The sequence below is a fragment of the Ruegeria arenilitoris genome, from assembly GCF_013031355.1.
GTDB lineage: Bacteria > Pseudomonadota > Alphaproteobacteria > Rhodobacterales > Rhodobacteraceae > Ruegeria > Ruegeria arenilitoris_C.
Map to the genome: position 1 here is coordinate 57,426 of NZ_WPZO01000010.1, position 95,563 is coordinate 152,988.

Annotated in this window: 93 protein-coding genes and 2 pseudogenes (1 of these 95 running past the window's edge); 52 read left to right on the forward strand and 43 right to left on the reverse strand. The window is 54.4% G+C overall.

The window, feature by feature from the left end; genetic code table 11:
- Positions 1 to 701, reverse strand: partial view of an alpha/beta fold hydrolase gene (locus GOX63_RS18895; protein WP_170328245.1) — the 5' portion only. 202 nt of this gene lie to the left of the window's left edge; the window shows 701 of its 903 coding nt (coding positions 1-701); its start codon is at positions 699 to 701; its stop codon lies beyond the left edge, outside the window.
- Positions 701 to 1,636 (reverse strand): choline ABC transporter substrate-binding protein, encoded by a 936-nt coding sequence (gene choX / locus GOX63_RS18900; RefSeq protein ID WP_170328244.1) that lies wholly within the window; start codon positions 1,634 to 1,636, stop codon positions 701 to 703. The genes GOX63_RS18895 and choX overlap by 1 nt, the downstream gene beginning before the upstream one ends.
- 110 nt (positions 1,637 to 1,746) lie before the next feature.
- Between choX and betI the strand changes: the two genes are divergently transcribed.
- A complete protein-coding gene (gene betI, locus GOX63_RS18905; protein WP_170328243.1) occupies positions 1,747 to 2,388 on the forward strand; it encodes a transcriptional regulator BetI in 642 nt (213 codons plus the stop codon).
- Between the two features lie 46 nt (positions 2,389 to 2,434).
- On the opposite strand, the gene GOX63_RS18910 is transcribed toward betI, so the two are convergent.
- Positions 2,435 to 3,577, reverse strand: a complete 1,143-nt coding sequence (locus GOX63_RS18910) for an acyl-CoA dehydrogenase family protein (protein WP_170328242.1) — start codon at positions 3,575 to 3,577, stop codon at positions 2,435 to 2,437.
- A 2-nt stretch (positions 3,578 to 3,579) separates the two neighbouring features.
- Positions 3,580 to 4,743, reverse strand: a complete 1,164-nt coding sequence (locus GOX63_RS18915; protein WP_170328241.1) for a CaiB/BaiF CoA transferase family protein — start codon at positions 4,741 to 4,743, stop codon at positions 3,580 to 3,582.
- Between the two features lie 82 nt (positions 4,744 to 4,825).
- Between GOX63_RS18915 and GOX63_RS18920 the strand changes: the two genes are divergently transcribed.
- On the forward strand, positions 4,826 to 5,728 hold the full coding sequence (locus GOX63_RS18920; RefSeq protein WP_170546809.1) for a LysR family transcriptional regulator: 903 nt from the start codon (positions 4,826 to 4,828) through the stop codon (positions 5,726 to 5,728).
- Positions 5,729 to 5,926: 198 nt separating this feature from the next.
- Here GOX63_RS18920 and GOX63_RS18925 read toward each other — a convergent pair whose 3' ends face one another.
- From GOX63_RS18925 to GOX63_RS18945, 5 genes are read right to left on the reverse strand one after another with little or no spacing between them, the layout of a single operon-like run.
- Entirely contained in the window at positions 5,927 to 6,361 is a 435-nt protein-coding gene (locus GOX63_RS18925; protein ID WP_170328239.1) for an SgcJ/EcaC family oxidoreductase, read from the reverse strand.
- Positions 6,354 to 6,929, reverse strand: coding sequence for a hemerythrin domain-containing protein (locus GOX63_RS18930; protein WP_170328238.1), 576 nt, complete (start codon positions 6,927 to 6,929; stop codon positions 6,354 to 6,356). Before GOX63_RS18930 ends, GOX63_RS18925 begins: the two co-directional genes overlap by 8 nt.
- Positions 6,930 to 6,931: 2 nt before the next feature.
- Positions 6,932 to 7,546, reverse strand: a complete 615-nt coding sequence (locus tag GOX63_RS18935; protein ID WP_170328237.1) for a glutathione S-transferase family protein — start codon at positions 7,544 to 7,546, stop codon at positions 6,932 to 6,934.
- Positions 7,547 to 7,581: 35 nt separating this feature from the next.
- Positions 7,582 to 8,412, reverse strand: a complete 831-nt coding sequence (locus tag GOX63_RS18940) for a hypothetical protein (protein WP_170328236.1) — start codon at positions 8,410 to 8,412, stop codon at positions 7,582 to 7,584.
- A gap of 12 nt (positions 8,413 to 8,424) precedes the next feature.
- Entirely contained in the window at positions 8,425 to 9,660 is a 1,236-nt protein-coding gene (locus GOX63_RS18945; protein ID WP_217356236.1) for a hypothetical protein, read from the reverse strand.
- Positions 9,661 to 9,912: 252 nt separating this feature from the next.
- Between GOX63_RS18945 and GOX63_RS18950 the strand changes: the two genes are divergently transcribed.
- Positions 9,913 to 10,263, forward strand: coding sequence for a winged helix-turn-helix transcriptional regulator (locus GOX63_RS18950; RefSeq protein ID WP_170328235.1), 351 nt, complete (start codon positions 9,913 to 9,915; stop codon positions 10,261 to 10,263).
- An 84-nt stretch (positions 10,264 to 10,347) separates the two neighbouring features.
- Here GOX63_RS18950 and GOX63_RS18955 read toward each other — a convergent pair whose 3' ends face one another.
- The 4 genes from GOX63_RS18955 to GOX63_RS18970 are packed head-to-tail and all read right to left on the reverse strand — an operon-like array spanning position 10,348 to position 13,883.
- Positions 10,348 to 11,613: a TRAP transporter large permease gene (locus GOX63_RS18955; protein WP_217356238.1), complete on the reverse strand. Its 1,266-nt coding sequence runs from the start codon at positions 11,611 to 11,613 to the stop codon at positions 10,348 to 10,350.
- Positions 11,610 to 12,080, reverse strand: a complete 471-nt coding sequence (locus GOX63_RS18960) for a TRAP transporter small permease (protein ID WP_254436025.1) — start codon at positions 12,078 to 12,080, stop codon at positions 11,610 to 11,612. The genes GOX63_RS18955 and GOX63_RS18960 overlap by 4 nt, the downstream gene beginning before the upstream one ends.
- A complete protein-coding gene (locus GOX63_RS18965; RefSeq protein WP_170328233.1) occupies positions 12,080 to 13,072 on the reverse strand; it encodes a TRAP transporter substrate-binding protein in 993 nt (330 codons plus the stop codon). Before GOX63_RS18965 ends, GOX63_RS18960 begins: the two co-directional genes overlap by 1 nt.
- Before the next feature lie 49 nt (positions 13,073 to 13,121).
- Positions 13,122 to 13,883, reverse strand: a complete 762-nt coding sequence (locus tag GOX63_RS18970; RefSeq protein WP_170328232.1) for a citryl-CoA lyase — start codon at positions 13,881 to 13,883, stop codon at positions 13,122 to 13,124.
- A gap of 136 nt (positions 13,884 to 14,019) precedes the next feature.
- Here GOX63_RS18970 and GOX63_RS18975 point away from each other — a divergent pair, with 136 nt between their 5' ends.
- The 8 genes from GOX63_RS18975 to GOX63_RS19010 all read left to right on the forward strand — a co-directional run bounded on the left by GOX63_RS18975 (position 14,020) and on the right by GOX63_RS19010 (position 23,166).
- On the forward strand, positions 14,020 to 14,571 hold the full coding sequence (locus tag GOX63_RS18975; protein WP_170328231.1) for a MarR family winged helix-turn-helix transcriptional regulator: 552 nt from the start codon (positions 14,020 to 14,022) through the stop codon (positions 14,569 to 14,571).
- An 85-nt stretch (positions 14,572 to 14,656) separates the two neighbouring features.
- Positions 14,657 to 16,150: an aldehyde dehydrogenase family protein gene (locus GOX63_RS18980; protein ID WP_170546812.1), complete on the forward strand. Its 1,494-nt coding sequence runs from the start codon at positions 14,657 to 14,659 to the stop codon at positions 16,148 to 16,150.
- Between the two features lie 599 nt (positions 16,151 to 16,749).
- On the forward strand, positions 16,750 to 17,892 hold the full coding sequence (locus GOX63_RS18985; RefSeq protein ID WP_170328229.1) for a DUF6081 family protein: 1,143 nt from the start codon (positions 16,750 to 16,752) through the stop codon (positions 17,890 to 17,892).
- A 566-nt stretch (positions 17,893 to 18,458) separates the two neighbouring features.
- A complete protein-coding gene (locus tag GOX63_RS18990; protein WP_170328228.1) occupies positions 18,459 to 19,739 on the forward strand; it encodes an ABC transporter substrate-binding protein in 1,281 nt (426 codons plus the stop codon).
- 99 nt (positions 19,740 to 19,838) lie between these two features.
- Positions 19,839 to 20,570 (forward strand): ABC transporter ATP-binding protein, encoded by a 732-nt coding sequence (locus tag GOX63_RS18995; protein WP_170328227.1) that lies wholly within the window; start codon positions 19,839 to 19,841, stop codon positions 20,568 to 20,570.
- Entirely contained in the window at positions 20,563 to 21,270 is a 708-nt protein-coding gene (locus tag GOX63_RS19000; RefSeq protein ID WP_170328226.1) for an ABC transporter ATP-binding protein, read from the forward strand. The genes GOX63_RS18995 and GOX63_RS19000 overlap by 8 nt, the downstream gene beginning before the upstream one ends.
- A 1-nt stretch (position 21,271) precedes the next feature.
- Positions 21,272 to 22,135: a branched-chain amino acid ABC transporter permease gene (locus GOX63_RS19005; protein ID WP_170328225.1), complete on the forward strand. Its 864-nt coding sequence runs from the start codon at positions 21,272 to 21,274 to the stop codon at positions 22,133 to 22,135.
- Positions 22,132 to 23,166 carry a branched-chain amino acid ABC transporter permease gene (locus GOX63_RS19010; protein ID WP_170328224.1) on the forward strand — a complete coding sequence of 345 codons (1,035 nt, stop codon included), beginning with the start codon at positions 22,132 to 22,134 and terminating at the stop codon, positions 23,164 to 23,166. The genes GOX63_RS19005 and GOX63_RS19010 overlap by 4 nt, the downstream gene beginning before the upstream one ends.
- Before the next feature lie 142 nt (positions 23,167 to 23,308).
- Here the strand turns inward: GOX63_RS19010 and GOX63_RS19015 are convergent, their stop codons facing one another.
- Complete coding sequence (locus tag GOX63_RS19015; protein ID WP_170328223.1) at positions 23,309 to 24,319, reverse strand: helix-turn-helix domain-containing protein; 1,011 nt, start codon at positions 24,317 to 24,319, stop codon at positions 23,309 to 23,311.
- A gap of 140 nt (positions 24,320 to 24,459) precedes the next feature.
- On the opposite strand from GOX63_RS19015, the gene GOX63_RS19020 reads away from it, so the two are divergent.
- Positions 24,460 to 24,921 carry a cupin domain-containing protein gene (locus tag GOX63_RS19020; RefSeq protein ID WP_170328222.1) on the forward strand — a complete coding sequence of 154 codons (462 nt, stop codon included), beginning with the start codon at positions 24,460 to 24,462 and terminating at the stop codon, positions 24,919 to 24,921.
- 978 nt (positions 24,922 to 25,899) lie between these two features.
- Here GOX63_RS19020 and GOX63_RS19025 read toward each other — a convergent pair.
- The 9 genes from GOX63_RS19025 to GOX63_RS19065 all read right to left on the reverse strand — a co-directional run bounded on the left by GOX63_RS19025 (position 25,900) and on the right by GOX63_RS19065 (position 36,583).
- On the reverse strand, positions 25,900 to 26,376 hold the full coding sequence (locus GOX63_RS19025; protein ID WP_170328221.1) for a hypothetical protein: 477 nt from the start codon (positions 26,374 to 26,376) through the stop codon (positions 25,900 to 25,902).
- A gap of 258 nt (positions 26,377 to 26,634) precedes the next feature.
- Positions 26,635 to 27,015 (reverse strand): YciI family protein, encoded by a 381-nt coding sequence (locus tag GOX63_RS19030; RefSeq protein ID WP_170328220.1) that lies wholly within the window; start codon positions 27,013 to 27,015, stop codon positions 26,635 to 26,637.
- A 2-nt stretch (positions 27,016 to 27,017) separates the two neighbouring features.
- The gene (locus GOX63_RS19035) at positions 27,018 to 28,208 is read right to left on the reverse strand and encodes a CaiB/BaiF CoA transferase family protein (protein WP_170328219.1); all 1,191 of its coding nucleotides are present in this window, start codon (positions 28,206 to 28,208) and stop codon (positions 27,018 to 27,020) included.
- A gap of 3 nt (positions 28,209 to 28,211) precedes the next feature.
- On the reverse strand, positions 28,212 to 29,750 hold the full coding sequence (locus GOX63_RS19040; protein ID WP_170328218.1) for a 4-hydroxyphenylacetate 3-hydroxylase family protein: 1,539 nt from the start codon (positions 29,748 to 29,750) through the stop codon (positions 28,212 to 28,214).
- A gap of 11 nt (positions 29,751 to 29,761) precedes the next feature.
- On the reverse strand, positions 29,762 to 31,468 hold the full coding sequence (locus tag GOX63_RS19045; RefSeq protein WP_170328217.1) for a thiamine pyrophosphate-binding protein: 1,707 nt from the start codon (positions 31,466 to 31,468) through the stop codon (positions 29,762 to 29,764).
- Between the two features lie 88 nt (positions 31,469 to 31,556).
- Positions 31,557 to 33,500 carry a TRAP transporter large permease gene (locus tag GOX63_RS19050; protein ID WP_170328216.1) on the reverse strand — a complete coding sequence of 648 codons (1,944 nt, stop codon included), beginning with the start codon at positions 33,498 to 33,500 and terminating at the stop codon, positions 31,557 to 31,559.
- A gap of 102 nt (positions 33,501 to 33,602) precedes the next feature.
- Positions 33,603 to 34,640, reverse strand: a complete 1,038-nt coding sequence (locus GOX63_RS19055) for a C4-dicarboxylate TRAP transporter substrate-binding protein (protein WP_170328215.1) — start codon at positions 34,638 to 34,640, stop codon at positions 33,603 to 33,605.
- Positions 34,641 to 34,706: 66 nt separating this feature from the next.
- Positions 34,707 to 35,900 (reverse strand): amidohydrolase family protein, encoded by a 1,194-nt coding sequence (locus GOX63_RS19060; RefSeq protein WP_170328214.1) that lies wholly within the window; start codon positions 35,898 to 35,900, stop codon positions 34,707 to 34,709.
- A gap of 5 nt (positions 35,901 to 35,905) precedes the next feature.
- A complete protein-coding gene (locus GOX63_RS19065) occupies positions 35,906 to 36,583 on the reverse strand; it encodes a DUF4286 family protein (protein WP_170328213.1) in 678 nt (225 codons plus the stop codon).
- 107 nt (positions 36,584 to 36,690) lie between these two features.
- On the opposite strand from GOX63_RS19065, the gene GOX63_RS19070 reads away from it, so the two are divergent.
- From GOX63_RS19070 to GOX63_RS19085, 4 genes are read left to right on the forward strand one after another with little or no spacing between them, the layout of a single operon-like run.
- The gene (locus GOX63_RS19070; RefSeq protein ID WP_170328212.1) at positions 36,691 to 37,566 is read left to right on the forward strand and encodes an NAD(P)-dependent oxidoreductase; all 876 of its coding nucleotides are present in this window, start codon (positions 36,691 to 36,693) and stop codon (positions 37,564 to 37,566) included.
- A 60-nt stretch (positions 37,567 to 37,626) separates the two neighbouring features.
- Positions 37,627 to 38,220 carry an amino acid synthesis family protein gene (locus tag GOX63_RS19075; protein ID WP_170328211.1) on the forward strand — a complete coding sequence of 198 codons (594 nt, stop codon included), beginning with the start codon at positions 37,627 to 37,629 and terminating at the stop codon, positions 38,218 to 38,220.
- A gap of 25 nt (positions 38,221 to 38,245) precedes the next feature.
- Complete coding sequence (locus GOX63_RS19080) at positions 38,246 to 39,166, forward strand: flavin reductase family protein (RefSeq protein ID WP_170546815.1); 921 nt, start codon at positions 38,246 to 38,248, stop codon at positions 39,164 to 39,166.
- A 41-nt stretch (positions 39,167 to 39,207) separates the two neighbouring features.
- Positions 39,208 to 40,653: an NAD-dependent succinate-semialdehyde dehydrogenase gene (locus GOX63_RS19085; RefSeq protein ID WP_170546818.1), complete on the forward strand. Its 1,446-nt coding sequence runs from the start codon at positions 39,208 to 39,210 to the stop codon at positions 40,651 to 40,653.
- A gap of 622 nt (positions 40,654 to 41,275) precedes the next feature.
- Here GOX63_RS19085 and wrbA read toward each other — a convergent pair.
- On the reverse strand, positions 41,276 to 41,875 hold the full coding sequence (gene wrbA, locus GOX63_RS19090) for an NAD(P)H:quinone oxidoreductase (RefSeq protein ID WP_170546820.1): 600 nt from the start codon (positions 41,873 to 41,875) through the stop codon (positions 41,276 to 41,278).
- Positions 41,876 to 42,138: 263 nt separating this feature from the next.
- Here wrbA and GOX63_RS19095 point away from each other — a divergent pair, with 263 nt between their 5' ends.
- Positions 42,139 to 42,597 (forward strand): hypothetical protein, encoded by a 459-nt coding sequence (locus GOX63_RS19095; RefSeq protein WP_254436020.1) that lies wholly within the window; start codon positions 42,139 to 42,141, stop codon positions 42,595 to 42,597.
- 346 nt (positions 42,598 to 42,943) lie between these two features.
- Here GOX63_RS19095 and GOX63_RS19100 read toward each other — a convergent pair whose 3' ends face one another.
- Together GOX63_RS19100 and GOX63_RS19105 are read right to left on the reverse strand one after the other, a co-directional pair.
- Positions 42,944 to 43,528, reverse strand: a complete 585-nt coding sequence (locus GOX63_RS19100; RefSeq protein WP_170328207.1) for an ester cyclase — start codon at positions 43,526 to 43,528, stop codon at positions 42,944 to 42,946.
- A gap of 113 nt (positions 43,529 to 43,641) precedes the next feature.
- Positions 43,642 to 44,508 (reverse strand): LysR family transcriptional regulator, encoded by an 867-nt coding sequence (locus GOX63_RS19105; protein WP_170328206.1) that lies wholly within the window; start codon positions 44,506 to 44,508, stop codon positions 43,642 to 43,644.
- Positions 44,509 to 44,612: 104 nt separating this feature from the next.
- On the opposite strand from GOX63_RS19105, the gene GOX63_RS19110 reads away from it, so the two are divergent.
- Both GOX63_RS19110 and GOX63_RS19115 read left to right on the forward strand, forming a co-directional pair.
- On the forward strand, positions 44,613 to 45,101 hold the full coding sequence (locus GOX63_RS19110; RefSeq protein ID WP_170328205.1) for a luciferase domain-containing protein: 489 nt from the start codon (positions 44,613 to 44,615) through the stop codon (positions 45,099 to 45,101).
- Positions 45,102 to 45,144: 43 nt separating this feature from the next.
- Positions 45,145 to 45,387 (forward strand): annotated as a pseudogene (locus GOX63_RS19115) (NADPH-dependent FMN reductase); the annotation flags it as partial.
- Between the two features lie 173 nt (positions 45,388 to 45,560).
- Here the strand turns inward: GOX63_RS19115 and GOX63_RS24245 are convergent.
- The 3 genes and pseudogenes from GOX63_RS24245 to GOX63_RS19130 form a co-directional block, all read right to left on the reverse strand.
- Positions 45,561 to 46,594: pseudogene (locus GOX63_RS24245) on the reverse strand (IS30 family transposase).
- Positions 46,595 to 46,772: 178 nt separating this feature from the next.
- Positions 46,773 to 47,201: a type II secretion system major pseudopilin GspG gene (gspG, locus tag GOX63_RS19125; RefSeq protein ID WP_217356240.1), complete on the reverse strand. Its 429-nt coding sequence runs from the start codon at positions 47,199 to 47,201 to the stop codon at positions 46,773 to 46,775.
- Positions 47,198 to 47,728 carry a prepilin peptidase gene (locus GOX63_RS19130; protein WP_170328203.1) on the reverse strand — a complete coding sequence of 177 codons (531 nt, stop codon included), beginning with the start codon at positions 47,726 to 47,728 and terminating at the stop codon, positions 47,198 to 47,200. The genes gspG and GOX63_RS19130 overlap by 4 nt, the downstream gene beginning before the upstream one ends.
- A 27-nt stretch (positions 47,729 to 47,755) precedes the next feature.
- Here GOX63_RS19130 and GOX63_RS19135 point away from each other — a divergent pair, with 27 nt between their 5' ends.
- The 5 genes from GOX63_RS19135 (at position 47,756) to GOX63_RS19155 (ending at position 59,710) form a co-directional block, all read left to right on the forward strand.
- Positions 47,756 to 48,478 (forward strand): hypothetical protein, encoded by a 723-nt coding sequence (locus GOX63_RS19135; protein WP_170328202.1) that lies wholly within the window; start codon positions 47,756 to 47,758, stop codon positions 48,476 to 48,478.
- A 114-nt stretch (positions 48,479 to 48,592) separates the two neighbouring features.
- Complete coding sequence (locus GOX63_RS19140; protein ID WP_170328201.1) at positions 48,593 to 57,904, forward strand: PKD domain-containing protein; 9,312 nt, start codon at positions 48,593 to 48,595, stop codon at positions 57,902 to 57,904.
- Positions 57,891 to 58,217 carry a hypothetical protein gene (locus GOX63_RS19145; protein WP_170328200.1) on the forward strand — a complete coding sequence of 109 codons (327 nt, stop codon included), beginning with the start codon at positions 57,891 to 57,893 and terminating at the stop codon, positions 58,215 to 58,217. The genes GOX63_RS19140 and GOX63_RS19145 overlap by 14 nt, the downstream gene beginning before the upstream one ends.
- 288 nt (positions 58,218 to 58,505) lie before the next feature.
- The gene (locus tag GOX63_RS24160; RefSeq protein WP_367647219.1) at positions 58,506 to 59,231 is read left to right on the forward strand and encodes an RHS repeat-associated core domain-containing protein; all 726 of its coding nucleotides are present in this window, start codon (positions 58,506 to 58,508) and stop codon (positions 59,229 to 59,231) included.
- Between the two features lie 11 nt (positions 59,232 to 59,242).
- Positions 59,243 to 59,710: an SMI1/KNR4 family protein gene (locus GOX63_RS19155; protein WP_170546823.1), complete on the forward strand. Its 468-nt coding sequence runs from the start codon at positions 59,243 to 59,245 to the stop codon at positions 59,708 to 59,710.
- A 339-nt stretch (positions 59,711 to 60,049) separates the two neighbouring features.
- Here the strand turns inward: GOX63_RS19155 and GOX63_RS19160 are convergent, their stop codons facing one another.
- The gene (locus tag GOX63_RS19160; RefSeq protein WP_170328198.1) at positions 60,050 to 61,633 is read right to left on the reverse strand and encodes a GspE/PulE family protein; all 1,584 of its coding nucleotides are present in this window, start codon (positions 61,631 to 61,633) and stop codon (positions 60,050 to 60,052) included.
- An 87-nt stretch (positions 61,634 to 61,720) separates the two neighbouring features.
- On the opposite strand from GOX63_RS19160, the gene GOX63_RS19165 reads away from it, so the two are divergent.
- From GOX63_RS19165 to GOX63_RS19200, 8 genes are read left to right on the forward strand one after another with little or no spacing between them, the layout of a single operon-like run.
- Positions 61,721 to 62,746: a PilN domain-containing protein gene (locus tag GOX63_RS19165; protein ID WP_170546825.1), complete on the forward strand. Its 1,026-nt coding sequence runs from the start codon at positions 61,721 to 61,723 to the stop codon at positions 62,744 to 62,746.
- Positions 62,746 to 63,309, forward strand: a complete 564-nt coding sequence (gene gspM / locus GOX63_RS19170; protein WP_170328196.1) for a type II secretion system protein GspM — start codon at positions 62,746 to 62,748, stop codon at positions 63,307 to 63,309. Before GOX63_RS19165 ends, gspM begins: the two co-directional genes overlap by 1 nt.
- Positions 63,306 to 63,809 (forward strand): hypothetical protein, encoded by a 504-nt coding sequence (locus tag GOX63_RS19175; RefSeq protein WP_170328195.1) that lies wholly within the window; start codon positions 63,306 to 63,308, stop codon positions 63,807 to 63,809. Before gspM ends, GOX63_RS19175 begins: the two co-directional genes overlap by 4 nt.
- Positions 63,809 to 65,815, forward strand: coding sequence for a type II secretion system secretin GspD (gene gspD / locus GOX63_RS19180; RefSeq protein ID WP_170328194.1), 2,007 nt, complete (start codon positions 63,809 to 63,811; stop codon positions 65,813 to 65,815). The genes GOX63_RS19175 and gspD overlap by 1 nt, the downstream gene beginning before the upstream one ends.
- A complete protein-coding gene (locus GOX63_RS19185; RefSeq protein WP_170328193.1) occupies positions 65,812 to 67,071 on the forward strand; it encodes a type II secretion system F family protein in 1,260 nt (419 codons plus the stop codon). Before gspD ends, GOX63_RS19185 begins: the two co-directional genes overlap by 4 nt.
- Positions 67,058 to 67,453, forward strand: coding sequence for a pilus assembly FimT family protein (locus tag GOX63_RS19190; protein ID WP_302478379.1), 396 nt, complete (start codon positions 67,058 to 67,060; stop codon positions 67,451 to 67,453). Before GOX63_RS19185 ends, GOX63_RS19190 begins: the two co-directional genes overlap by 14 nt.
- On the forward strand, positions 67,446 to 67,802 hold the full coding sequence (locus GOX63_RS19195) for a prepilin-type N-terminal cleavage/methylation domain-containing protein (protein WP_170328191.1): 357 nt from the start codon (positions 67,446 to 67,448) through the stop codon (positions 67,800 to 67,802). Before GOX63_RS19190 ends, GOX63_RS19195 begins: the two co-directional genes overlap by 8 nt.
- Positions 67,799 to 68,365, forward strand: coding sequence for a prepilin-type N-terminal cleavage/methylation domain-containing protein (locus GOX63_RS19200; RefSeq protein WP_170328190.1), 567 nt, complete (start codon positions 67,799 to 67,801; stop codon positions 68,363 to 68,365). Before GOX63_RS19195 ends, GOX63_RS19200 begins: the two co-directional genes overlap by 4 nt.
- Before the next feature lie 310 nt (positions 68,366 to 68,675).
- On the opposite strand, the gene GOX63_RS19210 is transcribed toward GOX63_RS19200, so the two are convergent.
- The 6 genes from GOX63_RS19210 to GOX63_RS19235 all read right to left on the reverse strand — a co-directional run bounded on the left by GOX63_RS19210 (position 68,676) and on the right by GOX63_RS19235 (position 74,064).
- Positions 68,676 to 69,299 (reverse strand): class I SAM-dependent methyltransferase, encoded by a 624-nt coding sequence (locus tag GOX63_RS19210; RefSeq protein ID WP_170328188.1) that lies wholly within the window; start codon positions 69,297 to 69,299, stop codon positions 68,676 to 68,678.
- A gap of 9 nt (positions 69,300 to 69,308) precedes the next feature.
- Positions 69,309 to 70,058: a CDP-diacylglycerol--serine O-phosphatidyltransferase gene (pssA, locus tag GOX63_RS19215; RefSeq protein ID WP_170328187.1), complete on the reverse strand. Its 750-nt coding sequence runs from the start codon at positions 70,056 to 70,058 to the stop codon at positions 69,309 to 69,311.
- 12 nt (positions 70,059 to 70,070) lie between these two features.
- Positions 70,071 to 70,745, reverse strand: a complete 675-nt coding sequence (locus GOX63_RS19220; RefSeq protein WP_170546828.1) for a phosphatidylserine decarboxylase — start codon at positions 70,743 to 70,745, stop codon at positions 70,071 to 70,073.
- Positions 70,746 to 70,826: 81 nt separating this feature from the next.
- A complete protein-coding gene (locus GOX63_RS19225) occupies positions 70,827 to 71,786 on the reverse strand; it encodes a helix-turn-helix transcriptional regulator (RefSeq protein ID WP_170328185.1) in 960 nt (319 codons plus the stop codon).
- A 187-nt stretch (positions 71,787 to 71,973) separates the two neighbouring features.
- On the reverse strand, positions 71,974 to 73,239 hold the full coding sequence (locus GOX63_RS19230; protein ID WP_170328184.1) for a helix-turn-helix domain-containing protein: 1,266 nt from the start codon (positions 73,237 to 73,239) through the stop codon (positions 71,974 to 71,976).
- Positions 73,240 to 73,605: 366 nt separating this feature from the next.
- Positions 73,606 to 74,064 (reverse strand): hypothetical protein, encoded by a 459-nt coding sequence (locus tag GOX63_RS19235; protein ID WP_170328183.1) that lies wholly within the window; start codon positions 74,062 to 74,064, stop codon positions 73,606 to 73,608.
- 419 nt (positions 74,065 to 74,483) lie between these two features.
- On the opposite strand from GOX63_RS19235, the gene GOX63_RS19240 reads away from it, so the two are divergent.
- From GOX63_RS19240 to GOX63_RS19315, 16 genes are all read left to right on the forward strand, one after another.
- Complete coding sequence (locus tag GOX63_RS19240) at positions 74,484 to 74,840, forward strand: hypothetical protein (protein ID WP_170328182.1); 357 nt, start codon at positions 74,484 to 74,486, stop codon at positions 74,838 to 74,840.
- A 51-nt stretch (positions 74,841 to 74,891) separates the two neighbouring features.
- Complete coding sequence (locus GOX63_RS19245; protein WP_170328181.1) at positions 74,892 to 75,305, forward strand: thermonuclease family protein; 414 nt, start codon at positions 74,892 to 74,894, stop codon at positions 75,303 to 75,305.
- Between the two features lie 466 nt (positions 75,306 to 75,771).
- On the forward strand, positions 75,772 to 76,455 hold the full coding sequence (locus GOX63_RS19250; RefSeq protein ID WP_367646757.1) for a lytic transglycosylase domain-containing protein: 684 nt from the start codon (positions 75,772 to 75,774) through the stop codon (positions 76,453 to 76,455).
- Complete coding sequence (locus GOX63_RS19255; RefSeq protein ID WP_170328180.1) at positions 76,452 to 76,733, forward strand: hypothetical protein; 282 nt, start codon at positions 76,452 to 76,454, stop codon at positions 76,731 to 76,733. The genes GOX63_RS19250 and GOX63_RS19255 overlap by 4 nt, the downstream gene beginning before the upstream one ends.
- A gap of 3 nt (positions 76,734 to 76,736) precedes the next feature.
- Complete coding sequence (locus tag GOX63_RS19260) at positions 76,737 to 77,015, forward strand: VirB3 family type IV secretion system protein (protein ID WP_170328179.1); 279 nt, start codon at positions 76,737 to 76,739, stop codon at positions 77,013 to 77,015.
- Positions 77,008 to 79,374, forward strand: coding sequence for a hypothetical protein (locus tag GOX63_RS19265; protein ID WP_170328178.1), 2,367 nt, complete (start codon positions 77,008 to 77,010; stop codon positions 79,372 to 79,374). Before GOX63_RS19260 ends, GOX63_RS19265 begins: the two co-directional genes overlap by 8 nt.
- Positions 79,371 to 79,508 (forward strand): hypothetical protein, encoded by a 138-nt coding sequence (locus GOX63_RS19270; RefSeq protein ID WP_170328177.1) that lies wholly within the window; start codon positions 79,371 to 79,373, stop codon positions 79,506 to 79,508. The genes GOX63_RS19265 and GOX63_RS19270 overlap by 4 nt, the downstream gene beginning before the upstream one ends.
- Entirely contained in the window at positions 79,508 to 80,254 is a 747-nt protein-coding gene (locus GOX63_RS19275) for a type IV secretion system protein (RefSeq protein ID WP_170328176.1), read from the forward strand. Before GOX63_RS19270 ends, GOX63_RS19275 begins: the two co-directional genes overlap by 1 nt.
- Entirely contained in the window at positions 80,251 to 80,751 is a 501-nt protein-coding gene (locus GOX63_RS19280) for a hypothetical protein (protein WP_170328175.1), read from the forward strand. The genes GOX63_RS19275 and GOX63_RS19280 overlap by 4 nt, the downstream gene beginning before the upstream one ends.
- Positions 80,748 to 81,803 (forward strand): type IV secretion system protein, encoded by a 1,056-nt coding sequence (locus tag GOX63_RS19285; protein ID WP_170328174.1) that lies wholly within the window; start codon positions 80,748 to 80,750, stop codon positions 81,801 to 81,803. The genes GOX63_RS19280 and GOX63_RS19285 overlap by 4 nt, the downstream gene beginning before the upstream one ends.
- A gap of 17 nt (positions 81,804 to 81,820) precedes the next feature.
- Entirely contained in the window at positions 81,821 to 82,465 is a 645-nt protein-coding gene (locus GOX63_RS19290; RefSeq protein ID WP_170328173.1) for a virB8 family protein, read from the forward strand.
- On the forward strand, positions 82,465 to 83,280 hold the full coding sequence (locus GOX63_RS19295) for a TrbG/VirB9 family P-type conjugative transfer protein (RefSeq protein ID WP_170328172.1): 816 nt from the start codon (positions 82,465 to 82,467) through the stop codon (positions 83,278 to 83,280). Before GOX63_RS19290 ends, GOX63_RS19295 begins: the two co-directional genes overlap by 1 nt.
- Positions 83,281 to 83,417: 137 nt before the next feature.
- A complete protein-coding gene (locus GOX63_RS19300) occupies positions 83,418 to 83,960 on the forward strand; it encodes a hypothetical protein (protein ID WP_170328171.1) in 543 nt (180 codons plus the stop codon).
- A gap of 11 nt (positions 83,961 to 83,971) precedes the next feature.
- The gene (locus GOX63_RS19305; protein ID WP_170328170.1) at positions 83,972 to 84,805 is read left to right on the forward strand and encodes a TrbI/VirB10 family protein; all 834 of its coding nucleotides are present in this window, start codon (positions 83,972 to 83,974) and stop codon (positions 84,803 to 84,805) included.
- A gap of 205 nt (positions 84,806 to 85,010) precedes the next feature.
- Positions 85,011 to 86,024 (forward strand): ATPase, T2SS/T4P/T4SS family, encoded by a 1,014-nt coding sequence (locus GOX63_RS19310; RefSeq protein ID WP_170328169.1) that lies wholly within the window; start codon positions 85,011 to 85,013, stop codon positions 86,022 to 86,024.
- A 64-nt stretch (positions 86,025 to 86,088) separates the two neighbouring features.
- On the forward strand, positions 86,089 to 87,951 hold the full coding sequence (locus GOX63_RS19315; protein ID WP_170546832.1) for a type IV secretory system conjugative DNA transfer family protein: 1,863 nt from the start codon (positions 86,089 to 86,091) through the stop codon (positions 87,949 to 87,951).
- 232 nt (positions 87,952 to 88,183) lie between these two features.
- Here the strand turns inward: GOX63_RS19315 and GOX63_RS19320 are convergent, their stop codons facing one another.
- On the reverse strand, positions 88,184 to 88,594 hold the full coding sequence (locus GOX63_RS19320) for a hypothetical protein (protein WP_170328167.1): 411 nt from the start codon (positions 88,592 to 88,594) through the stop codon (positions 88,184 to 88,186).
- 662 nt (positions 88,595 to 89,256) lie between these two features.
- The gene (locus GOX63_RS19325; RefSeq protein WP_170328166.1) at positions 89,257 to 90,150 is read right to left on the reverse strand and encodes a LysR family transcriptional regulator; all 894 of its coding nucleotides are present in this window, start codon (positions 90,148 to 90,150) and stop codon (positions 89,257 to 89,259) included.
- A gap of 90 nt (positions 90,151 to 90,240) precedes the next feature.
- Between GOX63_RS19325 and GOX63_RS19330 the strand changes: the two genes are divergently transcribed.
- Both GOX63_RS19330 and GOX63_RS19335 read left to right on the forward strand, forming a co-directional pair.
- Positions 90,241 to 90,969 carry a pirin family protein gene (locus GOX63_RS19330; protein WP_170328165.1) on the forward strand — a complete coding sequence of 243 codons (729 nt, stop codon included), beginning with the start codon at positions 90,241 to 90,243 and terminating at the stop codon, positions 90,967 to 90,969.
- An 18-nt stretch (positions 90,970 to 90,987) separates the two neighbouring features.
- Positions 90,988 to 91,578 (forward strand): isochorismatase family protein, encoded by a 591-nt coding sequence (locus GOX63_RS19335; RefSeq protein ID WP_170328164.1) that lies wholly within the window; start codon positions 90,988 to 90,990, stop codon positions 91,576 to 91,578.
- Positions 91,579 to 91,781: 203 nt separating this feature from the next.
- On the opposite strand, the gene GOX63_RS19340 is transcribed toward GOX63_RS19335, so the two are convergent.
- From GOX63_RS19340 to GOX63_RS19360, 5 genes are all read right to left on the reverse strand, one after another.
- Positions 91,782 to 92,027, reverse strand: a complete 246-nt coding sequence (locus GOX63_RS19340; protein WP_170328163.1) for a hypothetical protein — start codon at positions 92,025 to 92,027, stop codon at positions 91,782 to 91,784.
- Positions 92,028 to 92,050: 23 nt separating this feature from the next.
- Positions 92,051 to 92,455, reverse strand: a complete 405-nt coding sequence (locus tag GOX63_RS19345) for a thermonuclease family protein (RefSeq protein ID WP_170328162.1) — start codon at positions 92,453 to 92,455, stop codon at positions 92,051 to 92,053.
- Positions 92,456 to 92,458: 3 nt separating this feature from the next.
- Entirely contained in the window at positions 92,459 to 92,866 is a 408-nt protein-coding gene (locus GOX63_RS19350; RefSeq protein WP_170328161.1) for a hypothetical protein, read from the reverse strand.
- Positions 92,867 to 92,887: 21 nt separating this feature from the next.
- Positions 92,888 to 93,829: a RadC family protein gene (radC, locus tag GOX63_RS19355; RefSeq protein WP_254436023.1), complete on the reverse strand. Its 942-nt coding sequence runs from the start codon at positions 93,827 to 93,829 to the stop codon at positions 92,888 to 92,890.
- 127 nt (positions 93,830 to 93,956) lie between these two features.
- Positions 93,957 to 94,454, reverse strand: coding sequence for a MarR family winged helix-turn-helix transcriptional regulator (locus GOX63_RS19360; RefSeq protein WP_170328160.1), 498 nt, complete (start codon positions 94,452 to 94,454; stop codon positions 93,957 to 93,959).
- Between the two features lie 103 nt (positions 94,455 to 94,557).
- On the opposite strand from GOX63_RS19360, the gene GOX63_RS19365 reads away from it, so the two are divergent.
- Positions 94,558 to 94,926 carry an antibiotic biosynthesis monooxygenase family protein gene (locus GOX63_RS19365; RefSeq protein ID WP_170546833.1) on the forward strand — a complete coding sequence of 123 codons (369 nt, stop codon included), beginning with the start codon at positions 94,558 to 94,560 and terminating at the stop codon, positions 94,924 to 94,926.
- A 37-nt stretch (positions 94,927 to 94,963) separates the two neighbouring features.
- Entirely contained in the window at positions 94,964 to 95,407 is a 444-nt protein-coding gene (locus GOX63_RS19370; protein ID WP_170328158.1) for a hypothetical protein, read from the forward strand.
- The last annotated feature ends 156 nt before the right edge of the window (positions 95,408 to 95,563 follow it).

Sequence of the window (95,563 nt, forward strand, 5' to 3'; positions counted from 1 at the left end):
TTTGTGCGATCCTCTTCCGCCAGAACGGCGATAGCCTGCCGCGCAGAGCCGCCAAAACGATATCCGGCAGCCGTAATTCTGGCGATTTCGTCTTGTAGTTCTTTGCCGTCTTCGAGTTGCCCGGCACCATAATATAGCGTGTCGCTTAGCAGATAATCGTATTCTGCGCCTGGGAGTTCTGGTGCAGTAAACAGCCTGACCATTCTGCGGATCGCGTCGGCTTCGGCGTCAATCTCGGCGGTTCCATCATTGCTGGCCAGTTGCACAAAGCGACCAACTCGCTTGCCAGCCGAAGCCGCAACCATCTGACCGATCATTCCGCCCATCGAGAACCCTACCAGATCGAATTTCTTGACACCAAGCCGATCAACGAGGCGAAGCACATCGTGGTGCATGTCCGATAGGGTGTAGGCGGCTGCGCGCCGGGCCGCCTCCTTGTCCCGTTTGAGCCAGATTTTCCGCAAGTCTGGCTCACTTTCCGGTCCAAAAATCGGAGAGCCACCGGCGTCGCGATTATCGGGACAAACGACGTAGCGGTGTTGCGCAAGGCTTTCGACAAAGGTCGTCGGCCATTCTGATGCGCGCATCCCCAAACCAATCAGCAGCACTACGGCTGGCGCATCAATTGAGCCGTATGTGCGGCAGGCGAGGCGCGCCGCACTATCGTTGCGATCATCGTGTCGGGCGCTTGCGAATACCATCACGAACCGCTCGGCAGGCCCAGGTGGCTTTGTACAGCGGCAAGGCCAGGCTTGCCATCGATGGTTTGTACGCCTTCCAGCCACGCCTCCAGCACTTCGGGGCGTTTCTTGAGAATCATCTGGGCCGCATCTTCGGGATCTTCACCGTCGTTAATGATATAGCCCATGCCTTCGTTTTCCAGATCGACGTCAAACGTCAGTTGGGTGAAAAACTTGCCCATATTCGGACACTCTTCGGCATATCCCAGACGAGACTGGGTATGGACGGACGCTGCGCCAAAATCGGGTCCGAAATACGCGTCACCACCCGTCAGATACTCGATGTCGAATTCTACGTTCATCGGATGCGGCGCCCAAGCCAGAAAGACTACCCAGTCTTCCTTGGCGACGGCGCGACGAACCTGCGCCAGCATCCCCTGTTCCGAGCTTTCCACAACGGTCCAATCGCCCAGCCCAAAGTCGTTTTGTTCGATGATGGACATGGTCTGGCTGTTGGCCCCGGCCTCGATTCCGTAAAACGAGTTTTCGAACTTGTCCGCGTGTTGCGCGAGATCGGCAAAGTCTTTGACTCCTGCCGCGTGTACATAATCGGGAACCGCAAGTGTGTATTTTGCACCGGTAAGGTTTTGGTTCAGCGTTTCGACTTTGCCACCATCAACATAGGGCGCAAAGAACTGTGCCATTGCGGGATCCCAATATCCCAGAAAGACGTCCAGGTCGTCATTCACAAGCGATTCATAAATTACAGACGTACCAAGGACATTCAGCTTGGGTTGGTATCCCAGCGCTTCCACGACAACTGAAGCAATTGCCGAAGTAAGAGCGAGATCGGTCCAGCCCGGCTCGGCCATACGCACTTCTTCGCATGACGCATGCGCGATTCCAGCGCTTAACAGGACAGCAGCAAATCCCATTGACGTTGTAGATTTCAACATGACAAACCTCTCAGTCTATTAATAGACCAACGGGTCTATTTAAATTACTCTTGATAAATTTTTGGCGCTGAGTCAATAAAAATTTGGCCTACAGCGAATGAGGTGATGGAATGGGGCGGAATAATCTGACACGGCTGCGGCGTGTGGAATACTCGAAATCGGCCTTTGAGACGCTCAGCGAACTTGGGCTTTCCGGTACAACAGTTGACAAAGTGGCTGAGCGCGCGGGCACTTCAAAAACCAATATTCTCCATTACTTCGGCAGCAAGGCACAATTGCTTGAGATGGCGATGCGTTATGCCCATGCCGATTTCGCGAAGGACGTTCGCGAACTATTGGTGCGGTCGGCAACACCATGGGAGAGGGTCTATTCCGTCGTTGAAGGGAACTTCTCCCGAGCATATTTCAAGCCTCGCGTTGCCCACGCCTGGCTCGCATTGTGCGCCGAGGTGCCTTACCGTTCGGCTTATCAGCGCATTCAGACCGCGACTCACAAGCGAACAGCGTCAAACCTGATCCATGCACTTGACCGTGTCACCGATCGCGAAACGGCGTGTCAGACGGCGTTTTCACTTTCGGTGATGATTGACGGATTATGGGTGCGCTGTGGAACGACTCCGGCTGGGATTTCCCGCGACACGTCAATAGAGCACATCTCGCATTATTTGGAGTCGGTCTTTCCCGGCGATGCAGAGCGGACTGCCGCCAAAGTACGCATCGCCGAGATCAACAGTATTCTGAATCCTCACTGATTTGCCCTGATTGTTGCCTCAAGGCTCTGGCGGTTGGGTCGACTGATCAGGCCGCGGCAAGCAATCCTCGTGCGATGATTGTGCGTTGGATTTCCGAACTGCCTTCGTAAATCCGGAAGATACGAAGATCCCTCAGGTATCGTTCCAGCGGGAAATCCTTTGTGTATCCATAACCGCCATGGATTTGCAGTGCCTTGTCGGCAATTTCCCAAGCAGCTTCGGATGCGAACAGCTTTGCGTGCGCGGCATCGGTCGAAAAACGCTGGCCAGTGCCCCGTTTGCCAGCAGCGATCAAGGCCAAGGCGCGGGCGGCCGCCAATTGATTGGCCATGTCGGCGATCATGAACTGAAGCCCCTGAAACTCGCCAATCGGATGACCGCCGACATGGCGTTCGTTGGCATAGGAAATCGCTGCGTTCATCGCAGCCTCGGCAATCCCTGTGGCTTGTGCGGCCACTTCAATCCGACCGTTGTCCAACACTTTCATCGCGGTTTTGAAACCGGTTCCTTCTTCACCGATCAGGTTCTCAACGGGCACTTTGCAATCCAGCGCAATGCCGAAAACATGCCCGCCTTTCAGGCCCATTGTCCGCTCGGCCGGGGCGATATCGACACCTTCGATCTTTTTGGGCTCGACCAGAAAGGCACTGATGCCTCGTGCCCCCTTGTCAGGGTCGGTCTTTGCATAGACGACGATAAAATCAGCGTCACCCGCATTCGAGATAAAGCACTTTGATCCCTTGATGTGATAGTGATCCCCGTCGCGCACGGCCTTGGTGCGCATATCCATGGGATTGGATCCTGCCATCGGCTCGGTCAGGCCAAACGCTCCGAGCGCCTCGCCACTGGCCGCCTTGGGCAGAAGCTGATTACGCATGTCGTCGGTTGCGCCGATCAGGATGCTGTCTGTTGCAAGGAAATGCGCAGTCAACATCGACGCTGTCGAGCCGCACGCCCCCGCGACCAGTTCGACCGCCCGATACAGCGCCGGTCCTGAAAGGCCAAGACCGCCAAGCTCTTCGGGCAGGTTCATCCCCATGATGCCCATGTCCGCCATGCTGGGCAGATTGCAGGTTGCGAAGGTCGAGGTTTCGTCAATCTCAGCAGCTTTCGGAGCCAGAGCCTCGGCCGAAAAGCGTTCGATCTGGTCGATGACCGCCTGTTCGTCGGTGTTGAGTTGCGGCGTCATGTTCATACCTCCTTTGCGGGCTGTTCGGGAAAATAGTCGTGCTGATTGGCCCCAAGCGCTGGTGCCGGGTGCCGATTTCCGCGGGGCAGCCCCGCGAAATGCACGGGCTGTTCAAATATGTTGAGACGGCCCAATGTCGGATGGTCAACTGGGGTGGCCAGCTGGCGCGCCTTTGTGCCGGGTGATGTCCAGGCTTCTTTTGCTGAACGAAGTTCACTGGCGGGAACGCCTGCAGCATTCAAAGCATCGATCACTTCGCGAAGAGTCAGTTTGGACGCCCAGGATTCGATGTGCACTGCTAGTTCCACTTCATTTGCTCTGCGGTTTTCATCGGTGGAGAATCGCGGTTCATCGATCAAATCCGGCGCCCCGATCACGTTTAAAAAACGTTGGAAAATCTGGTTGTTCAAAACCGCCAGCGCAAAGCTTCCGTTACGGCAAGAATAGACCCCGAACGGGGCCGAGAGCGCGTGGCGGTTGCCGGTGCGGGTTGGATCTCCGCCAGCTGTAACTGTTCTGCACGCCACGATGGGCATCATGGCCATCAGGCTGTCCAACAGTGACACATCAATATAGCGACCCTTTCCGGTCCGCGTCCTGTCAAATAGTGCGACCATCATCGACCAGGCGGCGAAAATTCCGCCTGCGACATCGCCGATCGCTTCGCCGGACATTGTAGGCGGTGTGTCTGGCTCGCCCGTCATTTCCATTAAGCCGGACAGGGCTTGCACAATCATGTCATACGCGGGTTTGTCGGCGTCAGGCCCCGTCTGACCAAAGCCGGATATGCTGACATAGACCAGCCCCGGATTTATCGCGCTCAGCGCGTCATATCCCAAACCCAGACGTTGCATGACACCGGGGCGAAAATTCTCGACAACCACGTCGCTGGTTGCGACCACATCTTTCAAATGGGTCAGGTCATCTGGGTCTTTGAGGTTCAGGACGACCGATTTCTTGCCTCGGTTGATGGACTGGAACAGTAGGCTTTCATCGCCCCTAAAGGGACCAATATGGCGATAGTCATCGCCGGATGCGCTCTCGATCTTGATGACTTCTGCGCCGATATCGGCCAGCAGCGCAGTACAGTATGGACCTGCCAGAACGCGCGTGAAGTCCAGGATGCGGAGCCCGTTCAATGGTTGTGATTGTGCTGGATCAGTCATTAGCGTTCCCTACCGTTGTTACGGGTAGGTTACGGCATTGTAGGATATATACAGAAATACTGTATCGATATATACTAAATAAATGGAAACTATACCCATCACACTCAGCCAGATCAGGTTCATTCTTGCCGTTGCGGAAGAGGGAAGCACCGCGGCAGCAGCGAGGCAGTTGAACATTTCACAACCATCTGTCTCTCTTGCGATTTCTCGGGTCGAAGACGAATTAGGGTACCCGCTATTTGTGCGTCGGCCAGGACTGGGTATGGAGCTGACCGCGCAAGGTGCGCGTAAACTAGTCGAGTTACGCGCGGCGTATCAAAATATGAGCCAGATCTTCTCGAGGTGCAGGGATCAGAACGAACTTGCCGGATCATTGTCGATCGGGTTTATGACAACGCTTGGGCCGGTCTGCGTGCCTCGACTTGTACGTAAATTCCAAGAACTGCATCCATCCGTTCGGATAAAGCTGCACGAAGGCAACCTGAGCAGCTTGTCAAATTGGCTGGAAATAGGAAGGATCGAATCGGCAATTGTTTATGACTTCGGACTTCCCACTGACCTGGAAATTCTGGCGCTGCAGGACGTCAGGCCCTATGGTGTCGTTTGGCAAGGACACCCGCTTGCTGATAGAGAAAGCATTGCTGTTCAAGATCTATTGCGCGATCCACTGATCCTCATAAACTTGCCCGGAAGCAAAGAGTATTTTCAGTCGTTGTTGCAGAGCCATGAAACCAAGGCCCGGATCGCATTTGAAACCGAGTCAGTGGAATTTCTTCGGTCAGCCGTCGCCAATAGGCTTGGGGTGGGACTACTAGCAACTGATCTGCCCTATGACGTAACTTACGATGGCGGCAAAGTAGTCAGACTACCGCTTAACGGCTACATGTCTCCGCACCGTGTTGCTTTGGCCAGGAATCCTGACTTTCTGGAAACTCAAGCGTTGCGTGCATTCAGAGCAGTCTGCTTGGATGAGTTCACATCCTAACGGCTTGTCGCAATAGATTAAGAATGAGCAAACCTAGCACCTCGCTGAAACTATTACTCCGGTAAAAAAGTGTCACTGCGCCAGGCCGCCGATAACCTCCGGAAGTTGGAAATCACCCCTTTGTATTCGGTCGTATGGCCGAAATCTAAGCACCTATTTTCACTTAATTAAACAACAGTCAAATTCTGTCAGACCGATTCAGATGGAGATCATGGTGCCATCCTTGTTGGCGTTGGTCTCTTTACCCGGCACCACGTCCGTATTGTGCGCGGCCAGAACGTGCCAGCCATCAGTGGTGCGCTCGGCGACGAACACCATGATGGCAAAGCGAACACCAAGTTTTTCACCTTGTTTGTCGATCTGACCCGTCAGTTTCCAACGCGTGTGGATGATGGCAATGTTTTCTCCGACCCGCCTGACTTTGATACGCCGGGGCAGGATCTCGGATTCTTGGAAAAACGTTTTCAGCCCATAGTCATGTGCGCGCTCGATATCCGCGCGGTTGTGCCACCATAGGCCAACGACATTCACAAAGTCCGCATCCTTTGCAAACAGCCTGGCCAGCGCTTTTGCATCGCGGGCCATCCAGGCTTTTGCAAAGAAGTGCGGAATATCCTCTGGTGTCTCAGGCATAGGCCTTCAGAACCGCCGGGATAAGGATGTCTTCTTCATCATAGGTGTGGCGATTGATGATTTTGTTCAGCACCTTCGCCTGTTCCAGCGCCCGCGCCACATCGGTCTTCGATGCGCCTTCGTTGCGGAGTACGACAAACGCACCTTCGGATTGATCCAGCGCCTGATCCAAGAACTCATGGTCGTTTTCAAGCAGATCGATAGCCCGGGCCAGTTGTGGGAAACGCCCTAGAAATCCGGGAAGAACGTTGGCGTCTTCGAAAGAATGATGCCCATGCACATGCGACACCAGATCCAGCCCAAGGCGGTTCATTCCCGTCAAGCCCATCATTTCCTGTACGCTGCCTTCTGGTTCGTCCAATATGGCTTCGAGCCCACCAACCAACCTGGCGCTACCTTCGGAAATCGCCGCATGAAGACGCTGAAGATGCGCCGGCCAGCCCAGAAATTGCGGGTCGTTGTCCCAAGCCTTGCGATCAGCGGGAAACATACCAGCCAGCAATGATGGTGATACGCCGCTGCGCGTGGCCACGTTGTATTCCAGCGCGTTGTAATCGAAATGGCTCATGGCTACTGAAGCCCCTGTGCTTTCATCGCAGTCAGAACACCCGGATCTGCGAGCATGGTTTCCATAAATCGTTTGACCGACGGATAGTCGCGCCATGACCTGGGCGCATTCGCGGTCCATCGGGTCATCGCAAAGGCGTAAGGATCGGCGATGGTTCGCTTGCCTCCGACGACGTGAACACCGCCATCCAAAAGCGTGTCCAGATGGGTCATAACGCGGTCAATCCGGGCAAAGCTGGCCTCGCGGACCGCGTTCACGTCGGCCTCATCGGTGCTTGTAGTGAAACGCTCGGGGACAAAGAACGGCCAAAAGGCGGGGTGAAAGTCGCCAGTCAGGAATGCAAGCACTTCGTCCATTTCGAAATGTTCGAACGCGCCACCATGTATCCCCAGATCAGCCTCAGGGAACTTTACTTCGACATATTTCAGGATTGCGTCTGCTTGCGTCATGACGCGACTATTCCCGTCGATCAGCGCGGGCACCATTCCGAGCGGATTGATTTTGAGAAAGGCCTCCGAGCCCAGCTCGGCCAGTTCGGTTTCGTATGGTTTTCCGGTCCATTCAAGCGCGATATGAGGGGCAAGGGCACAGGTGCCGGGAGCATAGAAGAGCTTCATTTTTAGGGCCTTTCTAAAGAAGGGGTGCCTTGGTTCTAGCGGGGCGTAAAGGTGAGGATCTCGGTATCAGGCGCAGGCGCGCTGTTGCCGTCTTTGGCCAAAGGGCGGTCGAAAAGACCTGTCAGACGGTTGCCCGCGATATCTTCCAGCGTGGTGTCAACTTCGATCGAATGGGCAGCGTCGGACCAGGGATGTTCGGGCGTGAACACCCATGTCTGCTCATCGTTTTCCAATTGAAGCGCACCGCGCAATCTGTTGCCGCCAGCATCTGCCACGCGAATGCGATAGGCCAGCGAAAGGTGGTCGGCGGGGGACTGCAAATCGATACGTAGCGGATCGGTCGTGCCTGCGACGGGGCGGTTTACCTTCCAGGATGACAGATCGGGTGCAGTGAAATCCTCGGCCGTTGCGGTAAACGTCTTGTCAAAGCCTGTGGTTAGGGCACAGCCTTGCCGGGTTTGGGCGCTTTGTTCCACGCGCAACGTATAGGTCTGCCCGTCTTGCAGCGCCCGGCCTAGCGTGTTGTGTGCAACCAGGCCGGTCTTGACCCGACCGGGGTCGAACAGAACGGTCAGTCGGCGGTCATCCGGGGACCACAGGTCAAATTTGTTCTCGATAAACGCACCGGGTATTTCGGTGCCTTCCGCATCCAGAAGAACCACGGCATCCCAGATATCATCCCGCGCCATGGGCTCCGAGAAATAAATGTAGAATCGCAACAGGTTCTCAGGCAGGTAATCCGCTGAGGGGTAAACCTGTTCAACCTGTGCTTCCGATGCCTGCCCCGTCGTGCATGCCGAGGCGGGCGCGACGGCCACCATTGCGGTGGCCAACGCGAAGGGAAGCAAATGTGCAACCTTGGGCATTTTCAGTTTTCCTTAGCGTGCCAGATCCGGATAACCGGCATCTGCTTTCAGCATATTCTGGAAATTACGGTAGAATTCCTGTTCCTCCGAATACTCATAGCTGGCGAAGTTGTATTCACTGACAAAATCGCTGAGACGGAAGAACACGCCCTTGCGGAACGAGACCAGATCGACATCTCCGGAATCGAGGTTACGGCGCAGGGTCAGCAAGAATTGTTCATCCTGATCATCCGCCTGCAACACGGCCCCCAGAGGGCGCGCTGCAGTAGCAACACCTGCGTCACCCCAAAGTTCCTGTTGGCTGAGGCCGTCTCCGGCGGCGGCTTCGGCCAGGTCCGAGACGCGAATGAGATCGGCATCACGTTCCTTGTTGATGACCAGAACATAGTCTTCCGGTTCAAAACGCTCATTCGGGGCTGTGAAATGCAGAACTTCCAGCGGCGTGTTGCCATACCCCAGTTCCGCTACGGTTTTAGCGACAACGTGCTCACCATCGACAAGATCCGCTGAGGGAACCGTGACAAGCGGCGTACAGGTATACGCGGCCACGACGGTCTGGACACCATCAAGGTCCAGAATGCTCATCGCGCGGATCGGCGCACGCGTCTCGGTCTGATTGTGGACGGTGTGGAACATCTCGATGCTGCTGACCGCCGCTGAGCCATCGAACGGGTAGGGGATCTGACGCAGGGTCGAGGAGAACTCGCCCGTGGACAGCCCGGCAACAAACAGCGTCCCATCAACGTAGTCGAGATCAGTTACTGTGTAAGTCGAGGCCGGAATATCGCGCCAGAATGTCACGCTGTCATCCGGTGTGTCACTGAGTGCGACCGAGGTGCTTTCGAGACCAGCCAGATCCAGTTCCGTGATGGTGCCGTCCTGATCTACGCGAACGACATGCGCCGATTTTCCATCGCCGTTCACGACCGCGAAAGAGATAAAAGTCTCTTTCGAAACAGGGTGCACCGCCACATCGTGATAGCTGATGCCAAAGGGGTTTACGCCCATCGTCTCAGCCAGTCGTGCGCCCAGCCCGATCAGGTTATAGCTGCGGGATTCCGTGGCTGGTTCGGCATCAGGCAATATGTAACTATAAACCTTGCCGCCATCTGAATCGGCAACAAACAGGGTGTTGGCATCTGCAAATTCCAGAACGGTCGCAGACTGGGGTGCATCGGCAAATGCACCCGATGCCAGGGACAGGGAAAGCAGGCTGGTGGCCAGGGTGTGTGTCAGTTTGTGTTTCATGGAGCCTCCGGGTCTGAACGCAGTCTTGACATTTAGTAGCCTTTAGAAAACCTGCCCTGCATTTTTGACCTGTCAGTGATGCAGAGAGTGATTTCTGAGCTGTTTGGGCATATAGACTATACACCTCAATTCGGTTAGTAGGCACAAAAAGAATACTAAAGGATTTTTTTGGGGTGGGTTGAGTTTCCCGCCAAAATGGCAAGAAAACACGCGAAAAACAGGAAAGCGAGCAAAGTGACAGGAATTTCTAAAATGAATGAAGCACCGGATCAGGGCGCCGAAATTCATGTTTGCGCCGTGGAAGAAACAATTGAAATCATTGGTGGCAAATGGAAGTGCCAGATACTGCATACATTGCAGGATGGCACGAAACGTTTTGGGGACCTTAGGCGGGAAATCCCGGATGTAACGCAACGCATCCTGACCAGAAAGTTGCGGGAGCTGGAGGATCATGGTGTTGTTCACAGAAAAGTCTATGCCGAGGTCCCTCCTAGAACCGAATACTCATTGACCCCATTGGGCCAGTCGCTTGGCCCTGTACTCGATGCTCTGGAGAATTGGGCGATCAAGAGCAGACTGTCCGCGACAAAAGCACAGCAATAGAGCAAGTTATTTTGTGGCTCGAGTGTTATCTTACATCAGGCAATAATTGCCGATATTCGGTTCAAGATCGAAGGTCTAAAGTCGTCAAAGATGGTGTGTAAGGAATAACGACACTTCGGGAACGAAAGTGATGACCAAGAGGGCCAGTAGGTTCAGCAATAAAAAAGGAATTATTCCTTTGTAGATTGTCGTTGGGGGGACGTTGAGAACGGCCTGTGCAACGAAAATGTTTAATCCAAACGGTGGAGTGAACATGCCAATCGACAGATTCACTGTCATAATGATGCCAAGATGTATCGGGTCGATTCCCATGGTTATGGCAACCGGAACCAAGAGAGGGGCCAGGACCAGAATGGCGGAATTCGGGTCAAGCACGCAACCAACAGCCAAAAACAACAAGTTGACCAAAATCAAAAAAGCAGCGGGATTCTCGTCTAGGGCACCCAGCACATTTGTAACGTGCTGAGGAATGCCGTTTACCGTCAACAGCCAAGAATAAGCACCCGCAGCGGCGATGATTAGCATGACCTGTGCCGTCAGCATGGCCGCCGACCCAGCGACAAGCAAAACATCGCGCCAAGTCGCTTCGCGGTAAACAAGAACTGACACAATGATTGCGTAAACACTAGCCAGCCCACCGGCTTCGGTGGGCGAAAATACACCTAAGTAAATGCCTCCAAGAACCAGTACTGGCGCACAAAGTGCCCAAAACCCTTCTTTGGTGGCCGACAAGAACGACAAGCGCTCGGTCTTGTTTTCCCGCGTGCTTCGGTCAGTTACATAGAGATACGCCGACAAAATAGTTGCCAGTAAAAGTCCTGGCAAAATTCCGGCAATAAACAGTTTTGTGATGGGCTGTTCAGCTGCAATTCCGTACAGAATCATTGCCACCGACGGAGGAATGACTATTGCAATGGCGCCTGAAGACGTGATCAGCCCGGCGGCGAAGGATTTGTCGTATCCTTTGTCCAGCAACGGTTTATACAGCAGCCGTCCAATTGCGGCAACTGTTGCGGGCGAGGACCCCGAAATTGCACCAAAACATGTGCTTGCCCCGACCGTAGTCACGGGCAGTCCGCCCCGCAGGCCTCCAAACATCGACAGAACCCAATTGATGATCCGCCTGGAAATCCCGCCAACTCCCATCATTTCGCCGGCGAAAATAAAAAATGGAATTGCGATCAATGAAAACTTGTCCAGCGACCCGAACATGATCTGCTGCAACGCTACGATCGGCATTGAGGTGAAAAACACCATTGTAACGAGGACTGCGGCCATCAATGCAGCAAACACAGGTACGCCAAGAAAAAGAAGAACGACGGGTAGTCCGACGAGCGAAAGAAACATCATCTTGAATTCGCTCCGCGCCGTACAAGCTGAATTAGTCCGTAGGCGGATATTCCTGCAATCGCAGAAAAGCAGACAAGAAATGCGCTGTGTGGAAGCCACATCGGTATCTTGGCCGACACCGAGCTTTGAGACGAATACAAAAATATCTTAATGGCAGCTAGTGATGCGGTGACCGCGCCCAGACTAACCGCAAGCACAATGCCGTCCGATAGGAATGCAAGGACACGACGCCATCTGGAATCTGTCGCCTGTCCCAGCACATCAATCGTCAGGTGACCGCGATCGACTGTAACTGCAACTGCCGCCACCGCCACCACCCAGATGTTTGAATAAATCAGAACCTCTTCGGCCCAGATAAGAGATTGGCCAAAAACATAGCGCAGCATAACATTTGAGAAGTTCAAAATGACGACCACAAGGAGAATTGCGGCCGCCACATTTCTAAAAACGGACTGGAGAAACGGCATCAATTCCGCGCTGCAATGGCAGATAAGGCATCGTAGAATGCTCGCAATTCCGGATCCTGATCCAAAACACGATTGGTAGCTTTGAGCGCGAGGTCGTTCAGTAGTGCTTGTTCGCCAGCGGGTAACTCTGAAACGGTGCCGCCATTCTCAATCCAGGTCGAAACTGCTGCGGCATTTTCTCGGTCGGCCCACGCCGGCAGCTCTTTTTCAATAGCGCTGGCCTCTTCTCGAAGGATTTGCTGCAGATCAGGTGGTAGGCTGTCGAACCAAGGTTTGCTGACATACACCGGCACGGCGAATTGCGACAGCCTGGTCATGGTTATGTGCGACGCAATGGTATGCATCTTAAATTTAGAGAATACGATCGGAAGTGAACTAACTCCGTCAATAGTACCCCGCTGAAGGGCCGGTGCAACTTCTCCCAAAGGCATTGGGATCGGGCTCGCGCCGAAGGCCGTCATTGGCTCGATTTCAAACGGCGATGCCAAGACTCGGATTTTCAGCCCTTCCAGGTCCGAGACCGAATTCAACTCGGTCTTAGTAAGAAAAGCCTGCGGAGCCGAACAGAGGATTGCCAGCGTTTCTATGCCAACATTCCGCATAATCGGAAAAACTATTTCGCGAAACTCTGGATCGGATGATGTTCGGCGGCAATGATCGAGATTCTGAAAAAGCCCAGCGGCCGCAAGTACCGCGTTCCGCTTTTCGAGGCCGGAAAAGAAGAAGGACGGTGCTACCAGGCCTTCCAGCGTGCCAAATTGCAGCCCCTCGATCATTCGAGGTACAGTGCCAAGCTGTGCAGCAGGAAACAGCTCTACTTCGATACGGCCATTGCTGCGGGCTTCGATCCGGGTTTCCGCCCTTTTCATCCATTCGTGCTGAATGTCATTGAGAGTGGGTGTGCCGATTTTCATCGTAAAATCAGCTGCAATCGCGGCGCTGGTAACGCCTGTACTTGCAACTGCGAGGACTAGGGCTTTCAGAAGTTTCATGATTTCTCCCTCAGTTGCATTGCTGCTTTGGTCCCTCCAGGATCAAGAGCTATCCCTCTGGGTCTTCATAAGGGATTTCCCCTGCAAACCGCATCAATGCGGGAGTAATCGGTTCCTGGTGTTCTTCCATGACATGGGCCACTAGTCCGGCGGCCCGCCCAACGACGGCCACACCACGCATTGCAGCAACTGGGAAATCGATCTCGCTCAGAATTGCACCAAGCGCGGCAGTGGCATTCATCGTGAAAATGCGTCCGCTTGCCTTGTTTAGTTCGTCACCCAAAATCTGGATTAACTCAATGTAGTCGCCCTTAACGCCGGCATTTCCAGCGATTTCAAAAAGGCGTTCGGCGCGCGGATCCGTCGGGCTGTAGTAGGGATGGCCGAACCCGGGAAGCCGATGCTTCTTCGCCCTAAACTGTGCGACAGTATCCTCGGCCCAGGCGCGCTTGTCCGCCGCCTGAATGCCTTCCTGCAAGAGTGCGCCTGCGCCGCCAATTGTGCCTGCGAATTTGTCGCCGACCATCATAATCCCAGCCGCGACGCCAATCTGGGGATTGTCGACCAGTGAATCGCCAACCAGACGCGCCACCAAAGCGGTCGGTGTCAGCCCATGATCCATTAGGATAACCAGGGCTGCGTCGAACACTTTCAGTTGCTGCTGCGTCGGCTTGCGCCCTGTCACAATGAAATAGTATGCCTCAGCGAAAGACATATTTCCGACAACATCTGTCAGAACGTCGACACCTCTCATCTTCAGGTTTTCGGTGTCTGAGGTAGGGGTGCCGATTTTGGTTTTGACGGTTCTCATGAGATGTCCAACGTGCTTAGTTGCCGGTTAGGGTAGCAATAATGATAAAAAACACCTATGTCAAATAGGTATTATGTGGGTGGAAATTTCCCGTGCAAGGCGATATGTTGAACAGCAGCAGATTAAGGTGAACCTGATGGCAAAAAAGAAAAGCCCTGAAGTCAGCGAACTTACGGTTTCGTTGGATGAATTTGTGAATGATGGGAAGGATGAGAAATTTCGAGAATTACTGTCAGTAATGTATGGCTTTGCAAGCCGATTTCAGGGCATACGCAAGGAGTTAGCGCGCAATCTGGAGCTAAGTGTTACTGACTTTTCGGTCTTGATGGCCCTCTATACGGCCGAGGACGCCGAGGGATTGCGTGTAAGGTTGATAGCAGATCGTCTGCACATCGCTGCTGCGAATGTCACAGCTTCAATCAATAATCTGGAACGCGAAGGCTGGATCGAAAAACGGGAAGACTCTACAGATTCTCGCGCGCTAAACATTTCGCTCTCGCGCAAAGGGCGCAAGGCGCTAGACAGTTTTACAATCAAGTTGCGTTCGGTAAATGACACCTGGTTCGCAGGAATAACTGAAGACGAGTTTGTTCATGCGGAAAATTTTATGAGGCGCTTGATCGCACAGTATCAGTCCGCAATTTATGCTTCCAAGCTTGTGAATTGGGACAAGGAAATGAAGCCATAGCCAAGAGGCTTAGGTGGAAAGTGTTGACAAAAAATACCTATATAAAATAGGTTTTGTGAGAACGCCGCGATAAATGGAGTCTCACATGTCGTTTTCACCTCGCCTCTCAGATAAGGCGCAACTCCTGATTGAGAAACCAAAGTGTTTCATTGATGGCTCGTGGCAAGATGGTCTTGAAGCGCCCGCAACCGTTTTTGACCCTGCGACCGGGGATGCGCTACTGGATGTCCCGATGGCTAGCCCGGCACAGGCCCAATTAGCTGTGGATGCAGCGCGGAATGCTTTTGACGACGGGCGTTGGACCGGCCTATCCCCGGAGGATCAGTCAAGAGTCCTGCACCGGCTCGCAGATCTCATGCGGGATAATCGTGATGAACTTGTTTCTATCTTTGTGCAGGAAGGCGGGTGCCCCAAGTCTCTAGCCGAGAGCTTGAATACAGATCTTCCAATCGAGCACCTTCGCTGGTTGGCCGATAAAGCCGCTGCAGGGCCGGAAGGTGGGTGGGTTCAAGAACTCGATCGCCACCCCTGGTCGGGAACTGCCGGGTTGCTCCAGCGGGAGCCCATCGGTGTCGTTTCATCACTTTGCCCTTACAACGTTCCTTACATTGCCTATGTTTGGAAAGCTGGTGCAGCTCTGGCAGCGGGTTGTACAACCATTATCATGCCTTCGCCCCGTGTTCCCTTGACTGCAGTTGCCTTCACGAGACTGGCCGAACAGGCCGGCGTTCCCCCAGGAGTTTTGAACCTAATTCTAGGTGGGCCGGAAGCCGGAAAGGTGCTGACCGAAGCGGATGGTGTCGATATGGTGACCTTCACGGGCTCCAATGCAGTCGGTGCCATGGTGACCACACAAGCCGCAGCGAGCGCCAAACGTGTTGTCCTGGAGCTGGGTGGAAAGTCCCCCAATATCATTCTTCCCGGGGTTAGTGCCAAGGATGTTGTGTCGGCATCATTGCACCGTCTGTTCCGCAATGCAGGTCAGGGCTGTGCTGTAACGTCGCGAACCTTCGTACCGCGGGAAATCTATGATAACTATGCTGAACTTGCGGCTGAAGTCGTTGCCGAAATGAAGGTGGGCGACCCATGGGAAGATGACACTTGGGTCGGACCTTTGATCCGCGCAGAGCATCGTGATCGGGTTGAGGGCTTTGTTCAGCGCGCTATATCTGGCGGAGCCAAGATACTGGCTGGCGGCGGGCGACCCGACATCGAAAAGGGATACTTCATGAATCCTGTGCTGTTGGGCAACGTTCAGATCACGGACGAAATCTGCCAGGAAGAACAGTTCGGTCCGGTAGGTGTTCTGTTGCCATACGATTCACTGGACGAGATGATCGCCCTTGCTAATAACACCCGTTACGGGTTGAACGCTAATATTTGGGGCGAGCATGACGAGGCGGTTAAAATCGCGATGAAGATCAATTCCGGAAATGTGACTATCAATGGTGGCGGTCCACTTCGTCCTGATGTTTCCTTCGGTGGCTACAAGCAAAGCGGTAACGGGACAGAAATGGGTGAGCGCGGTTTTGAGGAATTTCTGGAATATAAACATATCTCTTGGCCAGTCCCGAGTTGACCTTCGATTCCGAACCCGTTGTGAGTTTGCCTGGGAAGCTGGTCTTTGACTGGCTTCCTTTTCGGTCATTATGACCCCTTGGGTTTCTTGCAGAGGCAAGGAGGTCATATGACCAATAGAGTTAGACTTATTGCGTCAATTCATCGGTTTCTATCAATTCCTGTCAAAATGCCAAATCCAATCGGGATGCTATGAGCGTTCGACTGCCAAACGATATACCCAACAAAGGCTAATTGCTCTTTAACCCGGAAACTATGCTAGATGCGTTGACTTTTAAACCTATAAAATATAGGTATATAAAATCATCAATTTAGCTTCCGGAGTAGCACGAGCCCACCCACTTCATTTTCGATTCTCCCAAATAGACTGACCGGGCCACTACGCTGAGCGAGTCCGCCAGACAGGGTTTTGCAATTGAGATGCCGGGGATTTGAACACAGCTGAAGCGCCATTCGAAATGCAGCCTACGGCTGCGACAAACAATCATTTCCGATTGGAGCTTTGCAGGGTCATCTCCTGGGTTCGTTCAACTTGGTACGTGATTGCGGTGATGAAACAAGCCGGTCGTCCGGTTCTTGATCTAGGGAGGAAACATAAACATGTTCACCAAACAGCTGACTAACCATAATTCGTCTCTTGGGCATCCGATTTCCATTGAGGGAACAAAGTCTAGCGCCATTCCGCAAAAAAGCGTCAAACGGGCGTCTATTTTTGGTGCAATGGCATTTGCCGGTGCCCTTGGGTTGGGCTCAGGATCTGCGTTTGCAGAGCAGGTGTGGGATGACTTTTCCAATGGCTTCAACGTTCAAGGTGCTGACGAAAGCGGGGCTGATAACGCTAAATGGACCTACTTCGGTGCCGGTCCGTTTGTCGGAAATGCAGGCGTGGAATCAGTGTCAGATGGAGTCCTGAACGTTATTACTGAGCCGACGATGACTCTGACAATGGCTCAGGAGGGATCGGAAGAAAACACTGCTGGAATGCCCGGAGGATTTGATCACGTCAAATGGCTGACATACACCAACAGCGTTTCTTCAAGCGGCTTGCCCGGTTTCGATGCTAAAGATGGCGAGGTATTGTTCTGTGAAGGTGTGTTGGCCAGCCGCTCATTTGGCACAGAAAACCACCCGTTCGGGGATGCCGTTATCAATCACAATGACGACTTGCGACTTGCAGCAGCTGCCTTAAATACGATCGACCTAGAATCCTGGATGGTGTTTGACTTCTTTATCACCAACGAAACCATCTACGCGTTTTACGAACGACTACCTTATGGGCGTGACAAGCTGGGAAACTACGCTGCATTTACTTTCATGGTGCCGGTCGCCGAAAGAACGCCAGAAGACAAACATCGTCTTCGGATCAGTTATGACCGCGCAGCGGGCACGGTGAATTGGTTCGTTGAAGGAGAAGAGGTCTTCAAGGTAGATCGGGTTGGCTTTCTGCTCGACCGAGAGCACATGGCGATTGACCATGGGGGTGATGAGCCGAGCGAGCCGATTGTCATGAACCAGTTCAACTGTGGCATGGGTATATTTACTCTCCTGGATGCATCCTTGCCGTCGGGTAAGCCGCTAGTTCGAATCTCCAATGCTCCCGATTTCTACTTCGATCCGGCAAAAGGCCAGCCACATGCTGCAACTTTCGTCGATGAAGAAAGTGCCGCGGGAAGCCGGCTGTTTGGGCAGGGCGTGGAATTGAAGGTTTATGAATACTCGGCCGGAGCCACGCCCGCTCAATAAATGACTTACAGCTTTAGCCCATGATGGGTTGCAAACGCCGATCCTCTCTTCACAGGGGGTCGGCGAACTGATTTGAACCGATGATGCGTCGGCTTCATAATGGCGCCCCAATAGATCGCAGAAAATCTCTTCAATCAATTCAACAATTGCTACAAATGCACAAGAAACTGCCGAGATACGAGGCTTATTAAAGCAACGTACGTCTACTGCAGAATGACTTGGGATGCGGGCAAGTTGTTAAATGAATGCATTTTTTGTCGCTTGCAGATTTCGATTAAAATTGTTGACTCAATAACCTATGTTATATAGGTATAAATAATATCATACTAACCGCGAACAACGCTGGGTCATGGGCAGGAAATTCTGCCAAAGCCGCGCGCCAAGAGGAGGGCGACGCAGCGCAGGATCAGGTCGTGAGGGAATTGGCGCACCAGTCAAACTGAAGCCGAGATAACTCAGTTGTTCGCTAAGGGTAAAAGAGGTGTCGGCTGGGTTGGAAGTCACCCCCGACCAAGCTCAATGGAATATATGCACAAGGGTGCTGGGTGGCGACGACGGGAGGAAACATGTCTAAACTCAAAATCAAACCAAATCGCAGGAATTTTCTTACCGGCGCGGCGGCAGTAATTGCCAGCCCGGCGCTTCTATCGGCGACCAGAGCCTATGCGGCAACGCCAACACTACGGGTTGGCTATGTCACACCAACCACTGGGCCGTTGGCAGGTTTTGCCGAGGCTGATGAGTATATCCTATCGGGAATCAAAGAAGCTCTGTCAGGGGGCATAGAGAACAACGGTAAAAACTGGGCCGTTGAGATCATCGTTAGAGATAGCCAATCGAATCCAAACCGTGCCGCTGAAGTGGCTGCAGACCTGATCCTGGGTGATGAGGTAGACATTATCGTGTCAGCAGCAACACCCGACACGATCAACCCAGTTGCCGATCAGGCAGAGGTTAACGAAGTGCCATGTGTCACGTCGGTAGCGCCGTGGCAAGCTTACTTTTTTGGCCGCAATGGCGTGCCAGGCGAGGGTTTTTCCTCAACGTATCATTTCTTCTGGGGTCTTGAGGATGTCCTAGGAGCTTTCATGGACATGTGGGGCAGCGCCGGCGTCACGAAGACTGTCGGCGGACTGTTCCCGAATGACGCGGACGGCAATGCATGGGGCGATCCTGAAAAAGGGTTGGCCAAACCTTTGGCAGCCAATGGCTACGAGTTGATCGACCCAGGTAGGTACCAGCCCCTAACCGATGATTTCTCCAACATTATCGCAGCATTCAAGACTTCTGGATGTGAGATCGTGACTGGTGCAGTCATACCACCGGATTTTGCAACATTCTGGGCGCAAGCCGCGCAACAAGGTTTCGATCCTAAGATCGTTACAGTTGGCAAGGCCCTGTTGTTCCCGTCAGTTGTAGAAAGCCTGGGAGACCGCGGCGATGGCCTGTCGTCCGAAGTCTGGTGGTCACCGCATCATCCTTTCTCGTCTTCACTGACTGGCGCGTCGTCCAATGAACTGGCCAACGGCTATTCAGCATCGTCCGGGCGCCCATGGACGCAGCCCATTGGGTTCGTTCACGCCTTGTTCGAGGTGGTAGCAAACGCCGCAGCGCGTGCCGACGATCTCGATGACCCTGCAGCGATTACCGCTGCGGTGGCCAACACAAATCTCGATACGATTGTAGGCAACGTGAACTGGGCCAACGGCCCGGTGAAAAATGTCTGTAAAACACCTTTGGTTGCCGGACAGTGGCAGAAAGAAGGAGATTCCTTCGACCTGAAAATCGTTGCGAATGCAGAAGCGCCAAATATCGCAACAACCGGTGAGCTGAAGCTCCTCGGTTAACACAGTTCTCTGGCTGTCACAATTTGACAGCCAGAGACAAAATCAAACTCGAAACAGTATCAGTCTGTTTCGCGGAAAAAGATATGCGGCGATGGGGCGATGATGGACGCTATTCTTAAATTGGACGATTTATCCAAGGCCTTTGGAGCCGTGAAGGTGGCCGACGGGCTGACCTACGACGTCACCAGAGGCGAAGCTCTGGGGATAATCGGACCAAACGGCGCGGGCAAAACGTCCATGTTTAACCTGATCACAGGGACACTACGGCCGGATGGCGGCAGCATTACGTTCGACGGGACTGACGTTACCAGCCAGAGCTCTGCCCGCCGCAGCCACGTAGGGATCGCGCGGTCTTTTCAAGTCCCGCAACCCTTTGCCCACATGACAGTGTTCGAAAATGCCATGATTGCTGCGACCCAATCAGCCGGTTTACACGGAGACGAAGCCGAGACACTGTGTCTTAACGTGCTTGAACAGACCGGTCTGTTCCCCAAGGCCAATGTGCTGGCAGGCAGCCTGACTCTGCTGGAGCGAAAACGGCTGGAGTTGACCCGCGCGCTCTGCGCCAAACCTAAACTGTTGCTGCTGGATGAAATCGCAGGCGGAATGACCGAAGCCGAATGCCAGTCTTTGGTTCAGACGATCAAGGACATCCATGCGTCTGGCGTGACCATTATCTGGATCGAACATGTCGTTCACGCGCTTCTGGCGGTTGTTGACCGTCTGATCGTGATCGATTTTGGCCGAAAAATTGCTGAGGGCGAACCCCGAGCCATCATGGAGAGCCCTCAAGTCAAGGAGATCTATCTGGGGATCGAAGCCGATGTCTGACCCCATCCTTAAGGTTCACGGGCTTGAGGCCTTCTACGACGATTTTCAGGCTCTTTACGGGATCGATATGCACGTTGATCGCGGTGAGGTTCTGGCCATCATTGGTGCGAATGGCGCTGGCAAAACCACGCTGATGCGCTCAATCTCAGGGCTCATGCAGAACGGGGCCGGGCAGGTCCATTTTGGCGGGCAGGACATCAGCGCCAGACGGGCGGACGAAGTGGCGCTACGCGGTCTTGCGATGGTTCCCGAGGGGCGGCAACTGTTCCCGTCTCTATCTGTGTGGGAAAATCTGATGATCGGTGCCCAGGTCGGCCGCAAAGGGCCGTGGAACCTGGATACGGTTTGCGAGCTGTTTCCGATCTTGAAAGAGCGCGCGGATCAGGCATCGACCTCATTGTCGGGCGGGCAGCAGCAGATGGTTGCGATCGGTCGGGCGCTGATGGCCAATCCTGACCTGATCCTGTTCGACGAGATCAGCCTGGGACTGGCCCCTATCATCATCCGCGACATCTATGCCGCGCTCCCGAGCATCATCGGCGAGGGTATGAGCGCTATCATCGTCGAACAGGATATTGGGCAGGCGCTGGCAGTCTCGGGGCGGGTCTATTGCCTGCAAGAGGGCCGGGTGTCGCTGGAAGGTTCCTCAGACAGAGTTTCGCGCGAGGAGATCTCCCGCGCCTATTTCGGGATCGAATGATATGGATTGGCTGAACGCGATTTTGCAGGGCACTTTGCTCGGCGGGCTGTACGCCCTTTTTGCAGCGGGGCTTTCGCTGATATTCGGTGTCATGCGGTTGGTGAATATCGCGCACGGCGATCTGATCGTATTGGCCGCCTATCTTGGCTTGACGGTCACCGTCGGCACGGGACTTCATCCGCTATTGGCGCTGATATTGGTCGTACCTGCAATGGGGCTGATCGGCTATGGCCTGCAACGGGGCTTGCTGAACCAGACCATCGGTCAGGATATTTTGCCACCGCTTCTGGTGACATTTGGCCTCAGCGTCATCCTTCAGAACACGTTGCTGGAGGCATATACAGCTGACCCGCAAAAACTTGACGCGGGCGCATTGGAAACGGCAAGCGTTTCGCTCGGTGGTCTCACGATGGGTATTCTACCGCTGCTCACATTCCTAATCGCGATTGGCGTGATCTGGGGTCTGCAATGGATTTTCTATCGCACCGCCCTTGGCCGTGCCTTTCGGGCGGTCTCCGACAATCAGGAAATAGCACAGCTTATGGGGCTGAACCGCCGTCACATATTTGGGCTGGCTATGGCGTTGGCCCTGGCAGTGACCGCCGTTGCCGGGATACTGTTAGGCATCCGAACAAGCTTTGATCCTTCTGTCGGCGGCGCGCGTCTTATCTTCGGATTTGAGGCGGTGATTATTGGCGGCCTCGGCAACCTGTGGGGTACGCTTGCCGGTGGGGTGATCTTGGGTGTGGCTCAGACCGTCGGCGCCAAGATTGACCCAGGCTGGCAATTGTTGGCCGGGCATTTGGCCTTTCTTGTCATTCTTGCCGTTCGGCCCAACGGCCTATTCCCGAGGATATCCGGATGAATATTCAGGACTACACGGTCTCCCGTTCGACGCGCGCCGCAAGGGTAGCACTAGTTGTTACAGCTCTTTTGCTCGTCATTCTTTTCTTGGCACCCTGGTGGGCTGGTCGCGCCGACATGCGTCTGATGGGGGAACTGTTTCTTTACCTTGCTCTAGCAAGTCTTTGGAACCTAATGGCAGGCTACGCAGGTTTGGTTTCGGTTGGTCAGCAAGCGTATGTCGGCTTTGGAGGATACATGTTGTTTGCTTCAACAATTTTCCTCGGCATAAATCCACTGGTCGCAATAGTCTTCGCAGGTTTCTTGGCAGCGCTCGTTTCAGTGCCTGTTGCAATCTTGATGTTTCGCCTACGTGGTGCGTATTTCGCCATCGGCACTTGGGTCGTGGCCGAAGTTTTTCGGCTTTGTTTCGCTCAGGTCTCGTCGCTGGGAGGTGGATCGGGTACTTCTTTGCCGGTTGGGATAGTTAAATCATTGGCTTCAGAGCGCGCTATGAGAGAAGCCTTGAGTTACTGGTTGGCTCTGGGTGCCGCTGTTATCGTGATTGCAGCCGTTTATCTTTTCCTCCGGTCTCGTCAGGGCCTGGCACTCACGGCAATTCGCGACAATGAACTGGCAGCTGGGAGTTTGGGTATCGACATTTGGCGGAACAAGTTCATCGTATATGTGGTCACTTCGGCTTTGACCGCGATGGTAGGAGCACTGATATTCCTTCAGAAACTTCGTATCACGCCAGATGCCGCCTTCAGTGTTTATGACTGGACAGCTTTTGTGATCTTCATCGTCGTGATTGGGGGGATCGGAACGATCGAGGGCCCAATCATCGGAACACTAGTGTTTTTCGCATTACGCGAAACCCTTGCCGATTTGGGAACGGTCTATCTGATTGTTCTAGGGTTTGTGGCAATTGTCATCATGCTCCGAGCACCCAGAGGGATCTGGGGCCTGGTCCGAAGCCGCTATGATTTGGAATTCTTCCCGCTTAGTTACCGCGTGCATCTCAAGGCGGCCAAAGGTCAGGATGGAAACTGATCTTCGCCGCCAAAACCACATCTGAAAACACCTTAAAAGCACGTCATAGGGCGTTTAAGGCTACGTCCACGGTCTCAGATGTATTGAAACTTGAAGGACCTAGTGGGGCTAGGAATCTCTAAAAGCCAAAGACTTTACAAACTCAACGGTCGGCCGCATTGGTTTCTGCGGTCAGCACCGTCCCAGGGCGAGTTCCAAATGCTTTCCGATAAGCAATGGAAAATCTCCCCAGATGTGAGAACCCGGCTTCATAAGCGATATTTCGAACCAGCTTATCCTTTGGCGCACTATGCAGCAGATAATGAGCATAATTCAATCGAGCGCTCTGAAGAAACTGCATTGGAGTGCAGCTCATTCGTTCTCTGAAAGCAGTTTGTATTGTTCGTACACTGCATCCTGCGTCTTGCGCAATTTGAGAAATGGACATCTCTTCTGAAAGGTTATCGATCATAAATCGCGTGGCTCGCTTAACCAGCGGGTTAGGTGAACCATTCCCCATGAGTCTCAACAAGGGGCTGATGGAGCTTTCATGCGCCAAGAGTAAGCCAGTAATCAGTTCCTCTTCCATCAATGTCTGACGGCGAGACTTGGTCCCATTGAAGGCTAAATTCCTCTCAGCTATCTGGAAAGAAGTGAGTAATTTTTGGCTCCATACCTTTTTAGCTGAACTGGTCAGGGGCATCCTTGCCCGGAACAGGACAGGCTGGGGCAAATGACAGCCCAGCATTCTTTCGGCCGCCGTATGCAAGGCATTTCTGTGGATATGGAGGAGCAATTGTTCACAACCCTCCCGCCAAATCATTCTGACTTTTCTTACCGGGTTTAGTACGACGGCAGTCTGCGGTGCCGACACTACCCGTTCTTGCCCACTAAATATTTCGGCGCGTCCTTCCCAAGGAAGCTGAACCTGATAATAGTGGATGAGTTCGCCTGGTTCGATTTCGACCGCACTTCCGTAGCTGAGGTAATTCAGCGAAAGGCGCTCGCCCGGTGCATGGTTGTATCGAGCGACAAACGGATATCTCCCCCCTTGAATCTGTAAATCGTGGGATCCGAACTTTTGACCGACGGCATGCCGTGCAACATTGACATTTGACGAGCGAAACATTCGGTAAGACTTTAACGGTTCGGGTATGGCAGAGAGTTGGTTCATGCTAGCCGAACATCCTTGCAACTGAATCCGTAGAAATAAGAGCTATATGGCTGCCTCCGGGCTTTTTCCTGCGCTATTTGGACAAGGATTCTCAACCTTCGCAGTACTCTGGATAACACGAATCTGAGGAGGAAATATTCATGGAACAGACATCCGGGATCACCAAAGTAGGTGCAGGACTTGAGGACGTTGAGTGGAATGTATTGGGTCAGATTTATGTCCCAAAAGTTTACTGCGACAACCTTTTCATGTGGGAGGCGACTTTGCCCAGCGGTGCTTTCGTACCGCCGCATATTCACCCGACCCAAGACGAATTCATTATGGTTCTGGAAGGTGAGTTTCAGGTCGATTTTGGATTTGAAGAAGGCAACGTAAAGCCCAACGTTGCCAAACCGGGCGACACTGTGCGTATGCCTATGGGTGTGGCTCATGGCGTTTACAACCGTTCGGACAAGCCGGCCAAGTGCATTTTTGCGGTTTCTCCAACACGCAAGCTATATGATCTATTTGTTGCACTTGATGGCCTAACTGACCTAGACGAATTCAAGCGCTTGGGTGAACTCCACGAGAATTCTTTTCTTGAAGTAGAGCCTAACCCGTAAGACCAATGAACATCTCTATTGCCTATTTGAACCGCCCGGTTTTCGGGCGGTTCTGAAGCGGATTTTTCTTGGTTTCTCAAACTTCTTTCCGGAAAACTTCCTATTTCTGGAGCGCGAAATACTTCAGGTTCTAGCGAAACTGGAAGAATGATCCGAAATTCAGAAATATTCTTTTCTTCACGGACAAAACCGGGGGAACTCAATAGCGGCTTGGTTAAGACAGACTTGTCTCCACCTGCCAGCCTCTTCACGCAATCCATGTACCGCAGCCAAGCACCTAAGTCATCTGACCGTGATTGCGCGGCCCTACAGGTAGCCTCGGACATATTGAATAGATGCAGCAATACCTTGGGCATGAATACTGACTTTTTTGCGTGCCTATCCGACATAAACCTCTCCAGAATCCGGAAGCTCGTAAGTTTCCGGATCAAAATTTTTTCATTTAGGTTTTAAGATTTAATTATAGCTATATGATATTTGTATTGCAACCGAAAGGTCGGAGACGGGAAAAGCAAAAATAGGTCGCCGAGTTGTCCACAATGGAACCAAACACCCGATCCGAACGGTCTTACAAGCTCGCAAGCAACCCGATTGCAAGCGTCAACCGCTTCACAATTAACTCTGCAAAGTGGCTAACTAAATGTCGTAGCCGATTGGTAGTAATCCCAGGAAATCGAGGATTGCGTCAACTTGACCGTTTATCGTCCGAATACTCGAAATGGTTCCGCGCTCGGTTGAGCATTCAGCCTTGAGAAGCTCCGGCTTGACTGATTTTGTGGTCGTCTCAACTATGACAGGATGCTTACACAATAGACCATCGCCACCCCAGTATTGAATGCCGGACGCTGATGCATCGATAATAATGTCGGCCGCTTTTATGCAGTCTGTACCCACACGAAATCTAGTGGCCAGAATCTGTTTAGACCACTTGGAAACGAAGGTCTCGGCCTTCTCGACACAGCAGCCCGAGACCGAAATCTAAGCCGCACCCGCCCGTGCTACAGCATGTGCAACCGCGGCACCGGCACTTCCACATCCGAAGATATGAACCTTGCTGTTTTTTAAAGCTACCCCGGACTTCCAGAGCTCGCGAACTAACGCTTTGCCATCAATCACGTCGGCAACCCAGGCACCGTCAGCTTCTACCCGCACAATTGTAGCCGCCCCCACAAATTTTGCAGCGTCGGAAATACTGTCGACATACTCCAATACCGCAGCGTCATGCGGTTCTGTTAGTACGAGACCTGCCAAATTGTGCAATTTTCGAAATCCCTCGAGCACACTGCTCAAACCGTCAGAACGTACATCCGCTGGAATGAAGATCGTGTTATAACCAAGCTTTGCAGTCCGGTTGCTTAGCAAGGCCGCGTAGTCATTCTCGGAGGCGGGATTGCCGACCACCGGTACAATTAGCGTCTCACTTGAAACAATTGTTTGCGCCCATTCTGTATCCATTGCATCCCCAATGACTAGTAAGGTCATTGCTCTCTATTGGCTATGAGCCTTGAGCCTAGCGTCATAGGGGCGAGCAAGAACTTGCGATGCCAAAACGATGCCGTGGTACTCACTTTTTTTGGAGCGGTTGCCAAGGTTGGCCAAATGTGAGCAGGCGAAGTACCGCTCCCTGCGTCACGGCCTGCTGTAATCCAGCGCGAGTAGTATTCAGCACGATTTTCTGACTTCCATCGCGCGCTCAACGCTCCTGCCAGCGGGTTATCCGATCTCGATCTGACCGTCAGAAAAATCAAAGCTGAGTGAAATACGCCCTTCGTTCACGCGCCAAGTCTGAAAGCAGGGTTCTCGCAAACCTGCTTTACAGAATGGCTCATCAGCCCATTTATCGCGCGCTTCATCGAGGGAAAGGCCGCGCAGGATAGTCATACCTTCGCCGAAAGGCGCGCCATCGGTGTCAAGCAACGGACCGGAAAGAAACAGGTATCCGCTTTTTTCCAGCGCGATCAGAAAGTCGAAATGCTCTTCAAGCAATCCCATCATTTCATCGCGATCAGTTGCGGGCGACATGCGAACGCAGACGAAATCCGTGGATTTCATCTGCGCCGCCAGCGCCTTGGCTCTGTCAGAGGGACGGGCCACACCTATGCTCCGGACACCAGTTTCTTGTTATGCGCATTCCACGTGCCGATTTCGTCGTCGGACAACCCCAGAGATTTCAAAACCTCTTCCCCTTGTTCATTCAGATCAGGGGGCGGGTTCAGATTCTGATCCCCACGGCTTCCGTCAAAATAGACAGGTCGCCGAGTACCGGTGTAGCTGCCGTGTTCGGGGTGGGTTATTGTGACGAAGGTATCCAGATGCTTAACTTGGGGATCTTCGTAAACCTCAGGCAGTGTGTTCACCGGAGCATGCGGGACGTCGTTTTCCTCAAGCCTTTGCATCCAATAGGTCGAGGCTTTCGTAGCTGCGGTGGCGCGAAACTCTTGCGCTAACTCAAGGTAATTGTCGATCCGCTTGACCCGATCATCAAAGCGCGGGTCAGTGCCAAGGTCTTCGCGCTCAAAGGAGACCTGCATCGCCTTCCAGAATTTCTCCTGGCTGGACATGTGGATGGCAATCATCTTGTTGTCTGCGCAGCGAACTGCATAGGATTGCGATGCCTTGACCCTCATAAGGGGGCCAGGTTCAATCCCCAAAAGTGAGGCGTTCAGGAATGGGTCCGGCATGAAAGCAATCGAGCTGTCGAGCATATTGACTTCAACGCGCCGGGCAACGCCGGTACGTTCGCGTTCCAACAGCGCGCCCTGAATACCGTAACAGGCGAAGATTCCCGTCAGATTGTCAGACAGCGTCGGTCCGGTAATCTGGGCATCATCGCCCAGAAATAGGCTCGACATACCACTGAGAGCTTGCGCGACAGTGTCATAGGCGGGGCGTTTCTTGTAGGGGCCATCCGGTCCGAACCCGGTAATCGAACATTGGATAAGGCGCGGGTTCAGCGCCTTAAGTACATCCGAAGATAGCCCCAACCGATCCATGACGCCCGGTCGGAAGTTTTCGATCAGAACATCCGCCTCTCTGACCAGCTTCTTGTAGATATCAAGACCCTGGTCGTCCCGCAGATCGAGCGCCACCGACTTCTTGTTTCGGTTGTAGGCGCAGAAATAGGGGCTGTAGGTTCCGCCCCGAAAGGTGCGGAACAGGTCGCCCCCTTTGGGGGTCTCGACCTTTGTAATCTCGGCCCCCAAATCGCCCAGCATCTGCCCGGCGAGAGGGCCAGTGATCATGGTTGTGGATTCAAGAATCTTGATTCCATCCAAAGGTCCGGCCATCGCTTAGCTCGCTTTCTCGATGGCTGATGTCGGAAGATCAATCCGACCTTTTTTATCGTAGCCCGCCAGTGCATTGGCCACAAGTTCCTTGGATTTGCCAAAGTTGTATTCGCGGTAAAGGTGCGACTTCACGATGAATGGCGCCCCGGCATAGAACTTTTCATAGCTGGTATGACGCGATGCAAACTCGGACCCAATACAATCCCATGCGAGTTTCATGAACTTGACCCGCTCGTCTGCCGGCATGTTCGGAGACTGGATGTACTTCTGAATCACATTGTTCATGTCAGGGTTGTCAAAGTCTTGAACGCTGGACGGCAGCTGGATAAACCCACCCCCTGCAAGCTCTCGGATAATGTCCAGGAATTGCGGGTACATACGTGACTGCTGCGTCATCGCGGCATAGGTGATCTGCTTGTCTGGAATGTACACGCCATTCCGGTTCGGGGCCGCCTTTGCAATCTGTGCATCAAGAAGCCCCTCATAGGTCGCCGCATGCAGAGCAAGATCGGCGATCAATCCCTGCACAGGGGGCAACTTGTCGACGCCGTTCATCTCTGCGATTTTCTGCGCCAAACCAACCATAAAACGCAGTTTGGTCACAAAACGAGTTTGCGCCTGGTTGTTCCCCATGACATGCGCCGGGCCTTCAAACCACTGCGCGCGCGCCACATCGGTGTCTTTGTAGACAAAGACATTTTCCCAGGGCACGAATACATCATCGTACACAAGCAAGCTGTCGGTTTCGTCAAATCGGCTGGCCATCGGATAGTCGAACATCGAATTCGCTCCATCGGCATAAGACCGGCGCGAAAAGATTTTGACCCCTTTCGACCATACCGGGATGGAGACCGAAATCGCATAGTTCTCGTCACCGGGCCGCATCGGCGTGATTGTCGAAAGCTGCACAAAGTCCGAGTAGACAGTCCCGGTGCCCAGCATTTGCGCGCCACGGATGACGATGCCGTCTTCGCGCTCCTCCACAACTCCGGCGTACAGGTCACTCGGCTCTTGCTGATGTGCAGGTTTTGAGCGATCGATCTGGGGCGGAACAATCGTGTAGGTGATATACGCGTCGTTGTCGCGCAGGAATTCATAGTGGGCGACGCAATTGTCCGCCAGATCCTGCCGACCGTTCTTTGCCAGAACCTCTGGCTCGGAAGCGAAACCGACGAAGAATGTCGCCACATGCTCGGGTGAACGACCAAAGTAGCCAAAGGATTCTTCTGACAGACGCTCTAGTGCGCCTCGTCGTGCCTTCAGATCCTCAACCGAGTAGGGAATTTGCCAGATGCGGCTGACAGGATTACCGCTCGTGGGTGATTTATAGGTCATCAGGTCGGCATTGGCCGGATCGCTGGCGATGTCGAACATGCGCGCGATGGTTTTTGCGCCCTCGGCAAAGGCCGGGTGCGTTGTCACGTCGTCGACCAATTCTCCATTGTAATACACCTGCCGACCATCGTTTTTGATGCCAGCTAGAAATTCAGCGCCGGTGCGCATTTTTCCAGTGAACCGTCCGTCGTTATTGAAGGAAGTCATGTCAGTTCTCCTTAGAATTTATGAAACTCGCCGAATTCTGCGGCACGGTGCGCCGGTTCCCATTCGTCGATCCGTGCGTCGATCACCGTGCAGACATCGGCATCGCGTGCGCGTTCCAGCGCGGCCTTGAGTTCGGCTGGCGTTTCAGCCCTCAGACCCTGTGCACCATAAGCTTCGGCCATCTTGACGAAATCCGTTTCGCCGTAATGCGATCCGATGTAACGACCGTCATATGTGTTCTTCTGGAAGATGCGCAGCGCGCCGTAGCTGACATCGTTGTAGATCACGACCGTGATGTTCAGCTTCATGCGCACGGCTGTTTCCAAATCCTGCGCGTTCATACCAAAATCGCCGTCACCGATCGGAACCACAACCTGACGATCAGGTCGCGCCATCTTGGCACCCAGACCAGCCGCGAAGGCATAGCAAAGCGTTCCGGATCCTGCCGGCCACAGATACTGGTCGGGCTTTCGTACAGTCAGGAAGTTTGCGAAATGCGTGTGGTATCCCGAGCCAATGGCATAGATGGCGTCTTCGTCAAAAACCTCTTCAATTGCCTTGGTTATGTATTGGGATTTGATCGGGCTCGCGTCCAGATCGGTGTCATAGTAAAGCGCGCGCTCTCGATCCTTGAGAACTGCGATACGTGCCCGCGTGGCACTGTCATCCCTATTGTGTCCAGCTGCTTGGTAGGTGGCCAGAACGTCCCTCAGGAACTCACCAGAACACGCGTGAACACCCAGTTCCACGGCGTATTGCTTGCCAAGTTCCTGCGGGTCGGTTTCAACTTGAATGACCTTAGTTTCCTCAGGGATAAGCTGCCAGTTGATCGTGTTAACGTTTAGGAAGCCGGTGCCAAGACCGAGGATAACGTCAGCTTGTGCGGTAATTTCATTAGCGGTTTGTCGACCGAAGTGTCCCACGAGACCAGCACAGAGCGGGTGATCTTCGGAGAGGGCGCCGCGGCCCGTTTCCGTTGTCACAACCGGAACGCCGGTTGTTTCGGCAAAGGTTACAAGCTCGTCGAACGCTCTGGCCCACATGACACCGCGTCCAGCGATAATAACGGGTGATTTTGCGCTTGCGAGTAGTTCAACTGCGCGATCCACCGCTGGCTGCGAGGGGCGCACCGCGTTCTCGACCATCCCCATATGCGTCGCGCCTTTCAGCGAAAGATCAGCGCTGCTGACATTGACCGGCTGGTTGAACAGATCCTTGGGCAGATCGATGTGAACGGGGCCAGGCATCCCAGATTTGGCGGCCTGCAATGCGCTGCGCAGCAGGCGTCGGCTGTCTTTTGCCTCGACCAGTTGGTCGTTCCATTTCGTGATCTTCGAGAAAACGCCCTCGACATCAAACTCGTGCCAGATGTTCCGACGCAAACGGTAGCGGTCCATGTTGGCGGACAGAATTAGAAGTGGCACCCAGTCCTTGTGGGCGGACCAGGTTCCGAGAACGGAATAGGCAACGCTTGGCCCGACATGGAAAAGGCAACAGGCCACTTCGCCAGTGATCCGACTGTAGGCGTCAGCCATTGAGGTCGCACTCATTTCACCGCGTGCGGTGACATAGGTGATCTCATCCTGACGGGCGTGCAATGCATCCAGCAACGGCAGTACGGTGTCACCGGTAATGCCAAATACGTATTTGATGCCTTCCCGGATCAAACCATCCACGATGGCTTGGGCTGCCGTCATCTCATCAATCTGATTTTTCAATTTGCTCTCCCGGGACACTAGTTTGATGGGTACACACGTATATAACCTATATAATATCGCTATGTCAAATAGGTAATTATTGTGCCAATCAAATCAACAACAGGCTGATTTGGGGGAATGCAATGAGTACTCCGATCACTATCAACATGATCAGGGCAAAAGGAAACGCGCCCTCAAAGACGCTTCGCAATGTGATTCTGGGATCTGCCATGGAGCTCTTGACAACAAAGCAAGTCAGGCCGACCGGGGGCGTTAGCAACCCGACCTCCACAGCGACCACCGTCACAATGCCGAACCAGATCACATCCCCGCCCAATGCCTGCACAAGCGGAAGGGCAAGCGGGACGACAATTAACATTATCGAAACCGAATCCAGAATCATCCCCAGCGCGACCAACAGAGCCACATAAATCAGTGTGAAGGCGATCAGAGTTAGATCGGCATTTTCTATGAAGCTTGTCAGATGCTGGGGTATCCCTGAAAGCGCGATGAAGCGGGAAAACAGATTTGCCGCCAGGATCAGGAAAAGTACGGTTACAGTGACATGTCCGGTTTCCCGAACTACTTTCCAGAATTTCACTACATTCATTTTACGCTGCGCAATTGCGATTACCAGCGCGCCGAGCGCACCAATGGCCCCGGATTCCGTCGGCGTGAAGAACCCAGCGTAAATACCTCCGATCACCAGAATCATCAGCCCGATGATTGGGGCAACCTTGTATAATGAGCTATGCAGATTATCGCTTTCCTCACTGTCGTCATGATCGGGGTCGCCAAGAAAAGCCGGCCAAAACTTAGCAATCACCAACAATCCGACGCAAAAACTGAGCGCCAGCAGAATCCCTGGCAAGATAGCCGCAATGAACAGCTTGCCGACGGACGCCTCTGCCAGAAAACCAAATACGATTAGCAGGATACTGGGCGGAATCAGCATGCCCAAAACCGAACTGCCCGCAACGACGCCCACAGCAAAGCGCGGCGTATATCCGTGACGCATCAATTCTGGGGCGGCAATTTTAGAAAACACGGCGGCCGATGCGATTGATGATCCGGTGATTGCGGCAAAAACTGCATTGGCCCCGATCGTCGCGATCCCAAGACCAGCGGTCAGTCTTTTAGTCAAATGCCGTACGACGTCGAAGGTGTTCTTGCCGATATCGCTTTCGCTGACGATAAGTCCCATCATCACGAAGAGAGGAACAACCGCAAAGTAGTAGCTGGCGAGGTATTCACTGCTCGCCAGAACCAACGCTCGGATTCCCAGCACGGGGGTGCCTTTCATCAGCCATATTCCGATGATCGAAACCAGAATGAGCGTTGTTGAGATCGGGGCTCCGAAAATCACAAAGAAAACCAGAGATCCAATCATCAATATTCCGATGCCGTTGCGCGAAAGTTCGATAGCGCTTGGCGCCACCAGTATCATGACTACTGCCAGGACAATAAAGCATAACGCTAGCCATCCCTTAGGCTGCCCTAGGGCATCAGATGAAAAGGCCGTCAGAGCCGAACGAACGGTAAGCGTCAGACAGGCGACGCAGGATATTGCTGCACCAAGAACGATCACAAACTTGAAAGGCCAAATCTGAAACGTGAAATCACCCGGAACGCCGGAAATTTCGCCGTCCTGATACGCTGTCAGTGCGCCATCTGTGACGCCATCTGCGATGAGATAACAAACAAGTGCAGTCAGCAAAAAATAGATGGCGTCAAGCAGGAACCCTGCAAACGGTTTGTTGAGCTTCAACGGATCAATAATCAGTTCGGCCCGCGCAACGCGACCTTGACCTAGGCTTCGGGGCAACTGCAGAAAGAAAGCGCTTACAATGAAATACCCGATCAGTTCATTTGCCGCGCGAATGGGAAAGTCGAAAAGACTGCGGGCGAACACGTCAGCACAAATGAGTATCATCAGCGCCAAAATAGTTAGCATCCCAAGGGTGCTAAAACCCAATGTGATACTATCATAAACGCGTTGCAACGCGGCAGGGAGCCTTCGAGGCTGCAGGGTATTTGTCAAAGCTTCGGTCATGAAACTGTTTCCGCTGGCGACTGGAAAAAAATGGGCGCAGGGATGCGCCCATAGTTTAGGGAGTAGCCAAATCTTGAGCTAACTCCCTTCGGGGAGATATGGTTAGCGCAAGGCTTCACGTTCACTCAGGCCGTGGACATAGGCATCCATGAGCGCCTGACCCGGCAGCCCTTCTGCTTCGACCCGAGCAACCCATTCGCCCGAAACATCAGGTAACGCATTAATCCATTTCTGACGTTCTTCCTCGGGGAGGGTTGAAATCGTTGCCCCATTTGCTTCCATGACTTCCATGGCTTTGGCTTCAGCCGCGAGGAACCGCTCAACCACCGCGCTGGAGTAATCCCGACCCAGACCGCGGAACACTTCCTGCGATTCAGCGTCCAGTCCAGACCATGTATCTAGGTTCATCGCCAAGCCACCTGACGCGGGAATACCCAGGTCAACGATGGTGACATACGGGGCCACCTCATACAGTTTGAAGGCCATCATCAGACTGGGCGTGATGACCGCGCCATCGGCCACACCGGTCTGAATGTTGTTGTAGTAGGCCGGAACACCACCATTGACTGCCACTGCGCCAGTTCCAGTCAGCCAAGTTGATGCGGCCCCGCCGGTCATGAGTTTCATTCCCTCAAGATCAGAGAATGAGTTCACTGGTTGAGTAGTGATAATCTGATAGCTGTCAGCGACGCTCTGACCGAGATATACAGTGTTCTGGGACGTCCAGGCACCGTTCATTTCAGGAAATTGTTCATGCAATTCATGCATGACTTCTGAAACGGCCTTCACGTCTGTGGTCAAGAAAGGTGTGTAATAGGCAATATTCTGAAGCGGCATCTTCGCCGGTTCAAACAGGGTTCCAACCCAACCTATATCCGCCAACCCTGTTTCGACCCCTTCCAAAGTATTCTTAAAATTGTAAAGCGCACCAGCATAAGCCTCAGTCCACTCGACCTTATGCCCCAAGGATTGCAGTTGCTCCACCGAACGCGGGACGACAACCTCTTTTATCGCACCGACTTCTGGTGATACCGGTGGATGGCTGGCACCTGCAGTCAGGTACAGTTGGTCGGCATTGCCCGCAACAGTTGTCAAAGATAGACAGCCAGCTGCCAATAGAATTATTCCATTCAAGTTCATGATATCCTCCCGTAAAAAAACGGCCAGTTTCTGTTCGCCTGCTGTCCGATCTGAGGACAACTCTTCCTAGGCCATCCCGGAAAAGTCTGCTGGACATGTGTTCCGGGCCACCTGAACATTTCGGATGGTTGGCGGAGTGTTTCGGCTTCGGCCCACAAATCTGGGAACACCTGCTGTCAAAACCCCTCCGATAGCTACAATGTCGCCATGCTTCATTGCGTCGAGCGCCGTATTTTGCGTGCCGCCCAGTGGCGCATCCAGCAGAACGATATCGGCTTCGCGGCCCGGTGCGATATACCCGCTGTTTAGGCCATAGACATCAGCCACATGGCCGGTAGCCGCCGCGATCAGATCCTCGGGTGGAATCTCCGACAGTGACGCGATGTTGACCATCGTGTACATCATTCCAAGCGGCATGATCCCGGACCCGGTCGGCGTGTCGGTCGCAATCAGAAAGCGATCCCATACATTCCGCGTCTTGGCGACATTGGCGCACAGCAAAGTTGTCCGCAGATTTCCGGCCGTGCAGACCTGCATTGCGATATCGCTTTCCGCTGCGATCCTGTCGAAGTCCCGGTCTGGCATGGCAACCGGGCCGCCGTTGATGTGAAAAGACACATGCGGGTTCATTTCTAGTATGTGATCGCCAGTTATGGCCGAGGAACCGGGGATCGACGCGCCGCCCGTATGTGCTGTGGTAATCATTCCCGCTTCTCGCGAAGCACGAACCAGCGGCGCGTAGTCAAATGGGGTTTCAAAGGCCCCAAATCCGGCCTTTGCCAGCCAGACACCTTTTTCGGCGATCTCTTTCAGATCTTCCGGCGTCACGCCCGGCTCCAGGATGACAGAACCTGCGTGAACCCGCATGCCGCCCGGACGATATTCGGCAAAACAGCGTTGCGCAGCAACGGCCAGCGCCTTGACCCCTTCGGGATCCTTGGGGCGGCCGGGTGTATGAACTTCGGAGGCACTGATCGAGGTAGTGGTCCCGCCGTGAAGATAGCTTTCCAGATACCCAACGGTTCGTTGACGCGGCGTGTAGTCGCCAAACGTTATGTGGACATGGCTGTCGATAAAACCGGGTACGGCGGTCGCACCTGCGGCATCGATCACAACGTCGCAGGCTGAAGTATCTTCATCGCTAAGTGTTCCGACCTTCTTAATCAGCCCGTCCGACATCAAAATCGAATCTGCATCAACGAATGGGTCGCGCGAAGAGCCGGAGACAATTGTGCCCAAGTTCACGATGGCAGACTTCATTGCTGTCACTCCTGCTTGTCGTGGGTGGACTCGAAACTGCGCATATGGCGAAACGTTCGGTATGTCCCCTTGAACCAGGTTCTGTCCGCCAGCAGGGCACGCCAATCAGATGCACGGGCCTTTGCACGTGCATCGCTGTCCAGCGCGGACAAGTCGCGCAGGTGATGCAGGGCCAAATGGGTAAAGTTCTCGGGATGGCCGTCAAAAACATCGAAACGACGCACCATCAGCCAATCTTCGCATTCCATCAGGGTTGGTACGTGATCTTTTTCGTACCAGTTGTTGAAATCGCCATATTCGTCTGCGGGAACCCGAAACAGAACACTGTAAAGGAAAGGTGAGTCCAGTGCCTCTTCGTAGCTGAGCCCCGGCTGGCATTTCACGGAATAAGTGTTGCCGGTGTATCGGGTGAATCCCTTTACCTCACTGAGCATTCGCTTGGTCAGTTCTGATGGCTTACCTTTGACCTCGGCATAGGCTGGTCCTTGCAACACATCCGGACCATCCATTTCATAAACCGCTAGATACCCGCCATTGTCGCTTGCCGCATAACGACGCGCGCCCTGAAACCCTTTGACCGCCATCCGAACGGGAATGTGCTCGTCATTGTACCAGTCATGGAATTCCTGTTCCCACGACGCATCTGGGGTCATTTCGGAGAAAAGTATTGTGGATCGCTTCACAGTTGCACCCCGTTATTTAGTAATGTAAGATAGCTATTTATATTAGTTATAAATGCTTGTCAACGCCACGTTGCACATCGGCGTTCTGGCGGGGTCGGGAGTAAGAAATGAATCAATACGATTACAAAAAGGCAGGCTTTATCGGCTTGGGAAGCCTGGGGTTGGTGCTGGCTCAGAACTTGATTGCGCGCGGAGTGGCAGTACACGGGTATCGGCGGTCTGATATGGCGCAGTTTCGTGAGGCTGGAGGTTTTGCCGCCGAAGGTGCAGCTGATGTTGCGCTCAAAGCGCGGGTGGTTTTCACCTGCTTGCCGACGCTTGCCTCTCTGCAGGAAACTGTCGAAGAATTCCTGACCCTGAACTCTCCCGCACCAATTGTCATTGAGCTGGGTGTTTTCCCCGTTACCGAAAAATTGAAGTTGAGAGACAATCTGCGTGAACGAGGAGGCGACTTGCTGGATTGCCCGGTCTCAGGAACGCCAGGCATGGCGAAAGACCGGAAAGGGCTTATTCTTACCAGCGGTGACGAATCTTGTTTTCAGACGGTTCAGCCGCTTTTGAAGAACTGTCTCGATCAGGTAATCTATTGCGGTGAATTCGGAAATAGCTCGAAGTTGAAATATATCGCCAACATGCTTGTGGGCGCGCATATCTTCGCCGCACAGGAAGCGATCCGCTTTTCGGAAGCCCTGGGCCTGGATTCAGGCCTTGTAGTCGAAATTCTGAAAGACAGTGGCGCAGGCTCTAATCAGCTGAAGATGCGCGGGCCAATGATGGCATCACGAGAGTTCCCGGAGCCACTCGGTAGTTCATCTCTGGTTGTAAAGGATTTGCAGGTTATTCAGGACGCTGCTCGCGAAATCGGGTTTGAGACCGATCTGATCGACACCGTTCTGCCGCGGTTCGAAAAGGCGGTAAGCGCCGGACTTGGGGAAAGGGATGTGGCCGAAAGCATTACGGTTGCTTCAAAAAAGTTTCCTTGACATAATTCTTAGCTATGTTGTATAGCTATTTTAAATAGTTTGCTAATATCAGGTAAAGCAATGAAGCCCGAAATCCGGAAAATCGTCACCCAAACAGAAACAACGTTGATCGAAGGAGGGAAGTCAGCAGCAAAACCTCTCGATCTTTATGCTGCGGGCGTGGTTATCCAAAATCCATGGGCCGGGCAGGGCTATGTTGAAGACCTGCAACCTGCGATCCAAGCTATCGCCCCAGATTTGGGCGTCTTGTTGACCGAACAAATCCTTAAGCTCGCGGGATCGCCGGACAATATCGAAGCCTATGGCAAGGCCGTTGTCGTGGGTCTCAATGGCGAGATCGAACATGGGTGCGGTCTTATCCACACACTGCGTTTTGGGAACAACTACCGCAAGGCGGTCGGAGCCAAGAGTTTTCTCGCGTCGACAAATGTCCGCGGCCCAGCAGGGATGCAGATCCTCATGCCGCTGGCACACAAACACGACGAGGGCCAGCGGTCACATTTCCTGACGATGCAGTTCACGGTCGCTGACGCGCCTGGACCGGATGAGATTCTGATTGTGTTGGGGGCCGCGAATGGTGGACGCCCGCATCACCGCATCGGTGACCGGTATCAGGATCTGGCCATCTTGGGTGACACAGACATTACAGAGTAATGCAATAGCAACGGGGAACAAGGTGATGACGACTAACGCCATCGAGCTTCGAAATGCATTCGGAACATTCATGACCGGCGTCACAGTCGTGACGACAAAGGAAGAAGATGGCACGCCACGCGGCTTTACAGCCAATTCATTTTCTTCGGTTTCTCTTGACCCCCCGCTATTGCTAATCTGTATCGCAAACACGGCTTTTAGTGCTGACGTCTTTCGCAATGCATCGGGCTTTGCCGTCAACATTCTTGCCGAAGGCCAGATCGAAACGTCAAACCTTTTTGCCTCGAAGAGCCCGGAGAAATTCGAGAAGGCATCTTGGACTCAGGGTCCTGCCGGGAATCCCGTGATCGACGACGTGCTAAGCTGGTTCGATTGCACAGTTCATGATGTCTTTGACGCCGGTGACCATTTCATACTCGTCGGCAAGGTTGAAGGGTTTGCGACAAACGATGGCGGTCCGTTGGGTTATGCGCGTGGCGGCTACGTTACGATGGACCTTGAACGCAAAGTCGCGCAACGCCCGAACGACAACAGGATTGCAGTCAGTACAATCGTAGAGTGCGACGGAAAGGTTTTCCTCACTCCCGGCAAGGAAGCTGGAACACTAAAACTTCCCCGGCGCGTTCTTGAGAAAGGAGAGGCAACGCTTCCCGCTCTAGAAGGAATTCTGCACGCTCATGGCCTGAACGCGAATGTCGGTTTCCTATACTCGGTTTTTGACGATGAATCCGGCAAACCGCAGGAGGTCGTCTACCGTACAACAACAAACGACGCTGTCTGTTCAAACGGCCAGTTTTTCGACCTGGAAAGCCTCGACATGTCAGTTCTGGAGACTGACACTCTCAAACGGATTCTGGACCGCTTTCGTGTCGAACACCAAAACCAGATTTTCGGTCTTTATGTTGGCCCCGCTGCTGGTGGAAATGTCCATCCCGTGTCCGGGTAAGACGACAGCAGAAAATCGATACTCCAAAAATCGGAGACTCCATGACTCAGGTAAGACCACTGCTCCTCGGCTATCTCGCCAGTTCGCACTCGGACAATCTGCTCGGCCCCAACCCAATTGCCGTTAAAAATCCCGCCAATGGAAAAACCGTGGGACATGTACCGGATCTCGACGTTGGCCGCACACAGACGGTTCTTGAGAGCGCGAAACAAGCGCAAGGTGAATGGGCCGCCAAAACCGGTAAGGAACGAGCGCAGATTCTGCGCAGGTGGTTCGAACTGGTCATGGAGCATCAGAGCGAACTCGCTGAAATCCTGACTCTTGAGATGGGCAAACCCCTGTCCGAAGCGAAAGCCGAAATTGCGTATGGCGCATCCTTCATCGAATGGTTTGGGGAAGAAGCTAAAAGAATCTATGGTGACGTAATTCCAGGACACATGCCGGACAAGCGGCTGGTTGTGCTGAAACAGCCTGTTGGCCTGGTAGTTGCAATTACGCCGTGGAACTTTCCGAATGCGATGATAACCCGCAAGGTTGCGCCAGCGCTTGCCGCAGGATGCTCCGTGGTTGTGAAACCAGCCACGCTTACACCATTGTCTGCCATGGCATTGCAAGAATTGGCCTATAAAGCAGGGGTTCCTAGAGACGCTTATCAGACCATTACCGGTCGCGATACCCGTGGGTTGTCAAAGCTCTTCTGCGAAAGCCCGATTGTTTCAAAAATCTCGTTCACAGGATCTACCGAAGTCGGTCGCATTCTGATGAGCCAAAGCGCGTCGACGATCAAAAAACTCAGCCTCGAACTGGGTGGCAACGCCCCGTTCATTGTTTTTGATGACGCTGATATTGATGCAGCAGTTGACGGTGCCATCGCATCAAAGTTCCGCAATGCTGGGCAGACCTGCGTATGTGCAAATCGGATTTACGCTCAATCGGGTATTTACAATGAATTCGTCAATAAGCTGGCGGAAAAAGTTGGGAAACTCAGAGTGGGCGATGGCCTGTCTTCGGAAACCCACATTGGGCCGTTGATTGACAACAATGCGGTGGTCAAAGTCCAGCAACACATCGATGACGCCGTCGCAAAAGGCGGGAAGATAGTGTTAGGAGGGGGGACCACAGAATTGGGTGAAAACTACATCTCTCCCACTGTCATCTCCGAGATAACAAAAGACATGGCCGTGGCGAATGAAGAGACATTCGGTCCTTTGGCGCCCATATTCCGCTTTGAAACAGAAGAAGACGTGATTCAACAGGCGAATGACACAGAGGTAGGACTAGCTTCATATTTTTACGCCAATGATTTGTCCCGGGTTTGGCGCGTTGCTGAGCAGATTGAAGCCGGAATTGTCGGTATCAACACAGGTTTGATTTCTACCGAAGTCGCACCGTTTGGTGGGATCAAGCAATCTGGGCAAGGCCGGGAAGGCTCCAAATATGGGATCGAGGACTATCTCGAACTAAAATACATGTGCATGTCGGTTTGATTTTCCAGGTCCACCCACACGCTCAGAGTGCACTTTGTGTACGTTCGTCCAACTAACAAGTTAGCCGATGGCTCGTACCCCCAAAAACCTGTCCATCGGCGCGCCAGTACTTCGCCCAGATTAACAACGAAGTACTGGCGCAGAATCTAAAATACATAATTCGGTTATATGACCTAAGTGTATGTAGTTAGCGTTAATGTTGAGGAACTGTATCGCAGTTATAGCTTCTGAATGGCTTGGGTGCCCCTAAACTTGAGGCGGAAGGGCCAAAAGCGACCTACGCAAACCGTAATGATACGGGCGTAGCTAAACGTTATCTATCATCACGCTTTCCCTAGTGTTGGGACCGTGAGTTAGCCTTAAAGCCTAGCGTTGCTGATCAAGTAAGATGGCCCAAGGGGAATGAACGAAATGGCATTGTTTTCCTTTTGCCGGACAGGTCCGATACCAACTGACCAGTCGAGCCAATCATCGAAATATGAAAAAGACTTTCAGAAGAAGTTACTTACCGTATTTTCATTAAACTAATGTAAAACGCAACGAACAAGCTCTGGATTGTAAAATCGAGCGTGTGCAGAAAGGTATCCGCGAACAAGTATCCGCGAATACCGAGTTTTTCGGATTAGTCGAAAAGTTTGTTTGCTACTTCTGCGATACGCCGACCTTGATAGCGTGCTCCGTCAAGATCGACAGAACTGGGCATGCGGCTTCCATCTCCGTCGGTGATCGTCGTTGCACCGTAGGGTGCACCACCTTTCACCTCATCAACTCCCATTTGCGCCTGAAATCCGTAGTCAAGGCCCACAATGGTCATTCCGAAATGCATCAAGTTGTGAATGAGCGACATCAGCGTGAGTTCCTGACCGCCATGCTGCGTCGCTGTGGCGACGAAAGCGCCCCCGACTTTACCATTAAATGCACCCTTCATCCAAAGCCCGCCGGTCTGGTCAAGAAACGCAGCCATTTGCGATGGAAGGCGACCGTATCGCGTACCTGCTCCGAGGATGATTGCATCGTAATTCGGCAAATCATTTACTTCAGCGACAGGCGCCTGCTGGTCTAGTTTGAAGCCGGAAGATTGAGCAACTTCCTCAGGTACCGTCTCGGGCACGCGTTTGATGTCTACATCAGCGCCGGCACTCCTGGCTCCTTCAGCAATGGCTTCTGCCATCTGCTCAACATGCCCATACATTGAATGATACAGAACAAGGACCTTACTCATGTCCAACTCCTTTGAATTTTTTGAAAGTCGTTTGCCTTAGCGATTTTATTTGGCAACACATTATAGTTATGCTACATACCTTTTAAAAATGTCAATATTCACAAACCCTGAACATGAATTGCGGACATTGATGTCGATGCGGGCCTATCTTTGTTGGTAAAGGTGCCCATGGAGACAGCACTGCCCTTTTTTCGTCTTGGGCTGAAATTGGAATGACGGCGTTGCGTCTAGCTTGAGAGTGGTGGTTTTCAGGGATGAAGATCTTGGGTGGTTTGAAGGAAGCGAGGATTCCGTTCGAGTTGGGAAAGAAAGGTCGCAACATGAAAATCGGCACTCCAAAAGAAATACTGGACGGTGAGGATCGAGTCGCGATGACACCCCAGTCGGCCCTTCGGTTGCAGAGAATGGGCTATCGGTGCTTGATAGAAAAAAGTGCAGGTGTAGCAGCGGGGTTTAATGATGCAGATTATGAAGCCGTAGGCGTCGAAGTAATCGAAACAGCAATTCTACTGTGGAGGTCATCGGATTTAATTGCCAAGGTACGTCAACCCGACGAGACTGAGCTCACATACCTGACCAACGGGCAATCATTCATTTCCTTCTTCAAATCCTTCGGTCACGATGATGCAATTGAACTGGTCAAACCAATGGACGCGCGTGTGATCGCCATGGAAATGGTGCCGCGGATAATAGGTTGCGATCCTACTCTACGCTTCGTTTGATACGACTTTCCCGAGGTTCTGTCGCAAAATCCCTCTGGCATTTGAATACCGCTCGAAACGTTCCGACCTAAGTTGGCAAACTGTGCATAGCCAGTTCACGCCCGGTCTCTCTCTGTTTCAACTGTTTTCCAGCTGGCAGGAAAACGAATTTACCGATTCCACCAATGCTGCGATCAAAAAGATTTGCGACACAACCAGGATAATACCGAAAGCCGTCAAGGTAATTCGCTTCCCTTACCTCCGACGCTATTCCTAAGATCATTGATGGAACCGATACTTTCCTAGTAATTCTAAGAAGCCTTTAGTAACTTCAGTTGGTGGCGGTTATTCCCGCCACCACAATTTTCTACTTACAAATCATACCTTCCAGGGCACCAATCTGCGCGTAGAGGTCGAAGTTGTCCCACATGACATACTCCTCTGCGATCTGACCGGCTTCCCAACGCACGAGCGTCACAACGTTGTGTTCAAACGGCTTGCCGCTGGGTTCCAGGACACGCCCATCGGGCAAGTGCATAGGGCTGTCCCAAGTTCCCTTTGTCACACTTAGGCCAGCAGTCCATTCGCCGGAGCCAAATTTAATGGGATGTTCAGGAATGGTGATGTCAGAGAAAGTCGTGAACAGCCAGTCAATCTGAGCTTCGTGGGCTGGAAACATGCCCTCAGTCAGCGAGCCATCCGGAAAGATAACTTTGACATCATGGGCATGGATTTCACCGATCGTTTCCATGTCATGCGCTGTAAATGCTTCCAGGTCCATTTTGTCATAAAGGGCGACATTCGCGGCTTCGAGTTCTTTTTCAGCCTCGTATTCGGCCAGCTGAGCTTCCAACTCGGCGATGCGCGCTTTCAGCGCCGCCTCTTCTGCGAACGCAGGCACGGCGAACAAGGCTGTTGCTGCGAGGGTGGTCATCAATGTGGTCGGTTTCATCAGTATTCCTTTCGGTACCTGTTTCACTGAAACAAGAATAAGACCGTCCAAAAATTGAAAGAATGATAGAAAAATGAAATATATTATTCCGCCAATCGGAATTATAACAAGCCTTACAGGCTTTGGGCAATCGCTTCGGCCAAGGCACGCGCAGACTGAGAAACATAGGGTTTGGGAGGGAAGATAGCATAAATCGGCAAATCAGGTGTTTTCTCATCCGCCAGGACTTGAACCAACGCCCCGCTATCGAGGCTCTTTTGCACAACAAACTTAGGGAGCAAAGACAAACCTTGGGAGGCTATCGTCAGGTCACGCACAATCTCGCCGTCTGAAACCGATGCCGGCCCCTCCAGCCGGGATTTGTTGCCACCAATTGGCCAAGCCGAACCGAATTGCGGGATCGTGTCGGTAAGACAAGGAAAATTCTTCAGGTCCGCAATGCTCTGCGGTGTCCCCCGCCGAGCCAGAAACTCGGGTGAGGCTGTCAAAACCAGCCTTGATTGACCAAGTTTTCTTGCGACCAAAGTACTGTCCTGCAGATCACCCACCCGGATCGCTAGGTCAAAGTGTTCAGATAGCACATTGACCAGCATGTCGGTCGTGTCGAGATGTACTTTCAGGCGCGGATAGGCGGCTAGAAATGCAGGCAATAGTGGCGCGATGACGCTACGCACTAAAACTCGCGCACCCGTAACACGGAGGGTTCCGGATAAGGATTCTGTACTGGATTCTGCAAAAGTTTTCAGCGACTGAGTATTGTCCAAAATGTCGATGCATCGTGGAAGAAACGCTTCACCCATTTCCGTCAAGGAGACGTGCCGGGTCGTTCGCACCAACAACGGTGCGCCTGCCCAGGCTTCGAAGTCACCGATCAGTCGGGTGATACTTGGGGCCGAAATTTTCATCTTCTTTGCTGCTTTCGCCAGGCCGCCTTCTTTGGCAACCTCCACAAAAGCGCGCATCGAGTTTTGCAGATTCATTATTCTACTTTCCAAAACTAAGCCTTCTATTTTAACCGTGTTCTGCCAAAATGCGAAACGAAATATCAAAGGTCCAACTTCAATGCTGTGGAGAGGATCAGACGGTGCTGACTATTCCAAACCGAACGGGGCCCAAGCCCAAAACCGGAGCGCAACCGCCTCATTTACAGTTTTCAGATCAGAGCCCCGGCGACATCTATGATGCTCTAAACAAATGGGCGTTCGAGACGTTCGATCTCGTTCGGGAAGAACGTTCGCGGATATCTCTTCCGTCGTCACGCGCCCTGTGGCTGGATGAATCCGTGCCAGCGTCTCAAAACGCCTTCATGTTTCCCCGTGGCGGTCGCGAGTTTGCGCACACGCATGCGGACGGTTCGCTCCACCTCGTTCTTTCCGAAGCAGACGAAAAGACTGTGCTCGAGGCTGGATGGGGCGAACTGCACCCTCTGCATGACCGCGGAATCAAGGAGATCATGGTTTACGCACCCCGCAATGCGGCGGACCTAGAAGTCGTGAAGATGATTATTCAGGCCTCTTATGAGCATGCGGTTGCATCAGGGGTAAACCGGCACAGCCGCAGCCATCATCACTGAGAATTGGAGAGGAAGATGAAGCAAGTACTTTTTTGTAGGCGGCGCTTGTAAGGCATCTATCAACAAAATGCTAGCCGCTGAAAGTGCCAAGTCCATCGATACGGCAGGTGGAAGAGCGACATTCATTGATCTCGCCGACTACCCTGCGGCCGTCTACAACGGAGACAATGAAGAAGCCGTTGACCTGCTGGAAACGATGCGCGCACTCAAAGCTGCATTCAACGCGCATGACGCTTTGCTTATCGCGATCCCGGAATACAACAGATCCATTCCGCTCTCTTGGTGAATGCCTTTCTTTGGATGTCCCGCCCGAAAGGTGAGGATGCCGCGAGCGCCGCATTCAGGGGAAAGCCGGTGGGGATCATGCAGCTTCTCCAGGCGGGCTCGGAAGTATACGCGTGATCCCAAGGCCAAGGGACTACATGGCTGTTGACTCAAGGGGCGTTGCGACGGGTTCCGCTATCTCAGTTTCATTATCTCTTCTCCAAATGCTTCAGTTGGAGTTCGCCACCCAAGGCACCTTCTTGGGGTTCCGTTCTGGCGGTCGCAAATCGCCTTCATACTGCGATATGAGAGCGCCGCCACGGGCGTGTCCCGTGGCGGGTATCTCCGAGCGCGTTTGTTCAGGTTTTCGACCGATCCTTTCTGCCACGCTTTGCCCGGTAGGCGCCTGCGCAACAGACTGCCGAGAGGGGCGCTTGCGGATCACAGAACCAAGACGTCGTGCCGATCTCTGTTTCCAATCTGCGCCAACTGGAAAACTCGATGCCACGGGCGAAAGTGATTGAACCGCGCGTTGGCCGGGGCAGGGGTTCCAGAATACTCATCAAACGGTTCATTCGGTGCGTAGAACTGCGGTCATTGTTGCGGAGCAGAAAAGCGTTTAGGGTCTTGCGTTCAACCAGCGAGGCCACGTTGGCCTTGCCGTGCTCCCTGCGAAAGACCATCAGATCGCCGTCCCATTCACCGAATGTGGCGCGATCTTTCACGCAGTCAGGCTGTTCATGAATTGAGCGATCCGGCGGGAAAACAAGGCCTCTGGGCCGTCTGGCATAACGTGGTTTTTTCTGCTTCCGCCGATCCGGCAGATACCTGGCCAACGCCTCGGATAGACCTTCGCTGCTGTAGACATAAGCATAGATTGTCTAGTGGCTCACCGTCACAGATTGGCCTTCGAAGCGTAGGCGCTCGGCAATCTGTTCCGGGGACCAGCCTTCATTGAGCCGGGAAATCACGGCATCTCTCAATTCGGGCAACTGGACCAGTTTGCGACGGCGGGCACGACGGAGAACTGCGCAGCGGTGAGCATTCACACCATAGTATCCGTTCAAGTGCGGCAGTTCTTCATCAGAAAACTTGTTGCGTTTGATCTCGCGATACACACTTGAGCGATGCCGTCCGATCTCCGTAGCTATCTTGCTGACAGGTAACTTCGCATTCAACATATCTTCGATTGCGCGCCGTTCGCGCAGATCCAGTTCTGTGCGGGTCAATTTCCGTTCTCCTTGCTTATCAGCAAGATAGGGCATTTGTCGCGAGCCAGTTTAGAATGTACCCCGCCACAAACTGTGACACAGATAAGCTAAATTATGTACAATTGACCAAAAAGCGTTTGAAAGCAGCGTATAGGGGTGGCAAGTCAGAAGTTCGTGATTTTTTCGCTGGCAGTCATTAACTTGAAATATCTCCATCTTCGCCACTCCCCCCTCGTGTGCCGTCGCGACCCAGACTGGTAACAATAGGATTACTCTGATCGCTAGGTTCAGCGTAGATATAGGCGCGGCCCCAAGGGTCGATCAGGCCATCTTCACTGTCCAGATAGGGCCCCGACCAGGTTGGGTCACCGGGAGGAGCGTTTACGAGAACGGTCAGGCTTTCAGAGTTTGTCGGATAGCGACCCGTATCAATGTAGAAGAGCTGCAATGCGTTGCCGATCTGTTGGACTTGCAGCTTGGCCGTCTCAGACTTGGCACGGCCCAAATACCCGATCAGCCTAGGGCCAGCTACCGCAGCGATCATGGCGATAATGGACAGTACAATGAGCACTTCCAGAATAGTGACGCCACTGCGTGCATTCCACTCATGAGCCCTGCGTTTCACGTATTGCCTCCAAGCAACCAAACACCCCATGCAGAGAGACAAAGAAACGGTCCGAATGCAACCTTTGATTGACCAATTTCCGTAAGTGATGTCGAACGCACAACAGCCAGAAGGCTTAGCGCCCCAAGCCCGGAAAGAGCTGCGGTCAGAACTACGTAGATCGTTCCATAGGCCCCGCACCAGAGGCCGATACCTGCCATGAGTTTAACATCACCAAAGCCCAGCCCGTGAACGCCACGTGTTTTTAGGTAAAGCTCGGCAACAGTCCAGAACAGCAGCGGCCAAAGAATTCCCCCAAATATTCGGTCTATTAGCATGAATTCTGAACTGCCATACAGAGCCAGCGCACCAGACAGTACCAATGACAGGGCTGCCAGATCAGAGATTTCAAACGTCAGGAAATCCCAAACGCTGATCCAGATCAGCAAAACGGCCAGTGGAATTGCAAGCCAGTTCGAGGGCATTGATATGGCGGCAAGCAAGCCGTAAACCAGAAGATGAATGAGGACGAGCCTGAACGTTTGCATATCCAAAGCTGATAGGGAGTCACGTTGATGGTTGCAAGCAGGCACCGAAAGCAAGGTTTTGCCCTCATCGTCGTGTTGTCGACACTCAGCATTGTGGCACTGCTTTTTGCAATCACAAGCAGCCGTTTCCTGACCAAGTTGACAACCAGCGAAGCTGAATTGGAGCTAGGATCGCGACAACAGGAAAACAGGGTCATGGCAGAGCTGGCGCTTGACGTGTTCAGCGAAGGAGTGGGTCAGGTTGACCCGCGCGAGCCATTGGTGTTTCAACAGGGCGGCCGTGAACTCGCGCTCGTGATGCAAGACGTTGGTGGCTTGGTTGATCTCAACACTGCCGCGCCTGATTTGTTGGATGCCTTGTGTGCTTCCCTCAGTATTCCTAGCGACGCGGTTGAGCGGTTTCGGAAGTGGAGACGCACGCCCTACAGGCTGCACAGTGTTGCCGATTTTGCCCGGGTCGCGGAGATCCCGTATGAAGACGGTCTTCGCCTCAAGGAATACGCAACGGTTCATTCCGGTCGTTTTGGAGTCGCGCCTGACTTGGCGCCTGGAGATTTGGTCGAGCGGCTGGTTGGGTCTGTATCACTTGGCGGTGTGCAGGGTTCTGAGTTTCCCGTTTCATGGCAGACACCAGCGTCGGGTACGACGTTTCGGGTTGATCTCTGGGAGGGTGGGCGTTTTGAGCGTTCGATCGGGGTCGTTCATTTGGGCGGTTCGGGCGCAGAGGTCCGCATCCTTGAGCTGTATTGAGTGTGCTTAATGAGTGATATCGGTTGTACTTCTGAGGTTAGAAAAAACTTGTTGCAAAATCTCCTTTAGGTAGTACGGTTCCAAAAAAATCGTTGTTTTAACGAGGGATACGGAATGGGCTTTTTGCACCGCGCGTTTTGCGCGACCACTTTCCTTTGCGCCGGAATTGCTTTTTCAGCTTTTGATGCCTCTGCAGATACCGCCCTTCCGATAAAAGCCGTTGCCGGTGAGACGATCACACTCGATCCCGTGGACGGGGTCGTGCTTCCGGCCGGGCCTGCGCTACAGCCTTTCTGGACTTGGATCGACCGCCCAGCTGCCAGTGTTGCCGATTTCAGCGACGCGACTGTGTTGCGACCTCAGGTCCTGCTCGACATTCCGGGCACCTACCGGGCACGGGTTTCCTTCACCGATGCCTCGGGTGCGATTGTTGCCACGTCTGACGTTGTGTTTGGCTCGGACAATCTTCCACCCGTGGCGCGCGCGCGGGTGCGTGGGGCGCCGGACGGATCCAGCCCAGTGACGCTGGACGGCTCGGCCAGTTTCGATCTGGAGGGCGGTGCGCTCAGCTATAGCTGGGGAATCGAGTCTGCGCCTGCGGGCAGTGCTGCGCAGGTGACGGGTGACGGACCTCTTTCGGCCATTTCGCTGGATCTTGAAGGCACGTATCGGGTTGCCCTGACGGTGCAGGACCCGGCGGGGGCTGTGTCCGCACCGGAGTATCTCGACCTCAGCTTTCTGCCGAACAGCGGCACCACCGATGTCTATCGCCTCAGCTACGAGGTGACCCAGACGGCTGCGGCAGGTGTTGCTGATACGTTTGCTTTGGGAGAGCGGCTGGCTGCGCCCGGAACCCATGACCTAATCACGGGTTTTGTGCTGGATGACGGCACCGGTGCCGTTGCTGACACGCTGACCGTAACTCTGAATGGCGTCACGTATAGCGCGAGCAGCCCGACCGAGTTCCTTGCGCTTGTCGATGTGCTGGAGCTTGATACGGATACGACCACCAATGCACGGGTCTCGCCGGATCCGGCCCAATCGGATCTGACTTTCATCTTCGGCACTGCAGGAGGATCGGTGACGCTGACCGGCCTCGTGGGTGACGCGCTAACCCGCGCCGATCTAGAAGCGCGCGGAGTGGATTATTACGAAGGGGTAGGGGGCCGCATCGTGGCGCCTGTCCCATCTGCCCGCTTCGATCAACTTCATGCCGAGACTGGCGTCCCGCTGGCCATCGAGCCTTACGCGTCGACCGATATCGATGGCGATGTTCTGGTGGCAGACGCCGGGATACTGGTCGCGCCGGCACCTTCGTCGCCGCAGATCAGCACGGATATCGACGGGTTGTCGCTGGTGACGGTGGATCAACCCGGTGATTACCTGGTGGCTCTGGATGTTGCTGACGGCAGCTTTTCCGCGCAGGACCATATTCTGGTTGTTGCCGGTGCGAACAAGAACCTGCGCCCGGTCGCGCGTATTGCGCCGGTGACGTCGACGCAGGTCGGGACGGCCCTGACACTTGACGGCTCGCAAAGCTACGATTTGGAAGGGGATTTCATCCAGCACAGCTGGGCGCTGATCTCGGCACCGTCGGGCAGCACTGCGGGCATCAGTAGTGAGCAGACTGGCACGGCAGTGCTGACCCCTGACCTGCCCGGTGCCTATGTCGTGCAACTGAGCGTTGAAGACGATGAAGTCGCAGGCGTTCCGACGACGGCTCTGGTCATGGTGACCCCGCCGCTGCCTGCAGCCAACGCAGGCCGGGATCGGCTGGCGGGTGACAGTGGTCAGCTGACACTGGACGGCACCCTGTCGTCCGGCAATGGTCTGACCTATGCCTGGTCCTCTCTGGGGCTAATGGGGGATGGCTCAAGCGTTGAGATTACCGATGCCTCTCTGGCCTTGCCTGAGATCGGGCTGAGCATCCGGCAAGGCCGGTTCCGGGACGTGATCCGTCAGAACGAAGTCTACCATCTCAAACGCTCAGACACGGGCGACACCTGCCAGTTCGATATTCGCCAACCTGCGGATCTCTCTGGTGCCAGCGCATCGGAGCCGGTTCAGTTCACCCTGCACTCCCGTGGCCGGCAGGCCGGTATGCAAGGCGATATCCTGGTCTGGGAGGTCGAGAACAAACAGACCTATACGCGCGATGTCACCTTGCAGGACAGCAATGGTACGGCGCACGGCACCTGGACCGTTCCCGGTCGTACCTCGCTGCACGTGACCACGGATAACATCGGCAATGCCCGTATGTACGCCTATGTCGATGGGGTTGCGCGCGATGATGACCGGGTGAAGAAGAACCCGTTCAACCGCAACAACCCAGTCTGTACCGGTCCCGGGTCGGGCGTCGTTCAGCTGATCGTGTCGGATTCTGCGGGCGCGTCCTTGGCGGATACGATTTTTGTCGGCAACACGAACCTGCGTCCGGTTTTGGCGGCGGGGTCGCAGATTTCTCTGGTCTCGGGCCAGACCGTGGATCTGAATGCCTCGGACTATAGCCATGACGGGAATGGGGACAGCCTGACTTATGGCTGGTCGCTGATTGCCCGCCCGTCGAACAGCACTGCGGATCTTGGCGCGCCGATTGTGCCGGGTGACGCTCTGAGCTTTGCGCCGGACCGGGTGGGTGTCTATCTGCTTCAGATCACCGCGACAGACGGCGCGATGATCGCCGAGCCCTCGGTTGTGACTGTCGAAGTGGTCAACTCTCCACCGGTGGCCGCGGTGTTGGGCAATACCGAAGCCTTTGTCGGTGACGTTGCCTCGATCAGTGCCGCAGGCTCAGGGGACCCAGATGGTGATGCTCTGTCCTATGCCTGGACGCTGGTTTCCGCTCCGCAGGGCAGCACGGCCGGGCTTACGGGGCAGGGCCAGCCTGCCATCACCTTCACACCCGATCGCCGGGGCGAGTATGTCTTCAGCCTGGTTGTATCGGATTACGAGTTCGACAGCGCCCCTGTCACATGGACCGTGACCGCGCCCAACCGCGCGCCGGTGGCCCTGCTGGAAGGTCCCGATCAGGTCGATGTGGGACAGGAGATCACTTACTCTGCAACTGGTTCAAATGACCCGGACAACGATCTGCTCACCTATGCCTATACGGTCACCACAAAGCCCGCAGGGTCCGAGCCGTTTTTCGAAGACCTCGGTAATGGTCAGGCCGGTTTCATCGCTGACCTTCCCGGGGACTATGTTCTGGAAGTTACGGTGTCCGACGGGTTGCTGGAGGCCACGCATACGCTTGCCGTCAATGCCAGTGCTTTGAATGCAGCCCCGGTTCTGGGACAGCTGCGCGACAGCTATACGGTCGAACTGGGTCTGGAGCTGGCGCTTGATCTTGAAGGCAGCGACCCGGACGGTGATCCGATCAGCTTCTTTGCCACGCCGCTGCCGCTGGCAACCGGCGTCACGCTGGATGGCAACAACGGTGCGGTTCGGTTCCGCCCCGAGACCGGGCAGTTGGGAACCTACACCTATACGGTTGGTGTGTCGGACGGCGTGCTGACCGACGAGGCCACCCTGACGATCGAGGTTGTGGAGGCCACCGCCGGGGATACCGCCATTCACGGTCGTGTGCTGGATGCGGTCGATTTTGCAGCCGGCACCGTCACGCCGCTGGCCAACATGCCGGTCCGCCTGCGCGATGCCGCGCTGATGACCACCACTGCGGCCGACGGGACATTCAACTTTGGCAGTCTTGAGGCTGGCACCGATCAGGTCGAGGTGGAACCCTCTGCGGTTGGGGGCCCGGGCGGATATCTGGGCGAGACCCGCGTCATTACGGTGACCGAGAACCAGGATCGCGATATCACCCCGGATTTCCACCTCGTGCCGCTGACCGATGGCTGCGCAACGGTTGTTGCCGGGCAGGCGACGGTTCTGTCCGGTACCACGTCCGGTGTGACGGTCTCCATTCCCGCCGATTCCGTACAGGCGGATGGGGGCGGTGCCTATACAGGCGATGTCTGTCTGGGTTCCCTGCCGCAGCTTTTTGAGCATCCGGGCTTCAACGAAGACACTCGGGCCTGCCGGATTTACGCGCTGGATGCCCCCGGTGCGGTGTTCACCCAAGGCCTGACAATCTCTGGTCCGAACCTGGACAACCTGCCGGAGCAGACCCGGTTGGAGATGTGGCGGGTCAGCCAGTTGAATGGTCTGTTCCGGCGGGCAGCCGATGCAAACGTGGATTCCGGGGCGGCAACCGTCAGCGGAACGCTGACAGGTGTTTCGGGTGGTGCGTTGTTCACCTTCCTGCCGCAGGCGCCGCAAACGGTCGTGTCGGCGGATCAGCCGACAGGTATGAAGTATCTCACCCCGTTTGAGGGCGACAACGCCACCAGCTACACCCTGCCGGGCTATACCGCCTTCGGTGAAGCGCAACAGATTGCGCTCAGCTATCACAGCCAGGCGGCCAACCCGACCATCATCGTGGCCGGCGATGTCACCATCGCCGACGATGCCTCGCTGCCGGTGGCGCTGCAAACGCGCATCGAAGCGGGCGGTCTGTCGATCAGCGACGGGCGCAGTTGGACCCCGCGCGAAGGTCTGGACGGCACCATCCCGGCGCTGATCGGCGAACAGGTCACCCTGCGCCAGTCGATGCCGGTTGACGGCTCGGGACTGACCTCGGGGCGCTATGCCTATGCGTTCAACAGCAAGGCAATGTATGACTGCTCGACCGTGGGCGGCACGCATATGGCCGAGTTCTACGTGCAGAACGAAAGCAACAGCCCCTATGGCAATGGCTGGGCCATCGACGATCTGCAAAAGCTGGTGGAAGGGCCCGATGGCAAAGTCTCGATCATCGACGATGACGGGGTGACCACATTCGATCCTGAGCCCACCCTGACCGAGTTTGAAGACGAACCACTCGTCTTCCCGGCCAACGGCGCACAAGGGATAAAAGCAGTTGATCTGGACAACGACGGTGATCTGGACGTCGTGTTCGGCGACAGCGGTACCGGAACTATCAAGTCGATCATCAATTACAGGGACAAGGACTTCCGGCAAGAGGGTTCTATCAAAATCGCCAACCCCAGCGATGTGACACAAACAGGGGTCTGGTATCCGAACCTAGCAAACATTGCCCTAGGTGAGATGAACAATGATGCCGCGACAGATGTGGCGTATATTCTGCAATTGCAGCAGGGCTATGGCTACGTTGCCAATGACGGCTTTGGGAACCTGACCGATGCGTTCCAGGCCGTGGGTTCCGGGCGCAGTGCAAAGGACCTCAAGGTTACCGATCTGGATCAGGATGGTTTTGAGGACATCGTTTACGGAGCCAACACAGGGTCGTTCTTTGGTCGGAACGATGAGATCTGGGTCAGCTATGGTGGCTCGAATGGCCGCACTCTGAGCCGGATTTCTTATTACGGCTTCAGTGGTCGTGGTACGCTTCAGGTCATGACCGGCGACGTGGATGGAAATGGATTTGTCGACGTAGCCTACCGGACGACCCAAGGTGTCGATTTTGTCTTCAACAACGGCAATCGCAGCTATACGCGGCGGATTCTGCGTGCGGGCAATGGTGGCAGGAATTTCCTGGGCGACTTTGCGCAGATGCATGACTTCAACGGCGATGGCAAGCTGGATCTGGCCTACAGTTCGGACACGCAATTGCAGGTGTTGCTCAACACCACAGGGCAGGCTTTCGCAGACCCGGTGATCTTGGCCCGTCCACCCGAAGCGAACGCATCTCTAGTCGTTAGTCTGGGAGATGCCAATGGCGACGGTCTGACCGATCTGATCACGACCAGCCAGGGGCAGGTCTTCGTCTATATCAGCAACGGGGATGGGACGTTCCAGCCGTTTGAAAGCGGCCTGCTTAACTATGGGTTTGGCAGAACCGATTTCGCCGATATCAATGGCGATGGCAGCCTGGATCTGCTGTCGACGCAGCGCTTCTCAGTCACGGTGCATTTCTCCAAACCCTCGGCGACAGGCAAGTTTGTTTCGGGGCAGGGCGAGTTCTCGACCCTATCGCGGCTTGACGATGGCAGCTGGCAGCGGCGCTACAAGGACGGCAATATCGTTCTCTATGATGCCAACGGGTTGCAAACGGCAACGGTGGATCCGCAGGGCAACCGCAAGGAATATGCCTATGATGATCTCGGCCGCCTCGCGACCATCACCGATCAGGTAGGCGGCGTCACCAGCTTTGCCTATGAAGAGCTGGGGCGTCTGGCATCTGTAACCTATCCGGATGGCCGAGTTACCTCCTTCGCTTATGATGACGCTGGCAATCTCAACGAGGTGACGGAGCCCGTCGGGTCCAAGGTCAGCTTCGCTTATGACGCAAATGGTCATCTGGTCTCGACGACCAACCAGAATGGCAATGTCACCAGCTATACCTATGACGGTATGGGCAACCTGAAGGGCGCAACCCTGCCGGATGGATCCAGCGTTGCCAATCAGGTCGCGTCTTCCCTTGGACTGGTCGATGGTCTGGGCGGCCCTGCGGCAAGCCCGCTGATCTATGTGGCACCGGAAGATCGGGTCACCACGGTCACCGACCGCAAGGGCCAGACAACCGAAGTGATCGTCAACCAGTTCGGATCGGTCATTCAGACCACCGATCCGCTGGGCCGGGTGACAAAGATCGAACGGGACGGGCAGAACCTCGCGGTCCGGGTTGAACGTCCCAGCGAGACCGCCCCCGGTGGTGTGCGCGTGGACACGATCACCTATGACAGTCTCGGCAATGTCGAGACGATGACGGAATCCGTCGGCACCTCGGCGGAACGCTCAACCTCGTATACCTATGAGCCGACCTACAACAAAGTCCTGACCATGACCGATGGGGACGGGTTCACCACGTCTTACGAGTATGATGAATTCGGCGAAGTGGCGAAGATCACGGATGCCGAAGGTGGTGCGCAGACCCAGACTTATACGCCCGAGGGCAAACTGGCCACGCGGACGGACGAGAACGGCAACGTCACATCCTTCACCTACAATGCTGACCAGAACCTCGCCAGCACCACCTATGCGGATGGCTCGGTCACGCAGATGACCTATGATACGGCGGGCAACACAACCGTTATCGCCGAGGCCGCTGGTACGTCCGACGAGCGGCAGGTGCGGCGCAGCTATGACGGGTTGAACCGTGTGCTGTCGGTCGAAGTCACCCGTGCGGATGGCGCTAATATCGGCGGGGTCACGCAATATGCCTACCTGCCCGCCGGCAACCTGGAAACCGTGACCGACCAGACCGGACTTATCACCACCATGTCTTATGACGGGCTCGAGCGTCTCGTGGCGATCGACGACCCGGCCGAAGGCCTGATCCAACGCGTCTACAACACGGCCGGTGAAGTGGTCGAACACACCAATGGTGATGGTGAGACCCACACTTACGCCTATGACGATGTCAGCCGTCTGATCCGGACCACGGATCCCGAAGGCCATGTCAAATCCTTCACCTATGACAGCCGCGACAACATCGCGACCGTGACGGACGGCCGTGACGGTGTGACCAGCTTTGCCTATGACACGCTGGATCGCATGGTCTCGCGCACCAACCCGATCAACCAGACCATGACCCAGGCCTATGACAGCCGGGGCAACCTGCGCACGCTGACCCGTGAGGATGGCATCGTCGAGACGGCCAGTTATGACGGGCTCAGCCGCCGCACTCAGGTGGTGACCCCGGACAACACGCTGACCTATGGCTATGACCCGCGCGGCAACCTGACATCGGCTGCTGACAATGACAGCCTCGTCACCTTCACCTATGACGCGCGCAACCGGGTCGCCACCACCACCACCGACGGCACCGTCGGGCCGCAGCCGCAGGTCACCCTGACCTACAGCTATGACCTGCTCGACCGCCGCACGCGGATGGAGGACTCGCTGGGCGGTGCCACCACCTATGTCTGGGATGCCGAGGACCGGCTGACCGACCTGACCTCGCCCTGGGGCAGCACCTACAGCTTCGGCTACGACGATGAAGGCCGCCGGACATCGCTGAACTCCACCAGCGGCCGGGCAACCACCTATGCCTATACCAACGGGCTGCTCTCGGCGCTGACCCATGCGCAGTCCGGGGTTACGCTGACCGATCTGGGCTATACCTACGACCCCGACGGCCAGCTGACGACGATCCTCGACCGGCTCGACCCGGCGCAGTCGAAACACATCTCCTATGATGACCTCAACCGCCTGGTGCAGGTACGCCAGGGCATCCCGCCCATCGACGGCGGCGTGCCGGTGCCGATCGAGGACTACCAGTACGACCAGGAGGGCAACCGCACCTTCTCGAACAATTCCTCCGGCTATGAGAGCAACGCTCATAACCAGCTGCTTGAGGATGACACTTATCGTTACGCCTATGACCTGCGTGGCAACCGTATCAGCCGGACCCACAAAGTCACCGACGCGGTCGAGACCTATGCCTATGACAGTCAGAACAGGCTGATCGGATATGGTTCGGACACCACAACCGCCACCTACGCATATGATGCGATGGAACGCAGGATCGCAAAAACCGTGGATGGAAAAACAACGGCTTACGTCTATGACATCTCCACTGAAGACGTACTCGCGTATGACGATATCACTATGGAATTTGACACCAGCGGTCCAGCAATACTCACGCGTCGTTGGGCTCATTCAAATTCCATAGATGAGCCAGTTGGGTTCGAAGCATACACAAACTCTTCAAATGCAGGCTCTGGCTCAGAGCGGGTAATGTACTCGGATCGCCAAAACTCGGTTATCTGGGTGACAGATCCAGTAAGTGGTTCAGTGGTCTCATCGTACATTTACGATGGCTACGGCCAAGTCACTCAAACATCTGGGACGCTGATTCAACCTTATGGCTACACCGGACGGGAATATGATGCAGAGAGTGGCCTCTATTACTATCGCGCACGAGCATATGATCCCCGACTAGGTATCTTTGTTCAAAGTGACCCAATTGGATTTTCTGGGGGAACCACGAACATCTATAGCTACGTGGCTAACAACCCGTATGCCTGGGCTGATCAGACAGGTCTTGCGATTTCGGCTCCTTATCGTAACCTCACAATGGCTACAGCTGGTTTGACTGCCGCTGCTGCTTGGCAAAGCGGACTATTCGGTAGCATTGTTGATCTCGCATCTTCCATATCTGCTGCCCTGTCAAAGATTGAGCCAGGTGTTTGGCCGGTCCCGATGTCAGATGCCGTACCAACGTCTCAGCCACCAGAAGGCCCAGATCCGTGCAAGGGCCTAAGGAAGCAATTGCGAAGACATATAAAGAAATTCAACGAACATGTTGCTAATCCTTATGCTGGCGACAATATGGGACTATTAACTGGTAATGTCCTTTTTGATATGTTCCATATTGTAAACAGAACGATCGAGCTTAGAAGGCAAGTCATGCAATGGACTGTAAGGGTACAACAATGCGAGAAAGAAAATGGAATGCGATGAAGAGCGAATGGTCGCAACAAGTATTTCTTCTCAAGAAATTCTAACCCTTTTAGAAGAAGCATTGAGCAAAGTGCAACCCGATGAGGGTTCAATTGATTTGTCTCAATTGCAGTACTATTGGTCTTTTGATCATGGCGCTCTTTTCGACACAAACTCGGAGCCATGGGCAGGTGCAGCTTTTGGTGATTTGCACTTTGATTTGTACTCGTTGTCGATTGAACTGCAAAATGGGGTAAGCAGCCCAATTATGTTACTGAAGACGTTGTCAATGGTACTGTACGCAATTTCAGTTTCAAAGGATCAGGGTCAGTAAACCTTCGTCTAGAGCCCGTGGAGCGCCAACGCCACCACGGCCAATGACACAGCGCTCGATTTTGAGAACGGCACGCTGACCAAACGCTGGCTGCACGGGCCCCGCACCGATGAGCCGCTGGCCTTCGAGGGATATGCCGGTACCACCGATGCAGGCTCCGGTTCGGCCTATGGGCTCTTTGCCAATCGTCTCGGCTCGATCCTGACCGCAGTCTCGACCTCCACCGGCGCCGTCGTAGCCGATTACGACTACGACGCCTTCGGCAACCAGACCCAGAACGTCAACACCATCGAGCAGCGCTACGGCTACACAGGCCGCGAGCACGATCTCGAGACCGGGCTTATCTACTACCGCGCTCGCCACTACGATCCCGCAACAGGGCAGTTCATCCAAAGAGATCCCATCGGCTTCGCCGCAGGTGACCTGAACCTCTATGCGTACACTTGGAGTGACCCATACAATTGGGCCGATCCAAGTGGGTTGGCAGCCGAGGCGACAGCGAACCACGCGGGACAGACAGGTATACGGAATGCCGCAATACCACCGATAGCCCGTGGGATAGCTTCCCTTGCCAACCGTATCGCGAACATTCTGCGACAAGTCAGAATACCAAACTCTGTAGCGGATACCGGCAATAGCGATAGTTCTGCAAGCAACACTGATGACTCCTCGGATGACGATGGTTCGGATTGTAATCCGGAAACAGATCCGAATTGTGAGTGTTACCCTGACTCGAAGAGAAACAACAAGCTCGCGAACAGCGTGCATCCTGAAACCAAGGTGCCTTTCGACTCGAAAGGATATCCAATCTTTGAGTACGCCGTTGAAGTCACTATAACCGTGACAGGAAAACGTGGGGTGGACGCACGGGCTGCTAACAAGGCTGCTGGACTTTCGGGGACGCCAGATGGGTACGTATGGCACCATCATCAAGATGGTAAGCGTATGCAGTTGGTAGATGAAGATACCCACAGAAAAACAGGACATGGTGGCGGCGTCAAAAACTGCAAATGAAGGAAGTAGGAATGAGTAAGCTAGATTCTTTCGAAATGATACGACCTCCCAAGCCAACAGATAGTGCCGCAATCAAAGAAATAGAGGAAAGAGTGGGTCGCCACTTCCCAGATGCCTACAAAGCGTTTTTGCTGAAGTATAATAATACCAAATGGCAGTCTTTGATCTACAAAGACGCCAAGGGAAAAGAACAAGAGGTAAAATCCTTTTTCAGCATAAATGATCCCGTAAAATCTTGTGATTTAATGGAAAATTATATCACTGATACCGAAGCTGGTAACAACCTTGTAAACCACCTCCCCATTGCAAGTAGCTCCTTCGGAGATATTGTTAGTGTTTCCTTGAATGATGACGATTATGGTTCAGTTTGGTTGCGAGACGACAATTTGTCCTTTGGCAATCGAGGCAATATGGAAGCATATTCAAAAGTCGCAGGTTCATTCAGTGCATTTATTGAGATGTTGTATGTAGATTCATAGTGAAGATCTGTGGCATTTGACCAGGGAAATTGGTTTATTGCTAACTCAATACCTTAAGTCTAGAGCAATGGTCTGCTCTCGGCGCTGGCATACGCGAAACCCAAGCACATCTCCTTCGATGACATTAACCGTTCGGGTAGCAGGTCCACAAGGGCATCCCGCCATCGACGGCGGCATACCGGTGCCGATCGAAGACTATGAGTATGACCAGGAGGGCAACCGTACTTTCTCGAACAATTCCTCCGGCTATGAGAGCAACGCTCATAACCAACTGATCGCTACGCCGTTTGTCTTTTGCGTTTGCCCAATCAGCGTGCTTTGTGCTGGCCGTGCAATACTCTAACTAAAATCTGTTCCTAAAACCCGGTTGAGCTCACGCGCGTCTATTTTACCGGTATTCTCCAACTCGTTGGCTTGATCCTGCATCGTTTGAAACCCTTGCTTAAGCGCAGCTTGAGACAGGACGCTCTTTGTACTTCCTTCGGATATTGCCGAACTCACGGCAGCATCAATTTCGAGAAGTTCCGATACTACTGTACGCCCCTTAGTTCCTGAGTTCCCGCAGCTTTCACAGCCGGCTCCCTGGCAGGTCGTACAAATTGTGCGCGCCAGTCTTTGTGACAAAACACCCCGCAATGTGGCCGATAGAAGATAGGGCGGTATCCCGAGATCGATGAGCCGCGTTACTGCCGAAAGTGAGTCGTTGGTGTGGATGGTTGAGAGCACCAACCTTCCAACCAGAGCGGCGCGCACGGCAATTTCCGCTGTCTCGTGGTCCCGGATTTCACCGACCATGATGACGTCTGGGTCCTGCCGCAGGATTGCGCGCAGCGCACGCGCAAAGGTCATCTCAACAGCCGGTTCAACCTGCACCTGATTGACCCCGGGCAGGGTGTATTCGATCGGATCCTCCACCGTGACGATCTTGCGGTCGGTGGAGTTCAGGCCGCTCAAGGCGGTGTAGAGCGTCGTGGTTTTGCCGCTGCCCGTGGGGCCTGCCACCAGAAAAACACCGTTGGGCATATTCGCTATGCGTTCGATCTGATCGATGCGCGCCTGATCGTAACCCAATGCTGTCCAGTTTAACGAAACATTGGATCGGTCGAGCAACCTTAGAACGATGCTTTCGCCAAATTGCGTGGGCAGGGTAGACATCCGTATGTCGATCACACTGCCGCGTACCGAGATATGTGCTCGCCCGTCCTGCGGCCTGCGTTTTTCCGAGATATTCAGGTCGGCCATGACCTTGAGCCGGGAAATGACCGAGGCCCTCTGACCTTCCGGCACGGTTCTGGCGGTGCGCAGGCGACCATCGATCCGAAAACGGATGACCGCCGAGGTTTCACCAGCCTCGATATGAACGTCTGATGCACCCATTCGGACGGCATCCGCAATAATGTCATTGACCAGTTTGATGGTAGGTCCGTCATTGGCCAAAGCATTTAGGCGCTCGATGTCATAGTCCGACACATCATCCTTGCTGTCGCTTGCGGGATCGCTTTGGGCCAGCAAGGTTTTGATCGTCGTCGGGGTCGCGATCACCATCTGAACCGGCAGTTTCAGATGAAACCCCACGCTTTGGACCGTTTCGTGCGCTCGTGGGTCTGACGTGGCCACCAGAATAGCCGTGTCGTTTTCAATCACAGGGAGAATTTCAGATCTGTTCAAGAAATCCCGAGGGATCGAAAGACTCTCGGCCAGTCCAAGATCAAAATCCGCTTCCGTGACAAATTTCAGCTTAAGGAAGTCCGCAAGCTCCCGATAAAGATCATCTTCGTCCAGGAGGCCAAATTCAAGCAGGGTCTTTTCGATCGGTGTTCCTGTTCGTTGGCTCGCGTTTTCCGCCCGCTGAAGAGCCGTTTGTGATATCTTTTCATTATCTTGGAGCCAGGCAAGAAACTCTGGCGGGTTCAAATTTGTCACAACCTATCCCCCTGTTAATAAAATACTGTCAAAGCTTAAAGTTGTGGAGTAGACAAGGGGGATAATAGGGGCAAACAGCCCAAAATAATGAGCAGACAGATGATCAGGCGGGCATTGGACAATGTCAAAGCAAAGCTGACCGATTGGGTGGCCGGCTTGGCACCGGAATGGGCAGGCGCCATGTTTTGGGGTCAACCCATAGCTGTGTCCATAAAGTTCCGCGCATCGCATCTGGACCAAGAAAACAACACCCTTTCGATCGACGCGTTGTTGCAGAAAATATCGCAAAAAGGGCAGGGGGGTGGCAATGCCGTTGTCGACATTCTTATTCCAGCACGCTTCTTTTTCGAGCGATCTCTGACTCTGCCGCTTTCAGCGCGGGGCAAGCTGGAAGAAATGGCGCTGCTCGACCTCAGAAGCCGGACACCATTTGAACTGGGCAATATTCATTGGCAATTGGGAACGCCCGCCATTCGGGACGGTGCCATAAGCGTATCGCAATGGATCGTTCGGTGCGAAGATGTTGAGGCGTGGAGGCTCAATCTGAAGAATAACGGATACCGGGTAAGAAAACTGTTTGTGGACAATGAGACTGCGCCAATCCCTGTCGCCGACTTTTCTGATGAGATCCTGCCAGGTCGCAAAAGCTTCCGCAGGCTGAACGCGGCTTTGGTTTCTGTGGCGGTTCTCGCTCTGATCACTGCGTGGCTTTACCCCGGTTGGTCTGCTCGCACCGAAACCCGGACCCTTAAATTTGAACTCGAAACATTGCGGACCGAGGCACTTTTGCAAAGGCGCAAAGTCGAAGACATCCGGAAAACGGAAGCTCAGAAAGCGGCATTTATCGACGCAGTGCTTCTGAGACCTCTGCTTTTGGATACTATTAGGGAGCTGACCGTAAGCCTGAAGGACGATGTCTGGGTTTCAGCCCTAACCTTCAACGCTTCCCACGTCGTTCTCACCGGAGAAGCGGGCAATTCTGCCGCCGAAACCGTATTGTCACTTGGGAAGCGCTCTGGTTTTGGCAATCCGCGTTTGAGCGGATCCGTATCGCGCACCGCCCGTGGAACGGAACAGTTCGAGATTACACTTGATCTTGGGGTGTCAGGTTAGTGCGCCGCAAACGCCTGATATCCGTGTTTGGCGCAGTTGCTGTTTGCGCCGGAGTCATCGCTCTTATCTGGTTTGTCATCGTTGCCCCGTTGAATTCGTGGAAGGCCAGCGGGCTGGAGGCCCGTTCTCAGACACTGTCCGAAATACAACGGATGCAGACATCAATTGACAGGCTGAAACAGCAGAGCTCACGGATCTCTCAGAACAAGGATCAGGATTTCCTTTGGAGAGCCGATCAGATAGGCACCGTCACAGCCCAGATACAAACCGCTCTGTCAGCGTCAGCCGCGGAAAGCGGTGTGAGTCTGCGATCGATAACGCCTTTGAAAACCAAACGCGTCGCGTCTGTTGACGCTGCGGGTTTTCGGCTGGAGTTTGAAGCGACGCTGGATCAGGTTCTGGGGTTCCTGCAGCGGATCGAATATTCGTCTCCGGCCTTACTGGTTGACAAAGCCTCGCTGCGGCAACTCAGAAGGGCAGCGAGTGATCAGACGCAGCCTGTCCTGAATGCTCAACTCGAGTTGATTGCCCCCATTCATCTCGGAGAGACGGTTGCCGAATGAAGTCCTTTCTGTTTGCCATAAGCGGGACATCTTTACTGGCGGTTGCGGCCACGCTGTCTTGCTATGTTGCCGTCCGGGTGACCGTTTCGTCCCCCGAACGGGTCGACGCAAGGGCTGCGGTGGAAGAAAACCAAACGCATGTCCTTGAAAAAGAGGACAATACCGCAAGATCACCGCGGTCGAAAATCTACTATGCGGCGATTGTTGAACGACCCTTGTTTGCACCCGAACGCCGCCCCATCACACCGCAAAAAACGGATGCGGAACAGGAAGCGGTTGTCGTGGTTGAATCGACCCCGTCCTCTGAACGTCCAGCTGTTTCCTTGCACGGTGTGATGGTGGACACCAACGGGCGCAAGGCCCTGATCTCAGCAGCTGAGGCGAGTCCCGAATGGGCAGAGCTTGGCGCCAAGGTCAACGGTTGGACCGTGTCCGACATTGGGTCGAACTGGGTCGAACTAAAGCTGGCCACTGAAACCTTTCGATTTGAGATGTACTAATGATGTCGAACATTCTGCGCCACTTTCGGGCGGCATTCATCACTTTGAGCCTGGTCCTGGTTGCGGCCTGCGGCGAAGAAAACTCTGAAGGCGGTTTCAGTTCCCGGTTCCTGGCCAACAAGGACTCCACGTATCGAGGGTCTTCACAGACGGGTACCGACAGTTTGCGGCTTGCCTTGAACGGACCTGCTCCGGAAAGGCGGTATCTGGGCACTGACGAGTTTCTCGCTTCGACTCGTGGTCGCCGAGAAATCGTAGAAGTGTCGGATGACGGCGCGATAACCCTCAACCTGGTGAATGTCCCCATTGAACAGGCTGCCAAGGCCGTGCTTGGGGATGCGCTCAACAAGAATTACACGATCAAACCCGGGGTGGAGGGCACCGTTACACTACAGACAACGCGCCCGCTCAGCGAAAGGGCATTGCTCGAAACCTTTGAAATTGTTCTCGGCTTCAACGGCGCTGCGCTTCAGACATCGGGGGACCTGATCACGATCGTTCCGTTGAAAGGGTCCTCTCGGCGGGTCACGCCACTTGGTCAGTCGCAGCAAATAGGTGCCCGACTGGTCGCCGTTCCGCTAGAATTCATCGGCACCACCGAGATGATCAGATTGTTGGAGCCGATTGTAGGCGACACTGTCGAGCTTATGCCGATCCCCAATCGCAACATCATCCTGATCTCCGGTGCGCGCGACGAAATGGCCGCAGCCATTGATGCTGTCAACCTTTTCGATGTGGACGTCCTGAAGGGAAAGTCAGTTGGGCTTTACCGATTGAAAGCTGCGGAACCAGAAGCTGTCGTTGAGGAGATGAACCTCATCTTCGAGACAGAAGATGGCGGTAGCCTGCAAAATGTCGTGACATTCATTCCAAGCAAGCGGCTGTCCGCAGTTATTGTTGTCAGCACGCGCGCGACCTACCTTGCTAAAGCCGAACGATGGATCCGGGATTTGGACAGAACTGCAGGGGGGGCACGCCGACGTCCCGCAGTTTACAACTTGCAACATCGCATTGCGAAGGATCTAGCTCCGATCCTGGGTGAGATGCTGCAGGATATCGCGCAAGCCGACGAAGGTTCTGGCGAAGGCACACCGCGTGTGGTGGCCGATGATGCAAAGAACGCGATCATCGTCTGGGGCAATGACACCGAACAGGAAAGCTTCTCGCGCCTCCTGCAGGCATTGGACACCGTGCCGGTTCAGGTTCTGCTTGAGGCTACAATTGTTGAAGTGGCCCTAAGGGACGAGCTGAACTTCGGCCTGCGATGGTTCTTTGAACAAGGCAACTGGGACAACGTGTTTACGGATGCCAGCAATGGCGCAGTTGCCCCGACCTTCCCGGGCCTGTCCCTGTTGTTCCAGACCAGCTCGGCCCGGGTTGCGATCAATGCGCTGGCGTCCATTACGGATGTCAATATCATCTCGTCACCTAACCTGCTGGTTTTGGACAATCAGGAGGCGCGACTACAGATCGGCGACGAAGTACCGATCGCGACCCAGCAATCACAGGACGTGACCAACCCGGATGCCCCGATCATCAACACGATCGCCTATCGGGACGCAGGTATTATTCTGACGGTAAAGCCACGGGTTGCCCAATCCGGGCAAGTTATTCTGGATATCGATCAGGAAGTCAGCAGCGTCCAGAACACGACCACATCCGGCATCGACAGCCCGACGATTTCGACGCGCAAGGTGCAAACCAACGTTGTGGTTCACGATGGCCAGACAATCGCGCTTGGTGGGCTGATCGAAGACAGCCGCACGCGTACGGATACCAAGGTACCGGGTGCAGGTGATATTCCAGTTCTTGGAACGTTGTTTAGAAACCGTGAAGACAATGTCGGCAAGCGAGAACTGTTGATCCTGATTACCCCCAAGGTTGTCAGAAACGGGCAGGAGGCAAAATCGATTACGCAAGAGCTCCGCGGTCGGATATCGGGCGCGAACGGGCTGTTGCTGCAAGGAATTCCGTCGCAGTCCGTAGGCCACAGGATCGCGGAATGACGCAACACTTACTGTCTGCTAGAAAAGGATATTCCGACGTGCCGCGCTACTCTTACACCGCCTACACCAGCTTGGGGCAGCTCGAGAAGGGTGAGCTTCAGGCTGCGGATGAGCTTGCGGTTCTGAGCGCGCTGACAGGGAAGGGGCTGCAACCCGTCTCGATAGAAGAGGGCATGCTTAAGCTGCCTTGGTGGCAGCGGGATATTTCCTTCGGGGCAGGTGAAACCAAGGCGGCGCCTGCGGCCTTGGAACACTTTTTTCAATCTCTCGCCAGTCTTTTGGACGTCCATCTTCCCCTGCGCCAGGCTCTGCGGTTTTGCTCCGAGAATATCAACGACAAAAAGATGGCCCAATCTGTTGCGCGGCTTGAGCAAGACGTGGCGGACGGCAGGACCCTGGCCGATGCGATGCGCGAAGCGGGTGGCTATTTCCCTGAACGCTTGATCACCATGATCGAGATTGGTGAAAGGGCCAACAATTTGCGAAGCGTCGCGGCCCGGATTACAGCTGGGCTGGAAAGTGAGGCGAAACAACGCCGAGAAATCCGCTCTGCTATGATCTATCCCGTTATCTTGATCGTGATGTCCCTTTTCGTGATGGCATTGCTGGTGTTCTATCTGGCGCCGACGCTTGTTCCGGTATTCGACAATGCCGCCTCTGACCCGCCATTCATCCTCGGAGCGATGACGAAACTTCGGGATCTGCTGCTGGACAAATGGCCCGTGGTTCTTGTTCTATGTGCCGGGGTGTTTCTTGTTTGGCAGTTTCTCAAGGCAGGCATAAAGACCGCCCTCTATCCGGTTTTGCTGAAACTGCCGGTCGTCGGTCGATATCTGCGGATTTCGGAAACCCTGAAAATCCTCGACGCCATTACTATGATGATCTCCAGCGGGTCCACGCTGCCCCGCGCAGTGGCAACCGCGCGGCAGGCTACCGGACAGCGCGCCTATCAGATTCTGCTGGAACAGTCCGAGGAGAGGATAGTTGCCGGGGATACGCTCTCATCCACTTTCAAGGCAACGCCGCTCATTGATCCAATGACCGTGGCGATGATTGAAGCCGCGGAAGCTTCGGATCAGATGGTTCAGGTTCTGGATCGCCTCGTCGAAGACCTTCGTTTGCGCAGCTCTCAAATCCGCGCTCAATCCATTCGGCTGATCACTCCTGTTCTTACCTTGGCCATCGGTCTTGGCGTCGGAGGGGTCATCATGTCCACAATTTCCGCCATTATGTCTCTGAACGATGTTGCGTTCTGACGGTACCCTTCCTCGGCCAGCACATGCCCGAAATTCGGCAGGGTATTCTCTGTTCGAAGTCATGGTTTCACTGTCCATTCTTGCGATGGTCCTCGCCATTTCTGCAGCCGGGTTCCGTCCGCCGTCGGACGAGATAAAACTGAACCGGAAGGTTTCCGAATTTATCTCGCGGGTCAGCGACGCGCGCCTCAAGGCGATCAGGTCGCACCGAGCGGTTGGGATCGATGTATTGGACTGTGGTGGTGAGTTGTTGGCGTGGAGCTTTTACCCGGACGGCACGGCGATCGGACCCGAGATTTGTCTGGCTGAGGGCGACCGGCAGGAAACCCTGGTGCTGTCTTCGTTGACCGGACTGGTTTCAAGGAGCTCCCGCGATGAGTAGGCGGGCCGGGTACTCTCTGTTCGAGGTGCTGATAGCTTTTGCGGTCATGACGATGGTGTTGTCCGCAATCTTGCCGCACCAGGCAAAGTTTCTGGAGCGCTCCAGCTCAAGTTTCAGAAGGGCCGAGGCGGCAGATATCGCGTATTCGAGGCTGAGTGAGTTGGGGGTTTCCCGTGCTGTGTCCCCGGGCGAAAGCTCAGACTGGGTAGAGGATTGGACCCTTTACCAACGCATCGAACCCTATTCAGTCACAGCGTCCGACGTTGACTTGGCGGAAGTGACGGTCGAAGTCAGAAATGCTGCGGGCGGCGTGCTTTTTCAAGCCGTTGAGATACGGGTGCTGGAATGAACGCACGATCCGGCCTCAGCTTGTTCGAGCTTTTGATCGCTCTGGCGTTACTTGCCCTGATCGCCGTGGGGTTGACGGGGGCGGTCAGTTTTGCTGTGTCGGTCTATGACCGGGCGCGGCTGGATCCGGAACATTATGAGCAGATTGCACTGAAAACACGCCTGCGGTCTTGGTTGTCCAACGCCTCGCCGGCATCCGGTATTACACCATATCCCGTTAATTTTGTCGGAGAGGTAAGACGGCTGGAATTTACGACGACCCATTCCAAAGGGTTCGCCTCGGAAGCGGCCGCCCTAAGGGTGCTGGTGGAAAATAATGCGGGAAATCTCGTTGTGATCGCATCCGGGATGGACGACGATGGTGACCTTCTGGCCGTTCACACCGCGACGATTGCCACTGGTATCGACCCGGTGTTTTCGTATTTCGACGCCCAATCCGAGAACCCGGCCTGGGCGGCGGAGTGGGTGAATGTCGCGCGCCTGCCGGATTTGGTACGCATTGAGAGCACCAAAGGTGCCCCATCAAATTGGCACACACTCATTGTAAAACCTCTTTTAAACTAGGTGAGTGTTGGAACGGTTTCGGTTGACTTCTCGATAGACCGCAATCCGATGCCTGCCGATTTCGGTCGCGATCTTGTAAACTGGTTCTTTTGCGCTCAACATTTTAATGACGCGCCGCTTGTGCAGATCCAATTCCGTTTGCCAATTTCCGCTCCCCTTGCATCTCAGCGAGATAGGGGATTTGTCGCAACCCAGTTTAGAATTTGCGCCGCCAAACATGTAAGTTACGCAGAAGGAACACTATGTTAAATTAGAAATGACGTTGTAAAGCACGTCGTCTGGGGGCGCTTCAAGCTCATTTACAAGACCGCTAGGCGACCGCTGATTTCCTCAGAACCAGAAACGTCATCATACCCATCGGCGGAAGAGGTCTTTGCTCATCAACAGCAAGGGCTTCCTCTTGCAGCACCGTTTCGATATTGAAATCAGAATGCCAGCCGATTGTATTTGCAAGTGGGGCAAAAACGCGTTCCAGAGTTGCGAGCAGCCCGCGCGTTCGTTGGAAGTGGTTGGTAACTACCACTCTGCCGCCCGGTTTACAGACCCTCGCAATTTCCGCCATCACCCTTTCCGGTTCTGGAACGACGGACAGCACGTGCATCGCTGCAACTGTATCGAAATGGTTGTCCGGAAAATCAAGCACGCGAGCATCCATTTGCCGCAGCTCCGCAACATGGTTCAACGATAGATCTTTCACCTTGTCGCGCGCCTTTTGCAGCATGTCTTCGCTGAAATCGATTCCTGTTACCTGTGTCTCTGGCCCGTAGTGTTCCAGTGACATCCCGGTTCCCACGCCAACCTCCAGCACCTTACCTGGGTGTCTATTGATATAATCAACCGCGTGCTGCCGTCCGACATTGGTAACCGCCCCAAACGTCTTGTCATAGATGGGCGCCCAACGAGCATAAGAGGTTTGAACGGCTTTGAGATCCATTTCGAGTCCTTAATGGTTAGAAGGTTCATTCTTGTCCAGCCAGGCCCAGGCGACCATTCCCGCATACCCGCCACAAAGCGCGATCAGCGTGACCCAGGCAAAAGTCAGCAGAGCGGTCCCCACAATAGCGACACCGATGAGAAAATATTTAACGTTCTCAGGGGAGACCCTTGTGGTTTTGAAAGACCAGGTCGGAATGCGGCTGATGAGCAAAAGGCCAATGATCACCATGTAAAGGCAAATCAATACACTGGGCAGCAACGGGGTATCCGCAAAAGCGAAGGACAGGTACATTGGCAACATGACCAGCAGTGCCCCTGCAGGAGCCGGAACCCCTTCGAAATAGGCGTTGTCCTGATCGCAGGTCTCGGATTTGCCACCGACGTTAAACCGAGCCAGACGCATGACACAGCACACTGCAAAAATCAGAACGGCAATCCACGCCGCGCTGCGTATATCCTGCAAGGCCCAGAAATAGAGAACGAGCGGTGGCGCGACCCCGAAGTTCACGAAATCTGCAAGTGAGTCCAGTTCCGCCCCCAGTTTGCTGTCACTGCTGAGAAGGCGGGCAATGCGGCCATCCAGCCCATCCAGCACACAGGCGGCAATAATGAGCTGCACCGCGAGCACGTAGTTGCCCTGAACGCCAAATCTGATTGCTGACAGGCCCGCGCAAATGGCCGTTATCGTCAGCGCATTGGGCAACAAATGGATTAACGCAAACCCGGTCTCTTCTTTCTGTTTGGTTGGTTCTGTCACTGATCCAACCACCTACTTTTCTTTGGGTGTGTGTAAGCTTGCAAGGATCGTTTCGCCGGCAATCATCGTTTGCCCGACACGCACCTGCGGGTCCACGCCTTCTGGAAGATACACATCCAGACGAGACCCGAAACGGATCAATCCAAACCGCTCTCCAGTTTGCAGCGCGTTGCCTGGTTTGACGAAGCAGACGATCCGCCGGGCCACAAGGCCGGCAATTTGTACAACAGCCAGGTCCTGACCATTCCCCATCCGAATACGCAGGCTGTTGCGCTCGTTGTCGGCGCTGGCCTTGTCCAGGGATGCATTGAAAAACTTGCCGGGGCGATAGGCAACGGCGGCTATCTCACCCTCAATGGGAGACCGATTTACATGACAGTTGAAGACACTCATGAACACACTGACGCGGGTGAGGGGCGCGTCAGGCATCCCAAGCTCGCTCGGCGGTACCGCCGGTTCGATCAGCGAAACCACCCCATCCGCTGGGCTGACGATCAGCCCTCCTCCTGTGGGGGGCACACGTTCCGGGTCGCGAAAGAAATAGTAGCACCAGATCGTGACGCCGACCCCAATCCAGCCCAGAATGTCTGACATGAGAAACAGACCGACCGTTATGGCGGCAAAGATCGCAACAAACCGAATACCTTCTGGATGCATCGGCTTGATGAACGTATCGCGCATGCGCATCGCAAATCTTCCCTTAGGTCAATTGACGGCACTTTCATAAGTGGATTGGTGGGGAACGCAAGTGCGACGGGTGCGGACGGTTCATTCTTTGAGATATCTGATGCACACCTGCTGATTGCTGCTGTTTCCTACTGTCTCAACGACCTCATTGAGGTCCAGGTCGAATTCAATTGCCAAGTCCTGGGCCTGAATTGGATGAAAGCTCTCCAAGCTTCGCACTATTCGGCCGTCTTCGAATGAAATCAATTCATGAGATCTGCCTGACCAACGCACAATTCCACCGCAAAGCATCCGTCGTTCGGTGTCGACGATTTCAGCTACCGGGTCCGCAAAGAACTCGGTCCATTTGAGAAAGCCGGTACTAACTGCCCTTGCAACCGCCTGTTCGATCGCACGGCTCTTTAGCTTGGTAGTAATTGAGGCAGTTAGGGCATCTAACGCTCGGGACGAGTGGCCTGTCTGCTTGGCAATGACAGACGGTACCAAACCCGACGCGAGCATTTTCAACACGTCTAGCTCATCACTGGACAGGGAATCCGTGGGAAAGTTGAAAACCGTATCAATTACATCGAGCGCAAGCAGATGCAGGATCTGTGCCTCATGGCGAAGGGCAGGGAGTATATGCGCGATTAAGGCGTCCCAATCTGAACGGGGCAGGTTGGACGTAACGGTAAAGACACCGCGCTCACCAAACGGATTGATCACCGGAATGGAAAGACCATGCAGACCCACGCCAAACTTTCTGGCGGCATCGAATAGCGGTGCGTGTTCACGCTGATCATCAAACACAGCCCAGTCAATTGGTGCGATCATTGCGGCTCCAAACCGAATGAGGGGATCGACCAGAACCAGGTCGTTGTCGACATAATGCCTGACCCATTCATCAGGGAACGTGGTACAGCCATGGACAACGTTGTGATGCTTGTCGATATGGGCATAGGACGCATTCTCCAGCCCGAACCTGGAGCAAATTTCCTGAAGGCGCGCCTCCCCGGTTTGCCTGAAGTCCAGTTCAGAATTGCCGATATCCGCGATTTTCATAGACCGTCTTCCTGTTCCGCGTCGCCATCGAGGCCGCATAGCAACCTAAAGCTGAACAAACCACTCGGGAATTCCCGTAGCCAATCACAGATTCGAATGTGGTTCTGTTCTGGAGGCGGAAACAGAGCGAAAACCTGCCGATGAGACACATGAATTGGAGAAGTTAGCCGCGCATAACCCGGCACGGCTAAAGCTCATCTTCCTCCTCTCGGGCTCTTCGCGCCAACAGCCCCATGAAACTGGAAATAAGGTTCAGTTCCCCGCGCTCATCAGCTTTCACCATGCCCCGCAGATATCCGCCCGGATTAACGACGAGCGGCAGCCGCGGATCACTCAGCCTCGCATCCGTGATCACTCCAGCGAGGATCGCCCCCATGATGGTCAACCGTTCGATTGCCGCATGCCAGGCGGAAGTATTGGTGCCGATCTCTGAAAGCCGGGACCAAACGCCGCTCTCGATTGCGTAGAGGGTTGGACAGGAATTCTGATCTCCACCCCCGGCGATGTCGATATGCATGCGCAGTTCGGACGATGCCAGTTCATACAGGATGCGATTGTTCACCCGAGGTAGTTTTTGGGCCTTGCGCGGAGCTATTTTCGTCGGATGATTGCTTTCTAAGCAATGCGGAGGGCCATCAGGCCTGGAGCCAGAAAAAATTGGTTCCGAGGCTTCAGCCGAGGGCATTGTAACTTCGCCATCGGCGTCACAGGACAGAATTACTTCTTCAATTTGGTCTTGTATATGACACCCGAAACAGGCTTCGGGTTCACCCGAAATTTCACCGTTTTTTGCGACATGCTCTTCGATCCGTTTCCAAAGGTCATGGGTCGCCTGAACATGTGATCTGAGAGCATCCAGCGACATGTATTTCAGCTTGTCAGCGCGCGGCCAGGACCGAAACGCGCCCATCATTTCGTCGATGCCTTCAGGAGGGCAGGGGAGTGAATGAAGCACCCCGAGGCTGCACTTCACATATCGGTAAAGCCGTGATCGATCCCCGCGCAGTTCGTCATGTTCTTTCTTCTCGGCCTTGCTGCGCACGTCCGCGTCGCGCATCTCGGGAATAAGGTTCAGGGCAGGGGTCAGGAAGAGGCCAAGCCCCTTGCGCTTGCAACGCGCGCCATTCGCGCCAAGCCTGCGTTCAATCATACCAATGGATTCCAACTCACGTTCATGATTGTGAATTGTCCTATCCGTCAATCCGCGCCCGGCAATCAGTGTTTCCTGGCGCGCGAAGCAAAAGGGTTCCTGGGACGGGTCTCGAAACGCGCAGGGCGAGATCATGTCGATAATGATCTCTAATGTGCGAATACACTGGGCTGATGCTCCTCTAATGTGGGCGTAGCACACACAGAGCTGCCGGAACCTATCGCGGTTCCAACCCTCGGGAAGGCCGTTGTGGAAGCGTATATTTTCGTGGTGATGGGCGGATGCGATCTGCCGAAAGCTCATTGTTTTGGCTTCCCTTGGAACAGGTCAATATTGGCATCGCGGCTTCGCGGGGCAGGGTATTCGGAATGGTTCAACGGTTTCATGGTCTGCTTCTCATTGGGGAAGCAAGGCGGCTCGAACCTAAGCGAAAAGACAGAGAAAACCGTTCGCACAGATGCGTTTATCCTTGTCAGTAATTTGGGAGTTTCCTATAAATCAGGTGATCAAACGTGACTTAGGAAGATCCCCGCTGAGGCCCCGCCTTGCGGGGTTTTTTTGTTTTTGAGATTAGGGTGTTCCTCTGGCCTGACGGCGTGGTTGCCAATGTGGCTGGCACATTCACTGACTTCTGCTTGGGCAACGCATTCACCCACCTGGCAAACAATGTCAGTATCGGATGAGCTCGTAGTCGCTGAACCCAAATGTGTCGGTCCACTCAACACCCACACCGCGGAAGTAGCTGGGAGGTTCACAACGATTGCCGAGTGGTAGCCAAGAAGGGATTGGGGCAAGCGCGCGCTCGGACCGTTGAAAGCTTACGTTGTCGTCATAGCTGCCAACGACAAGATCAAGCGAACGCTCGCAGTCGCCCTCTCGCGACCGACGGCGATAGCTGTAGTGGCGCACATCCCAAACCCTGATGGACCTCACAACGTCGAAATCGGAAGAGGAAAGATCGACGCTGATCGGGGTGGCTTGGAAACCGTCACCGTATTGGCCGTGATGTGAATGGATCTCTTCTATCGAGATCGCTGCGTCTACCAGTAATGGCTTAGCGGTGTCATCCGATGGAAGCTCTGGAACTGGGCTAGCACTGGTGCGCTTGATGGCTTCCAACCGTTCCATAGGACCCAAGTCCGAGGGGCTGTGTGACGTATTCATCGGACAGCGCCAGAGTTGAAGCGGCGGTTCGACCGGGTAGGGTGTGATGCGCCGAATGAACTCTGCCTTGGCTGCGACGCAATCAGCCGACCTTGGCCAACCTCCGGCGAGGCAAAGGAATATGGCACAGTCAATTGGATAGGCACTGGCCTGCGAGGCTGGCAGTGTGGCGAGTGCAACTGCAAGGGCCTTCGCGCGGGTTCGAATTCTGGGCTTTAAATGGTTCATGATGGTCTCTCCTGCTTGCGAATCGCCTAAGCAATATCCGGCCAATATGCCTCTGGCAATCCAATATAGTATATTGGTGTGCTTTCCTATATTGACGTAGATTGTGTTTTAGTCCACAACTTTTGGATGTAGAAGGCGGCCCATAGGGGGTCGTCATGGCGGACAACAAGAGACAATACACTGTGGTAACCATTGAGATGGTTCGGGGCCTGAAAGAGGATCAGGTTCCCTTTACATGCCGCTACGAATTTATCGGACTCGCTTCCCTTGGACGACCTAAGTACCACTGCATATACAGCTCTCCGAACTATGTTGGGGCGTTGTGCAAGTCGAAAATCTCTCGCGCGGGCGCTGAGCCCAGAGAGTTCGATCTTTGGCCGGGGCTTTTTAAACATCACCAGGAATTTGGCGACGGGCGCATTCTTTGCGTCAAATCGGACTACACAATCGAGTCGATCACTCCAGAGGGTCTGGAAGCGGCGCAGGCTCTGGACGCGAAATCCGAAACCTAACGACCGGCAGCGCGCGAACGCACAGCTGATCCATAGCTTGGGTTACGGCGCATGAAACGGCTTTTGTTCCTCAGCACTGCACCCGTGTTGTTGTTCTTCGCCACAGCTTGGATTGAACCAACCAAGCGAACAAAGACTCTGAGTGCGTCTGAGGTGATTGCTGTCGACGGCGACACGATCGATCACAGCGACGACCGGTATCGGCTTGTTGGGTTTGATGCGCCTGAAACCTTCCGCGCGCAATGTGAAGCCGAAAAAGCCTTGGGTCTGAGAGCCAAAGGTCGCCTGACGGAGATCATTCAAACTAACGGCCAGGTGGAATTGGAAATTAACCCGAAACTGGACAGGTACGGTCGCTTCCTCGCAATCGCGCGCGTCAGTGGAAAAGAGGTTGGATCAATCCTGGTTTCCGAAGGTTTTGCGCGCCCATACGCGGGCGGAGAACGCAGGTCCTGGTGTGGCTAGACGAAAGGACTGAGCGAAGACTTACAAAAAACGGAACAAAACCACCGAGCAGTGAGCGGTCCTGTCGATTGCGCCAACAACCGACAGGACAAGAAACGCCCCAAATCCATCCGGGCATTCCTCAAACATCAAGAGAGAACTGTACTATGGTAAAAACAGTAACCCTAGATGCCGATCTTAGATCGGACAGCACCGCGCCAGAGTCAATGGGTGCGACCCTGAACAACGTGTCTGCGCTTGCGGCGGCACAGCACTGACCAGCGACAGCGCCGAATAGGACATCCCCGACACTTTGGTCAGACCTTCCGGCTGATTGATCCAAGCTGAACGCTGGCTGTCTACGAAGCCCGCGAAGGGCTCAGTGCTGTGTCCCGGCATCCAATTTCCTGCTGCTCAGATGATCGGAACCTCAACCTCATAATAGTAATTATGTACAGTTTACTGACCTAATTTGGAGAGCAAATTAGTGACCAACTCCATCAAAAGCTTCACTGAAAACAGATGTCGGATCAACGCCGTTTGGCCGTTGTTGGCGTTCTTGACGGCGACTTTCGGAACGGATGTCTGTGCCCAGGTCATCGAATACGAACCCGATGGCAGCGTATTCCTGAACGGTGCGCGGGCAGAAATCGTTGATGGCGTGGTGAAACCAATCCAGATGCGGGAATACGAGCTGGACGAACAGCCACAACCACCCAAAGCGAAGCTGACAGCAAAGATCGAGATTGCGGGAAAAGCACCGCGGCCTCGCAAAGCCTCGGGTGGCTGGTCGCAGGAACGGATCGTCAAAGAAATCCATGCAGCAGCGGATCGGCATGACATTCCGGCCGAGTTGTTCATGGCACTGGTCTGGCAGGAAAGCCGGTATCGGGCTGATGCCCTGTCGCCCAAGGGTGCCATCGGTTTCGCGCAGCTCATGCCGGGAACGGCAAAAGACTTGGGCGTGAACCCAAAGAACCCTGCAGAAAATCTCGACGGTGGTGCCCGCTATTTGGCAGCGCAGTACCGCGAGTTCGGAACCTGGAAGCTGGCGCTTGCCGCCTACAACGCCGGGCCTCACCGCGTCGTCGAATATGGCGGCGTCCCCCCCTTCACCGAAACCCGCAACTACGTGCGGATCATCCTAAGCAAAGTGAGCACTTCCTCATGAAAAGAACCCACTTCTACCAGCAGATGGCGTTTTTCGCGATCACAGCGTTCATCATCACCGCAGCGCCCGCCTCCGCTGGCTGGCTGCAAGATGCCATTGGCGATTTCATCAACGAAACGCTGGCCGACTCGAAGGTCGTTGGCGTCAGCCTTGCCGCTGTCGGCTTCATCTGGGGCTGTCTTGCCTACGTGTTCGGCTGGGGTTCGCTGAAAGGCCCAGTCGTCGCGATTGTTGTCGGTGCTGTTATCGGCCTCGCTGATACGTTCATCGGAGGCTGATTGATGTCGCGCCGCAATACGGTTTTTCGCGGCCTGAGCCGCCCCGCTGAATGGGGCGGCCTACCCGTGATCTATCTTCTGGTAATCCTCGGAATGACCATGCTTTCGTTCTTCATGTTCGGGATAGCGCCAGCAATCATTGCGGGTTTTGTTTTCTATACCGGGCTGCGCCTCTTTTACGAATGGGAACCGGCTTTCTTCCGCGTCCTGTCCGTAACCCTTTCCAAAACGCCGCGCACCAAAAACCGCCAGCATCACGGGGGAGATTACTATAGTGCCTAAGCCCGCTGCCCGAGGCATGTGGACCCTTGCCCGCTCGTTGATCGAGCCGAGCTGGCGCAAGGATGAAATGAGCCTCTTTCAGATGTTGCCGTATGGCTATGTCGTGGACGATGAGGTTATTTCCACGCGCAACGGTGGCCTTATCGCCGCTGCAGAAATCACCGGCATCAACGCAAACACGCTGGACGAAAACGAGTTCGAGTTCCTGGCCGAACGGTTTGAGCGTGTGTTGCGCACAACACCCAATGAAGTGGCATTTTATGTTCATCGACTGACCGTCCCGGCTGAGACTGGTCATGTCATCACAGATCCAACCAGCTTTGCTGGTGCTGTGGCAGAAGCCATGCGGTCAGCCTCGCTCGATGCAGAGCTGAAAGAGCGTAAGATCATCATCAGCGCCATTCTCCAAAAGCGGCAGGATGAGCGGGCAAAACAGATGTTCGGCCTGTCGTCAGGAACGATCGACGAGGAACGCCGCGAAATGATGGAACAGCTCGACGGTGTTTTCACAACACTGGCGGGCACGCTGGGCGAAAGCCGGGTGCGCCGGCTGAAGTTCAGCGAGGGGCGTTGGCTCGGCTATTATGGAATGCTGTTGAACGGTCGGTATCAGCCGATCATTCACACGAACATTGCAGAACCCATAGCCTTCAACATGCCGCAAGAGGATGTGCTGTTTCAGGGCAAGACTGGCAAACTGGTTACGGGCGACGATCAGGAACGCTCCATACGGGTCTATTCCCTGAAGAATTACCCGATGGCTTCGTTCCCCGGCATTTTCGACGGGCTGGACCTGCCGGTTGATGTCGTCATTTCGCAATCCTTCCTGCCGATCAGCCGCGCCCAGGCGCAGGAAATGGAACGCCGCAAGTCGGGACAAATGCGCTCGGCAGGCGACAAGGCAAAGTCTCTCGAAGAGGGTTTGTCTATTCTGGCGGACGGCATTGCCTCCGGCACCATGTCACTCGGCAAGCACCATCTGTCGATCTGCGTGTTCGGGACAGAGGAAGATCTGAAAACCGCCGAAAAACACATCATCGGTGAAATCCAGATTTCAGGCGGCACAGTGAAGCGCGAAGCGATGTCGGCCCGTGCGGTGTACTTCGCGCAGCATCCCGGCAATTTCGCGTTCCGCGCCCGTGAAGAACTGATCACGGACCAGAACTTTGCGGATATGGTTGCGTTCCACATGCGCCCCAAAGGGTTGGATGCGGAAAAGCTACCCTGGCCGGGGCCATTGGCGACGTTCCCGACAACGCACGGGGACAGCTACGATGTTTCGCTTCACCTTCCCAAGACCAGTAACGACCCTGAAAACCTGCCCTCCGGGCATACGATCGTTCTTGGACCGAACGGCTCGGGTAAAACTGTGATCGCGATGCTGCTGGCAACAATGGCGGTTGCACAGGGCGCGCGGATCATCGCTTTTGACAAAGACCGGGCAATGGAGGCTCCAATGCGGGCGCTCGGTGCGCAGTACACCCGCGTCCGGGTGGGCGAACCCACTGGCATGAACCCGTTTCAAACGGAAACGGATGAGGCTGGGCAAAGCTGGCTCGCCAATTGGGTCATTGCCCTGTTGAGCTATGACGAACCACTGACCACCGATCAGAAGGATGAAATCACGCGGGCTTGCCAAGCGAATGCCACTTTGCCGCCACAACTGCAGAACTTCGATTCACTGGTGGAGCGGTTCAGAGCCTTTGATGATGGCAAAAACCTCTTCAAGCGCGCGAGTGAATGGGCGGGCGACGGTCGGTTGTCATGGATGTTTGGCGAGGGTGGCACAGATCCTTTTGCCTCTGACGATCGGCATCTTGTGTTCGATATTTCCGAGGTTCTGGATGACGAGTTGGTCCGGTTGGCATGGATCAGCTACGTCATGCGCCAGATCGAGCGCCGTTGTGCCGCAAGGCTTCCAACGGTCTTTGTGATTGATGAAGCCTGGGTGATCGCAGGCAACCCCTACGGCGCGGAAATCCTCAAGAACGCTTACACCACGTATCGGAAGCTGAACGTCATGATGATGATGATGACGCAGATCCCCGATCACGTCCTGTCGTCAGCGGCAAGTAAGTCGATCCTGGAAAACACCAGCACGCAGCTCTTGTTCCCCTCTCGATCCGGCAATGAGGCGGATTATCGGGCAATCGGTTTGAACGATGCAGAGCTGGGCGCATTGCGGGCGCATTTTGGCGACCGCGTGATGCTTATGAAAAAGGGTGATGAGAGTGTCTGGCTCGATGTCGATGTCGGCGCACTCGGCCCCTTGCTTCGTGTTCTGAGCGGATCAGACGGAAAATCGTTCCCTGATCCTGACTGGCGCAAAAACCCCAACTTCTGGAAGGAAATCACATGAAAACCCGCCTTGTAATCGCCTTTGTAGTTCTGGCCGCTGTCTCGGCCTGCACCAGCACCTATTCGGGCTATCGCAGCAAATGCGCCTGCGACTTTGAGCTCATGACCCCCCCTGAAAACTTGGAGCTTGTCTGATGAATATTTCAAAGAAATTCCGCACAACCATTGCCGTTTCGGTTCTGGCCGCCCTGCCCGTCATGACGTCGGCCCAAGGTGTTCCGACCATCGACGCCACAGCCATTGCACAGGACGCCGCGAATTCGGCCCGCGAAGTCGCGGAAATGGTCCGCCAATACGAACAGCTGATGCAACAATATGAGAAGCTCGAGCAGCAGCGCGCCATGCTGGAGAACTCGTTTAAAGCCATTTCTGGTCTGACGGATCTGGACGAGTTCAACAGCCGCAGCTTTTTGAAACTGGCGACCGCCGCTAATACGCTCGGCTACGCCCTTGACGCGACCGAAGATACGATTGGCGATCTTCCAGGCGTCGCCGGGCTCGCGATGGAACGCCGATCAATCAGCCTGGGGCTGAACAATGGAATCCTTAAAGAATTCAGTACGTCAGACGTGCCAGCCCGGCGCATTCTCTCGGAGCGAGGAGGCGCTGGCTTGATGGCGTCCGCTCTGGGCGAACGGGGCTATGACATGGCGGGCAAACTCTCCGAAGACGCCGAAAAGCTGCGCGGTGAAATCGGTCAGCAAGAAGATCTGAAGGATGCAATCGACTACAACACGGCGGTTCTCCTTAAACTCCTTCAAGTTGAAATTGAAATCTTGCGCGCAACCTCAGCCAATGCTCTGGCGTCGGGCACGGATCTGGCTGCAAACGCAGCGGACCTAAAGACGCTTAGCAATTACGCAAGAGGAGAAACCCAATGAAAAGCCGCACCACTTTCGCCCTGATCACACTGACGGCGGCGCTTTTAGCGTCGTCGGCCAGTGCTGAGGCCAGACTGCCGTTTCCCCCCGATGTTGAATGGACATTTGGGGAATATCGGACCTGTCTTGGTTACTCTGGCGTCCGAGCGTTCAAAAAACCGCTTAAGGAATACGGGGTTGAACAACTCGCCAACGCTGGTCAGGGCGCGGATCAACAGTATGTCGTCGGCAACTGGACCGATGCCATTCTGAATGAGCAAGTGATCGCTGCTCATAAGTTTGCCATTGAGCAATGCCGACTGCGCAAAGCCGATGAAGCATTCAGCACCGAGTGCCCGCTCGGCAACCTTAGCCGCGAAGCTGCAATCGAGTTGGTGGGCGCAGACCAGGGCGAATTCTGGTCGAAGCCATCCAGCGAACTCAAATCGCTCAATGAGACGCAGCAAGAACGCTTGGAAGCGCTGCGCCCTGCAATTGAGGAGGCTTGTGGGCCGTGATTCAGGATTTCGTCAGCTCGATTGAATCAGCAATCAGCAACTTTTCTCAGCAAGCATACACCAGCCTTGCGGCGGATCTCGCATCCGCCCTCTGGGCTATTGCTGCGCTGATCTTTGTAGCAATGCTGATCAACGGCGTGCTTCAGATCAGAGAAATTGGGTTTGGTGGTTATGTAGGCTGGATCATTCGGGCGACGATAATCATCGGAATGGCGTCGAGCTGGTCCTTTTTCCAACCAATCTATCAAGGCGTCCAAACCTTGCCGGACAGCATTGCCGGGGCACTCACTGGAACCACTAATGTATGGCAAGCGTTGGATGAGATTGCGCTTCAGTGTTTCTTGATGGGCCAGCAGGCCATTGAAAACGCGACCTGGGGCCTGAGCATCACCGGGGCTATTCTCTGGGTTGTTGGGGCCGTCATCGTTGCCTTTGGCACTGGCATGGCACTCATCGCAAAAGGTGGTCTGGCGGTCCTGCTGGGTCTAGCGCCTGTGTTTATAGCTACGTTGCTCAGCTCAGCCACAGCCAATATCTTCGCAGCCTGGGCGAAAACGACTGTGGGCCTCATCATGGTCATCGTCGTTCTGACAGGCATCATTTCACTTATTCAGGCGCTTTTCGCTTCGGAGCTTGGTTCCTTGTCTGATGTTAATGACATGGAAGCCAGCGGGCGTTTTCTTGCAATCTGCATCGTGGCTATCGTCATGCTCACGCAAATCCCGTCACTGGCTGGCGGCATGTCTGGCGCGATAGTTTCGGCATCCTCCGGTCTTGCTGTGGCAACTGGCGCGGTTGCAGCCGCAAAAAGTGCATTGGGCACTGCCAGCGATGGCGCGCGCGGTGCTGTTGCCGGGGGCAAAACCGCCGTCGCGATGGCTTCCGCAGCTCGTGACGGGACAGGCATTCGCGACAGCGCGTTCCGCGCAATGCAGGCACGTCGCGACATAGCAAATAGAGCCCGCAATCAGGATGGGGCGGCACGCCAAAGCTACGCCGCTGACCGTTATCGGCAGAGCATCCAACAAGCTCGTGCCAACAGATCTTCATAAACCGAGGTTTTGAGCAAATGTCACACGTGACTGATCACGAAAAAGAACTCTTTCTGGGCGCACGCCGCGATGCCTTCAAATGGCAGGTATTCGGTATGGTCGGCATGGCAATGGGCGTGGCCTCTATGATTGGCTGGGCGATGCTCCTTCCCCTGAAGGAAATCCGCGCGGTGCCATTCTCCATTGATCCGGACACGAAACTGCCGGTCCTGCTGACTGAAAAAGTCGAAGAACTGGAACCTTCTGAGGCGATGGCCTTCCGTGAAGTCGCAAATTATGTGCGCGACCGGGAAACCTATGATGTTCAGGACAACAACGAGCGCCTGAAATCGGTGCTGCGTCGTTCTGATGAGCTGGCCGAAACGTCCTACCGCGAACTGTGGGACGGTTCGAACGACAACCATCCGGACGAAATCTATACGCCCAAGACAAAGGTGCAGACCGAAATTCTGGGCGTGTCGCCGGTCAATGACGAGACGGTGCAGGTCGAGATCCGCAAATCCCTGATCGTGCCAAACCAAGCAACGGCCTCAGCCCGCTACGTGGTCACAGTGACCTACGGGTTTGAGGAAAAAATCGTGACGTCGATGGATGAACTTCTCGAAAATCCATTCGGCTTCGTCGTCACCAATTACCGCGTAGACGCAATTGGAGACATCTGATGCAGCGTTCTTTCAAAACACTCACCGCCGCCGCCTCAGCAGTTTTGGCATTATCTACGCCCCTGCTCGCTGAAATCACACCAACACCAGACGGAAAGAATGCGGATCACCGCATCACGCATTTCCATTACATTGAGAACCAAGTGTACCGTATCCCTGTCGGTGAACGCCTGATTACCTATGTTCACTTTCCGCAGGGCGAAACCGTCCGCAGCATTGGTGCGGGCGACACGGAAAGTTTTCAGATCACGCGCCTGCAGGAAGGTCGCGTTATTGCGTTCAAGCCGGAAATCCTGAACTCGGATTCAAACCTGACCGTCCTGACCAATCTCGGAACATACAACTTCTATCTGGTTCCGGCCGAGAGCGCCGCCGAACGTAAACGAGTACCGTTTCGGGTCACGTTCTACAACAAGAACAACAGCGGCGGGACCACAACGCGCCGTGGCACGGTGGCACGTAGCGAGCCGAAACCAACAGGCCGCTTCGTCAACCAAAACTACTCGCGTTCGGGCAAAGCGGAGTTTGCGCCCACCGCCGTTTGGGATGATGGCGTACACACCTATATGCAGATCCCACAGGATGCAGAGCTGCCGGGTATCTTCCGTGTCCTGCCTGATGGCCGAGAGCTGATGGTGAACACCACAGTCAAAGAGCGCGGCATTATCCAGATGCAGGGCCTTTCAGATCTTTGGACACTTCGCATCGAGGACACTTCGATCTGTGTTCGAAACGATGGCGACGAGTTTCAGCAGGCAAGTGCAACGGGCAGGCCCGTTACTTCACAGACAGTTAAACCGGGGGGCAGCAAGTAATGAACCGCGATCAGACTATTGCGGCACGGGCGGCGGCTGAAAAGCCGTCGCAACGTGTCCGGAAGAAGTTCGACCCTAAGAAGCTGATGACAGTTGCAATAGCAGGCGCGGTGTTCCTGGGCTTTGTATGGTTTGTCATGGGCGACGAAGGCAAAAGCACGAACACGGGTGTCCGCGTGGACGCTTTGCAACAAGGTGGTGGCGAACGATACGGGCTTTTGACCGCACGGGGGCCAGTGGTCGATGAGCCAGAACCAGAGGCTTTGCCCGAGGAAATAGCGGTGGCAACACCGGCATCAGTGCCGCAGGTCGATTCCGAAGGGCTGAAACAAGCCTTGAAAACAATCGAGCAACAGAATGGCCGGATTTCCGATCTGCAAGACGAGCTGACGGATGCGAAGGTTTCGCTGTCCGAAAAAGACGGTGAAATTGCAACGCTGACCCTGACCAATGAACGCCTGCAGGTCAGATATGATGAGCGCGAGAAAAAGATTCAGACTGAGCTTGCCCAGGCGGTTGCTGATGCAGAAGCCCGGGCGCTCGCCAGTATGAGCCACTTGCAAACTACAGGTCTGACCGATGATGAGCGGCGCAGGCTCGAAGAACTCAAGCGGATGCGCGAGCGCCAGAACCAGTCAGACGGCATCGTGTTCGATGAAAACCCATACGGCAGAAACTAATGGAGCTGACGATGAACAGAACAGCAATCACCCTCGCCCTGGTCACGTTGGCGTCAAGCGCGATGGCACAGGAAGCACCCGGTCAAAACTACCAGCCGATCAATGGTGGATCGCAGCCGGTCATTTTCCAACCCTTCCCTGCTGCGCCGCAGCCGGTTCAAGTCCAGCCAGACGATACCCGCCTGCCTGAAGAACAGCGCGGCTATCAGGAAAACCAAAACACGACATGGCAAAACAATCTGGTCGAAGAATACCCGCCCATCGTGGGGGCCTCGATCATTGACGATCCTTCGCGCACCTTAACGCAAGGCACGGTTTTGTCGGCTGTGTTCGGTGGCGCGGTCAGCTCGGAGTTGCCCGGTAGTGTCGTGGCGACAATCACACGTGGCGTCTACTCGATGGACGGCACGCGTTTGCTTCTGCCGCGTGGATCGAAGCTCTATGGCGAGTATCGGGCGGATACGACACTTGCACAAACGCGCATCATGATTGTTTGGAGCCGTGTCATTACACCTGATGGCCTGTCCGCTCAGATCGGTTCGGCTGGTACGGATGGTCAAGGCCGGACTGGTGCGAACGGCAGGGTGAATACACACTTTGGGAAGCGGTTCGGAACTGCTGCGCTGTTGTCCATCATCGGCATTGCGCCAGTGGCGTTGGTGTCCGACAGCGATAGCAACAACTCGGTTCGCACGGATTTGGCAACGCAAGTGGGTTCAAACCTGCAGAACGCCACGGCGGCGGCGCTTGATGAATACCTGCGCATTACTCCGACAATCTTTGTCGATCAGGGCAGTCGCATCAACGCGATCCTGCAGCGCGACGTTGTGTTCGATAGTTTCTGAGCGCGAGACAATGAGCCGACCGCCTCAGCGGTCCTTCCGGCCGCTGCCAGCATGATCGAGTGCGGTAGAGGCCTTTTTTGAAGCAAATTCAGCACTTTTTGGAATTAATGAATCTTGTATGCGTGCGTTCGCGTTCGAGGCAAAGCCGAGAGGCAGCGAAGGCAACCTCCACTGTTCCCAAAAGTGCACTACCAAGGACAAGAATATGAGCGGGCGGAACGGTAATGGCCTTCTGGAACACTATACAGGCAAGATCGAACATCTGTTGCACGATGAAAGCCTGAGCGAAATTTCTGTTAATCCTGACGGATCGGTCTGGGTCGAAGAAATGGGCACAACGCACATGACCAGGACAGACATCGCTCTGAACAGAGACGATGTAGAAAGCATCGGGCGCTGCGTGGCCGGTTTCAGCGATGTGACATTCGGAGAAAAGAAGCCCATTGCGACGGCCAACGTGCCGACACAGCAGGGCAAAGCGCGGGTGCAGGTCGTGATCCCGCCCGCAACAACCGGCGTGGGGTCCGTGGCGATCCGCCTGCTCCGCGTGAAAACCGTCGATCTGGGCGCGTTCAGCTTTGCAAGCAAAGAGGCCGCATTGGCAGAAAGTAACGATCATAGCGCGCTTGAAAATGCTCGGGCTGCTCTCGCTGCCGGAACAATGAACTTTGACGAGCTGGCCGACCTTGCGATGCTTAGCAAATGGAACGTGATCATTGCCGGGGGCACCTCGTCTGGCAAAACCACGGTTCTCAATGCCATGCTGAAGCGCGTCGATCCGGGCGAACGGATCGTAACAATTGAAGAAGTGGCCGAGCTGGACATCGCGCAGCCCAATGCCGTGAGCCTGCTTGCTGATCGTTCCGAAATCGACGGTCCTCGATCCCCGACAAAACTGCTTGAATCGGCGCTGCGTTTGCGGCCTGATCGGCTGGTTTGTGGGGAAATCCGGGGCAACGACGCGAATATGTTTTTGGAGTTGGTGAACACCGGCCACGATGGATCTGTCTGCACCATGCACGCCAATTCGCCCGTAGATGCCATCGGGCGCATGAGCAAAATGGTACGGCGCGGATCTCCGACCGTCCAAAAGTCAGAGGTGGTCGATGACATCCGGGCCACCATTCACATGATCGTTCACATGAAGAAAATCAGGGACGAACGGAGGATCAATGGCGTGATTTTCCCACCCCTGATGAGCGCTGGCCAACTTATCTAACGGTGCGCGACGATGAAGAAATTTAAGTATCGAGACGGGTATTTCTTCAAGCATGAGCTGACCGATGGCTGAGTTTCAGGATCTCCCCAAAGGCAAGAAGGTCGCGATCGCCGGTACAATGGGCTTTATCGCCACTTCGGCGTGCGCGGTGTTGGTGATCGGGCTGGCGCTCGAATACATCAACACCAGAGGAGTTCGCGGACTGAACATCTGGGCAATCCCAGAGAAGTTCATGGCACAGCCTGCAGAGACGCAGCAGATCATCGGTCTGGTAGCGGTGGTCGCAGTGGGGGTTTTGACCTTTGCATTTGTGGCGGCTGCGCTGCGTGGTCCCTCAACGAAATACGGGGATGCGAGTTTTGCAAAGGCCCCTCAGCTCGTCCAAGAGGGCTATGCTTCGGCGCTAAAGCTCAAAGATCCGTTGGACAGCGAAATCGTGTTTGCCAAATTTGGTGAGCCAAAGGACAAAAATGCGATCTACTACAAGCCCGGGCCCAGCTTTCAAAAGCCGCACGCGATGTTCATTGCCCCCTCCGGCTCGGGCAAAACCAGCGGCTTTGTGATCCCGAACGTCCTTCGGTTCAATGGCTCCTGCGTTGTTCTGGACATCAAAGGCGAGATTTTCCAGACAACCGGCGCGCGGCGGGCAGCAATGGGCGATGAGGTTTTCGTGTTCGATCCCGAGAACCCCGACAAAAGCCACAGCTATAACCCACTGCGCCGTGCGGTCCGTGCCGATAATCTGGACCGACGATGGGAAGAAGTGATTCAGGTTGCGACCCAGATGTTCGACACGCCCAGCTCGTCCGCACAGGGCTTTATGGGTGGTGTCGAAGGCATGTTCTGCGCAATGGCGATGTTGGCGATCAAAAGAAAGCGGCCATACATTTCCGAAGTCCTGCGCCTGGTCAAAACGACAAAGCAAAAGGACTACGAGAAAATGGCTGGAGAAATTGGATATGCGCGCGCTGCAGATGAGTTCCTGAATCTTGCAGCCGAAGAATCCAAAATCTTGCGGTCAACGATTTCGGTTATGCTGAACTCCGGCCTTCAGCTCTGGCGTAACCCGTCTGTGGCAAGAGCCACGCAGGGCAATGACATCAATTTTGAAGATCTGCGTCGGCGCCCCACCTCGATCTACTTTTCTGCACCGGGAAAAAAGGTCAAAGAGTTCCGGACGCTCATTCGCCTGTTCTTCCTCGATTTGGTGAACACCATCGAAACCGTTGAGCCGGGCGAAGATGAGCCATTCAAGGTCCTGATCCTGCTCGATGAGTTCCAACGCCTCGGCCACCTTGAGCGTGTCGTTGAAGCCTATGACACCATGCGATCGTTCGGGGGCAGGCTCGTGGTGATTTCGCAAACGCTGTCGCGCCTGCAGGACATCTACGGGCATGAAGGCGTGCGGGCAATGTTGGCAAACGCCGGGACGCAGATGTTTGCGGCGTCCGAAGATTCAGAGGTCCGCGAACACGTGTCCAGATCCATCGGTGACAAAACAGTAATGAGCAAATCGAAGTCGCGGGCGCTCGGCAAAATGGAAATGGGCAGCATATCGGAACGCGAGGAAGGCATTCGCCTGCTCCGGCCCGAACACGTTGGCCGATTGCCTGAAAATGAAGTTGTGCTGATCCGCGAAGGCAAGATGCCGGTGATTGCCAACAAAATCCGATACTTCGAAGATCCTTATTTCATGCAGTTTCTTGGTGGTGATGTTCCGCAGATCAAGGGAACACATCGGGATCTCGCTGAAGAACAGGCAAAGGACACGGCCAAGGCTCTGGCTGAAGCGAAACCGGCCCCTGCCCCGGTGAAAGAGGTTTCTGAGAACGATCGGGCTGTCAAAGCCGCTTTTGATGCACAACGGGCTGAGGCAAAATCCAAAGCGATGACGGCAAAGCAGTTGGCGATGGGGAAGCTGGCTTAATTGATACCTGGTTTGCGTGTGAGAGGTTTACTTGCGTTGGAGACAATCAATGTCGGGTCTGCGCGGAAAACGTACTTTGCAAAGTTCAAGCCGTTTCCTGAGACCAGACCTTCATTCATTGAACGGTATTGGCAAAATCGAGCCCTGACCTGCCATTGCTAAGCCATTTGAACTCTGCGCCTGCATACGTCCGGTAAGTGGACATTACTGCCGATTAAACCAAAAGCTAAGTTCAGTTTGCTTGCCAATTAGGGCTGGCTTCGGGATTTGGAAAATTCAAAATCGACAATGCAAAAAAACAAGAGAAGACAAGCATTGGTATTCCGGCCCAATGCGCATCTCCGGGATCAACAATTACTTGGAATACCCCTAGCGCACCGATTGTAAGACACACTGCCCACCCGCTCATCTTCACCCACTTATCGAGAGGCTTACGTCGGAGTTTTTGATAAATAATGCAAGAGGTTATCACGAAAGGAATAAAGGCTAGTACGATACTTGCTACACCGATTATTAAGTCGGTGGTGGTACCTCGCCCTGAACCCAAACAATCAGTCATTCCACACAGACCCAGCGTACCAAACGTCGAAAAGAGCAGTGTCGAAGCGATGAATGTAGGGACTATGAAGAACAGAAACTTCACACTAATTTCCCATTTGTCCAATTTCTGTCTTCATACGTATGCAGGACCTCGAAACCTTGCAAGCGTCACTTTGAGCCCTTAGCTGACGCGGCCAAAGACTCTAAGATCGATGCAAATTCGATATGAGGCACAGAATCGATGTTGTTGAACTGGAAAACTGTATCTGAAATTTATGAGAGTGTGATTAGCGGCAGCTGTTCGTTGGAAGATGCAGACAGATGGGGCTATTCAGTCATGAACGCCAACGACTTAGGAAGCTTAGAGTTTGAACCAGCGAAAGACAAAGCTGACCTGTGGGAGGCTGCAATATTCCTCTTCGGCATTGATCTGCAGTACGCTCCGGGAGAGTATCTCCACTCCGTGGAGCAGGTGTCGCAGGCATACGAGCAAAGGTGGAAGTCTAGATCCGCTTAGCCGTCATAAACCATTGAAAATTGGGTCCCGCAGCGCCGGAAGTCCGTTCTGAGCCCAATTAGCCAAATGCCGCATGACTCACGAACTGGTGTGATGTGCGCAAAGCTAACCTTCCTTGGCAGCTGCACACCAATGTGTCAGCCAGGACGTTCCGCACTATCAAATTCTCTGAAGCAGCCAGTTGATTTGAACTCATTGATTTCCACATACCGTTACACAGCTCAGGCAAGATTGGCTGTACTTGACAGCTATGCGGGTTCACATGCCTCCAGAATATATTTTCGTACTGCTGCAACTGACGGCGCCGACATGCGTTCAGGGCGGCAAAGCAAGGTCACTGAAACTGGATCGGTAGACCAATTCGGGAATAAGCGCACGAGGCGGCCAATCCGTTCATCCGGTTGCGCTAGTATGGACGGGAGCAGGGCCACTCCTTGTCCCTCTAGGGCCGCCGCATATGCAAGCTCCATCGTATTGACCCGCAATCCAATAAGCGGCGTGATAACCTCTTGTCGGCCATCTTCGTTCTTGAACACCCATTTGCTGGGTTCCTGAGTTCGTACGACACATTGAAGCGACAATAAGTCAGCAGGCTGGGCGACGTCTTGCACCTGCTCCAAAAGGGTTGGGCTGGCGTAAGGTGCTCGCCGGGCAGGCGGTAAGGCGGTTGATATGAATCGCCCTTTGCTGGCGGAACCAGTCCTGAACGCCAAATCGATGTCATCTGCCGCAAAATCCGACCTGGAATCGTCTGCATGAAGCTCCAGTTCGACGTCCGGAAAGCGGGTTTGAAGCCCGGTCAGGAGTGGGACAAACATGGTGCCAAGCAGGCTGTTGGGTCCCGAGATCGACACCCGACCAGCAATCTTCCCGCTTCTGGCAAAGCCAAGCTCTGCCTCGGCCTCAAGCGCTGCGTCAACAGGACCAGCGCAGATCTCAAATATTCTGCGCCCGGCTAAGGTCGGGGTCACCGCCCGACCTGACCGGTCCAGCAATACCAACCCCAATTCAGCTTCGAAGAGTGCAAGTTTTTGGCTGATTGCCGACTTCGTGGTGTTCAGCTCCGCCGCTGCCGCACTCATTGACCCGGCACGCACAGTAGCCACCAGGGCCTTGGCGCAGGAATAGAATCTATCGTTCATAATTACGAACGATAGTTAACAAAAGGATCATTTTCCAGAACAAAGAGGATCCCTAAATTCCGTCCCAGCGAACAGGTCAGGATATGAACAATGCAGACTGAGATGGTCTACCACCCCGCCGCAACCCGCGAGTTCAAGGACTTCGGCTTCATGCAGGCGTATTTGTCGTTCAAGCCGCATCTCGAAGCAGGGCGGCGCAGGTTCGGCCCGCTGATCACAATCGACGACGGAACGCTAGCCCCAGGCGCCCAAGGTTTTGGTCTGCATCCGCACCAAGATGTCGAGGTCGTTACCTTCATGGTAGACGGAGAGGTGTCGCATATCGATCCTGTGGTTCCCGTTTACAACGGCACCGTAAAGGCGAAGGGCCTTCAGGTGATCACTGCTGGCACCGGCATCCTCCACAACGAAGTGAACAATTCGCGGACAATGCCGATGCGAGCTCTGCAAATCTGGTTCGAGCCGCGATCCAAAGGGTTGGCGCCGGCCTATTCCAGCAAGGTACTGGAAACCGCGGACCACACCAATCGATTCCAGCTGGTGCTGTCACCCGACGGCGCCGAAGGCTCCCTTGTTGTGCAGCAGGAAGTGCGTCTCAGTTACGGAAAAATGGACCGCCACGGCGTGCTGAGTTTCAAACCGCACAGCCTTGATCGCAGCCTCTACATCTTGATGATCGAAGGCGAGGCAACTGTTGCTGGCCTCCCCCTTGGCAAAGGAGATGGGCTGGGACTGCTCCGCTCAAGAAACCTGGAGATTACGGTCTCAGCCGAAGCCGAAATCCTGATCTTCGATCTGCCCACTTCCGAAATCTTTTAACCAGGAAAGGACATCAACATGACCTCCAAAAAAGTGACCCCCGACAACGCAGCCATCGTTTTGATCGACCACCAGATCGGTACAATGAATTGGGCAAAATCCGTTGACCGCGATCTGATCGAAGCCAACACCCGTGCCCTGGCGCGGGCGGCGACCGCGCTTGGCATGCCGCTGGTGCTGACTTCCAGTATGGAAGACAACATGCAGGGCCAGTTGATGCCCGCGCTGGAAGAGATCGCGCCAGATGCCTTCGCCGCGCGGATTAAGCGTCCCGGCGTAGTGAACTGCTGGGATGACAGCGCCTTTGCAGATGCCTGCCGCAACACCGGGCGCAAGCATTTCATCATGGCGGGCATCACCACCGACGTATGCCTTGCCCCTCCTGCAATCAGCGCTGCCGACGAAGGCTTTGCCGTGACCGCTGTGGTCGACGCTTCTGGTTCCCCCACCGCGCTGACGGATGAGATGGCGTTCCGGAAGATGGAGCGCGGTGGTGTCGAGCTCACCACAACCAGCGCGCTGCTGGCAGAACTTGCTGTCAATTGGGCCAGCGAGGCTGGTCAAAAGATCATGCAAATCCTCGGAGAGGAAATCCTGAGCCGCGGATAGGCTCGCTGACCCTTTACAAACAATACGAGTGCGGCCGCCTCATCCACAGGGCGGCCGTCAAACAATTCAGAAGCTCTCCGCCCAGCACATCATGGATGCATTGGGCGCGCAGCCCATGAATCGAATGGCAGTTATGAGCGTTCGGATGCCGCTCAGAATGAAGCAGCAAATGGCCGTTTTGTCCGCATAGCGGACGTCGCCTCCTATTTTTCAACTTCAATTGAGATGTCGCGTTGTATATTGTCCCGCAGTAGCAAGAAGAGGCAGACCAGAGCCATTGCCCCCCAAAAGATGAGGTATTTATAGGCTGCAAATGGTTTTGGCAGGAAATCGACGTCAGGGATTATGAAGCCGGGAAAACCCATCGGCAAACCATATCTGAATGCTATTAGTAAGGCTGTTGCAGCGAGAATTTTACAGCCCCACAGAGCAAGTTTTTTATTTTTCATAGCCACTCTAATGCCCTGGTTCGTCATCTGCAGTACTTCGCTCGCTTGAGCCGTGACCGTGCTGCGCGAGTCTCAAGGTTTTTGTACCGGCCACCGGAGTACCTAGAGCAGTCCAAAGCGTGCCCGGCGGCGATCACAGCCGCTCCTACGTCTTCACCATCGGCGTAGCACACCCCTACCCAGCGGTCATAGGTGCGCTCACCGTTCAGTTCACAGGAAATAGATTTCCCCCGGAGGTAGTTCACCATCCAGCGCTTAGCGTCCTGGCCGGATCGCGTGTCCAGCTCAGGCGCATCGACGCCGTTCAGGCGGACAGGTGTGCCATCAACAACGATGGTGTCGGCGTCTCGGACATGAAGGCTCCTAGCAGCGGCAGAGGTGGATAAGAAAAGGGCTATAATTGCAGCCAGTCGTGTCAAAAGCTTCATAAGTTAGTCTCTGCTGGGCGCAGGCCATTTAACGAACAAAATACACGCCACTATCGCGGCGTCCAGCAAGCCATGAAAAACCCTATACCCCCATTCTGACGCGGGCTTGAGCCCAACCGTAATTTCCTTGAACTCTGCCCCTAGTACGGCAGCAAGTGCCGTTCTAACTTCCCCGACCGCTTCTATGGCGCGCAAGTTTCCAATCGCAAACACGAGGAACAGGGCAGACAGCGCCAACTTGAATACATGCTTATCTACAGGAGCTTTCCCCGATGCCAACACACCGAAAATGGCGGTTACGACAGCAACATAAATGTTCCAGTAGGTATTGGTTCGCGCCGCTTGGTCCATTGCCAGTTGCAGGAGCTGAATCTTTTCTGAATCCACCTTTGCGGGCCTTTCGTCGGACATTTTGCTTTCATTGCTAATGCCCTACAAGTTTCCCAGCAAGCCATTCGTGTTAAACGAATACTCTTCCTTTTTCCCAATGATAACGTGGTCATGGATCAGAATGCCCATAGTGTTGCAGGCTTCCTGTACGCGTTCGGTCATGAGGATGTCTGAGGTACTGGGGGTCGGATCACCCGACGGATGGTTGTGTACCAGGATCAGCGAGCTTGCGTTCAGCTCCAGAGCCCGTTTGACAACCTCGCGCGGATACACCGGCACGTGGTCAACCGTACCCTTGGATTGTTCCTCGTCAGCAATCAGAACGTTCTTGCGATCGAGATACAAAACGCGGAACTGCTCAATTTCGCGATGGGCCATGGCAGTACGGCAGTAGGTCACCAGGGCTTCCCATGACGACACAACATCCCGCTTCATCACTTGGGCTTGCGCCATCCGATGTCCGAAGGCTTCAACAACCCGGAGGTGGTAGTAGACCCAGTCGTTTGCCCCCTCCACCTTCAGTATCCGATGCTTGGAGGCCGCAATGACGCCATTCAGGTCACCGAACTCCGCCAGAAGTCGCTTGGCCAGCGGTTTGACATCTATCCTCGGAATTGCGTTGAACAGCAGGAGTTCCAGCAGTTCATATTCGGGCATCGGGTCATGGCCGCCTTTCAGGAACCGTTGCCTCAATCGCTCACGGTGGCCCCAATAGTGCGGGCGTTTTGCCCCGTCATCGCCTTTGACCAAGCCGCCCCCTGCTGCGTTCGTTGGCGACAGTCGGTCGCGGTAAGCATAACTGGGTGAGTGAGCCGGTTCAGTGATTGCCTCAGGTGGCGGCGTTCGTGCCTCCAAGTCCTTAAGCCCTTGCATCGCGTCCTCTGAAAAGCCGTTCTGCCCGTCGTATTTGACCAACCTGCCGAACCTCTTTTTGTCCCGGCCTATAACCTCTTTCAGTTGGTCCAATATCTGGCTTTTCATCATCGCACCTATCGCGTTCCTGCGCTGAACGAGAATGGCGGTGTGCTGGTTAATAGACGGTAAACGTCGCCTCCCTATTGTTGAACTTCAATTGCTTGCATTGAACCCAGATTGACCGATCCTGCTCTCTCTATGAGCGTCCGCTTTGAGACGGGCTCTGATCTTGTCGAGTTGAGGCTTCTTCGAGACGTGTTTTGAGACCGTCAATAACATTTTGCGCTGTCGCAATATCATCTGGCGACAGGCCTTCCGAGAGTTCATTCACCCATGGGATTTGCCTCGCAATCGCGGCTTCGTACAACTCCTGCCCCTTTCGAGTCATGACAACCAAGTGCGCCCGCTTGTGGTGTGGGTTCGGCTGAAACTCCACTATACCTTCTTTGCTCAGTTCATTGATGATCCGTTGTACGCCCTGCCGGTGAACGCCCATCGTCCGCGCATGCCAGGCAACGGATTCCGGCCGATCAGAATAAGCAATTGCGCCAAGGATCTGCCATCGGGCACTTGTTAGACCCAGTTCTGATACGAGCCGATCACCGGCAAGCTGCAATCGACCGTTCAGCCGAAACACATCCAGTATCAACGCTGTCACGGCTTCTCCTGCTTCGGTTCTTCGTTCGTCCGGCATGTCGGTTCCTCATTTTATTTGACAACACATTGTCATTGTGTTTGATGCTTCTTAAATATGACAACATGACACCAAATTGAAGTGACTTTCAAGGAGTACCGAAATGGTGAGTTTCCAACCGCTCGACCCCGAGTTTCCCATTGAACGGCAATTGAGCATCGACGTTGGACCCGTCGTTCTCGTCAACCTCTTCACAGTCGATCCCGTTGACCAGGTCGCCTTGGTTGAAGCCTGGAAGATCGATGCCCAATGGATGAAGAAGCAGCCGGGTTACATCAGCACTCAACTGCATAAAGCCGTTGGTGACGGCAGTATGTATATGAACTACGCGGTCTGGGAGTCTGTTGCGGACTTCCGCGCGGCGTTTTCAAACCCCGAGTTTCAGCAGCAGCTCAGCCATTATCCCTCAAGCGCTGTGACCGCCCCCCATCTGTTTGAGAAGGTTGCGGTGCCGAATTGCTGCACGGCCTGATGAGTTCCTTTCCAAGAGCCAATTTGAGTGAACCGCTATGAAAACAAAGATTCACGCCATCGCAGGGGGCATAGGCTTTGTGATGATCCTCCTCTTCTGGACATCAACGGCCACCAGCGAACTCTTTGCGAGCCATGAAACAGTCGCAACCGTCAAAGCATTGATCCTGAAAGGCATGTTCATCCTCATCCCGGCAATGGCGATTGCTGGCGGATCGGGCATGGCAATGGGCCGGAAACGCAAGGGTGCGCTTACGAAGGCCAAGAAAACCCGGATGCCTGTCATTGCGTTGAACGGCTTGCTGATCCTCGTACCGGCCGCTTGGTTTCTGGCTGGCAAAGCCGCTGCTGGCGAGTTCGACAGCACCTTTTACACAGTTCAGGTGATTGAGTTGATCGCCGGGGCGGCCAACCTCACGATGATGGGACTGAACATTCGTGATGGCTTGCGAATGACAGGCAAAATTCGGAGGCCGCGCTGAAGATGTGGTTCCAACCCGAGCATTGGCAAAATGGCCGACATTCGAGCAAACGCCGCGAGTTGGCGCTTTGTCCGCACTCCGGACGTTGCTGTCGTCTGAGCTGGCTCATGTCCCACTGCAACCGTCAGATGACCGCTGTGAACCCATAGCGGACAA

Excerpts from the sequence above, each read along its gene's own strand:
- GOX63_RS19275 (WP_170328176.1), top strand. The coding sequence starts at position 79,508 with ATGAATATTTCAAAGAAATTCCGCACAACCATTGCCGTTTCGGTTCTG.
- GOX63_RS19175 (WP_170328195.1), top strand. The coding sequence starts at position 63,306 with ATGAAGTCCTTTCTGTTTGCCATAAGCGGGACATCTTTACTGGCGGTT.
- GOX63_RS19075 (WP_170328211.1), top strand. The coding sequence starts at position 37,627 with ATGAAGCCCGAAATCCGGAAAATCGTCACCCAAACAGAAACAACGTTG.
- GOX63_RS18980 (WP_170546812.1), top strand. The coding sequence starts at position 14,657 with ATGTCGTTTTCACCTCGCCTCTCAGATAAGGCGCAACTCCTGATTGAG.
- GOX63_RS19060 (WP_170328214.1), bottom strand. The coding sequence starts at position 35,900 with ATGAAGTCTGCCATCGTGAACTTGGGCACAATTGTCTCCGGCTCTTCG.
- GOX63_RS19310 (WP_170328169.1), top strand. The coding sequence starts at position 85,011 with ATGAGCGGGCGGAACGGTAATGGCCTTCTGGAACACTATACAGGCAAG.
- GOX63_RS19040 (WP_170328218.1), bottom strand. The coding sequence starts at position 29,750 with ATGACTTCCTTCAATAACGACGGACGGTTCACTGGAAAAATGCGCACC.
- GOX63_RS18985 (WP_170328229.1), top strand. The coding sequence starts at position 16,750 with ATGTTCACCAAACAGCTGACTAACCATAATTCGTCTCTTGGGCATCCG.
- GOX63_RS19340 (WP_170328163.1), bottom strand. The coding sequence starts at position 92,027 with ATGAAAAATAAAAAACTTGCTCTGTGGGGCTGTAAAATTCTCGCTGCA.
- GOX63_RS19255 (WP_170328180.1), top strand. The coding sequence starts at position 76,452 with ATGAAAAGAACCCACTTCTACCAGCAGATGGCGTTTTTCGCGATCACA.
- GOX63_RS19365 (WP_170546833.1), top strand. The coding sequence starts at position 94,558 with ATGGTGAGTTTCCAACCGCTCGACCCCGAGTTTCCCATTGAACGGCAA.
- wrbA (WP_170546820.1), bottom strand. The coding sequence starts at position 41,875 with ATGAGTAAGGTCCTTGTTCTGTATCATTCAATGTATGGGCATGTTGAG.
- GOX63_RS19270 (WP_170328177.1), top strand. The coding sequence starts at position 79,371 with ATGAAAACCCGCCTTGTAATCGCCTTTGTAGTTCTGGCCGCTGTCTCG.
- GOX63_RS19245 (WP_170328181.1), top strand. The coding sequence starts at position 74,892 with ATGAAACGGCTTTTGTTCCTCAGCACTGCACCCGTGTTGTTGTTCTTC.
- GOX63_RS19005 (WP_170328225.1), top strand. The coding sequence starts at position 21,272 with ATGGATTGGCTGAACGCGATTTTGCAGGGCACTTTGCTCGGCGGGCTG.
- GOX63_RS18975 (WP_170328231.1), top strand. The coding sequence starts at position 14,020 with ATGGCAAAAAAGAAAAGCCCTGAAGTCAGCGAACTTACGGTTTCGTTG.
- GOX63_RS19070 (WP_170328212.1), top strand. The coding sequence starts at position 36,691 with ATGAATCAATACGATTACAAAAAGGCAGGCTTTATCGGCTTGGGAAGC.
- GOX63_RS19230 (WP_170328184.1), bottom strand. The coding sequence starts at position 73,239 with ATGAGCTTTCGGCAGATCGCATCCGCCCATCACCACGAAAATATACGC.
- GOX63_RS19105 (WP_170328206.1), bottom strand. The coding sequence starts at position 44,508 with ATGAATCTGCAAAACTCGATGCGCGCTTTTGTGGAGGTTGCCAAAGAA.
- GOX63_RS19335 (WP_170328164.1), top strand. The coding sequence starts at position 90,988 with ATGACCTCCAAAAAAGTGACCCCCGACAACGCAGCCATCGTTTTGATC.
- GOX63_RS18935 (WP_170328237.1), bottom strand. The coding sequence starts at position 7,546 with ATGAAGCTCTTCTATGCTCCCGGCACCTGTGCCCTTGCCCCTCATATC.
- GOX63_RS18930 (WP_170328238.1), bottom strand. The coding sequence starts at position 6,929 with ATGAGCCATTTCGATTACAACGCGCTGGAATACAACGTGGCCACGCGC.
- GOX63_RS19260 (WP_170328179.1), top strand. The coding sequence starts at position 76,737 with ATGTCGCGCCGCAATACGGTTTTTCGCGGCCTGAGCCGCCCCGCTGAA.
- GOX63_RS19350 (WP_170328161.1), bottom strand. The coding sequence starts at position 92,866 with ATGTCCGACGAAAGGCCCGCAAAGGTGGATTCAGAAAAGATTCAGCTC.
- GOX63_RS19370 (WP_170328158.1), top strand. The coding sequence starts at position 94,964 with ATGAAAACAAAGATTCACGCCATCGCAGGGGGCATAGGCTTTGTGATG.
- GOX63_RS18960 (WP_254436025.1), bottom strand. The coding sequence starts at position 12,080 with ATGCCGTTTCTCCAGTCCGTTTTTAGAAATGTGGCGGCCGCAATTCTC.
- GOX63_RS19085 (WP_170546818.1), top strand. The coding sequence starts at position 39,208 with ATGACTCAGGTAAGACCACTGCTCCTCGGCTATCTCGCCAGTTCGCAC.
- GOX63_RS19295 (WP_170328172.1), top strand. The coding sequence starts at position 82,465 with ATGCAGCGTTCTTTCAAAACACTCACCGCCGCCGCCTCAGCAGTTTTG.
- GOX63_RS19220 (WP_170546828.1), bottom strand. The coding sequence starts at position 70,745 with ATGCGCATGCGCGATACGTTCATCAAGCCGATGCATCCAGAAGGTATT.
- GOX63_RS18910 (WP_170328242.1), bottom strand. The coding sequence starts at position 3,577 with ATGACGCCGCAACTCAACACCGACGAACAGGCGGTCATCGACCAGATC.
- GOX63_RS19145 (WP_170328200.1), top strand. The coding sequence starts at position 57,891 with ATGGAATGCGATGAAGAGCGAATGGTCGCAACAAGTATTTCTTCTCAA.
- GOX63_RS19015 (WP_170328223.1), bottom strand. The coding sequence starts at position 24,319 with ATGAACCAACTCTCTGCCATACCCGAACCGTTAAAGTCTTACCGAATG.
- GOX63_RS19050 (WP_170328216.1), bottom strand. The coding sequence starts at position 33,500 with ATGACCGAAGCTTTGACAAATACCCTGCAGCCTCGAAGGCTCCCTGCC.
- GOX63_RS18920 (WP_170546809.1), top strand. The coding sequence starts at position 4,826 with ATGGAAACTATACCCATCACACTCAGCCAGATCAGGTTCATTCTTGCC.
- GOX63_RS18955 (WP_217356238.1), bottom strand. The coding sequence starts at position 11,613 with ATGATGTTTCTTTCGCTCGTCGGACTACCCGTCGTTCTTCTTTTTCTT.
- GOX63_RS18965 (WP_170328233.1), bottom strand. The coding sequence starts at position 13,072 with ATGAAACTTCTGAAAGCCCTAGTCCTCGCAGTTGCAAGTACAGGCGTT.
- GOX63_RS19300 (WP_170328171.1), top strand. The coding sequence starts at position 83,418 with ATGGGCGACGAAGGCAAAAGCACGAACACGGGTGTCCGCGTGGACGCT.
- GOX63_RS19080 (WP_170546815.1), top strand. The coding sequence starts at position 38,246 with ATGACGACTAACGCCATCGAGCTTCGAAATGCATTCGGAACATTCATG.
- GOX63_RS19235 (WP_170328183.1), bottom strand. The coding sequence starts at position 74,064 with ATGGAACGGTTGGAAGCCATCAAGCGCACCAGTGCTAGCCCAGTTCCA.
- GOX63_RS18995 (WP_170328227.1), top strand. The coding sequence starts at position 19,839 with ATGATGGACGCTATTCTTAAATTGGACGATTTATCCAAGGCCTTTGGA.
- GOX63_RS19290 (WP_170328173.1), top strand. The coding sequence starts at position 81,821 with ATGTCACACGTGACTGATCACGAAAAAGAACTCTTTCTGGGCGCACGC.
- GOX63_RS19010 (WP_170328224.1), top strand. The coding sequence starts at position 22,132 with ATGAATATTCAGGACTACACGGTCTCCCGTTCGACGCGCGCCGCAAGG.
- gspD (WP_170328194.1), top strand. The coding sequence starts at position 63,809 with ATGATGTCGAACATTCTGCGCCACTTTCGGGCGGCATTCATCACTTTG.
- GOX63_RS18970 (WP_170328232.1), bottom strand. The coding sequence starts at position 13,883 with ATGAGAACCGTCAAAACCAAAATCGGCACCCCTACCTCAGACACCGAA.
- GOX63_RS19195 (WP_170328191.1), top strand. The coding sequence starts at position 67,446 with ATGAGTAGGCGGGCCGGGTACTCTCTGTTCGAGGTGCTGATAGCTTTT.
- GOX63_RS19100 (WP_170328207.1), bottom strand. The coding sequence starts at position 43,528 with ATGAAACCGACCACATTGATGACCACCCTCGCAGCAACAGCCTTGTTC.
- GOX63_RS19165 (WP_170546825.1), top strand. The coding sequence starts at position 61,721 with ATGAGCAGACAGATGATCAGGCGGGCATTGGACAATGTCAAAGCAAAG.
- GOX63_RS19155 (WP_170546823.1), top strand. The coding sequence starts at position 59,243 with ATGAGTAAGCTAGATTCTTTCGAAATGATACGACCTCCCAAGCCAACA.
- GOX63_RS18940 (WP_170328236.1), bottom strand. The coding sequence starts at position 8,412 with ATGCCCAAGGTTGCACATTTGCTTCCCTTCGCGTTGGCCACCGCAATG.
- GOX63_RS18945 (WP_217356236.1), bottom strand. The coding sequence starts at position 9,660 with ATGAAACACAAACTGACACACACCCTGGCCACCAGCCTGCTTTCCCTG.
- GOX63_RS18925 (WP_170328239.1), bottom strand. The coding sequence starts at position 6,361 with ATGCCTGAGACACCAGAGGATATTCCGCACTTCTTTGCAAAAGCCTGG.
- GOX63_RS19200 (WP_170328190.1), top strand. The coding sequence starts at position 67,799 with ATGAACGCACGATCCGGCCTCAGCTTGTTCGAGCTTTTGATCGCTCTG.
- choX (WP_170328244.1), bottom strand. The coding sequence starts at position 1,636 with ATGTTGAAATCTACAACGTCAATGGGATTTGCTGCTGTCCTGTTAAGC.
- GOX63_RS19210 (WP_170328188.1), bottom strand. The coding sequence starts at position 69,299 with ATGGATCTCAAAGCCGTTCAAACCTCTTATGCTCGTTGGGCGCCCATC.
- GOX63_RS19055 (WP_170328215.1), bottom strand. The coding sequence starts at position 34,640 with ATGAACTTGAATGGAATAATTCTATTGGCAGCTGGCTGTCTATCTTTG.
- GOX63_RS18915 (WP_170328241.1), bottom strand. The coding sequence starts at position 4,743 with ATGACTGATCCAGCACAATCACAACCATTGAACGGGCTCCGCATCCTG.
- GOX63_RS19225 (WP_170328185.1), bottom strand. The coding sequence starts at position 71,786 with ATGAAAATCGCGGATATCGGCAATTCTGAACTGGACTTCAGGCAAACC.
- betI (WP_170328243.1), top strand. The coding sequence starts at position 1,747 with ATGGGGCGGAATAATCTGACACGGCTGCGGCGTGTGGAATACTCGAAA.
- GOX63_RS19240 (WP_170328182.1), top strand. The coding sequence starts at position 74,484 with ATGGCGGACAACAAGAGACAATACACTGTGGTAACCATTGAGATGGTT.
- GOX63_RS19135 (WP_170328202.1), top strand. The coding sequence starts at position 47,756 with ATGGTTGCAAGCAGGCACCGAAAGCAAGGTTTTGCCCTCATCGTCGTG.
- GOX63_RS19140 (WP_170328201.1), top strand. The coding sequence starts at position 48,593 with ATGGGCTTTTTGCACCGCGCGTTTTGCGCGACCACTTTCCTTTGCGCC.
- GOX63_RS19330 (WP_170328165.1), top strand. The coding sequence starts at position 90,241 with ATGCAGACTGAGATGGTCTACCACCCCGCCGCAACCCGCGAGTTCAAG.
- GOX63_RS19000 (WP_170328226.1), top strand. The coding sequence starts at position 20,563 with ATGTCTGACCCCATCCTTAAGGTTCACGGGCTTGAGGCCTTCTACGAC.
- GOX63_RS18950 (WP_170328235.1), top strand. The coding sequence starts at position 9,913 with ATGAATGAAGCACCGGATCAGGGCGCCGAAATTCATGTTTGCGCCGTG.
- GOX63_RS19305 (WP_170328170.1), top strand. The coding sequence starts at position 83,972 with ATGAACAGAACAGCAATCACCCTCGCCCTGGTCACGTTGGCGTCAAGC.
- GOX63_RS19360 (WP_170328160.1), bottom strand. The coding sequence starts at position 94,454 with ATGCCGGACGAACGAAGAACCGAAGCAGGAGAAGCCGTGACAGCGTTG.
- GOX63_RS19280 (WP_170328175.1), top strand. The coding sequence starts at position 80,251 with ATGAAAAGCCGCACCACTTTCGCCCTGATCACACTGACGGCGGCGCTT.
- GOX63_RS19185 (WP_170328193.1), top strand. The coding sequence starts at position 65,812 with ATGACGCAACACTTACTGTCTGCTAGAAAAGGATATTCCGACGTGCCG.
- GOX63_RS19345 (WP_170328162.1), bottom strand. The coding sequence starts at position 92,455 with ATGAAGCTTTTGACACGACTGGCTGCAATTATAGCCCTTTTCTTATCC.
- GOX63_RS19025 (WP_170328221.1), bottom strand. The coding sequence starts at position 26,376 with ATGGATACAGAATGGGCGCAAACAATTGTTTCAAGTGAGACGCTAATT.
- GOX63_RS19035 (WP_170328219.1), bottom strand. The coding sequence starts at position 28,208 with ATGGCCGGACCTTTGGATGGAATCAAGATTCTTGAATCCACAACCATG.
- GOX63_RS18990 (WP_170328228.1), top strand. The coding sequence starts at position 18,459 with ATGTCTAAACTCAAAATCAAACCAAATCGCAGGAATTTTCTTACCGGC.
- GOX63_RS19315 (WP_170546832.1), top strand. The coding sequence starts at position 86,089 with ATGGCTGAGTTTCAGGATCTCCCCAAAGGCAAGAAGGTCGCGATCGCC.
- GOX63_RS19190 (WP_302478379.1), top strand. The coding sequence starts at position 67,058 with ATGTTGCGTTCTGACGGTACCCTTCCTCGGCCAGCACATGCCCGAAAT.
- GOX63_RS19130 (WP_170328203.1), bottom strand. The coding sequence starts at position 47,728 with ATGCAAACGTTCAGGCTCGTCCTCATTCATCTTCTGGTTTACGGCTTG.
- GOX63_RS19325 (WP_170328166.1), bottom strand. The coding sequence starts at position 90,150 with ATGAACGATAGATTCTATTCCTGCGCCAAGGCCCTGGTGGCTACTGTG.
- radC (WP_254436023.1), bottom strand. The coding sequence starts at position 93,829 with ATGATGAAAAGCCAGATATTGGACCAACTGAAAGAGGTTATAGGCCGG.
- GOX63_RS19020 (WP_170328222.1), top strand. The coding sequence starts at position 24,460 with ATGGAACAGACATCCGGGATCACCAAAGTAGGTGCAGGACTTGAGGAC.